The sequence below is a fragment of the Xenorhabdus sp. KK7.4 genome (assembly GCF_963876465.1).
Lineage (GTDB): Bacteria > Pseudomonadota > Gammaproteobacteria > Enterobacterales > Enterobacteriaceae > Xenorhabdus > Xenorhabdus stockiae.
Genome location: NZ_CAWNQF010000064.1, coordinates 1 through 115,343, shown reverse-complemented (window position 1 = coordinate 115,343; position 115,343 = coordinate 1). Strand labels below are relative to the sequence as shown.

Annotated in this window: 101 protein-coding genes, 1 tRNA gene, 1 other RNA gene and 1 pseudogene (1 of these 104 running past the window's edge); 44 read left to right on the top strand and 60 right to left on the bottom strand. The window is 42.5% G+C overall.

Features of this window, described 5'->3' with window-relative positions; translation table 11 throughout:
• The 11 genes from AACS90_RS06990 to AACS90_RS06940 all read right to left on the bottom strand — a co-directional run.
• Positions 1-421: the 5' portion of a barstar family protein gene (locus AACS90_RS06990; RefSeq protein ID WP_099122263.1), read on the bottom strand. The gene continues 296 nt to the left of window position 1, outside the view; only the first 421 of its 717 coding nucleotides appear in the window; its start codon is at positions 419-421; its stop codon lies off the left edge, out of view.
• Between the two features lie 139 nt (positions 422-560).
• Positions 561-890, bottom strand: a complete 330-nt coding sequence (locus AACS90_RS06985) for a hypothetical protein (protein WP_099122262.1) — start codon at positions 888-890, stop codon at positions 561-563.
• Between the two features lie 54 nt (positions 891-944).
• Complete coding sequence (tnpA, locus tag AACS90_RS06980; RefSeq protein ID WP_099122261.1) at positions 945-1,388, bottom strand: IS200/IS605 family transposase; 444 nt, start codon at positions 1,386-1,388, stop codon at positions 945-947.
• 98 nt (positions 1,389-1,486) lie between these two features.
• Entirely contained in the window at positions 1,487-2,194 is a 708-nt protein-coding gene (locus AACS90_RS06975) for a barstar family protein (protein ID WP_099122260.1), read from the bottom strand.
• A gap of 145 nt (positions 2,195-2,339) precedes the next feature.
• Positions 2,340-3,035: a hypothetical protein gene (locus tag AACS90_RS06970; RefSeq protein WP_099122259.1), complete on the bottom strand. Its 696-nt coding sequence runs from the start codon at positions 3,033-3,035 to the stop codon at positions 2,340-2,342.
• Between the two features lie 43 nt (positions 3,036-3,078).
• Positions 3,079-7,338, bottom strand: a complete 4,260-nt coding sequence (locus AACS90_RS06965) for an RHS repeat-associated core domain-containing protein (RefSeq protein ID WP_241538256.1) — start codon at positions 7,336-7,338, stop codon at positions 3,079-3,081.
• A 12-nt stretch (positions 7,339-7,350) separates the two neighbouring features.
• Entirely contained in the window at positions 7,351-7,776 is a 426-nt protein-coding gene (locus AACS90_RS06960; protein ID WP_099122258.1) for a DcrB-related protein, read from the bottom strand.
• Positions 7,777-8,365: 589 nt separating this feature from the next.
• Positions 8,366-9,763: a DNA primase family protein gene (locus AACS90_RS06955; protein WP_241538258.1), complete on the bottom strand. Its 1,398-nt coding sequence runs from the start codon at positions 9,761-9,763 to the stop codon at positions 8,366-8,368.
• Between the two features lie 41 nt (positions 9,764-9,804).
• Complete coding sequence (locus AACS90_RS06950; RefSeq protein WP_099122257.1) at positions 9,805-10,011, bottom strand: helix-turn-helix transcriptional regulator; 207 nt, start codon at positions 10,009-10,011, stop codon at positions 9,805-9,807.
• A gap of 216 nt (positions 10,012-10,227) precedes the next feature.
• Entirely contained in the window at positions 10,228-11,442 is a 1,215-nt protein-coding gene (locus AACS90_RS06945; protein WP_099122256.1) for a tyrosine-type recombinase/integrase, read from the bottom strand.
• A 165-nt stretch (positions 11,443-11,607) separates the two neighbouring features.
• Positions 11,608-11,684, bottom strand: a tRNA-Arg gene (locus tag AACS90_RS06940).
• 193 nt (positions 11,685-11,877) lie between these two features.
• On the opposite strand from AACS90_RS06940, the gene folD reads away from it, so the two are divergent.
• The 3 genes from folD to sra all read left to right on the top strand — a co-directional run bounded on the left by folD (position 11,878) and on the right by sra (position 13,424).
• Positions 11,878-12,753, top strand: coding sequence for a bifunctional methylenetetrahydrofolate dehydrogenase/methenyltetrahydrofolate cyclohydrolase FolD (gene folD, locus AACS90_RS06935; protein ID WP_099111330.1), 876 nt, complete (start codon positions 11,878-11,880; stop codon positions 12,751-12,753).
• Positions 12,753-12,965, top strand: coding sequence for a ribosome-associated protein YbcJ (gene ybcJ, locus AACS90_RS06930; RefSeq protein ID WP_099122255.1), 213 nt, complete (start codon positions 12,753-12,755; stop codon positions 12,963-12,965). Before folD ends, ybcJ begins: the two co-directional genes overlap by 1 nt.
• A 222-nt stretch (positions 12,966-13,187) precedes the next feature.
• Complete coding sequence (gene sra / locus AACS90_RS06925; RefSeq protein ID WP_099111332.1) at positions 13,188-13,424, top strand: stationary-phase-induced ribosome-associated protein; 237 nt, start codon at positions 13,188-13,190, stop codon at positions 13,422-13,424.
• Positions 13,425-13,504: 80 nt separating this feature from the next.
• Here sra and cysS read toward each other — a convergent pair whose 3' ends face one another.
• On the bottom strand, positions 13,505-14,887 hold the full coding sequence (gene cysS, locus AACS90_RS06920) for a cysteine--tRNA ligase (protein ID WP_099122254.1): 1,383 nt from the start codon (positions 14,885-14,887) through the stop codon (positions 13,505-13,507).
• Between the two features lie 281 nt (positions 14,888-15,168).
• On the opposite strand from cysS, the gene ppiB reads away from it, so the two are divergent.
• The 4 genes from ppiB to purK all read left to right on the top strand — a co-directional run bounded on the left by ppiB (position 15,169) and on the right by purK (position 18,179).
• Positions 15,169-15,663, top strand: a complete 495-nt coding sequence (gene ppiB / locus AACS90_RS06915; RefSeq protein WP_099111334.1) for a peptidylprolyl isomerase B — start codon at positions 15,169-15,171, stop codon at positions 15,661-15,663.
• 11 nt (positions 15,664-15,674) lie between these two features.
• A complete protein-coding gene (locus AACS90_RS06910; RefSeq protein ID WP_099122253.1) occupies positions 15,675-16,397 on the top strand; it encodes a UDP-2,3-diacylglucosamine diphosphatase in 723 nt (240 codons plus the stop codon).
• Between the two features lie 163 nt (positions 16,398-16,560).
• Positions 16,561-17,115, top strand: a complete 555-nt coding sequence (gene purE / locus AACS90_RS06905) for a 5-(carboxyamino)imidazole ribonucleotide mutase (RefSeq protein WP_099122252.1) — start codon at positions 16,561-16,563, stop codon at positions 17,113-17,115.
• Positions 17,112-18,179: a 5-(carboxyamino)imidazole ribonucleotide synthase gene (gene purK, locus AACS90_RS06900; protein ID WP_099122251.1), complete on the top strand. Its 1,068-nt coding sequence runs from the start codon at positions 17,112-17,114 to the stop codon at positions 18,177-18,179. Before purE ends, purK begins: the two co-directional genes overlap by 4 nt.
• A gap of 116 nt (positions 18,180-18,295) precedes the next feature.
• On the opposite strand, the gene AACS90_RS06895 is transcribed toward purK, so the two are convergent.
• On the bottom strand, positions 18,296-18,913 hold the full coding sequence (locus AACS90_RS06895; protein WP_099122270.1) for a riboflavin synthase subunit alpha: 618 nt from the start codon (positions 18,911-18,913) through the stop codon (positions 18,296-18,298).
• A gap of 383 nt (positions 18,914-19,296) precedes the next feature.
• Positions 19,297-20,058 (bottom strand): trypsin-like serine protease, encoded by a 762-nt coding sequence (locus AACS90_RS06890; RefSeq protein ID WP_099122250.1) that lies wholly within the window; start codon positions 20,056-20,058, stop codon positions 19,297-19,299.
• A gap of 529 nt (positions 20,059-20,587) precedes the next feature.
• Here AACS90_RS06890 and AACS90_RS06885 point away from each other — a divergent pair.
• The gene (locus AACS90_RS06885; RefSeq protein WP_099122249.1) at positions 20,588-20,932 is read left to right on the top strand and encodes a hypothetical protein; all 345 of its coding nucleotides are present in this window, start codon (positions 20,588-20,590) and stop codon (positions 20,930-20,932) included.
• Between the two features lie 566 nt (positions 20,933-21,498).
• Entirely contained in the window at positions 21,499-22,764 is a 1,266-nt protein-coding gene (locus AACS90_RS06880; RefSeq protein WP_099122248.1) for an MFS transporter, read from the top strand.
• A 103-nt stretch (positions 22,765-22,867) separates the two neighbouring features.
• Here AACS90_RS06880 and ybbP read toward each other — a convergent pair whose 3' ends face one another.
• Both ybbP and ybbA read right to left on the bottom strand, forming a co-directional pair.
• Complete coding sequence (gene ybbP / locus AACS90_RS06875; protein WP_099122247.1) at positions 22,868-25,300, bottom strand: putative ABC transporter permease subunit YbbP; 2,433 nt, start codon at positions 25,298-25,300, stop codon at positions 22,868-22,870.
• Positions 25,297-25,983 (bottom strand): putative ABC transporter ATP-binding protein YbbA, encoded by a 687-nt coding sequence (gene ybbA / locus AACS90_RS06870; RefSeq protein ID WP_099122246.1) that lies wholly within the window; start codon positions 25,981-25,983, stop codon positions 25,297-25,299. The genes ybbP and ybbA overlap by 4 nt, the downstream gene beginning before the upstream one ends.
• Between ybbA and tesA the strand changes: the two genes are divergently transcribed.
• The 6 genes from tesA to AACS90_RS06840 all read left to right on the top strand — a co-directional run bounded on the left by tesA (position 25,954) and on the right by AACS90_RS06840 (position 31,497).
• Entirely contained in the window at positions 25,954-26,586 is a 633-nt protein-coding gene (gene tesA, locus AACS90_RS06865) for a multifunctional acyl-CoA thioesterase I/protease I/lysophospholipase L1 (RefSeq protein ID WP_193757215.1), read from the top strand. The two genes, ybbA and tesA, sit on opposite strands and share 30 nt — an antisense overlap.
• A gap of 66 nt (positions 26,587-26,652) precedes the next feature.
• Complete coding sequence (locus AACS90_RS06860; RefSeq protein ID WP_099122245.1) at positions 26,653-27,426, top strand: SDR family oxidoreductase; 774 nt, start codon at positions 26,653-26,655, stop codon at positions 27,424-27,426.
• A gap of 73 nt (positions 27,427-27,499) precedes the next feature.
• Positions 27,500-28,378, top strand: a complete 879-nt coding sequence (locus tag AACS90_RS06855; protein WP_099122244.1) for a co-chaperone YbbN — start codon at positions 27,500-27,502, stop codon at positions 28,376-28,378.
• A 46-nt stretch (positions 28,379-28,424) separates the two neighbouring features.
• Positions 28,425-29,354 carry an SPFH domain-containing protein gene (locus tag AACS90_RS06850; protein WP_099111347.1) on the top strand — a complete coding sequence of 310 codons (930 nt, stop codon included), beginning with the start codon at positions 28,425-28,427 and terminating at the stop codon, positions 29,352-29,354.
• Positions 29,355-29,356: 2 nt separating this feature from the next.
• Positions 29,357-29,806 (top strand): NfeD family protein, encoded by a 450-nt coding sequence (locus AACS90_RS06845; protein WP_099122243.1) that lies wholly within the window; start codon positions 29,357-29,359, stop codon positions 29,804-29,806.
• A gap of 434 nt (positions 29,807-30,240) precedes the next feature.
• Positions 30,241-31,497, top strand: coding sequence for a patatin-like phospholipase family protein (locus tag AACS90_RS06840; RefSeq protein ID WP_099122242.1), 1,257 nt, complete (start codon positions 30,241-30,243; stop codon positions 31,495-31,497).
• A 45-nt stretch (positions 31,498-31,542) separates the two neighbouring features.
• Here the strand turns inward: AACS90_RS06840 and cueR are convergent, their stop codons facing one another.
• A complete protein-coding gene (cueR, locus tag AACS90_RS06835; protein WP_099122241.1) occupies positions 31,543-31,947 on the bottom strand; it encodes a Cu(I)-responsive transcriptional regulator in 405 nt (134 codons plus the stop codon).
• A gap of 141 nt (positions 31,948-32,088) precedes the next feature.
• Here cueR and copA point away from each other — a divergent pair, with 141 nt between their 5' ends.
• The 5 genes from copA to AACS90_RS06810 all read left to right on the top strand — a co-directional run bounded on the left by copA (position 32,089) and on the right by AACS90_RS06810 (position 37,180).
• Entirely contained in the window at positions 32,089-34,848 is a 2,760-nt protein-coding gene (gene copA / locus AACS90_RS06830) for a copper-exporting P-type ATPase CopA (RefSeq protein WP_099122240.1), read from the top strand.
• 145 nt (positions 34,849-34,993) lie between these two features.
• Positions 34,994-35,803 carry a TraB/GumN family protein gene (locus AACS90_RS06825; RefSeq protein ID WP_099122239.1) on the top strand — a complete coding sequence of 270 codons (810 nt, stop codon included), beginning with the start codon at positions 34,994-34,996 and terminating at the stop codon, positions 35,801-35,803.
• Positions 35,804-35,846: 43 nt separating this feature from the next.
• A complete protein-coding gene (ybaK, locus tag AACS90_RS06820; protein ID WP_099122238.1) occupies positions 35,847-36,323 on the top strand; it encodes a Cys-tRNA(Pro)/Cys-tRNA(Cys) deacylase YbaK in 477 nt (158 codons plus the stop codon).
• Between the two features lie 159 nt (positions 36,324-36,482).
• A complete protein-coding gene (locus AACS90_RS06815; RefSeq protein WP_193757214.1) occupies positions 36,483-36,650 on the top strand; it encodes a hypothetical protein in 168 nt (55 codons plus the stop codon).
• An 11-nt stretch (positions 36,651-36,661) separates the two neighbouring features.
• The gene (locus AACS90_RS06810) at positions 36,662-37,180 is read left to right on the top strand and encodes an acetyltransferase (protein ID WP_206601845.1); all 519 of its coding nucleotides are present in this window, start codon (positions 36,662-36,664) and stop codon (positions 37,178-37,180) included.
• A gap of 118 nt (positions 37,181-37,298) precedes the next feature.
• On the opposite strand, the gene ushA is transcribed toward AACS90_RS06810, so the two are convergent.
• Positions 37,299-38,957, bottom strand: coding sequence for a bifunctional UDP-sugar hydrolase/5'-nucleotidase UshA (ushA, locus tag AACS90_RS06805; RefSeq protein WP_099122237.1), 1,659 nt, complete (start codon positions 38,955-38,957; stop codon positions 37,299-37,301).
• Between the two features lie 352 nt (positions 38,958-39,309).
• Here ushA and AACS90_RS06800 point away from each other — a divergent pair, with 352 nt between their 5' ends.
• Positions 39,310-40,551: an MFS transporter gene (locus AACS90_RS06800; RefSeq protein ID WP_099122236.1), complete on the top strand. Its 1,242-nt coding sequence runs from the start codon at positions 39,310-39,312 to the stop codon at positions 40,549-40,551.
• Positions 40,552-40,772: 221 nt separating this feature from the next.
• Positions 40,773-42,485, top strand: a complete 1,713-nt coding sequence (gene ybaL, locus AACS90_RS06795; RefSeq protein ID WP_099122235.1) for a YbaL family putative K(+) efflux transporter — start codon at positions 40,773-40,775, stop codon at positions 42,483-42,485.
• Between the two features lie 61 nt (positions 42,486-42,546).
• Here ybaL and AACS90_RS06790 read toward each other — a convergent pair whose 3' ends face one another.
• From AACS90_RS06790 to apt, 9 genes are all read right to left on the bottom strand, one after another.
• The gene (locus AACS90_RS06790; protein WP_099111357.1) at positions 42,547-43,857 is read right to left on the bottom strand and encodes an inosine/guanosine kinase; all 1,311 of its coding nucleotides are present in this window, start codon (positions 43,855-43,857) and stop codon (positions 42,547-42,549) included.
• A gap of 171 nt (positions 43,858-44,028) precedes the next feature.
• Positions 44,029-45,141: an LPS O-antigen length regulator Wzz(fepE) gene (wzz(fepE), locus tag AACS90_RS06785; protein WP_099122234.1), complete on the bottom strand. Its 1,113-nt coding sequence runs from the start codon at positions 45,139-45,141 to the stop codon at positions 44,029-44,031.
• A 214-nt stretch (positions 45,142-45,355) separates the two neighbouring features.
• Positions 45,356-46,321, bottom strand: a complete 966-nt coding sequence (gene hemH, locus AACS90_RS06780) for a ferrochelatase (RefSeq protein WP_099122233.1) — start codon at positions 46,319-46,321, stop codon at positions 45,356-45,358.
• Between the two features lie 327 nt (positions 46,322-46,648).
• Positions 46,649-47,293, bottom strand: a complete 645-nt coding sequence (adk, locus tag AACS90_RS06775) for an adenylate kinase (protein ID WP_099111360.1) — start codon at positions 47,291-47,293, stop codon at positions 46,649-46,651.
• 172 nt (positions 47,294-47,465) lie between these two features.
• Entirely contained in the window at positions 47,466-49,355 is a 1,890-nt protein-coding gene (gene htpG / locus AACS90_RS06770; protein ID WP_169926580.1) for a molecular chaperone HtpG, read from the bottom strand.
• Between the two features lie 222 nt (positions 49,356-49,577).
• The gene (gene recR, locus AACS90_RS06765; protein ID WP_099111362.1) at positions 49,578-50,186 is read right to left on the bottom strand and encodes a recombination mediator RecR; all 609 of its coding nucleotides are present in this window, start codon (positions 50,184-50,186) and stop codon (positions 49,578-49,580) included.
• Positions 50,186-50,515, bottom strand: a complete 330-nt coding sequence (locus AACS90_RS06760) for a YbaB/EbfC family nucleoid-associated protein (RefSeq protein ID WP_099111363.1) — start codon at positions 50,513-50,515, stop codon at positions 50,186-50,188. The genes recR and AACS90_RS06760 overlap by 1 nt, the downstream gene beginning before the upstream one ends.
• Before the next feature lie 47 nt (positions 50,516-50,562).
• Positions 50,563-52,563 (bottom strand): DNA polymerase III subunit gamma/tau, encoded by a 2,001-nt coding sequence (gene dnaX, locus AACS90_RS06755; protein ID WP_099122232.1) that lies wholly within the window; start codon positions 52,561-52,563, stop codon positions 50,563-50,565.
• A gap of 118 nt (positions 52,564-52,681) precedes the next feature.
• The gene (apt, locus tag AACS90_RS06750) at positions 52,682-53,233 is read right to left on the bottom strand and encodes an adenine phosphoribosyltransferase (protein WP_099122231.1); all 552 of its coding nucleotides are present in this window, start codon (positions 53,231-53,233) and stop codon (positions 52,682-52,684) included.
• A 205-nt stretch (positions 53,234-53,438) separates the two neighbouring features.
• On the opposite strand from apt, the gene priC reads away from it, so the two are divergent.
• A complete protein-coding gene (gene priC, locus AACS90_RS06745; RefSeq protein ID WP_099122230.1) occupies positions 53,439-53,981 on the top strand; it encodes a primosomal replication protein PriC in 543 nt (180 codons plus the stop codon).
• 21 nt (positions 53,982-54,002) lie between these two features.
• Positions 54,003-54,173, top strand: a complete 171-nt coding sequence (gene rsmS, locus AACS90_RS06740; RefSeq protein WP_099111367.1) for a pleiotropic regulatory protein RsmS — start codon at positions 54,003-54,005, stop codon at positions 54,171-54,173.
• Positions 54,174-54,297: 124 nt separating this feature from the next.
• On the opposite strand, the gene mscK is transcribed toward rsmS, so the two are convergent.
• Both mscK and acrR read right to left on the bottom strand, forming a co-directional pair.
• Positions 54,298-57,759 carry a mechanosensitive channel MscK gene (gene mscK / locus AACS90_RS06735; RefSeq protein WP_099122229.1) on the bottom strand — a complete coding sequence of 1,154 codons (3,462 nt, stop codon included), beginning with the start codon at positions 57,757-57,759 and terminating at the stop codon, positions 54,298-54,300.
• A gap of 143 nt (positions 57,760-57,902) precedes the next feature.
• Positions 57,903-58,553: a multidrug efflux transporter transcriptional repressor AcrR gene (gene acrR / locus AACS90_RS06730; protein ID WP_099122228.1), complete on the bottom strand. Its 651-nt coding sequence runs from the start codon at positions 58,551-58,553 to the stop codon at positions 57,903-57,905.
• Positions 58,554-58,705: 152 nt separating this feature from the next.
• Between acrR and AACS90_RS06725 the strand changes: the two genes are divergently transcribed.
• The 4 genes from AACS90_RS06725 (at position 58,706) to AACS90_RS06710 (ending at position 64,434) form a co-directional block, all read left to right on the top strand.
• Positions 58,706-59,905: an efflux RND transporter periplasmic adaptor subunit gene (locus AACS90_RS06725; protein ID WP_099122227.1), complete on the top strand. Its 1,200-nt coding sequence runs from the start codon at positions 58,706-58,708 to the stop codon at positions 59,903-59,905.
• A 15-nt stretch (positions 59,906-59,920) separates the two neighbouring features.
• Positions 59,921-63,070 (top strand): efflux RND transporter permease subunit, encoded by a 3,150-nt coding sequence (locus AACS90_RS06720; protein ID WP_099122226.1) that lies wholly within the window; start codon positions 59,921-59,923, stop codon positions 63,068-63,070.
• Positions 63,071-63,815: 745 nt separating this feature from the next.
• On the top strand, positions 63,816-64,184 hold the full coding sequence (gene tomB, locus AACS90_RS06715) for an Hha toxicity modulator TomB (RefSeq protein ID WP_099122225.1): 369 nt from the start codon (positions 63,816-63,818) through the stop codon (positions 64,182-64,184).
• Positions 64,185-64,230: 46 nt separating this feature from the next.
• Positions 64,231-64,434 carry an HHA domain-containing protein gene (locus AACS90_RS06710; RefSeq protein WP_010845060.1) on the top strand — a complete coding sequence of 68 codons (204 nt, stop codon included), beginning with the start codon at positions 64,231-64,233 and terminating at the stop codon, positions 64,432-64,434.
• A gap of 126 nt (positions 64,435-64,560) precedes the next feature.
• Here the strand turns inward: AACS90_RS06710 and ffs are convergent.
• The 6 genes from ffs to AACS90_RS06680 form a co-directional block, all read right to left on the bottom strand.
• An RNA gene (gene ffs, locus AACS90_RS06705) (signal recognition particle sRNA small type) lies at positions 64,561-64,657 on the bottom strand.
• Between the two features lie 770 nt (positions 64,658-65,427).
• Positions 65,428-66,708: an ammonium transporter AmtB gene (gene amtB / locus AACS90_RS06700; protein WP_099122224.1), complete on the bottom strand. Its 1,281-nt coding sequence runs from the start codon at positions 66,706-66,708 to the stop codon at positions 65,428-65,430.
• A 14-nt stretch (positions 66,709-66,722) separates the two neighbouring features.
• Positions 66,723-67,061 carry a P-II family nitrogen regulator gene (gene glnK / locus AACS90_RS06695; RefSeq protein WP_099122223.1) on the bottom strand — a complete coding sequence of 113 codons (339 nt, stop codon included), beginning with the start codon at positions 67,059-67,061 and terminating at the stop codon, positions 66,723-66,725.
• Positions 67,062-67,242: 181 nt separating this feature from the next.
• Positions 67,243-69,036 carry a SmdB family multidrug efflux ABC transporter permease/ATP-binding protein gene (locus AACS90_RS06690; protein ID WP_099122222.1) on the bottom strand — a complete coding sequence of 598 codons (1,794 nt, stop codon included), beginning with the start codon at positions 69,034-69,036 and terminating at the stop codon, positions 67,243-67,245.
• Positions 69,020-70,768: a SmdA family multidrug ABC transporter permease/ATP-binding protein gene (locus tag AACS90_RS06685; RefSeq protein WP_099122267.1), complete on the bottom strand. Its 1,749-nt coding sequence runs from the start codon at positions 70,766-70,768 to the stop codon at positions 69,020-69,022. The genes AACS90_RS06690 and AACS90_RS06685 overlap by 17 nt, the downstream gene beginning before the upstream one ends.
• Before the next feature lie 68 nt (positions 70,769-70,836).
• Positions 70,837-71,298 carry an Lrp/AsnC family transcriptional regulator gene (locus tag AACS90_RS06680; protein WP_099122221.1) on the bottom strand — a complete coding sequence of 154 codons (462 nt, stop codon included), beginning with the start codon at positions 71,296-71,298 and terminating at the stop codon, positions 70,837-70,839.
• 121 nt (positions 71,299-71,419) lie between these two features.
• Here AACS90_RS06680 and AACS90_RS06675 point away from each other — a divergent pair, with 121 nt between their 5' ends.
• Entirely contained in the window at positions 71,420-72,472 is a 1,053-nt protein-coding gene (locus tag AACS90_RS06675; protein ID WP_099122220.1) for a PLP-dependent cysteine synthase family protein, read from the top strand.
• 32 nt (positions 72,473-72,504) lie between these two features.
• On the top strand, positions 72,505-73,203 hold the full coding sequence (gene queC / locus AACS90_RS06670; protein ID WP_099122219.1) for a 7-cyano-7-deazaguanine synthase QueC: 699 nt from the start codon (positions 72,505-72,507) through the stop codon (positions 73,201-73,203).
• A gap of 42 nt (positions 73,204-73,245) precedes the next feature.
• Here the strand turns inward: queC and AACS90_RS06665 are convergent, their stop codons facing one another.
• The 9 genes from AACS90_RS06665 to bolA form a co-directional block, all read right to left on the bottom strand.
• Positions 73,246-73,656 carry an acyl-CoA thioesterase gene (locus AACS90_RS06665; protein WP_099122218.1) on the bottom strand — a complete coding sequence of 137 codons (411 nt, stop codon included), beginning with the start codon at positions 73,654-73,656 and terminating at the stop codon, positions 73,246-73,248.
• Between the two features lie 146 nt (positions 73,657-73,802).
• On the bottom strand, positions 73,803-74,180 hold the full coding sequence (locus AACS90_RS06660; RefSeq protein WP_099122217.1) for a ComEA family DNA-binding protein: 378 nt from the start codon (positions 74,178-74,180) through the stop codon (positions 73,803-73,805).
• Positions 74,181-74,327: 147 nt separating this feature from the next.
• Positions 74,328-76,193: a peptidylprolyl isomerase gene (gene ppiD, locus AACS90_RS06655; protein ID WP_099122216.1), complete on the bottom strand. Its 1,866-nt coding sequence runs from the start codon at positions 76,191-76,193 to the stop codon at positions 74,328-74,330.
• A 226-nt stretch (positions 76,194-76,419) separates the two neighbouring features.
• Positions 76,420-76,695 (bottom strand): nucleoid-associated protein HU-beta, encoded by a 276-nt coding sequence (gene hupB / locus AACS90_RS06650; RefSeq protein WP_153043670.1) that lies wholly within the window; start codon positions 76,693-76,695, stop codon positions 76,420-76,422.
• Between the two features lie 240 nt (positions 76,696-76,935).
• Complete coding sequence (gene lon, locus AACS90_RS06645; RefSeq protein WP_099122215.1) at positions 76,936-79,290, bottom strand: endopeptidase La; 2,355 nt, start codon at positions 79,288-79,290, stop codon at positions 76,936-76,938.
• 208 nt (positions 79,291-79,498) lie between these two features.
• Complete coding sequence (clpX, locus tag AACS90_RS06640) at positions 79,499-80,770, bottom strand: ATP-dependent protease ATP-binding subunit ClpX (RefSeq protein ID WP_099111560.1); 1,272 nt, start codon at positions 80,768-80,770, stop codon at positions 79,499-79,501.
• Between the two features lie 144 nt (positions 80,771-80,914).
• Positions 80,915-81,538 (bottom strand): ATP-dependent Clp endopeptidase proteolytic subunit ClpP, encoded by a 624-nt coding sequence (clpP, locus tag AACS90_RS06635; RefSeq protein ID WP_086955403.1) that lies wholly within the window; start codon positions 81,536-81,538, stop codon positions 80,915-80,917.
• 259 nt (positions 81,539-81,797) lie between these two features.
• Positions 81,798-83,102 (bottom strand): trigger factor, encoded by a 1,305-nt coding sequence (gene tig / locus AACS90_RS06630; RefSeq protein ID WP_099122214.1) that lies wholly within the window; start codon positions 83,100-83,102, stop codon positions 81,798-81,800.
• A 491-nt stretch (positions 83,103-83,593) separates the two neighbouring features.
• The gene (bolA, locus tag AACS90_RS06625; RefSeq protein WP_099122213.1) at positions 83,594-83,911 is read right to left on the bottom strand and encodes a transcriptional regulator BolA; all 318 of its coding nucleotides are present in this window, start codon (positions 83,909-83,911) and stop codon (positions 83,594-83,596) included.
• Positions 83,912-84,155: 244 nt separating this feature from the next.
• Between bolA and AACS90_RS06620 the strand changes: the two genes are divergently transcribed.
• The 9 genes from AACS90_RS06620 to AACS90_RS06580 all read left to right on the top strand — a co-directional run bounded on the left by AACS90_RS06620 (position 84,156) and on the right by AACS90_RS06580 (position 93,984).
• Positions 84,156-84,743 (top strand): lipoprotein, encoded by a 588-nt coding sequence (locus AACS90_RS06620; RefSeq protein WP_099122266.1) that lies wholly within the window; start codon positions 84,156-84,158, stop codon positions 84,741-84,743.
• An 80-nt stretch (positions 84,744-84,823) separates the two neighbouring features.
• On the top strand, positions 84,824-86,350 hold the full coding sequence (gene ampG / locus AACS90_RS06615) for a muropeptide MFS transporter AmpG (RefSeq protein WP_099122212.1): 1,527 nt from the start codon (positions 84,824-84,826) through the stop codon (positions 86,348-86,350).
• 236 nt (positions 86,351-86,586) lie between these two features.
• On the top strand, positions 86,587-87,348 hold the full coding sequence (locus tag AACS90_RS06610; RefSeq protein WP_099122211.1) for a nucleoside-specific channel-forming Tsx family protein: 762 nt from the start codon (positions 86,587-86,589) through the stop codon (positions 87,346-87,348).
• A gap of 350 nt (positions 87,349-87,698) precedes the next feature.
• Positions 87,699-88,676 carry a cytochrome o ubiquinol oxidase subunit II gene (cyoA, locus tag AACS90_RS06605; RefSeq protein WP_099111555.1) on the top strand — a complete coding sequence of 326 codons (978 nt, stop codon included), beginning with the start codon at positions 87,699-87,701 and terminating at the stop codon, positions 88,674-88,676.
• Between the two features lie 4 nt (positions 88,677-88,680).
• A complete protein-coding gene (cyoB, locus tag AACS90_RS06600; protein ID WP_099111554.1) occupies positions 88,681-90,663 on the top strand; it encodes a cytochrome o ubiquinol oxidase subunit I in 1,983 nt (660 codons plus the stop codon).
• Positions 90,663-91,274 (top strand): cytochrome o ubiquinol oxidase subunit III, encoded by a 612-nt coding sequence (locus tag AACS90_RS06595; RefSeq protein ID WP_099111553.1) that lies wholly within the window; start codon positions 90,663-90,665, stop codon positions 91,272-91,274. The genes cyoB and AACS90_RS06595 overlap by 1 nt, the downstream gene beginning before the upstream one ends.
• Positions 91,274-91,606, top strand: a complete 333-nt coding sequence (locus AACS90_RS06590) for a cytochrome o ubiquinol oxidase subunit IV (protein ID WP_086955395.1) — start codon at positions 91,274-91,276, stop codon at positions 91,604-91,606. Before AACS90_RS06595 ends, AACS90_RS06590 begins: the two co-directional genes overlap by 1 nt.
• A 12-nt stretch (positions 91,607-91,618) precedes the next feature.
• Positions 91,619-92,503, top strand: coding sequence for a heme o synthase (gene cyoE / locus AACS90_RS06585; protein ID WP_099122210.1), 885 nt, complete (start codon positions 91,619-91,621; stop codon positions 92,501-92,503).
• A 113-nt stretch (positions 92,504-92,616) separates the two neighbouring features.
• Positions 92,617-93,984: an MFS transporter gene (locus AACS90_RS06580; RefSeq protein ID WP_099122209.1), complete on the top strand. Its 1,368-nt coding sequence runs from the start codon at positions 92,617-92,619 to the stop codon at positions 93,982-93,984.
• 118 nt (positions 93,985-94,102) lie between these two features.
• Here AACS90_RS06580 and AACS90_RS06575 read toward each other — a convergent pair whose 3' ends face one another.
• Positions 94,103-94,594, bottom strand: a complete 492-nt coding sequence (locus tag AACS90_RS06575; RefSeq protein ID WP_099111550.1) for a YajQ family cyclic di-GMP-binding protein — start codon at positions 94,592-94,594, stop codon at positions 94,103-94,105.
• Positions 94,595-94,776: 182 nt separating this feature from the next.
• Between AACS90_RS06575 and panE the strand changes: the two genes are divergently transcribed.
• On the top strand, positions 94,777-95,688 hold the full coding sequence (gene panE / locus AACS90_RS06570; RefSeq protein WP_099122208.1) for a 2-dehydropantoate 2-reductase: 912 nt from the start codon (positions 94,777-94,779) through the stop codon (positions 95,686-95,688).
• The gene (gene yajL / locus AACS90_RS06565; protein ID WP_099122207.1) at positions 95,651-96,247 is read left to right on the top strand and encodes a protein deglycase YajL; all 597 of its coding nucleotides are present in this window, start codon (positions 95,651-95,653) and stop codon (positions 96,245-96,247) included. The genes panE and yajL overlap by 38 nt, the downstream gene beginning before the upstream one ends.
• Before the next feature lie 80 nt (positions 96,248-96,327).
• On the opposite strand, the gene thiI is transcribed toward yajL, so the two are convergent.
• Positions 96,328-97,776 (bottom strand): tRNA uracil 4-sulfurtransferase ThiI, encoded by a 1,449-nt coding sequence (gene thiI, locus AACS90_RS06560; RefSeq protein ID WP_099122206.1) that lies wholly within the window; start codon positions 97,774-97,776, stop codon positions 96,328-96,330.
• 248 nt (positions 97,777-98,024) lie between these two features.
• Here thiI and xseB point away from each other — a divergent pair, with 248 nt between their 5' ends.
• The 3 genes from xseB (at position 98,025) to dxs (ending at position 101,368) form a co-directional block, all read left to right on the top strand.
• Positions 98,025-98,282, top strand: a complete 258-nt coding sequence (xseB, locus tag AACS90_RS06555; protein WP_086955388.1) for an exodeoxyribonuclease VII small subunit — start codon at positions 98,025-98,027, stop codon at positions 98,280-98,282.
• 4 nt (positions 98,283-98,286) lie between these two features.
• The gene (gene ispA, locus AACS90_RS06550; RefSeq protein WP_099122265.1) at positions 98,287-99,204 is read left to right on the top strand and encodes a (2E,6E)-farnesyl diphosphate synthase; all 918 of its coding nucleotides are present in this window, start codon (positions 98,287-98,289) and stop codon (positions 99,202-99,204) included.
• A 298-nt stretch (positions 99,205-99,502) separates the two neighbouring features.
• Positions 99,503-101,368 (top strand): 1-deoxy-D-xylulose-5-phosphate synthase, encoded by a 1,866-nt coding sequence (gene dxs / locus AACS90_RS06545; protein ID WP_099122205.1) that lies wholly within the window; start codon positions 99,503-99,505, stop codon positions 101,366-101,368.
• A gap of 71 nt (positions 101,369-101,439) precedes the next feature.
• On the opposite strand, the gene hemB is transcribed toward dxs, so the two are convergent.
• From hemB to AACS90_RS06475, 14 genes and pseudogenes are all read right to left on the bottom strand, one after another.
• Positions 101,440-102,456 (bottom strand): porphobilinogen synthase, encoded by a 1,017-nt coding sequence (gene hemB / locus AACS90_RS06540; protein WP_099122204.1) that lies wholly within the window; start codon positions 102,454-102,456, stop codon positions 101,440-101,442.
• Positions 102,457-102,587: 131 nt separating this feature from the next.
• On the bottom strand, positions 102,588-103,367 hold the full coding sequence (gene tatC / locus AACS90_RS06535; protein WP_099122203.1) for a Sec-independent protein translocase subunit TatC: 780 nt from the start codon (positions 103,365-103,367) through the stop codon (positions 102,588-102,590).
• 3 nt (positions 103,368-103,370) lie between these two features.
• Positions 103,371-103,754, bottom strand: coding sequence for a Sec-independent protein translocase protein TatB (gene tatB, locus AACS90_RS06530; RefSeq protein WP_099122202.1), 384 nt, complete (start codon positions 103,752-103,754; stop codon positions 103,371-103,373).
• 9 nt (positions 103,755-103,763) lie between these two features.
• Positions 103,764-104,024: a twin-arginine translocase TatA/TatE family subunit gene (tatA, locus tag AACS90_RS06525; RefSeq protein ID WP_099122201.1), complete on the bottom strand. Its 261-nt coding sequence runs from the start codon at positions 104,022-104,024 to the stop codon at positions 103,764-103,766.
• Between the two features lie 110 nt (positions 104,025-104,134).
• The gene (gene ubiB / locus AACS90_RS06520) at positions 104,135-105,763 is read right to left on the bottom strand and encodes a ubiquinone biosynthesis regulatory protein kinase UbiB (RefSeq protein WP_099122200.1); all 1,629 of its coding nucleotides are present in this window, start codon (positions 105,761-105,763) and stop codon (positions 104,135-104,137) included.
• Entirely contained in the window at positions 105,750-106,403 is a 654-nt protein-coding gene (ubiJ, locus tag AACS90_RS06515) for a ubiquinone biosynthesis protein UbiJ (protein WP_099122199.1), read from the bottom strand. Before ubiJ ends, ubiB begins: the two co-directional genes overlap by 14 nt.
• Position 106,404: 1 nt before the next feature.
• Entirely contained in the window at positions 106,405-107,160 is a 756-nt protein-coding gene (gene ubiE, locus AACS90_RS06510) for a bifunctional demethylmenaquinone methyltransferase/2-methoxy-6-polyprenyl-1,4-benzoquinol methylase UbiE (RefSeq protein WP_099111104.1), read from the bottom strand.
• A gap of 198 nt (positions 107,161-107,358) precedes the next feature.
• Positions 107,359-108,741 (bottom strand): DNA recombination protein RmuC, encoded by a 1,383-nt coding sequence (rmuC, locus tag AACS90_RS06505; protein ID WP_099122198.1) that lies wholly within the window; start codon positions 108,739-108,741, stop codon positions 107,359-107,361.
• Positions 108,742-108,869: 128 nt separating this feature from the next.
• Positions 108,870-109,406, bottom strand: a complete 537-nt coding sequence (locus AACS90_RS06500) for a DedA family protein (protein WP_255712006.1) — start codon at positions 109,404-109,406, stop codon at positions 108,870-108,872.
• Positions 109,407-109,514: 108 nt separating this feature from the next.
• A complete protein-coding gene (locus AACS90_RS06495) occupies positions 109,515-110,303 on the bottom strand; it encodes a tyrosine-protein phosphatase (RefSeq protein WP_099122197.1) in 789 nt (262 codons plus the stop codon).
• A 171-nt stretch (positions 110,304-110,474) separates the two neighbouring features.
• Entirely contained in the window at positions 110,475-111,230 is a 756-nt protein-coding gene (udp, locus tag AACS90_RS06490; protein ID WP_099122196.1) for a uridine phosphorylase, read from the bottom strand.
• A 248-nt stretch (positions 111,231-111,478) separates the two neighbouring features.
• Entirely contained in the window at positions 111,479-112,858 is a 1,380-nt protein-coding gene (locus tag AACS90_RS06485; protein ID WP_099122195.1) for a GntP family permease, read from the bottom strand.
• A 183-nt stretch (positions 112,859-113,041) separates the two neighbouring features.
• Entirely contained in the window at positions 113,042-114,430 is a 1,389-nt protein-coding gene (locus AACS90_RS06480) for a GntP family permease (protein WP_371635467.1), read from the bottom strand.
• Positions 114,431-114,743: 313 nt separating this feature from the next.
• Positions 114,744-115,181 (bottom strand): annotated as a pseudogene (locus AACS90_RS06475) (DeoR/GlpR family DNA-binding transcription regulator); the annotation flags it as partial.
• Between the last annotated feature and the right edge of the window lie 162 nt (positions 115,182-115,343).

Here is a 115,343-nt window from a genome sequence, read left to right as displayed (position 1 = left end):
TTTTCTTTTGAAGACCATGGCAGTCAAAACTTAGATCTAACCAAATTCTCTTTTTTTCACCAGATAATGAAAACCAGTCAAAATAAGCATCATCATTATTCCATGAAAATAATATCTCAGAATAAATATTAACATAGTTACGGCGAACCCAATAATCTGGTAATGCCATTATAATTATGTTATTTTTTTCAACTAAAAAATTCGCCTGATCAACTATATAAAACGAAGCAAGATATTCATCTCGATTCATTTTCATTACATTTAATTTATTATTTTTTTGTAAAAATGAATAATCATATCCACTATAGAATTTCACTCCTTTCAGGAAACACAAATATTTATCATTTATTTTATTTATATGGATAAGATCAATTTCCCCAAACTCAATATCATTACTCTCTAATATAATTTTAGATAGCATACAATCACCCTTGATAAATAGCGTCTCTATGAATTAACATGAAATTCCTCCATATACCCTCAATCTGAACATGTTTTTTCCAATCACTTGTAATATAACCGCCCTTTTAGGATAAATTTTCATTTAGAACCACCATAAATTAATACCATCTTGATAATGGGGAATTTTCATATATGTTCTCCTCCAATAATTCCTTAGTAATAATTCCATTATCAAGTAAAGGGGAAACTATTTCATTCAATATTTCAAGATCTTCTTGGCATCCAGTATTATCGAAAAGTAGAAATAATGCCCTATCAATAAGTTTAGATTCATCACACTCTTTAGCTTCTATAATTAAATCTACAATCTTAGATTTGATCGCTTTATTTTCTAAATACCAATCACTTTCAGATGAATACTCTTTGTTGTGAAATACTTTTAATTCTTCAGATAAGTCACCAAGTCGTAAATAAAAATTACCGTTCATTTAATAACCTCATATTCTAAAAATGAAGAACCCCGCCGCAAGCAGCGGGGTATCTTAAAACAGTGCAAACTGATAGTCTGAATGTAATTTGTTATATTCTTTACCTTGATTTTTAACATATTTGCCAATCATCTGTTCGTCTCCATGTTTACCAACTGTGCTGGCAAAATATCCATCTGTCAAAAATTCTCCGCCCCATAGTTCCTTTTTCACTTGAGGGCAACGTTTGAATATTTCTCTTGCAGTCAGACTTTTTATCAGCGTTACAATTTTTGTCACACTGTATGTTGGCACCGATTGGATCAAGAAATGCACATGGTCTTTGTCTGTACCTATTTCCAAAAATTTCAGCTGATACCTTTGCTCAATTTCAAGGCAAATATCTTTTAGGACTTCATCTACCTGCAAGTCAAAAACTGCCTTGCGGTACTTAGCGGGTAACACTAAGTGATACAACAAGATGGTGACATTATGACTTTTATGGATGTATTCGCTCATTATGTTAGTTTACGCCGCAAGCGGCGGGGAATTCGACCCGAAGAGATTAAAAACTCAACTACTATCGTAAATTAATTATTAAACCGAATATGATAATATTATTCAAGTATTAATTTACAGTGCTCTTCAATCGTCATTACCATATCATAAGAGAAAGATTGAGTTAACCCATCAGGAATAGTATTGTCTATTGCCTTAAAAGATAACTCGCTATCTTTCCATATAACAGTTATTGATCTATCTGGTCTTCCAATTTCTATTAAACAATCATTAAAAGCATTAAGGTTATTTCCCATATAGCCAAATTTTCCAAAGAAAGCATATCCAAACTCACAATAAAACGAGTAGTAATCATGGATATACTTACCTTCAACTATTATTGTGTCTTTTTCAACTGATTGCCTGAAACCACCAAAAAAATAACTTGCCGATATATATATTTTCTTAGATTCCCTAATCATATCCAACCAAATTCTATCATTTTTATCACTTAGTGATTTTAATAAAGAAAGAGCTCCTACTTCATACATACCTGACATTATTTTCGAGTAAATATACAATGTGTCATTAGATTTAATTAGTTTCAAAATAGAAAAACAAAAATCGAATCCTTTCTCAAATTCGTTACTTTTTAACGTATAAACTTCGCCTTTTCTTAAAAGCACATCAACATTTTGAACTGATACTCCTACTAAAGCAAACAAATAAGCATAACCTAACCTAGAGAAATCATGACATTCTATCAGCTCCTTACAGGAAAAAAGCATAGTTCCATTACTATGGAAAACATAATATAAATCTTTCATTATATTAATACCCTATAATAAACTTCACCTTATAAAATTTATTTTAATTAATTGTTGAAATTTTTTAGTTTGAAAATAAATTTAATTTAAAACCCACCTTACCATTATCTTATAATAGCAAGGTGAGATAGAAAAACGTCTATTTTCAATTCAGCACTAAGTTACAATACTCTTCAAGAGTAGAAACTAAATCATAGGAGGATATTCCGTTGTATCCCTCAGGCATAGTGTTATCAATAGCCTTTAAAGAAATTTCACTGTCTTCCCATATTATATTAACTTTTTCAAGTTTAGCTAAGTAATCATCAAGCGAATAAATACTATTTCCTATGTAGCCAAAATTCCCAAAAAATGAATAACCAAGTTCGCAATAGAATGAATAATAATCTTGGATATATTTCCCTTCAATAACCACTGTATCTTTTTCTATTGAAATTCTTTCACCACTAATAAGGTAACTAGCCGATATATAAATTCTTTTTTTATCCCCTTTCATATCTAACCAAATTCTTTGATCATCATATTTTCTGGCTTTGAGTAAAGAAATAGCACCAAGCTCATACATATCTGGTCTAAGATCTTCTATATATAGGTATAATGTATCATCAGATTTAATCAATTTTCTTACTGAAAATGAAACATTCAACCTTCCATCAAAACTTGAACTTTTTAATGTGACAAGCTGACCATTTGGCAAGAAATCTACATCCTGAGTTGATATTCCAGTCAAGACAAACAAATAAGTATAACCAATACCAGAAAAGTCATAACATTCAATAAAGTCTTTGCAAGAAAAAAGTACATTATCCATATCATCACAAATGTAATATAGATTATTCATAGTATCCGCCTCCTTTGATAAGAAATGGTAACCTTATTATCCATTACTTAATCACCACATCAAATATCCTCTCCCAGTGAGGATAGCCAAACCCAACCATGATTTTCCCATCTCCTAAGTCCTTAGTTATTAACCTTAATCTGTTATTACCACGTATAACATCCCATTCAAGCCCACCTTTCCATTTGTCTACTTTCTGCCCGTTCTCCAGCATCCCGCCAAAAACCTTTTGCTTACCGGACTTATCGAGGCGAGGAAGTCCTTTTCCGTCAATAATATCATTAACGGACTTCTGCATTGCATCAAGTTCATGTGGCTTAGGGGCATCTTTCTTGGGGGGCTTCCTAAGAGTACAAATTCTTGTTGTTCCCCAAGGATCAATCCACAACAGTGGGTTTGGTGCGTATTGGTAAAGATTTGTCCCCCCATTCAACCCTATGGGATCTGGCGAAATAAACCGTCCAATTTCCGGTAAATAATACCGAAAAGTATTAAAGTGTAGCCCCGTCTCTTTGTCAAAATACTGCCCCGCATAACGCAGATTCTGGTCAAAGTTTTTTGGTGAGCGTTCCGTATCGGTAAAATATGCCATTGTGGTGCTGTTGACCGCACCAAACGCATCATACTTCCCTGACCACGCAATTTTTCCGTCTTCGTCCGTGACTTCCAATGGAGCGCCATTGATATCCGTGTGATACCAGAAATAATCCTGCACAGAGCCTTTGGTAACAACACAGGCTAACGGTGTGTAGCTGTCATGGGATTCGTAACAATACGTCTGAGTTTTACCCGTATTGGTGGTACGCTCCTGCAATAATTTCAAGCCATGCCAGACAAAATCCGTTTGTTCCTGCTGAGGTGTGCCTGTCGGCCATGTGATGACTACCTTGCGAATACGCCGACCCAGCGCATCGTAATGATAGTTAGCCTTCATACCGTTGCCTTCGGCGATGATCAGACGATTATCGCCATCATAACGATACGTTTGCTTGTTATTGATGCTTGTTCCACGGGAAATCACATTGCCATGCGCGTCATGCTCATAGCACCACTGGTTCCACTGTGTCAGCCTGTCGCCTTGCGGGGTCAGGTGTTTATTCTCTTCTGCTTCTTTTTCCATCATCGATTGTGGACGTTCAAGCAGATTGTCTGCACGGTCGTACCACAGCATTTCTTCAAAGCTGTCTACGCTGGTGACTTTTTTCAGTCGGCTTTCAGAGTCATACAGATATTCCACCCAGCCACGGTAATGATCTTCCATCAGGCACAAATCATCCTGCCTGTCATAATGCCATGCCCGCCACGGTTTGCCCTGTCCGATGGATGCTGATTTATCCCTGACACTATACTGGCTGATGCGACGTCCTAATGGATCATATTCGCGGAACTGGAATAATTTACCTTGTGTCCGGCTGGTTTCACGATGCAGGTTGTCACGTTCAAACTCCGTAATCATTTGTTGATTATGACGAATAGCGCTGAGATGCCCGGAACCATAGTAGAGCCAGCGCAGGGTATCCCCTTGTGGAAGAGTCAATTCGGTCAGGTTATCCATTTCATCATAATTGAACTGAAGTACCTCGTTGCCGGAGTGTTCCCGAATAATCCGCCCCAACGCATCATATTCAAAGTTGATCGTATTCGGCAGCAACCCTAGCTGTTTTCCTGCGGTGTTCGGGATATGAGCGGCTTCCAACAACCTATCCATTTTATCCCACTGATATTGATAATTACCGGTGTCGGTTTCCCTTTCGATAAGGTTACCTGCCGCATCGTAATACAAGTAAGCTGAGCGCACTGGTTGCTGAAATACTCGATCTCCCATCCGTTTTTCCGCACTCAACAAACCAGCGGCATTGTATTCATATTGGATCAGTGTATCGTCAGGGCGGATCTCTTCAATCAGACGACCTTCTGCATCACGATTAAGCAGATAACGGCTACCATTGGCATTTTCAATCTGTACCAGATGCCCTTCAGGATTGTATTGATAACGAACCTGCCGTTGTAGACGGTCAGTAGCACAGACGATTTGTCCTAGCGTATTGTACTCCCAGTAACGAGGTGAATTTTCATTTCGTTGGTGATGGGTGAGCTGCCCAGCACTGTTCCATTCCATTTGCTCTGTCGAGCCATCTGGATAGGTAACACAAACCAACTGGCCATTTTGGTCATAGCTATAACGGACAGTTTCCATTATGGCATTGGTAAAACGGCTCAGACGGTTCTCATTGTCGTACTGCCATTCACTGCTCTGGCCGGAACAATCGGTATGCCGGATCAGCTGCCCCTGAATGTTCCATATAAAACGGCTTTCCCCACCTTTAGCATCAATGCGCTTATAAGGCCGTTGAGTATTTAGGCTGTAGTGATAACATGAGGTTTGTTTGAGTGGCGAGGTTTCTTTGACTAAACGCCCGAATTCATCGTAATCCAATGCAGTTTCTGTGCCATCCGGCCAGAAAATAAAGGTCAGTCTGTCAGTGTCATTCTGGTATTGCCATTGGGTTTTATTGCCGTTACCATCGGTCATGCTCAGGAGACGCCCAAGTTTATCCCACTCCCCCAGACGGGTATGCCCTTCGGCATTTCTGTAACCCTGTGGCAGACCAAATTCATCCCACAAAATATGATGCTCTGTGCCATTTCGGTCGGCACAATGAACAATCTGATGGTCTTCGTTTAATGTCCAAATCGTACTGGAACCATCCTGCCAGTATGCAGTACGGATCAGGTTCTTATCATCATAATCCAGTCGATAGCCTGCACCTTTACTGTTTTTTTGACTGATAACTCGCCATAACCCCTCTTCGATTTGCTCCCACTCATAATCATTACGCAGACCATATTTATCCACATGCCATGCCATCATGCCATGTTCAGTCCAACCGAATTGACGCTGGAAATGATCACTACGATGATTGACACCAATAAGCCGAGCATTCTCATCATAGTGATAGTGACAGAGGCGAACGCGTTGGTCGTTGTGCAATTTCCGCCAGACTGTAGTTAACCGAGAAACAACCTTGCCATCGATTTCTATGACGCCATAATCACAATGCAGATTTAATCCGCCGTTACCTGTGATATTAACCATTTGCTGTTGGGCGTTGTAATGGAAACGCTGCTCGTTACCAACATTATCGCGAATATGGCTTAACCGGCTGATGCCTTCATTATCAAAGACAGAATAGTGATAAACTCGTTCACCTGCATCACGGATTTCCCATTCACCATCTTCAGTGTGTATCAACCAGCTTTGTGCATCAGGGCAGAAACAACAATGACCTTCCGGCACCTCTGGAAAAGGGACGATATCACCAGACAAATTGCGCCAGAGCATACCTTCTTCAACACGGATTAGCTGACTTTCCCAAAACAGATTCCAGCCTTGACCCAATACACTGTCATGCTGATAGCAACTCAGGTAACTGCGTTGCCAATAGAGTGGTAACTCGGACTCAAAAATAAAATCCAATTCATCTTCATCGTTCAGGAATTTTTGACCAGTAATGACTTCTACCGGCCTGGACATAATACCGACAAGTCCGCCCCCTATCGCCAACCAACTCAGGCGACATGCTATTTTTCCGATTTGTTCAGCTCTGGGAAGCCGACTGAAGAATTTAGCTATTGCTCCTGTTCCACGCGTCATCCGGTGGATCTTACTCACCAACTTTGGCATCACGCCCATCATTTTACGGGCTACGCCACCTAAGCTGGTCAGTGCCGCCAAAAACATCGTTGCATCAGAGAGGTTATATGCCCATTGAGGAATTTCCGGCGTAATAGCAGCTTCAGTCTTCGTCCCACCACCAATTAACACATTTGGAGAGCCTGTCATAACGGCTGCATCACAAGTCGTTTTATCTCCCACCCGCGAGGCTGGCAATCCATTAATGAAGACGGAATCAGAGCCTTGTGCCATCTGGCGGGGACCGATTTCTTTGCTACAAACCACCGTACTTAGTTTTGCGATTGCTGCCGGTTTATTATTGATTAGAACATTTGCGGAACCACTTTCTATGGTTCCGCTGGGGCTTTGTGACGCGGCTCCTTTTGAAACACAATAATCACGAGCTGACTCACCTAAAGCGCTGGCTGCCATTCCTAAAGCAATAGAAGCACCAATCAGCAAGATTCCGACTCCTGCACAGGATGCCGCAACGCCAAATGCCAAAAGAGGACCTGATAAAATGCCTCCTACAGCTGAGATTAATGAACCGATGACTGTACCAATAACTAATCCAGCCATTGCACTGGAATGCCCTATCGTATCGCCAAGCCTTGCCGCTTCTGGCATAATGTTCTCTCCTTAGAACTGAAAACTCTCCAAACAATCATGCAACCACTGCCGTTGTGATTCAGTGAAAGCCTGCTGTGATGACATTGTGAAAATCAGCACCTTTTTCTCATCCAGTAGAAATACGGCCTGATATTGATAGACTTGTTGTCCTTTTTTGGGGCGATAACGAGAAAGCAGTAAACTGCCTTGGAGTAGATTGTCACCTAATACAGCTTCCCCCTCTTCAAGAAACTGCCAGTCACGCAGGCTTTTTTTCAATAATTCCTTCTGACGAATTAAATAACTGGTTAGATCTTCTTCTTCGTTCAATTGATCCCGACCAATATTTAATGCGGGAAGATTTGGGGCGATGATGATATTAACAGTTTGTTCCTGATAACCTTCCGGAATGGTGATACTGCCTTCAGTGAACTGACAGCGTTGGCATAATTCCATATTCCTTTGCCTCATTAATGGTAGATACATACATTTAATATATTAATGAAACAGAATATAACGCCATAGACCATGTATTCCAGAGTGAATAAAAGTATATAAATAAATTTGCAATTAACTTCTTCTCTTAAATAAAATCAGTTAATTACATCATTTAAATTTCACGTAACACAATAGATTAAAATTATACTGACGCGCTGCGCTTGTCTTCTATGAGTTATCTGGCTAATGTATTAACCAGATAACTCATAGAATCTGAAAAACATTATTCCCACCAGAAAAAGCATTTCCTTTAATCCCTACCCTATTAAAGAATTAGGGATAAAACTGTTCACCCTCTTCACCTCTTAATATTTTCATTTAAATTCATGTTGTTAAATGGTGATAACTTGAAATCAAACTCATCACCACTCTTCACCAACCATTCACCTTAAAATCAGGAAAAGGTGAATAGTGATGAAGACTTGTGAACAGTTTAAAAATAACTATTCACCCTATAACGTATTGATATATATTTTTAAATTATAAGGTGAACAGTAGTGAACACTTTTTATATTTCTTTGAAAATTATTATCAATAAAGAAAAAAATTATTCTTCTGGCAGGTTATCCCTTGCCAGTTTTGGCATCCACCCAATAGCCGTGTCGATATTCAGGCTCAGATTACTGCGAATGCCGTATTTGCTTTTCTTGCGCAGGTAATGCTGGTTATACTCCGCCAGTGCGCCCGGCATATCCATACCAAAACGGGTTACGGAAACAGGTTTATTCAGATTGTTACCTTTCATATAGGCAAGGTAAGCATGATAAAGGTACTTACGGGGATTGAACGGCACAATCTCCGCATTACCGATTAACAGACCATCAGTTTCATGAGAAGCCACCAGATAACCGCAGAAATCAACCAGTGGATCGGTGCCACGTTTGATATCCAGCGCTTCTGCGGACTTTTGTTGCTCTGCCAGTAAACGCCTTGCGGCTTGTGGGTCAACAAACCAATGCAGCAGATGCCGAATAATTACAGGTAGTTCTGCCGCGATTTTATCCCGCAGAAGTGGATCACGTTCATTTTCCGGCACAACTTCGGAAAAATTGAAAATCACTCGACGCCGTGATACGCCACCACTGCGATCACTGAAACTCATGGCATTATTGTTTACCGCCAATACCACAGCAGGGATGCGTGTTGAATAGGGCTGTTTATGTTTCGGATCGATAGCGACTTCATCCCCACCCGTAATGGCTTTGATACCGGAGCCATCGCCCACATAGCGAGTTTGATCTGGCAGGATAATCAACGAGTATCCCACAATCAGCGCCCGTTCCCGTGGGTTTTCCAGTGCAGCCATACTCGCAGAAACAGTGTTGCCTTTGCCTGCCAGCATTGAACAGATTTCAGCAAGGATACTTTTTCCACTGCCTCCAGCGCCGGTGATTTCCAGAAACAACTGCCAGTCGTAACGGTTTGCCAGAACCATAAACAGGGCTGCCAGTACCCGCTCAAACTTATTCTCACAGTTGGCTGTTGCCCGATTGAGCCAGCGCCAGAACTGTGGCGCATGGTCTTTCAGGGTTTCCCCCGAAACAGGGGAATTGAACGCAACATCATTCGCCAGTAGCAACCAGTCACTTTTACGATGAGCTCGGAAGTGGCAGGCTTTCAGGTCAAACACGCCGTTACTGAATCCGATTAAATGGCGTTCTGGTGGCTGCATCATAGGAAGCTGTAATTTGAGAGCATCCACGGCAGAGCTGATACCATGCGGTGAGTACGGTAGTTTCTCTTCCATAAAGGCCGCGACCATTTCCCGCTTTAAATCGCGGTCACTGACCGGACGCCAGACAATGCCGTCATAGTGATGCACGGTTTCCGAAGCGCCATCCAATGCTAAATCACTATCATAACGCGCCAGTAACACCTCTCCGCGCTGGCTGGCTCCCATCTGGCATAATGTCAATTTTGAAGACTCGATGCCATTGGTCTGAATAGCTGCTTTTTTCTTGGTTGTATGTCATGTTCTTTTCTATGTTATGCCGCTCGTGATTCCGCGATCCGCTGCGCAATCCAGTTATCAATTTCTGATTCAACAAAGGCGACGGAGCGGGAGCCGAGTTTGACTTGTTTCGGGAATTCTCCGGCACTAATCAGTTTATAGATCCACGCTTTGCTATAACCCGTTCTGCGTTGAACTTCCGGCAAACGAATAAAGTTTTCCTTCGGTGCTGTCATTGTCATATTTTTTCTCCTGTTACCGAGTCCTTGAGCGTTCATCGTGGACGTTGTTTGATGACAGGCGGATTATTTAAAAAGCAAGACTAAATGAACAGCGTTAATTGTTTTTCCAATTTGTTGAATTTATTTTTTCAGGAAATTTTGGCTTTTAATTGGCATTATGTATAAAAAACAAGCTCGTGTGCCACGAGCACGATTGCGCAAAAAATCATCATATATTTACGCCCTTTTGCCAAATTTTCCAATCAGCACATTTTCGCCTCGTTCCAGCATCTCCATATGATCCGCATACCATTGCAGCATTTCCCGGCGACCATCCAGATACTGAGCGTGGTTGTAAGTACCCCGAATGCTGTTCTTGTCAACATGAGCAAGCTGAGTTTCAATCCAAGCTGTGTTATAGCCTTGTTCATGCAGGATGGTACTCATGGTATGGCGGAAACCGTGACCTGTTGCCCTGCCATCATAGCCAATACGCTTAATAACCTGATTGATAGCAGCCTCACTCATCGGTTTACCCGCATCATTACGGCCGGGGAAAACGTATTTCCCTCGCCCTGTAATAGAATGCAGTTTAATAAGAATGGCTTTAACCTGATTTGATAGTGGGACGATGTGAGGGCGGCGCATTTTCATTCGTTCGGCAGGGATTTGCCAGAGATCGTTATCGAAATCGAATTCAGTCCATTCCGATTCTCTCAGCTCAATGGTGCGTACTCCGGTCAGCATCAACATACGTGTTGCTGATTGCGTCACCTGACTGCCACTATAGCCACTCAAAGCGATGAGGAAATCATTCATCTGGTCGGCTAAAAGGTGTGGGAAGTGTTTTTGCTTGGGCGCTTTGAGTGCACTGGCAAGATCGGTAACGGGGTTGAACTCAGCCCGTCCGGTAATAACCGCATAGGTGAAAATTTGCCGACACGCCTGTCTGGTTTTCTTCAATTTATCCAAAACACCGCGTTGCTCCATTTTTCGCAGCACAGCCAGCATTTCAGCAGGTTTAATCTCGGTAACAGCACGTCTGCCAATATACGGGAAGATGTCTTTTTTCAGATATTCCAGAATGTCTTCGGCATAGCCTTTTGACCAATTAGGGCGTTTATATTCGTGCCACTCAATAGCGATGGATTCAAAACTATTGCTGACCGCAAATACTTTGGCGGCCTTTTCTGCTCTCTTTTCTTCTATCGGATCATTACCATCCGATAGCGTCCGCCGCGCATCATTTCTCTTGGTTCGTGCTTCGGCAAGGGAGATTTCAGGATATACCCCTAATGCGAGTAATTTTTCTTTGCCTGCGATCCGGTACTTTAACCGCCAATAGCGAGAGCCATTCGGGTTTACCAATAGATAGAGTCCGCCGCCATCGGCAAGTTTATAGGGTTTTTCTTTCGGCTTTGCAGTGTCCACCTGTCGGGCTGTTAACTTCATACGGGGGTATCTCACTTCATTGAACCTGAACGTACCCCTAAATATACCCCTATAAGATCGTAGATTTCAACATACCTTACTAGACTATAGGAGAACGGAAAAAGGCCAACACTGCGTATTTATTGGGATTTTGTAGACTTCGGAAGACGTTACGATATGAATGGATGGTACGCCCTACAGGATTCGAACCTGTGACCTACGGCTTAGAAGGCCGTTGCTCTATCCAGCTGAGCTAAGGGCGCATTGAGATGTGAAATAAGAAACATCATTAATGCAATGTGTTGATGCTGACGTGGATTATACGGGCATAATGAATTGAGTCAATGGCCTTTTCGTTCAGATGCTCATTTTATGATTATCATTAAAACTGACAGGCCGTTCATGTTCTGACAAAATAGCTCCCATTCCTATAATTGATGATGGAATCTTAAATACATGTCAGCAAAAATTATTGATGGGAAAACGATTGCGCAGACAATCAGAAGCGAAGTTGCAGAAAAAGTCAGGCAGCGTGTTGCTGCCGGGAAACGGGCCCCCGGGCTTGCCGTCGTTTTAGTAGGAGAAAATCCCGCTTCCCAAATTTATGTCGCGAGTAAACGCCGCGCCTGTGAGGAAGTTGGTTTTACTTCACGCTCTTATGACATGCCAGACACCACCAGCGAAGCCGAATTACTCTCTCTGATAGATAACTTGAACAATGATCCCGAAATCGACGGTATTTTAGTTCAACTTCCCCTCCCTGCCGGTATTGATAATGTCAAAGTTCTGGAACGCATTCACCCTGATAAGGATGTGGATGGTTTTCACCCCTACAATATCGGTCGCCTGTGTCAGCGTGCTCCAAGATTACGACCTTGTACGCCACGAGGTATCGTGACGCTGCTTGAGCGTTGTAATATCAATACTTATGGGTTAAATGCGGTTATTATTGGGGCCTCCAATATTGTCGGCCGTCCGATGAGTCTTGAGTTGCTGCTGGCTGGATGTACTACAACAGTCACTCATCGCTTCACTACGGATCTACGCCAGCATGTAGAACAGGCTGATTTATTGATCGTCGCGGTCGGTAAACCAAATTTTATCCCCGGTGAGTGGGTAAAACCCGGTGCAATAGTGATTGATGTGGGCATCAATCGTCTGGAAAATGGTAAAGTCATCGGGGATGTTGATTTTGATAAAGCATCTGAGCACGCAAGCTGGATTTCCCCTGTGCCGGGAGGTGTCGGCCCGATGACCGTTGCGACTCTGATTCAAAATACCTTGCAGGCTTGCGAGGAATATCATGATGTAAACAAAACTGAAGGACAGTGATGGAAATTTTTTATTTAGATGGTCACCCTTATGTAGAACTGTGTGATTTGCTGAAGCTTCAGGGATGGAGTGAAAGCGGTGCGGCAGCAAAAGCTGCTATCGCAGAGGGTTTGGTTGAAGTTGATTCTCAGGTGGAAACTCGCAAACGCTGCAAAATTGTTGCAGGAAAAGTTGTTACTTTCAACGGTGATTCTGTTCGCGTTAAAGAATAATTTAGCTCTTCGCTAATCCCCGTCAAAGAAACGGCACTTTATTATGCGTTACGCATTTAAGGTGCCGTTTTTTTTTTTATTGTATACCGCTCTACGTGATGGATATGTTACACAGATCTGTGACATCAGCGATGCTTATTAAACAATCACGCCTTAAATGTTTTGGTTTTTTTATTAGTTGCTATACTGAGAAGCTCACTTACAACTGAAAAGGAGTTGATTATGTTAAGTAATAGAGCTGCAAGAAGGTTGTTGGGCATGCCGTATAAGTTAAGCAATTCTAAACGTAGAGTGACTATTTCTCTTTTGAATCTCAACGCCGATACTGATAAACATCAAATACCTGAACATCTGAACCATTCGTCTTTTATTTCCAAAAAACGAGACGCTTCTTCAGGAAAAATCAGTTATCACTCTGGAAATGCTTTTTATCCGAATCATCTGAATAAAAATCAATAAAATATTAAGCTGATAGATATCATAGAATAAACCGCCTACAGCGAGGCGGTTTTGGTATTTTTATGGCTGTCTACAATCGATTATTTACGACGCCATGTTGTGCCCTGTGGACCGTCTTCCAGTTCAATACCCATTGCATTAAGCTGGTCACGCGCAGAATCGGCCAAAGCCCAATCTCTGTTTTTACGAGCATCATTACGCTGTTTAATCAGTGCCTCGATTTGGGCAACGTCACCATCGTCATCAACACCACCTTGCAGGAACTGTTCAGGCTCTTGCTCCAGAAGCCCCAGAACTCCCGCCAGCTTACGCAACTCAGCTGCCAGCCCGTTTGCCGCAGCCATATCGTCAGCTTTCAGGCGATTAATTTCACGAGCGATATCAAACAGTACGGAATAAGCTTCTGGGGTATTGAAGTCATCATTCATGGCTTCAACAAAACGGGCCTCAAAGGATTCACCGCCAACAGGCTGAGCGGATTTATCCGTACCACGCAAAGATGTATACAGGCGCTCAAGCGCAGTACGAGCCTGTTTCAGGTTCTCTTCTGTATAATTTAACTGGCTGCGATAGTGACCGGACATCAGGAAATAACGCACTGTCTCAGCATCGTAATATGCCAGCACATCACGGATGGTAAAGAAGTTGTTGAGAGACTTCGACATCTTCTCTTTATCCACCATTACCATACCGGAATGCATCCAGTAATTCACATAAGGGCCATCGTGAGCACAGGTAGATTGTGCAATTTCATTTTCATGATGCGGGAACATTAAATCTGAACCACCACCATGAATATCAAAATGATGTCCCAGCTGTTTAGCGTTCATAGCGGAACATTCAATATGCCAGCCCGGACGCCCTGCTCCCCACGGAGATTCCCAGCTTGGCTCACCCGGCTTGGACATTTTCCACAACACGAAATCCATTGGATTACGTTTAACATCCGCAATTTCAACACGAGCACCGGCCTGTAACTGCTCCAGATCCTGACGGGAAAGCAGGCCGTAATCAGGATTACTATCGATAGAGAACATCACGTCACCATTATCAGCAACGTATGCGTGCCCGCGTTTGATCAGCAGTTCAGTAAGCTCAATAATTTCAGGAATATGCTGCATCGCACGTGGCTCTGAATCCGGACGCATAATATTCAGCGCATCAAAGTCGCTGTGCATCTCATTCACCATACGGGTAGTCAAGGCATCACAGCTTTCATTATTTTCAATCGCGCGCTTGATGATTTTATCATCTATATCAGTAATATTACGGACATAAGTTAAATCGTAACCTAAATAACGCAGGTAACGGGCAATAACGTCAAATGCGATAAATGTTCTGCCGTGACCAATGTGACACAAATCATAAATGGTGATGCCACACACGTACATGCCCACTTTCCCTTCATGGATCGGCTTAAATTCTTCTTTTTGGCGACTGAGAGTATTGAAAATTTTTAGCATCAGTGGGTTTTCCGTAAAAATTGATGTACGTGTAATAAAAAACAAAAGCGGATAAATCCGCTGATTTTGGGCTTCCTTATCAGCTAGATAAATAAACTATAATAGAAAAGCCTGATTAGATATTTCACCCTGATACGCCGCACTTTGCAAGCATTGCGATCAGCTTTATTCTCACGGGATGGCTGAGTACTGACTCAAGATCACAGATATGGTATAAAAGCCGTTGTTCCGCACACTCTAGAATATTAGGGTCAGTCAAAAATATTATTAGGATTTCTATTATGGTGACTTTCCATACCAATTTCGGCGATATCGTGATTAATACTTTCGCTGAAAAAGCGCCTGTAACTGTTGAAAATTTTTTGAATTACTGCCGCGAAGGCTTCTACGATAACACTATTTTTCACCGTGTCATTAATGGCTTCATGATTCAGGGTGGTGGTTTTGAGCCTGGTATGAAGCAGAAAACGACTAAATCTCCTATCCAGAACGAAGCTAATAATGGTCTGCAAAACAGCCGTGGCACTCTGGCAATGGCTCGTACCAATGATCCACACTCTGCAACAGCTCAGTTCTTTATCAATGTTGTTGATAATGATTTCCTGAACTTCCGCTCAGAACGCCCTGACGGCTGGGGTTACTGCGTATTTGCTGAAGTTGTAGAAGGCATGGACGTCGTTGATAAGATTAAAGGTGTTTCAACTGGTCGCAGCGGTATGCATCAGGATGTACCACATGAAGATGTTATCGTTGAACGTGTTACTGTCAGCGAATAATTAATCGTTACATGAGTACACTGTTTATTGCTGATTTGCATCTCAGTGAGCAGGAACCGGCAATTACTGCCGGTTTTCTACGTTTTTTACGTGAAGATGCAATCCATGCGGAAAGCCTGTATATCCTTGGTGATTTTTTTGATTACTGGATTGGTGACGATGATCCCAACCCTTTACATGCGGAAATCGCACAAGCACTTAATTCTCTGAAACAAAAAGGCGTTTCCTGTTATTTCATTCATGGTAACCGTGATTTTTTATTAAGTTCCCGGTTTGCCAAAGAGAGCGGGCTGATTCTTCTGCCACAGGAAAAAGTTCTGGAACTTTACGGTAAGCGCATTCTTATCCTGCACGGTGATACTCTTTGCACCGATGACAAGGGTTATCAGCAATATCGTAAGCGGGTACACACTCCGTGGATCCAACGGCTGTTTTTACTTCTTCCTCTGTTTATCCGGCTGAAAATTGCAGCCAGAATGCGGGCAGGAAGCCAGTACGCCAATAGTCAGAAATCTGAATCGATCATGGATGTCAATCAACAGACTGTCATTGAACATTTTAATAAATATCAAGTGGACTGGATGATCCACGGGCATACGCATCGCCCGGATATCCATGATATCCCCATCGGCGATAAAATCTTACATCGTGGTGTATTGGGTGCCTGGCATCATCAAGGGTCAATGTTCAAAGTGACAGAAACATCTATTGAACTGGTATCTTTTCCTTTTTGAAGATAGTGAGTTTTTTCTGTAAAAATAAAAAAATCAACCAACGCAAACGTTTTCCTTCTGCAATTCGCATGATATTATCCACCACCTTATCCATAATGGATTTCAAGACAACATTATTTTGAACTTTGTTCTGGTGGACATCCAATACAGGAGCATCTGATTTATGACGGCAAGCCCTGATCCCGCACAAACTATCTCCACGGCAGCAACAACCGAAATACAGCATCATGCCAAAATTGCTATTGTCATGGGTTCAAAAAGTGATTGGGCAACCATGCAACACGCAGCTGATATTCTGGCTTCCCTTGATCTTCCTTTTCATGTCGAAATTGTTTCAGCTCACCGAACACCCGATAAACTTTTTCATTTTGCTGAACAAGCGAAAGCAAATGGCTTTGAGGTGATTATTGCTGGAGCGGGTGGTGCTGCACATCTGCCGGGAATGCTTGCGGCCAAGACATTAGTTCCTGTATTTGGTGTTCCGGTACAAAGTGCAGCCCTGAGTGGTGTGGATAGCCTTTATTCTATCGTCCAAATGCCCAAAGGGATCCCTGTGGGTACATTGGCTATCGGTAAAGCAGGCGCAGCAAATGCAGCCTTGCTCGCAGCTCAGGTTCTGGCATTACATGATGAGACTCTGTTTCAGCGACTGGAAAACTGGCGTCAGACTCAAACTCAGGATGTTCTGGAAAATCCGGATCCCCGGGAGGATGCATGAAGCCTGTTTGTGTATTGGGTAATGGTCAATTAGGCAGGATGTTACGTCAGGCGGGCGAACCATTAGGGATAGCCGTCTATCCGATTGGGCTGGATGCTGAACCAGAATCTGTTCCCTATCAAAGCAGCATTATTACAGCTGAAATTGAACGCTGGCCTGAAACGGCTTTAACACGCGAGCTTTCCCATCATAAAGCATTTATTAATCGTGATATTTTCCCGTTACTTGCTGATCGCTTGCCACAGAAACAGCTTTTAAACACGCTTGGGCTGGCTACAGCACCGTGGAAGTTATTATCTGATCCTAGCCAATGGCCGCAAATTTTCAGTGAACTGGGTGATTTCACCATCGTCAAACGTCGGGTTGGTGGTTATGACGGCCGTGGGCAATGGCGTATCCGGCCGGGTAAAGAAACGGATTTACCCACTGAAATTTATGGTGAATGCATTGTAGAACAAGGGATCCCTTTCTCAGGGGAGGTTTCTCTGGTGGGAGCTCGTAATGCCGACGGAGAATCAGTGTTCTATCCGCTGACCCATAATCTTCATCAGGAAGGGATTCTACGTACAAGTGTTGCTTTTGCTAATGCCAATCGTCAGTTACAACAGCAAGCAGAACAAATGTTGTCCGGCATTATGGATCATCTGAATTACATTGGTGTTATGGCGATGGAGTGTTTTATTGTCGGTGATGAATTGCTTATCAATGAACTGGCACCACGGGTACATAACAGTGGCCATTGGACACAAAATGGCGCTTCTATTAGTCAGTTTGAGCTTCACCTACGGGCAATTCTGAATTTACCTATGCCTCAACCGGAAGTTCTGTCCCCTTCTGTGATGGTCAATCTGATTGGCACCGAAATAAACCCAGAATGGCTCAGTTTACCGCTGGTTCATTTACACTGGTATGGCAAGGAAGTTCGCCCGGGGCGTAAAGTGGGTCATCTGAATCTGGTTCACCCGGAACAAGATGCATTAAAAACAACATTACAGAGCCTGATAGCATTATTGCCGGCAGAGTACCAAAATGGTTTGGAATGGGTACAAAGTAAATTAAGCTGATCCATTTTTCATATTCCGCCACAATGGAATAATAAAGATAGCAGGAAGTAGTAAATTACTTATGATCACGACTACTTCCTGTATTTTATTTTTTCTTACCAACGATAATTTTCTTATCAAACATTATTCCTGGATAATGTTCTGGACAGAGTATCCACTATTGTCCTTGTTGTTTGGTCTACTTCATAATTAAGGAAGTCGCCTACTTTAACCTTATTAAGATTCGTTATCCTTAAGGTTTCTGGGATAAGATTTAAAGTAATGGTTTTATTTTCCTCATCAATATGATTGACAGTTAAACTACATCCATGTAACCCGATAAAACCTTTCAGGAAAAAATATTTAATATTATCCTGAGGAATCCGGATAACCAGCCGGTAAGTTTCTCCTATCGCAGTAAACTCAACCACCTCGGCTATACCCTCTATATGCCCATAAAGACTATGACCGCCATTCTCTTTATTCATCTGATGCGAACGTTCTATATTGACCTGATCACCAATAGAAAGAAATTTTAGTGTTGTGGTATCAGCGGTAAAATCAGAAATATCAAAAAAAACTTTGTCTTCATTGAATTGAGTCACTGTCAGACAAGTGCCATCAACCGCTACGCTAGCACCAATGGCAACATCATCAAAAAGACGGTTATTGTTGCTAATTGTTATTGTACTGAAACCATTATTATTATTGAGTGATAATACCTTTTCTTTACCCTGAACAATTCCTGTATACATGACGTTCACTCCAGAAGTTAATTCATTAATTTTTAAAAAAATATACATTAAACACGTATGGTTACACTTACTACGTTGTCACACCATGATTCTTTATATAAATCAAAGAGGAATTTAATATAGCATGATAAGTATAAAAATCCTAAAGTTGGTGCTTTTATAGCACATCCATAGTTATCCAATATAATTAAACTTCAAGAGTAAACTTCCTTATAAAATATCAGGAACTCAATCGATTACAATATACATTCCCACAATAAAATAAGGCGTTAACATTAAAATAAACGCCTTATTATTTTCTAATTCGGTTTGCAAAATAACTCTCTCCACATGAAATAATGTTACTTCACTTTTATTATAAATAAGAAAATCAAAAAATATCATTAACTTCCATGTAATTTTTCTTTTATAGCCTCAATCCGATGCCTATAATAACAAATTGCAGGAAAGTAAGAATACTCATAGGAAAAAGAAAAACGTGAAAATATACCAAGTAAAATACCGTCTTTTGAAAAAATAGGACTTCCTGAATCTCCCTTTCTTCCTGTAATATGTGTTCTCAGTTCATAACCATTTATTGCCTCTATTTTACTGAACTTTTCAATTAGTGTTGTCGTTGTCTGATAAATCGTATGTGGTAATATAATCCCATCATCCCCCATTAGTTGATATGCAATCCCCTCAAAGGGATATACTACTCCTGGGCCTCCTTTTGAGCATGATTCAGGTAGTTTTGCTACCTCAGCGCCTTTTCCAATAGAAGTCATATCAGTATCTACCTTGAAAATAGCTATATCAACTGACGGCATAAACCTGACTAAACTTTTCCCCGAATAGAGGTGTGCACTCCGACCAAACATTTTGCTATATATTTTCCCATAGCTGACTTCCACATCTCTTTTTTTGGCATTTAACCAATTATCATCAAAACAATGAGCAGCAGTAAGAACCAAGTCACTCCCAATAATTACTCCGCCACATTCATATGAACCACGCTGGTGTATATTGTCAAAGGAAAATAAAAGCTTAACATATGATCCAACATATTTAGGATTCGGTGGATCATCAGCTATTGCGAATCCCTTTTCTGTTATGAAAATCCCCATACAAAAAATTGCAATGAATATATTAATCCAAATTTTCATTTTTTACTCCCTCATGAAGTTATAACATTTCAATACCTTATTATAATTAGAGATAGCTACAGAATGAAAATGCAGTCATCATTATTGAATTATAGCCGCTCATTCAATTTTCATGATTAATTAACCAGTAAAAATATTTTTTAGAAATCATATATTCATTATATGGAAACAAATAAAAACTCAAAGAGAACCATAAACTTAATTTTTATTACTTTATTTAAACCGTTATTAGAAAATTAAAAATAATCACATAAACAAACAACTAATTCATTAAAAAGATAAGTTTCTTAAAAAATAAAACCATATTCAGTATTAAAAGGTATTTTTCTCTAGTAACATTGACTTCATGATATAGGTGCTATAATTAAAAGCACATAAAGTGGTTATCATAATATTCTCTGAGCTTTGTGGAAAAACCGCATTCATAATCAGACTGGAAATTTTTTCTATATTATTAAATAATATTTATAAAAAACCGAATTAATTTAAATTGCATAATAATTTAAATACAAAAGATAGAGGTAACATCATGAAATACACAAATCCACTCATGATTATTGTTTTTTTAATAACTTGGTCAATTAGTTCAGCTTATGCTGGATGTCCTGATGGCAAGAATGGAACCTATACTGGATATGTTGGTAAAATTATTTATAACGCTAAAGATGAACACCCCACATTTACCTTAAGTAATTATCCAGATTCTATTATGAGTCTATCAAAAGAAGTAGGAATTAATACACCTAGAGGAAAAAATATTTCTGACCTACTTATATTAGCAAAATTTAATTTTAATAAAATTACCGTAACATGCACAGATCTGAACGTATCCACTCTAACTTTAGAGGATAATAATGATCCAGAAAACAAATAGAACCCAAAATCATGATGACGACGTAGCTAGATTATTCTGCAATAAATCACAGGTTAATATATTAACTATTATGTAATGATGGTAGGAAATACTAATTCTTCCATGAAATAAAAATCAGATTTTAAATAATAAAAATACTATATCTCCTCTTCCATTCATTTCTCCTTATGAAAGTGCTGGTTTTAACACTAGCACTTTTTTTGATTGTAACGTTAATTTAATTGATAACAGCGAAAATTATGTAATTTTCCATAAGATAATGAAAAAGGTTAAGTGTAATTCGTTAATTTTGTCAATTCTCCATCAATTGATACCAGTCTTTACTTCAAAAGTGTTTAACTTTCAACCAAAATTGCTTTATCACTTGGAAAACAACTAGGATATCAAGCCAGTCATCTATAGGCTTTTTTTTCCTCAACCCGGTCAAAAATAAATACAAAATCAAAGATACATCTTATTTTCGTACTAACCAATTGAGCTATGGTGTGTTTATTCGATACAGTTTTTCCTGATAACCACTTAAAATAGTGCTGTTTTTAACGGTTCATATCCTTGATGGGGTCATAATGTCCACTCAATACGACAAATTCGGGCGTACTTATCAGTGGTTTTTGCTGATACTTTTAGGCATGGTCTATTTTCTATCCACAGCAACAACCTTTACGTCATTGGGTGTTGTCCTTCCCAGCATGATTAATGAACTGGGCTGGAGCTGGACTGATGCCGGTTTAGGGTTCACACTGCTTGGCCTGACCTGCGGGCTGTCCAGTTTCCTGCCAACCGTGTTTATTCGCAGGGTCGGTGTTCGGTTCACACTCTTTATTGGGTTACTGATTTTTCTGGCTGGCTTCTACAACCTCTATCATACCCATGCCATTGCATCATATTTCATTGGAACGGCTTTAATTGGTGTCGGTTTTACCTTTCTGGCCACTGTACCCGGCACCTATGTTATTTCACGATTATATGAAAAACAGTCTCTGGCTTTCGGGTTCTATTTTACAATTGGCGGACTGGGCGGCGTGATTGGCCCGTGGATCTATTTTCTGGCAACCCGGGTCTGGGGAACTTGGCGAATGCACTGGATGATCTCAGCCATAGTGCTCACTGTTTTTGTTATCGTGACTATTTTCACCCTTCGGGAAGGGGAAAAGGAAATTGCCCACGCAAAGGCAGTTAGCCAAAAAAATAATAGGGAAAACTCATCCAGTATATATCGCACCCAACAGTTCTGGACAGCCCATCAGGCACTACGGACATGGCAGTTTTATGTTATTGCGGCCACCTACACGGCATTTTTGTGGTGTGGTATTACGGTTAATAGTTTCGCTGTAGCCCATATTATTGAAAATGGTTTCAATGAAGCCATTGCCGCAGGATTACTAAGCTCCATGGCTTTTATCAATGCATTCTCAAGACTGGCCGGAGGTGCTGTCGGGGAATGGCTTGAGCCGAAAAAATTACTGCTTGGTAGCCTGACTATTATTATTCTTGGCTTAATCGCGCTGAGTATTGCCTCTTCATGGCCATTCCTGATTGCATTTACGCTGTTCGTCGGTATGGGATACGGCATGACTTTTCTCGCTTCCAGTGTATTGCTCGCCAATTATTTTGGTCGTAAGCCTTATCTGGAACTATTCTCGATCATGAATCTGATTTCTACATTGGCTTGTTTGGCTCCTTTCTTCGCTGGAGCTATTAAAGATTATTCCGGTAGTTTTACCTGGGCTTTCCTCATCATTGCTTTCCCTGTTTTTGCTGTGTTAACCGTAACAATGGTGATGAAACCACCCAGCCATAAAATAAGAGACGCTTCAGTTAAAACTAAATAGGATTGCCTGCATCGCCCGGAAATTTGTTGTTCTGAAGCATGGGAAGCCAAAGCTTCCCATTATCGGTAATGTGTTAAAAGTGAATAGAACAGAAACGTTTTGTTTATTCCGGTAGGCGCCGGTATTGCGCCTGCCTGCGCAACAGCCGCACTCCCAGCCAACCCCCACAAAGTGAAAGTAACAGACTGCTGATAACCGGCAACAGGATCCACATCAGCCACTGTGGCTGCCACGGAAACTCAAAAACTTTAGTCTGTAACAGCCAAAGGGCAATTTCAGCCCCAAATGCCGCCGCCAGACCAGCCATAAAACCAAGCAAGGCGAATTCACTCCATAATGTACGCCGCAATAGTTTCTTACTGGCTCCCAGTGTGCGATACACCACCAGCTCAAGCTGCCTCTGGCTCATACCGACCTGAATTTGAGCCAATAAGAGTAACCCACCACATATCATTACCAGCACAACCATGATTTCCAGTGCCCGGCTAACCTGCTGCAAGATACCTTGAATCTGCTTAACCATAGAACCAATATCCAGCATGCTGATTGTCGGGAAATGACGATTAATTTCTGTCAGTAATTTCCCGTTTCCGACATAGTGGAAGCTGGTCAGCCATGTCTGAGGCTGCTGCGCCAGTGTTTCTTTATCAAAAATAAAGAAAAAGTTCGGATGCAGGCTTTCCCAGTCTACTTTGCGAATACTGCTGACTGTGACGTCAAAAGTTCTGGTGTCACCGGTGAAAGTCAGTTTATCGCCGATTTTAATCTGCAACCGATCCGCAACTCCCTGCTCAAGGGACACTTCCTTTGATTGCGGCGGCCAGTTACCTTCAACAAGGGTATTGAACGGCGGTAATTCTTTTTTCCATGTTAAGTTAAGTTCACGCCGCACCGTCGTGCTCTTAGGATGTACTTTGTCAGCCCATTCAACCGCAGACTGCCCATTAATTTCTGTCAGACGCGCCAGTACCACCGGATAAAATTCCGTAGGCTTTACGTCATATTGTGCCAACAACTCATCCACTGGTGTGAGTTGTGGTTGAGTCATATTGATCAGGAAATAATTCGGGCTATCCGGCGGTAACTGTTGCTGCCACTGGTTCAGTAAATCTCCTCTCACCATTACCAGCAATGCCAGTAGCATGAAAGAGAGTGAAAACGCGGCCAGCTGAGTCATTGTCTGGAATGGTCGGCATAACAGCCTGCTCACAGCCAGACGCAAGCTCAGCTGACGAAATGTGATACGACGCAGTAACCACAGACCACTCCAGCCTAATCCACCTAATAAAAGTGCTACAACAGGGACCCCCGCCAGTAACGACCATAATAGTGGTTCAGTCCCTGCCAACAGTATTAATCCTCCGGCGATAAGAAGAGTGACTACAGGCAGGTAATAGCGTAGTGGCCAGATACTGGCAGAAACACCACTTCTCAATACTCTGGAGGGCTGGGTTGCCATCAACTGGCGGTAAGGACGGATCCCCACCAGCAGAGCAATACTGAACAGAGCGCCAATCGCCCATACCCACGGCCACATCCCTGCTTCCGGCAACATTTTAGGCAACATCGCAGCCAGTACCCGGATCAGAGCAGCTTCAAAAACCAGCCCCAATACGGAACCAACAACAGTTGCCGCGAGTAATATCACCAGCCACTGCCCGATGATCCATTTGCGTAGTGCCCAACGCCCGGCTCCCAGCGTTTTCAGTATTGCAACCAGATTATGGCGACTGCGGCAATAATGCGTCATAGAAACCGCGACGGCAGCGACAGCCAGCAATAATGTCAGCAAGGCTGATAACAACAGGAATTGCTGGGCTCGTTCGATGGATTTTGCCAGCGCGCCATTATCCTGTTTCAATGTTAGCCAGCGTTGATCCGCTTTTAATTCAGGATCAATTAATTGTTGGAATGGCTGAATCGCATCTGGTGAACCAGCAAACATGTAACGATATGTCAGACGGCTTCCCGGCTGAATAGCACCCGTCGCTTGCGCATCATCGATATTGATTAAGATCCGGGGAGAGAGCTGGAACGGATTGAAACCACTATCCGGCTCCTGCAAAAGTTCTCCACTGATCTTCAGTGTGGTATCACCAACCTCAAGGCTATCTCCCACTTTGATATGTAATAACGCCATCAAACGCGGGGCAACCAGAACTGAACCTTTTTCCGGCTTCAGTCCCGGAGGGCTGGTTTCCAGTTCACCATACAACGGATAATGTTTATCGGCGGCTTTTACATCCGTTAGTTGTGGAACGTCTCCCGCATAAGTCATCGTTGAAAATGATATCTGTCGGCTGAGTGTCAGCCCCTTTTTCTGTGCCAGTTGCAGCCAGGATGGATCAATAGGATATGATGCCCGTAATACCAGATCGCCAGCCAGAAAATCGCGGCTCTGATAATGAACACTCTGATCAATACGATCACCAATACGCCCCAGCGCCAAGACACAAGCCACAGCCAGCGTCAGCGATAACCAGACAATCAACAGAGATGGAGTACGCCACTCACGCCAGAACCAGCGCCAGATCATACTTCCTCCTGTAATTTTCCGTCTGCCAGACGTAAGCGCCGCTGGCAGCGGGCAGCAAGCTGGCTATCGTGAGTAACCAAAATCAGTGTGGTCGCATAATCATGGTTGAGTGAAAACAGGAGATCCGCAATACGTTCACCGGTCTGACGATCAAGATTGCCTGTCGGTTCATCTGCGAACAAAATTTTAGGGCGGGTACTGAACGCTCTGGCTAATGCAACTCGCTGCTGCTCCCCACCTGAAAGCTGGGCTGGCATGTGTTTCAGGCGTTTGCCCAAACCCAGTTGCTCCAGTAATTCGATAGCCTGCTGGCGACTCTGACTTTCAGATTCTCCGCGCAGAAGTGCGGGAAGCTGAACATTCTCCAGTGCATTCAAAGTAGGGATCAACATAAACGACTGGAAAACAAAACCGATATTTTCTGCCCGTAGCTGTGCCCGCTGTTCCTCATTCATACGGCTGATATTCTGCCCCAGCAAATGAACTTCACCTGAGCTACCGTCATCCAAACCAGCAATAATACCCAAAAGGGTCGATTTCCCTGAACCTGATTCACCAATTAATGCAATTGTCTGCGCTGGCTCGACAAGCAGCTCAACACCTTGCAATATATTAATTACCTGTTCCCCTTCACCAACATATTTAATGAGATTATGAACTTCAAGAGCACACTCTACAGCCATGTATTTTTCCTTTTATTGTTAATGCTATGCAGCGCCAGAGCAATGGCAGCTGATACTCTGCTGATATTAGGAGACAGCCTCAGTGCTGGTTATCGCCTGCCGGTTGAGCAGTCGTGGCCTGTTCTTATGGCAAACCAGTGGCATCAATCCGGTAATAAAGTGAATATCATTAATGGTAGTATCAGCGCGAATACCGCAGCACAAGGTTTTGAACGCCTGCCTGAATTACTGAAACAACACAAACCCAAATGGGTTTTAATAGAACTCGGGGCTAACGATGGGCTACGTGGTTTTCCCGTTCGGCAAATAGAACAGGATCTGCAAAAAGTCATTTCATTAGTCAAACAAAACAAAGCTCAGCCGCTCTTAATGCAAATCCGCATTCCGCCCAATTATGGGAAACGTTACACCGAATCTTTTGCCGGAATTTACCCTGCTTTATCAAAAAATAATGATATCCCTTTATTGCCCTTTTTTATGGAGCAAGTTGCTATCAAACCAGAATGGATGCAAGATGACGGGTTGCACCCCAATCAGGCCGCACAACCTTTTATTGCAGATTGGATGTCCAGAAAACTATCGGCATATATTACCCATAAGTAAAAATGTTCACTTATTAATAGTAAATCATTTATGCCAGTAAATTGTTGTAAATTGACAGGTAAAGTTATGCAAAAAGCCATTCTTATTACGGGATGCTCCAGCGGTATCGGATTAGCCGCAGCCAAAACACTTCATCAACGTGGCTATCGTGTTTTGGCTGCTTGCCGTAAACCTGCTGATTTAGCACATATGCGCGAATTAGGTTTAGAACCCATCGAACTGGATTTGGATGATCAGGAAAGTGTTAAGAAAGCTGCTGATCAAGTTATTAAGTTAACAAATGGTCGTTTGTTCGGATTATTCAATAATGGTGGTTTTGGCGTTTATGGCCCGTTGGCGAGTATTTCCCGTGAACAGATGGAAAAACAATTTTCCACCAACTTCTTTGGTACCCATCAACTGACATGTCTGCTTCTACCCGCAATCCGGGCGAATGGTGAAGGGCGGATCATCCAGACCAGCTCTGTACTGGGGTTAATTTCAACGCCGGGCCGTGGTGCCTATTCTGCCAGTAAATATGCGCTTGAAGCCTGGTCTGATGCCCTGAGAATGGAATTAGCAGGAAGTGGAATAAAAGTCAGTCTGATACAGCCGGGGCCGATTAAAACGCGTTTCACAGAAAATGTTGCTCAGACCGAAATTGATAACCCCGTCGAAAATTCGGCAATGGCTCGCCGTTTAACGATGACGCCTGAAGATGTTGTGGAAAAATTAATTCATGCACTGGAAAGCCCTAACCCTAAGTTACGCTATCCTGTGACACTAATATCTCATGCTGTTACTGTTCTGCGTCGCCTGCTGCCAGCAAGATTAATCGATAAAATCGTATCTTCGCATTAGCCATAAGATTGAAAAACCGGCAAGCCAGCCCTATGTATACTTTAATGAATGCCCTTATAACGAGAGAGAACCCATGGAACCAACAATGAATACTAACAGCAACACTGCTCAGATTGTTCGCATTAATGAAGCAAATATCGCTCAGGTTGTTCAACAGTCTCTAACCACACTTGTTGTATTCTATTTCTGGTCCCCTCAGGATCTGCATTGTCATGAATTAGAGTCCACCCTCGATAAACTCGCCCATGAATATGCCGGTCAATTTATTCTGGCTAAAGTTGATTGTGACCAACTGGGCCATATCTCGGCACCATTCGGTGTGCGGACTGTACCAACCGTACTTTTTGTGCGTGAAGCCCGCCCTTTCCACGGCTTTGAAGGGGTACAAACCGACGAAAACATCAGAAAGATGTTTGCCCAAATTCTGCCACTTTCAGGAAAGTCCCCGCTGGAACAGGCAAATGAATTACTTGTTGAAGGAAAAAATCAGGAAGCGCTGTCTTTACTGAAAGAAGCTCATCAGGAAGATCCACAGGATATGGAACTTAGCTTATTTTTGGCTGAAGTTCATATTTCATTCAATCATCTGGAAGAAGCGGAAAAAGTACTGGAAACTATTCCATCAGAAGAGCAAGACCAACGTTATCATGATTTACTGGCTACCATTGAATCACACAAACAAGCAGCGGATTCTCCTGAAATCAGGCAACTTTTGCTGGAAGTGGCATCCCAGCCGGAAAATGCGGAACTTGCGCTTCAATTGGCGTCTAAATTACATGAAGTCGGACGTAATGAAGAAGCGCTTGAATTATTGTTCGGTTTTCTGAAAAAAGATCTCTCTGCTGGCAATGGTGACGTGAAAAAAACACTAATGGATATTATCACCGCGCTCGGTACCGGAGATGCACTGGCATCCAAATATCGTCGTCATGTATACTCTTTACTCTATTAATTAAGCGCATTTATGTATTCCATGATTAACTAATAAAGGAATTGTTATGGATTTACTTTCTCTCGGGGCTGTGCCCATTCTGATTATTATTGCCGTCGTTATCGTCTTTACCTGTGTTAAAACCGTTCCACAAGGATATCAGTGGACCGTAGAACGTTTCGGCCGCTATACACGCACCTTAACGCCGGGGTTGCATATTCTGGTTCCGTTTATTGATCGCGTGGGTCGTAGAATCAATATGATGGAACAGGTACTGGATATTCCATCACAAGAGGTGATTTCCCGCGATAACGCCAATGTCACTATTGATGCCGTCTGCTTTATTCAGGTTGTCGATCCGGTACGTGCTGCCTATGAAGTCAGTAACCTTGAGCTGTCTATTATCAACCTGACTATGACTAACTTCCGTACTGTTCTGGGTTCAATGGAACTGGACGAAATGCTGTCACAGCGCGATTTAATTAACAGCCGCCTGCTGACCATCGTCGATGAAGCGACTAACCCGTGGGGGGTGAAAATTACCCGTATCGAGATCCGTGATGTGCGTCCACCGAAGGAATTGATCTCTGCAATGAATGCCCAGATGAAAGCTGAACGTACCAAACGTGCAGATATTCTGGAAGCTGAAGGGGTTCGTCAGGCCGCTATTCTGAAAGCCGAAGGGGAAAAACAGTCTCAGATCCTGAAAGCAGAAGGTGAACGCCAGTCAGCATTCTTACAGGCAGAAGCCCGTGAACGTGCCGCAGAAGCTGAAGCAAGAGCAACAAAAATGGTTTCTGACGCGATTGCTGACGGCAATATGCAGGCGATTAACTACTTCGTCGCCCAGAAATATACGGATGCTCTTACCAGTATCGGTGCAGCAGATAATAGCAAAGTCATTATGATGCCGCTGGATGCCAGCAATCTGATGGGTGCTATCGGAGGTATTGCTGAGCTGATTAACGAAAGTAAGAAGGATAGACAGGATAACTAACTATGATTGAACAGATAGCCACTCAACCGGTCTGGTTCTGGCTCTGTTTTGGTGGATTACTGTTAATTGCTGAATTGCTGGGTACGGGGGGATATTTGCTGTGGACAGGGATTGCAGCGGTCATTGTCGCCCTGATCACATGGATTTTTCCCTCAATGAGCTGGGAGCTACAAGGCATACTATTTGCCTTATTAACATTACTCTCTGCTATCGCGTGGCGGGCCTGGTTGCGCCGCCACCCGCAAAAGAGTAGTGATGAGAGGCTCAATCAGAAAAATCAGCAATTAATCGGGCAGCACGCCCGCTTAACGACAGATACTGAAAATGGCTATGGACGAATCAAACTGGCTGATGGTAGCTGGCGCATTCACTGTGACCATGAACTCACTGCCAATACAGAAGTTGAAATCATCGCCGTCGACGGGATAACACTAAAGGTTAAGCCGATATAATACGAGATGGCAACAAACCGACACAGAAAATATTAAACCCTTGTTGTCAGTTAATGCAGTTAACCATTCATCAACGACACTCCTAATACAGGCTGGCCATGCCAGCCATATTTAACCTTTAATGAAACCAAACGATGAATCCGGTGGAAAATGTTGAAAACGGCCATTGACTGGAGTTTAGTAATTTCCGTTTACAATATGTTACAGGTAACTGAATTATCATTCATTTATCGTTATATCAAAACTTATCAATACCACATAACCCTAGCAAACAGCACACCTAAGCTCTGACAGGATGTACTTTTCTTCTGAAAAGAACAGCAGAAATGACAGCTCCACTTCGAACGAATAGTCAAGATAAAAATATTTCAATGTAGCGAAAGTTAAAATTAATCGAATACCCAGTTCTGAGAAAAACGAATAGGGATTTAATCATGACTTTTAAAATCATTTGCTGCGATGGCGGCGGAATTCGTGGTTTGCTAACAGCCAGACTTATCGAAGATCTCGATAAGAAATTTCAGATTATTAAAAGAACCAATGGATTTGCCGGAACATCCACAGGAGGCTTATTAGCTCTGGGCATGGCACACGGTGTCCCTATCTCAAAAATAGTTGATTTATACAAAAAGGAGGGGGCTAATATTTTCATAGTCCATAGTTTATTACAGAATAAATACAAGACTGGAATTTGTGATTTTCCGGTCCCCAAACTTACCCAAGAACTCGATAGACAATTTCAAATTCAAATTACTAAAAAAACCAGTAGGATTGCGGGGATATCCACAGAAGGGATATCATCGCAAGGTATGCCACAAGATATCACTCTTTCGAAAATGATTGGCCGCTACAGAAATGATGGCATTCAGCATTTTGGCTCGAATGAGATATCACTACAAAATATAAGCAGAGCTAGAGGGTTTTCCGCTCAAAATGATGAACCTCTTGGAAGACCGGGCCTTACGGGCGCAAGATATTACAGCTGTGGCCTGAAAAAAATTCTACAGGAACTCTTTTCTGATGCACAACTATCCAGTTCAGGATGCTTTATAGCGATTAATGCGGCCCAGCTTTGGAACGAAAACAATCAATCCTGGCTACCGTGTACTTTTTCCAACCTGCCAGAAAATCCCTTTCGTAATATCTCCATGGTTGATGCAGCAATGGCGACATCCGCGGCTCCAACGTACTTCCCGCCATACCGTATTCAGGTGAATAGCACGGATTTTGGCTATTTCGTAGATGGTGGGGTTTTTGCCAATAATCCGTCCATGACAGCACTTACCGAAGCATTATCCCTGAAGGGAATTTCTGGCCCAACTGACATCCGCATGCTATCCGTAGGTACCGGAGATATGTCTAACGGAGTGACTTCGATCAATTTCGACAACTATGCACCGTTAAGCTGGGGAATAAAGAGTTGGTTGTGGCCTCTGCGGTGGGGGAACAAAGATGAGGTACCACCAGCGGCTCTGTTGATGCTCATATTTGAAACGACAGCTAAGATGGCAGAATTTCAGGCTGAAAAAATTCTTGGAAAAAACTATTTACGCGCAAATTTTACGCTCAGTAAACCGTTCGATATAGACAATTGGCAAGATATCGAAACCCTTGAAGCTGAAGTGGATAAATATTTGCAAACACCTGACTGGGAGCGCATATGCAATCAGGTTAAGCGACTCTGGATATAAAATATTTTCACTATACACAGGCCCCTGACAATTAAGTTGATATCATCAACCATGTTTTGCACAAATACCAGATAGTTGTTCAATGATGGGGCATTCAGCGCCATCATCTCCCGGACATTCAGCCGCCAGTGTTAATAACTTTTTCCTGATATTCTGTAATTCTGCAATCGTTTTTTCTATTTCAGCCACTTTTTGCAATGTTGTAGCCTTCACATCCATACTATGACGATTAGGGTTGTGAAATAGCCGTAATAATTCCCGGCACTCTTCCAGAGTAAACCCCACCTCCCTCGCCTGTCGTAAAAGGATTAATTCATCAATATGATTTTGCTGATAAAAACGGTAGCCATTCTCTTCCCGCCCCGGCGCTGTAATCAAATCTTTTTCTTCATAGAACCTGATAGCTTTGCTGGTTAAGCCCGTTTTCTGGGCAATTTCACTGATATTCATTATTCCCCCTTGACCTTCCCCTTGCAGGAAGGTTTAGCCTAAACAGATAACGAGCTATCCCCAATAATAATAGTAAGTATATACCCAATGGATTTCGAGTTGCATCGCGGCGTATATCACTCTGTTTCAGGAGATTTTATTATGTCTACAACAACCATTCTTGCACTTCAGGGCTTAACCTGTATGCACTGTGTCAGCAGGGTCAAAAAAGCGTTGGAGCATCTACCCGGAGTTGAACAGGCTGAGGTCACCCCTGAATACGCTAAAGTTATCAGTAAAGTAACACCTGATGTCTTGATAGCGGCTATCCGTGATGCTGGTTATCAGGCTTCAATCGCAGATCTCCCCGATATTGAGTTACAACTTTCCGGATTAAGCTGTATGAAGTGTGTCGGCAAAACCCAGAAAGCCCTGGAATCAGTGGAAGGTGTTGTTGCTGCTGAAGTCGATAAGCAAACAGCCAGAATTTACGGCAAGGCTGACGAAAATGCCTTAATTAGCGCAGTAAAACAAGCAGGCTATCATGCTGAATCAGTCATGAGTTCGCATCTCCCAAAAAATGAGCCGCTGACAACACCTGAACCAGAATTTTTGCCAGCGGCAACAGATTCCACTTCTATTCCTATCACAAAATCTGATAAAAAAACTGGCTCTGGTGCTTCTCATAACAGCAACGACAGCATTCAGCTTCTGCTGGATGGCATGAGCTGCGCAAGTTGCGTCAGTAAAGTACAAAAAGCCCTGCAATCTGTTGAAGGTGTTAAAAATGCCAGAGTCAATCTGGCGGAAAGAAGTGCTCTGATCACCGGTTCCGCCTCCTCCGAGGCTTTGGTCGATGCGGTTATCAAAGCCGGTTATGGAGCTGAAATTATTCTGGATGAAACTGAACGCCGGGAACGACAGCAACAGATTGCACAAGCCAATATGCGCCGTTTCCGCTGGCAATCAGCCCTCGCTCTGATTGTCGGAGTTCCGGTTATGATCTGGGGCATGATAGGCGACAATATGATGCTCACACCGGAAAATCATACCATCTGGCTGAGCATTGGTCTGGTGACTCTTGCCGTCATGGTATTTGCTGGCGGGCATTTTTATCGCAACGCCTGGCAAAGCCTGAAAAACGGCAGCGCGACAATGGATACATTAGTTGCACTGGGAACAGGGGCTGCATGGCTATATTCCATCAGCGTCAACTTATGGCCGGATATTTTTCCACCTCAGGCGCGCCATATTTATTATGAAGCCAGCGCTATCATTATCGGCTTAATTAATCTTGGTCATGCCTTAGAACAGCGAGCACGTCAGCGTTCTTCACAAGCACTTGAGCGGCTGTTGGATTTAACGCCTCCAACAGCCCGAGTCATCACATCAGAAGGCGAAATATCATTACCACTGGCTGATGTTGAACCCGATATGACATTACGGCTGGTAACGGGTGATAGGGTTCCTGTTGATGGAGAAATTATTCAGGGCACAGTCTGGCTGGATGAAGCGATGCTGACGGGAGAAGCTATTCCGCAGCAAAAAACACTCGGTGATACAGTTCATGCCGGGACAGTCGTTCAGGATGGAACGGTACTGTTCAAAGCTTCAGCCGTAGGCAGCCAAACCACTTTAGCCAGAATTATCAATCTTGTTCGTCAGGCACAAAGCAGTAAACCGGAAATCGGCCAACTGGTGGATAAAATATCCTCAATATTTGTCCCTGTCGTCGTCGTTATTGCATTGGTTGCCGGTGCTATCTGGTATGTTGCCGGCCCGGCTCCGCAAATCATGTACGCACTGGTCATTATCACAACGGTACTGATTATTGCCTGCCCTTGTGCGCTGGGTCTGGCAACACCAATGTCTATTATTTCAGGAGTCGGAAGGGCTGCTGAATTAGGAGTATTAATACGCGATGCTGATGCCCTGCAACAGGCCAGTCAACTCGATACCCTTGTTTTTGACAAAACCGGAACCCTGACAGAAGGCATGCCACAGGTTACGGAAATTCATACTTTCAACGGCTACACGGAAGAACAGGTATTACTGTGGGCAGGTGCGCTGGAAAGCGGTTCAAACCATCCTTTAGCAAAAGCAATTCTCCTGAAAGCTGAAGACAGAAAAATAGAGAGTAAACAATTACCTGACGTCACGCAGTTTCGCACTCTGGCAGGCACAGGAATTAGCGGCAATATCGGTAACACGGCACTGCTGTTAGGTAATCTGAGCCTACTTGAACAGAATCAGGTTGAAACAAGCACATTACAACAGCAAGTAGTACAACAGGCGGAAAAAGGTATTACCCCTGTTCTTCTGGCTGTTGAAGGTAAAATAGCAGCCCTGTTTTCAATACGTGATCCACTGCGTCAGGATACAATCTCAGCCCTGCAACGTCTGCATAAGCAGGGGTATCATTTAGTGATGCTGACGGGAGATCATCCGGCAACGGCTAATGCTATAGCCAAAGAAGCTGGCATTGATCAGGTTATTGCTGGAGTCTTGCCTGATGGTAAGGCAGCAACTATTCAGACCTTACAATCTGAGGGCAGAAAAGTAGCGATGATTGGTGACGGAATTAATGATGCTCCGGCATTAGCACAAGCCGATGTAGGTATTGCGATGGGAAGCGGCAGTGATATTGCTATTGAAACAGCATCAATTACCCTGATGCGCCACAGCCTGCATGGAGTTGCCGATGCTGCTGAATTATCTAAAGGAACATTACGTAATATGAAACAGAACCTGTTCGGGGCATTTATCTATAATACACTGGGGATCCCGATTGCAGCCGGTATCCTCTACCCTTTCACCGGTACATTATTAAATCCGGTGATTGCCAGTGCCGCCATGGCTCTCTCTTCTATTACCGTAGTCAGTAACGCTAACCGATTATTGCGCTTTAAAACGAAAGATTAACTGATCTAAGCTTCGGAAAGCTAAACAAGGAAGTTTAGCTTTCTACTTATCATACATACCCTATGGATTTCGCACTTTTTCACACTTTCCTGTTAACCTTTAATACATTAGCATATCAATTTACGTCCATTAACGGAGTTGTGAAATGGGAAAACTTATGACCTATCTCAGTAATGTATTAGGACTAAATTCCCAACGAAATTACCCCTATCCTGCTTATGATGTAACTCTGCCTGAGAACAAACAATTACATATTGTTGGCAGTATCCATATGGGTACAGAAAATATGTATCCACTTTCTGAAGTATTGCTGGAACAACTGGAACAATGCAATGCTTTAATTGTTGAAGCAGATATTACACAGTCAGGGTCGCCATTTCAGCAAATACCGCCCGAGCAGGCCGGGCTGTCACAACGTTTATCATCTGAACACTTTTCGTTTCTACAGCAATACTGCCATGAGATCCATCAGCCGATAGAATTGCTGGATCGGCTGCCTTCCTGGCAGGTTGCCCTGATCCTTCAGGCTGCTCAGGCTAAATACTTGGGAATGAGTCCTCAATATGGGATTGATTACCAATTACTGAACAGCGCAAAAGCCATTGATAAAGATATCATCGAGCTGGAAGGAACAGATAAGCAGATCAATTTGCTTACCGAGTTACCCAATGGTGGCCTTTCTCTATTAGAAGATACTCTTGCTCACTGGCATACTAACGCCCGAGCTTTACAAACTATGATTGGCTGGTGGATGAATTACAAATCAGACCAGAAAAACCCGGTATTGCCACAAACTTTCTGCGACGCTATTTACCAAACCCTGATGACTGAACGTAACTCCCAATGGAGTGTGCAATTGCGTGCCTTACCTGCGGGAAAATATGTCGTGGCGGTCGGTGCATTACACCTTCATGGTGAAAACAATTTGCTACAGTTGTTGCAGCAACAAGAATAAAAAAACATTTCAAATAATTGAGAGCTTATATAGGACATAACATATGACCCCCGCCATCATTCTGCTGGAAAAACAAAAAATTAATTTTAAGATTCATCCTTACGAACACGATGCCAATGAACATAATTTTGGTGATGAAGTAGTCAGAAAACTGGGTTTAGATGCAACAAAAGTTTTTAAAACCCTTTTGGTTTCATTAAATGGTGATCCTAAAAATCTTGTTGTCGCTGTCACCCCGGTTGCAGGGCAACTGGATTTGAAAAAAGTCGCCAAGGCATTTAAAGCAAAAAAAGCCGATATGGCAGACCCTCAACTGGCACAAAAGATTACGGGCTATCTGGTAGGAGGAATCAGTCCATTAGGCCAGAAGAAACGTCTCCCTACTGTTATTGATAGCCAGGCAGAAGCTTTATCTACTCTGTTTATTTCCGGCGGCAAGCGAGGACTGGATATTGAACTGGCCCCTACTGATTTATGCCAACTACTAAGTGGTTCATTTGCTGATATCGCCAGAATTTGAAAATCAATTGTAATTACTTCTAAATTTTTCGAGCCGGCTCTGTTTTCCCAAAAACAGAGTCTTGTTCAATTTTCTAATATCGATATACTTTCCTTATAGTAAAAATAATATTATTTACTATTTTAAGTAACTTAATATATTTAAATAAAAGGAGATGAAATGGCTACCTCGTCAATTTTCCGGCAAATTGTGATTACTGATCCCAAGGCAATTAAGATGTTAAAAAAGGCCAATAAGAAACCAAGAAGAAACAAATATGACCATATAGATATAGAAGCACAACAAAATGAGGCGATAGAAATATTAAAACGAAAATTCTCGCTTTAAGCAAGGTATTAATGACACTTGGTACTGATAAAACAATGGAATATTTGCATTCATTTTCCTGTCCATCAAACCAAGATGTAGAATCATTTTTACATTCAAGAGCTATTAGATTTGAAAAAGTTGATGCAACAAGAACCTACTTGGTTTTAGATATGACTGGAATAATTTTGGCTTACTTTTCTCTGACCTTTAAAGAACTACCAATACATGACTTTATTCTTTCAAAATCAAAAATAAAGAAACTTGATGGGATCAGTAATCGTGCCACATCACTGAAAGTTTATTTAATTGGACAGATAGCTAAAAATTTCTCCTTACAAGGAAACCCAATAAAATTTAAGGACATCTTAATTCCAATAGAAATTATTATCGAAAAAGCGCAATATCTAATAGGAGGACGAACAATTATCCTAGAATGCAAAAATAAAAATAAAATCATTGAATTATATCAAAGTCACGGATTTAAAATAATACCAAACAAAAAAGAAGGAGAGAAAAACACGCTAATAACCATGATATTAAACAATTAACTATTTTCTTTCAATCATATCTACTTCAGATTATTTATTACCATTCCAAATGGGAAATATAAAAGACCATCTTTAAAATAGATGGTCTTTTTTGTCAAAAATCAGATTTTACTTATCATCATTTGAAAACTATTTCGCCTTTAGGATCATAGTCAGCGACTTTCAGTGGAGAGTGTTTTTCAATATATCCTTTCAATACTTCCGCATCGACAAAACCGGTATTGACGTATCCCGGTAAATTATCAATTCGTGGATAACCGTCACCACCGATAGCGTTGAAATTCAATGTTGCCATACGATAAGTTTTATTCAGATCTAAAGGCTTCCCAGCAATTTTTACGTCGCTGATGCTCTTACCCTCTTTCACAAAACTGACATTATAGAACTGACCATAAGCACCTGAATCCGCTTCCATATTAGCAGCAGCAGTCAGATAAGGCAGAACTTCACTACCTTTGAAGTCAACATAAATTAGCTGATTACCGAATGGATGAACTTTTAATACATCTTTATACGTAATATCCCCTGCTTCAATAGAATCACGGATACCGCCACCACTCATCACAGCAAAATCAGCATTGGCCCGTTCCATCTGAGCTGCCAGCACAAGATGAGCCATATTGGTCTGTATAAAACGAACCTTACTACGGTCACCTTCTAATTTGTAGTCAACTGACCCAATTTTGACACTCAGTTTCTGATTGCCTTTATCCTGATAAGGCGTCAACAATTTCAGCATTTCTGCGTTCTGGGGAATTTGTTGAGTGTAATAAACCCGCTCAGTACTCCCATCCTCTTGTTTGACTCTTTTATTTAAATTGATGGGAATTAACTGATAGTGCATTAACTTAAATTCACCATTACGAAATTGAAAATCTGCCCGCCCAACATATTTGCCCCATTCATGGGCCTGAACAATCCACGTTCCATTTTGACGATCCGGAGAACAAGGCGTTCCCGGTACATAATCCACTTGTTTATAGTTTTTATTTTCCGCAGACATACAGACCGGATCTTGTGAATGCCCCCCCACAATCATATCTAAATAGCCAGCAGGTAAACTGCGTGCCATTTCCACATCTCCGGGAGCATTCGTACCGTGGTGACCGTCGTCATAGTGCCCCATATGCGTTGCAGCAATAATGACATCCGGTTTTTCATTCTTCTTCAGTTCATCAATGACTTTTTTCGCTTCTTTCGCAGGTACACGGAATTCCACATCAGGGAAATTAGCCGGATTACCTATTTTCGCGGTATCGTCAGTGGTTAAGCCAATAACTGCAATTTTCACCCCTTGCTTATCAAATATCACATAGGGCTTAAATAAACGCTTATTGGTACTGGTCTGGTAAATATTCGCTGACAGGAATGGGAAGTTAGCCCATTTCTCCTGTTGATAAAGTACATTCAAAGGCTTATCAAATTCATGATTTCCCAGTGTCATCGCATCATAACCCACCAGATTCATTCCTTTAAAATCCGGCTCAGCATCCTGCATATCCGATTCAGGTACACCCGTATTGATGTCTCCACCCGATAGCAGCAATAGGCTACCACCTTTTTTAGCAACTTCCTGTCGTATGGAATCGACTACCGTTTTCTGAGCAGCCAATCCGTACTCTCCATGATCATTCTGCCAAAAGTGACCATGATGATCATTGGTATGCAAGATAGTAATATCGTACGTTTTATCTTTTTCCCAGGCCGAAGCCACCATCGGTGACAAAGCCAGAGAAACAACAAGGGTACATACTGACGCTTTAAATGAAAATTTCATCGGGTATCTCCATGCTCCTAAATAAATTGACTGCATGACTGTTATTGTTTTTCAATGGCGTTAAAACCTGCCTCATTTCAAAGAAATATTACTTTTTTATGACAAGAAATATGGCTGGCACAGGCATATATTCAACAACAGAACAGACTAGCGGAACAGCACTTAATGCCGTATTTTTTCGATCAAGATTACATAAATAAGCTATTAAATAGAGTGTTGTTCCATTTTTTTGCGATAGGCATCAAATTATACCAAGATGAGCAAAGGTTTTATTGGAAAGTGAATATGCATTAAGGTGTAACAATTAAATAACCGTTCAACACCATACAACACAGGTGACACTGGTGAAGAAATGAACATAAATAAGCAAAATAGTACAATTCCACAATCAGGCTCACAAAAAAGAACACAGAAAACGGTTTTTTCTATTCTTGGCGCAATTAGCCTGTCTCATCTTTTGAACGATATGATCCAATCGCTGATTCTGGCGATTTATCCACTATTACAATCTGAATTTACTCTCAGTTTTATACAGATTGGAATGATAACTCTGACATATCAGGTCACAGCGTCTTTATTACAGCCCCTCATTGGCTTATATACAGATAAACATCCTCAGCCTTATTCGCTACCCATTGGGATGGGTTTTACCCTTTCCGGATTGCTTTTGCTGGCTTATGCCGAAAGTTTTCCTATGATATTGCTGGCAGCAGCACTGGTCGGTACAGGTTCATCGGTTTTTCACCCAGAATCATCCAGAGTTGCCCGAATGGCTTCGGGTGGGCGTCTTGGGTTAGCACAATCTTTATTTCAGGTAGGCGGAAATCTGGGAAGTTCACTTGGCCCACTGTTAGCCGCTATTTTCATCGCGCCTTACGGTAAGGGAAATGTAGGGTGGTTTTCTCTGGCAGCTCTGCTGGCTATCATCATTCTGTTACAAGTCAGTCAATGGTACAAAATGCAGTATCGTACGACTTCACGCCACGCCTCCAATACAAACTTTGAGCCCGTTTTTCCCAGAAAAATCATTGTCCGTTCATTCATCATTTTACTAATACTGATCTTTTCAAAGTATTTCTATCTGACCAGCATCAGCAGCTACTATACTTTTTATCTGATCCAGAAATTTGGTGTCTCTGTTCAAAATGCACAGATTCATCTTTTCGTCTTTTTGTTTGCTGTCGCCGCAGGCACCATGATTGGTGGCCCTATCGGAGATAAAATCGGCCGTAAGTATGTCATCTGGGGTTCGATTCTGGGTGTTGCTCCCTTCACTCTTCTCTTACCTTATGCATCACTATTCTGGACAGGCATACTCACCGTTATTATCGGCCTGATACTGGCATCTGCATTTTCCGCCATTCTCGTCTATGCACAGGAACTACTTCCCGGCAACACGGGGATGATAGCAGGATTATTCTTTGGATTAGCATTCGGTATGGGGGGTGTCGGAGCAGCCGCTCTCGGATATATAGCAGATAAAACCAGTATAGAATTAGTTTATAAAATCTGTGCTTTTTTACCACTTCTTGGTATTTTCACTCTATTCTTACCAAATATAGGAAATAAACATAATAAAATCAGCATTAAATAATAAAAAATATTAATTATTTATCATCATTTCTCTTTGTAAACATGAGTAAATAATAAAAAGATCTACATAAAATACCATTACAATGCTCTTTATGTAGATCACCCTCATTTTCTCAAAAAAGTATATTTTTCAAGCAAGTATTTCAAATTATTTGTAAAATTAATAATTACCCAATCTGATAATACATCCTATTACATTTATCCAACCCAGAAGGAGACTTGATGGAGCATTCGACACCTCTCATCACGACTATTGTTGGCGGTTTTCTCCTCGCCTATCTGCTTGGCATGCTTGCACAGCGTCTGAAAATCTCACCTTTGGTAGGTTATCTTATGGCCGGTGTGCTTGCCGGACCTTTTACACCAGGTTTTGTTGCCGATACTTCTCTGGCGCCTGAACTTTCAGAAATTGGCGTGATCTTACTGATGTTTGGTGTCGGTCTGCATTTTTCACTCAAAGATTTATTAGCCGTAAAATCAATTGCAATCCCAGGAGCAATTGCCCAGATTGCCGTGGCAACGCTATTAGGAGCCGGCCTGTCAAAATTACTGGGCTGGGGTTTATTCAGCGGAATTGTCTTTGGCCTCTGCCTGTCCACCGCCAGTACCGTAGTACTGCTCAGAGCACTGGAAGAACGCCAACTCATTGACAGCCAGCGGGGGAAAATTGCCATTGGCTGGCTGATTGTCGAAGATCTGGCAATGGTGCTGGCTTTGGTATTATTGCCTGCTTCTGCGGGTATTTTAGATAACCATAATACTGATATCGGCCAATTACTTCTGGAACTTGCTATTACTGTCGGCAAAGTTGTCGCATTTATTTTATTGATGATTTTTGTCGGCCGCCGTCTGATCCCCTGGCTGCTGGCAAAAACAGCCAGTACAGGCTCGCGCGAGTTATTTACTCTGGCTGTCCTCACCATCGCCTTAGGGGTCGCCTATGGTGCAGTGGAGCTATTTGATGCCTCATTTGCACTGGGAGCATTTTTTGCCGGGATGGTACTGAATGAATCAGAACTGAGCCATAGAGCCGCTCAGGATACGTTACCTCTCAGAGATGCTTTTGCTGTGCTGTTTTTTGTTTCGGTCGGTATGTTGTTTGATCCAATAATCTTGATCCAGCAACCCATTGCCATTTTAGGAACGCTGGCCATTATTATTATCGGTAAATCTGTCGCAGCACTGTTGCTGGTCAGGCTTTTCGGCCACTCACGACGTACGGCACTGACTATTTCTGTCAGTCTTGCCCAAATTGGTGAGTTTGCCTTTATTCTGGCTGGATTAGGTGTCACTTTAGGCGTGTTGGGTGGCGATGCACGTAACCTGATACTGGCAGGGGCTATTCTTTCCATTATGTTGAATCCGATTTTGTTTAGCCTGTTGGATCGCTATCTGGAAAAAACAGAAACGATAGAAGAACAGATACTGGAAGAAACATTAGAGGAAGAAACTCAAATCCCTGTCAATATTTGCGGCCATGCGATTGTTGTGGGATATGGCAGGGTCGGTCGCCTGCTTTGCCAGCGTCTGCAGGAAAAACATTTTCCACTGGTTGCTATTGAGGATACTCGTGCCCGATTTGAAGAGCTGGGAGAAATGGGGATTAGTGCTGTGATGGGGAATGCGGCCAGAGAAGATATCATGGCATTAGCAAGGCTGGATTGTGCTTGTGCGCTATTCCTGACTATCCCGAATGGTTATGAAGCCGGCAAAATTATCGAGAGTGCAAGAGCAATCAGGCCGGATATCAATATTATCGTTCGTGCTCATTACGATGATGAAGTCACTTACCTTACAGCACGTGGCGCTGATCATATTATTATTGGCGAACATGAAATCGCCAGAGCGATGGCTGATTCACTCCCTGAATCCACACCTGACTGCCCGATAGCACTACCATCGGCATTTTCACCAACTAATTCATCAGCAGCATAATGAATTGATTAATAGGGAGTATCCCAAGAATTTCAAGGGGGATACTCCTAAATAACAGAAATTAACGTTCCCAGTAAGATTCTTCCAGACTATCTTCCCTTTCTGGTAAGCCCCGTGTCAGGCGTGGAGCATGTTGACTTAATACCTGATAGCTCACTCTGTTCGCATACTTGCACACCTGAGCCAGAGAAGAATACGTCAGGCAAGAGCGCATATGTTTACTCGAATTAGGGACATTCATACGATGATAACTATTAGCGGTAATATCATGCAGTAAGGCAGACAGTGCGCCATCTCCGGCACCATTCGTATTCATAATTTTTTCAGGTCCTCCCATATATGGCTCAATATGAGAATAGACCCGCATAGGATTCTGACAATCATCCTGACGCATGGCACGACTAAATTCAAAACGATTGAATTCAGCAATCGCCCCCGGCAATAATGGATGTGATGTCTGACGCTTGGACTCTTCTTCTGTATAGCCGGCCATATACAACCCTGCCGGACCAGCAGTACACAATACGAGGTCAACCCAATTCAGTGCCATATCTGCTGCCAGCAAAGGATCACTAAATCCGGTCAGTTCCAGAGCTTCATCTTCATTCATGGCTACCACAGAAACATTCTCTGCCAGAAAATCGCGCCACCACTGAGGATCGTCCGCGATAACGTATTTTGTACCCAGTGTCAGAACAACTGGCACATTATGTTTCTTCGCATACTCAATGGCTTTCATAGTTGCTTCCGGCATCGGTTCACCTGATTTACAGCGTACCAGATAGGCCGTGATTACCAGTGCTGATGCTTCAGCAATAATATGCTCAGGAATACTTTCCGGTTTAAGCTGATTCATTAGCCCCGGACTGATGGCAAATGTCCTTTCACCATTTTCAGTGATCAGAGTAAAACAGCGACCGATTGGGCCATCGACGCCCTGAAGATGATTCAAATCCATCCGGCTGGAAGTATTACAAAGATAACAATAGGCATAGCTGCCGATTTGGATGTTATTGCACATGGTGCCAAGCAACACAGATTTGTCATCCGCCAGCACAGAATAGTTATGCAGAGTATTACCAATCGTTCCACCCGCAAATTCATGGCTGATGAGGTTATTATCTGCCAGTTCATTATAGAGCGCTTCAGCAACATCATCTTCAATAACTAATGAATGTCCCTGACTCAGGTTATAACGTTGGATAAAGCTTTCATCAACCTTAGCTTCAATATCTACCAATATCTGGTCAATACCAACAATATATGCTCGGTTATTCTCAGTATCCATCATCTCTTTGATGGGCTGAAGCAGAGGGTCTCTCAGACTGACAGGAAAATAGTGTTTAGATTTGCGTTTACCGGGGAATTTCATAATTGATTGTTGCTATGGAGCCAAAACATGCGCCATATTAGCATAATCCCACTATGAAACAAAAAGCACAGTATTCAGTATTGATAAAAAGAAACAGCCAATGTGATAACACACTGGCTGCTAAAGTTCAGTGATTATGAACCGCTGAGAATTAAACTCAGCTTATAAGCTTCAAGCTGCTTGCTTCTGACGACTACGCACCATATGGCGCATCAGAACAAACATTACTGACAGAATAAAACCAATAAAGCCAGCACCAATCAGAATTAACAAACGCTTAGGTGAATCTTTCGCCGTTGGCTCGTATGGCTCCTGCATATATTTGAATGGCTGGAAATCAAGCTTATCAATATTTACCGCTTCCAGATTTTTGATATAAAGAAGACGGTTACGTAAGTCAGGATCTATCGTTGTTGCATCGGTAATGCCTTCTGTGATCTGCAATTTACGTTGCAACGCATCAGCACCCAGAGCGATGGAATAATCCGGGTCATCCTTAACGACTGCACCACCACTAGAGACTGGTTTCTTAATACCCGCTGAATTGGCAATAGAAATTGCATACTTCAGTCGTTCAATATCGGTAGAACGCATATTGGTGATACGGTCTAAATCAATATCATACATTTTTTTCGAGTAAACCAGTTTCTGACTCACCGCATCATTCAGTTCATCTTTTATCTGGTCACGAACAACAGAGGAGATAAATTTGATGTAACCAGACAATAATTTGTATGAATCTTCTGCCGTCCCCGCACTGAAAGACAGTGTTGTTTCATAAAATTGGTCATCTTTATCTTTTTTATTAGGTACAGTTGAAGAGATATTTTTATTTACAATCTGTTCAATCAAACTTCTTTTAGCCTGTGCCGTAATATCTTCTTTACTGGCAAGCAGTGTTCTGAAGTAATCGGTATCTACCAGATATTCTTCACGTAGTACACGGGAGTTATAGTTTTCAACAAAACGCTTAAATAGTGAATACTCTGTAATCTTTGGATCAAGACTAAGAACATTCAGTTCTGTTAAGACATTTTTTAATGGCTGAAACTGTTCCAGTTCAGGTTGTACCACTGCCGCCGTACTGGTCCATTTTTGTGGTAAAAATGACGCAACACCAAAACCAATCACTGCAAAAATGAAGGATACTGCAATAATTAAATATTTTGACTGAAATATTACAGAGAATAGTTCAAACAGATCAATTTCATCATCTTGCTTTGGATGATAATAGTCTGCATGTTCCTCATAAAACTCTGTATGCTTAACTGGTTTATTACTCATTATCTCTATGTCCAATCCAAATAATTTTGCTTCTCGTTATTCCCTGCCAGATTACTGTCCCAGCTTACGTTATATATTGATTTTGAAGCAATACTCTAAAAAAATCACACAATTGGCAGAATACACACCGACTAACTATAAGCAAAAATATCCATATCTGCCAATGTACTTTCGGTATGAAACCCAGCCATAATCCATAACTGCCAGTTATTTGTTAGCTCATGGCATCATTGATTAATTGCATGAATAGTGAAATATGCGCCTCATTATCGTTAAGTGCTGGTATATATTCAAACTTTTTCCCGCCCGCATCTAAAAAAATAGCTTTATTCTGCTGCTTAATTTCTTCCAGCGTCTCCAGACAATCGGCTGCGAACCCCGGACACAGTACCTGAATATGCTCCACATTCTGCTCTGGCAACAGAGCTATTGTTTTATCCGTATAGGGTGCTAACCACGGTAAACGCCCAAAACGCGATTGATATGTCATCATAATTCTATCTGCCGGATAGTCCAACAACTCCGTTAGCAATTTAGTTGTCGCCAGACAGTTCTGTGGATAGATATCACCCATTTCAGCCAGACGCTCAGGGATACCGTGGTAGGAAAGAATCAGGCGGTCAGGTTGACCATGCTTTTCAAAGCTCTGTTCTACAGTTTCCTTTAATGCAGCGATATATGCCGGGTGCTGGGCGTAACTGCGAATAAATTTTAGATGTGGGATAGTACGATATCCCTGTAATATTTTGCTGAGACTATCAAATACTGCTGCTGATGTTGTACTTGAGTACTGAGGATACAACGGAAGTACGATGAGATATTCAACACCCTGCTGTAGTAGTTTATCTACTGCCTGAGATAATGAAGGTGAACCATAAGTCATCCCCAGTTCAACAGGTATATTACCCAGTTTTTCACTTAATCGCTGTTTCTGACGTTTGCTGTAAACCAATAAAGGCGAGCCTTCATCTGTCCAAATTTCCTGATACAGCCTGGCTACACGGAAAGAACGGAAAGGAAGAATAAAGCCATACAACAGAGGCTTCCAAATCAATGGCGGAATATCCACGACTCGCCGATCACTTAAAAACTGTGCCAGATAACGCCTTATTGCAGCAGGTGTCGGCGCGTCTGGTGTACCAAGATTAACTAATAGCACACCATAATTACGATTACTCATTATTCAACACTCCACCCATTAAAGTGACGGATAATTCAGGATAAAACTCGGTGATAGTCACATACACACAATGGATTTCAAGGTGCGTCGCGGCGGCAAGGGAACGCATCCCCGGGAGCATAGATAACTATGTGAGCGGGGTGAGTGAACACAGCCAACAAAGAGGCAACTTGAAAGACGAAGGGTATAATACATTTTATGGGGGGGATCTGATACGGAAAGGTGAAAGTCAGGCGGTATTCACACCGCCTGCTCTGTGCTTCAGGATCAAATTAATCTGAAATCTGTCGCACAACTATTTATTCGGGATACTAATACCCCAGAGTCTTAACCCAGAATGCGGGCTAACTCTTCACTGACTTCAGCAACCTGACGGGTCCCATCAAGTTTGAAGTAGCTTGTATTACCTGCCTGTGCTTCTTGCTGATAGTAAGAAACCAGAGGTGCAGTCTGAGCGTGGTATTCAACCAGACGTTTACGAACCGTATCTTCCTGATCGTCTTTACGGACAGTCAGCTCTTCGCCTGTAATATCGTCACGATTTTCCACTTTTGGTGGATTGAATTTGATATGGTAAACACGACCTGATGGGGCATGTACACGGCGGCCGATAATACGATCAACGATAATTTCATCCGGCACATCGAATTCCAGTACATAATCAACACTGACACCCGCTTCTTTCATAGCATCAGCCTGAGGAATAGTACGTGGGAACCCATCCAACAAGAATCCGTTACGGCAGTCATCTTGTTTGATGCGCTCTTTAACCAAAGCGATAACCAGCTCATCAGTTACCAGTTTGCCATTATCCATCAGTTCTTTTGCTTTTAAACCCAGCTCGCTGCCTGCTTTTACTGCGGCACGCAACATGTCACCTGTCGAAATTTGAGGGATCCCATATTTCTCCATGATAAATTGCGCCTGAGTCCCCTTACCGGCGCCTGGCGCGCCCAGCAGAATAATACGCATCGCGTAAATCCCCTTGCTATTTGCTTTTCGTATTTTTTAAAGAAAACGAACCACCATACCACTGGAATGGTAGCCGCTCAAGAAAACAGGTAAACGTTTTCGCGCTTATCAAAAAACAAACCACGCCCCATTTTCCGTTGAAGCGTGGTTTATTGGCATAATTTAAACGATATTACGCGCTTTCAGCTAATAATAATTGATTCATACGGCGGATAAACTGGTTTGGATCATCCAGCGTTCCACGTTCAGCAAACAGAGCCTGTTCCAGTAACAACTCAATCCAGTCAGCAAACTGGCTGTCATCCTGAATTTCAGCTGCCTTTTTAACCAGATTATGATCCGGGTTCAGTTCAAAGTTATAGCTGACTTCCGGTGCTGACTGTCCTGCCGCTGCAAACAATTTCGCCATTTGAGTCGTCATTCCGTTAGCATCAGTAGTCACTATCGCCGGTGTATCAGTCAGTCGATGGGTCAGCTTGACTTCTTTCACACGCTCGCCAAGCAGTGTCTTCACACGCTCAACGAATGGTTCCAGTTTTTTATCTTCTTCTTCCTGATCTGCTTTGTTTTCATCAGCCAGTTTATCAAGAGATTCATCAGCTTTGCTGACTGACTGGAATGATTTTCCGTCGAATTCTGTCAGATAGCTCATCATCCATTCATCGATACGGTCAGATAACAGCAGAACTTCAATGCCTTTCTTACGGAACAGTTCCAGATGCGGACTATTTTTCGCAGCAGCATAACTATCTGCGGTAATGTAGTAAATCTTCTCCTGACCTTCGGTCATTCGGCTGACGTATTCTTCCAGAGAAACAGTTTGTGAAGCACTGTCATTATGCGTAGTCGCAAAACGCAGCAGCTTAGCAATAGCTTCTTTATTTCCGCCATCCTCAGCAGGGCCTTCTTTCAGAACCAGACCAAACTGCTGCCAGAAAGACTGGTATTGCTCTGCATCATCTTTTGCCAGCTTATCCAGCATTTGTAATACGCGCTTAGTCAGTGCGCTGCGCAGGTTACGAGTGATTGAACTGTCCTGTAGAATTTCACGGGAAACGTTCAGTGGCAGGTCATTAGAATCAATCAGCCCGCGAATAAAACGCAGATAATTTGGCATGAACTGCTCAGCTTCATCCATGATGAAGACACGCTGTACATACAGTTTCAGCCCGTGTTTATGTTCACGGTTCCACAAATCCCATGGTGCCTGAGAAGGGATATACAGCAGACTGGTATATTCCTGCTTTCCTTCAACACGGTTATGGCTCCAGCTCAGAGGATCAGCGAAATCGTGGGAGATGTGTTTATAAAATTCTTTATATTCATCATCGCTGATTTCAGCTTTACCGCGGGTCCACAGTGCCTGTGCCTTGTTGATTTTTTCCCATGCTACAGTAACTGAATCATCTTCTTCATTTTTAGTCTGGGTTTCAATTTCAACAGGTAAGGCGATATGGTCAGAATATTTGCCGATGACAGAACGCAAACGCCAGTCATTCAAAAATTCATCTTCCCCTTCACGTAAATGCAGGGTAATTTCTGTTCCACGTTCTGCTTTTTCAATATCAGCAACAGTGTAATCACCTTCACCAGTTGATTCCCAAAATACGCCCTGTTCCGTCGCCGCACCTGCTGCACGGGTACGTACAGTCACTTTATCAGCAACAATAAAGGAAGAATAAAAACCAACACCGAACTGACCAATCAATTGGCTGTCTTTAGCCTGATCAGAGCCGATAGATTCAAGAAATGCCTTAGTACCAGATTTTGCAATCGTTCCTAGGTTATCGATCACTTCATCACGGGTCATACCAATACCATTATCACTAATGGTAATTGTTTTATTCTCTTTATCGAAAGCCAGACGAACACGCAGTTCACCATCATTTTCGTACAGCTCTGGCGCTGATAATGCACGGAAACGTAATTTATCCGCCGCATCTGATGCGTTTGAAATCAGCTCACGGAGGAAAATTTCTTTATTGGAATAGAGAGAATGGATCATCAACTGTAACAGTTGTTTGACTTCTGATTGAAATCCACGGGTTTCCTGATCTTTCATGCTCATTTATTACCTCAATCTAAATCCAGTTCAGATATGTAAAATCGGACGATGGTAATCAGATGGGGATAAAACTTAAGAGTTTCAAGTTCAGGGAATAAGAAGAATGTGAAATTAATTATTTAGGCATTTAAAAACAATTAGTTATGCAGCTAATTATGGATGGCGGCGGGTTTCACAACACCATCCATTAGGATTTCCCATTAAAAAATGGGGGTATGATCACAAATCAGTAATTCTATGGCGACCGGCAAGGGAATGGGACAGTGTTGTTCCGTCTACCATTTCAAGCTCCCCTCCAACAGGAACACCATGTGCAATACGACTGGCAGTCACACCATATTGCGAACACATTTCAGCAATATAGTTCGCAGTTGCCTCTCCTTCGACAGTCGGGTTAGTTGCCAGAATAATTTCCGACAGCGTTTCAGAAGATAAACGTTCTTCCAAACGATCCAAGCCGATATCCATAGGACCGATGCCATCCAGTGGTGATAAATGCCCCATAAGGACAAAATAGCGCCCCGCAAACTGACCAGTCTGTTCAATAGCGTGGATATCCGCCGGGCTTTCAACCACGCAGATCTGACCGTTTTGCTGACGGCGGGGATTGGTACAAATCGTGCACTGTTCCTGTTCTGTAAACGTTCGACAGTCCTGACAATGTCCAATCTCAGACATAGCACGTGTCAATGCCTGAGCAAGCCGCATACCGCCACTGCGATCCCGTTGTAAAAGATGAAACGCCATCCGTTGTGCTGACTTGGGACCGACTCCCGGCAAGCAACGCAATGATTCCATCAGGGATTCAAGAAGAGGGCTGGTTTGCATCAGAAAGGCATCTTAAAGCCGGGTGGTAACTGCATTCCGCTGGAAACACTAGCCATTTTTTCTTTTTGAGTTTCTTCAATACGACGGGCTGCATCATTGAATGCCGCAGCAATCAAATCTTCCAGCATATCTTTATCATCTTCCATCAGGCTTGGATCGATTTCGACACGACGGCAGTTATGTGCGCCATTAATAGTGACTTTCACCAGACCTGCACCAGATTCACCAGTCACTTCCAGATTTGCAATTTCTTCCTGCATTTTCTGCATTTTATCTTGCATCTGCTGGGCCTGTTTCATCAAATTGCCCAAACCACCTTTACCAAACATAATTCTCTCTCTTTGCTGTAGACACAGTATCAATACATACTGCGGGGTTAAACAGGCCGGATACTTTCTTCATCCACTTCAGCATCAAACAACTGTTGAAGTGTTTGGATTGTTTTATCCGAAATAATGGATTGGCGCGCTTGTGCCAATTTTTCTTCATAGATGGCTTGTCGCCACTCCAGCGGTGTTTTTACTGCTGGATTATCATCTTCAATAATACTGAGTTCAATAGGTTTTCCATGCAATTCAGTCAACGCTTCCGATAAAGATCTTTGTGCCGATGCCGAATTTAGGTGACGTTGCTTTGAACGCAGATGAAGACAGAACTGATTTTCATTAATCTGCTCTTTAAATGCATTCAGGGCTACCTGCTGAACCAGTTTAGGAATATTCAGATTATCAATTTCAGCCGCCCATTGATCCCGTTGTCTGGATTCAATAGCCAGCTTTTTCACCAATTCAGGTGTTTTTTCATATTCAAGTGCTGATTTGATAGCTTTTGGTGTTGTAACAACCCGCTTTTCTTCAATATTTTTAGCACGCCACCGATAAGCTTCTTGCTTTACCGGTTTAACTTCACGAGCCTTGGGAACAAAAGACTGAGGCCGTTGTTCGGCCACCGCAACCAATCGCTCCAGTGCCGAACTCGCCGGCTTCGCCTTAACAGACTCTGCCGGCTCAGCCTTTTTTGGAGGAGCACTTCCTTTTGAGGAAGTGCCTTCCTGCCGCGAAAGCAAATTTTTTGCCTGTAGTAATTTTGCAGTCGGGCTGTCAGCAACTGGCTCTAACCCCTCCCTTGGGGCCATTCTCTGTTTTTGTGTAGAGGGCTGTTTATCTGTCATACCAGATTCAGGGCTGACAGAACCAAAATTATCAGACACTGGCTGAGGAGGCATAAATTCTGTACCCGGTGCGACCGGTATATCTGCATTATTGGATGCGGGTATTTCTTCAATTATCGTTTTTGGATGAAATGCCAGAGCACGTAATAATGCCATTTCAACCCCCATCCTACGCTCTGGAGCATAAGGGAGATCTTTACGGCCGGTTAACAACGCCTGATAATAAAGTTGTAAATCGCTGGGTGGCATTGATCTCGCCAACAACCGCAAGCGCCCTTCTGTTGAAGAAGGCTCAATCTCTGGTTGCTGAGGCAGCAACTGAATCATCGCAACACGATGCAGCAACGATAACATTTCGACCAGTAGGTTTTCCCAGTCCATACCACGGGCTGCGACCTGTTCCACTAAAGTCAGAAGTTTCTGTCCATCCGCACGAACCAGAGCTTCAACCATTTCTAAAGGCTGTTCATCATCGAGCGTTCCCAACATCTGGCTGACAATATCTGCTGTCAGTTTTCCGCCACCAAGGGCAATCGCCTGATCAGCCAGACTCAGAGCATCACGCATACTGCCGTCCGCTGCGCGGGCCAATAGCTGACGTGCCCGGGCTTCACTCTCTATTTGTTCCGCATTAAGCACATGTTCCAGCTGGCCTGAAATCTGGCTGACATCAAGTGCTTTCAGATGGAATTGTAGACAGCGCGAAAGAATGGTTACGGGTAATTTCTGTGGATCTGTCGTCGCCAGCAAAAATTTCACATGTTCCGGCGGCTCTTCTAATGTCTTGAGTAACGCATTAAAACTATGGCGGGACAACATGTGAACTTCGTCAATGAGGTAAACTTTGAAACGCCCTCTGGCTGGGGCATACTGCACGTTATCCAGCAGTTCACGGGTATCTTCTACTTTTGTTCGTGACGCGGCATCGATTTCAATCAGATCGACAAACCGCCCCTGCTCAATTTCGAGACAGTTAACACACTGCCCACAAGGCGTTTTTGTGATACCTGTTTCACAATTCAGGCCCTTTGCCAACAGGCGGGCAATAGTAGTCTTCCCAACACCACGAGTGCCGGAAAAAAGATAAGCATGATGGAGGCGCTGGTGTTCAAGACCATTAGCCAATGCAGTCAACACATGTTGCTGACCAATCACATCAGAAAATATTTGTGGGCGCCACTTACGGGCAAGTACCTGATAGCTCATGAATACCGGGGAAATTGAACACGACTGCCTATCATGCTAGCACAGCCTCACCATAGTCGGCGAGGCTGATGTATCAATTATGCAAAAATCAGAGCAATCAATACAAAGACGAGAGCGATCAGTGGCCTGGAAATTCAACAAGGGTGTAGCTATCAATACCCTGATTTTTCAGGCGTTCTGTGCCTCCCAAATCAGGAAGACCAATAATAAAGGCCGCTTCTGAAACCTCACCACCAAGACGGCGGATTAAGCTCACAGTTGCTTCAATCGTGCCACCGGTTGCAAGCAGGTCGTCAACAACGAGGACTTTATCTCCGGCTTTGATGCTGTCTTTATGAATTTCTAATGTATCAGTACCGTATTCCAGATCATAAGTTTCACTTAACGTCTCTCTGGGTAGTTTGCCTTTTTTACGGACAGGAACAAAACCTACCCCCAGACGCAGTGCCACTGGTGCCCCGAACAAGAAACCACGAGCTTCAGTACCGACAATTTTGGTAATACCCTTGTTCTGAAAATGGTCTACCAATAAATCGATCGTCGCCTGATATGCAACAGGATTATCCAATAACGTGGTAATATCACGGAAAAGTATGCCCGCTTTCGGATAATCAGGTATTGTTTCGATACTATCTTTAATAAATTGCAGTTTTTGTGCGTTAGCGGTCATAATCAATGCCAGCCAGTTAAAAAAATGAAAACGCTAAAATCTATGCAAACTACCGGGAAAAAGCAACAACAAAGCAAGTTGTCGCTTAATTTTTGTTGATATTTATCAAGCTTATCCTCAGCTGATCCCTGCGTATCGTTAAACACAACGCGGGTCAGATGAAATAGCATTCAACCAAAAGATTATCGACTATAACGGGATACTGATGGGTATACAAAATTTATTAGATGTGCTTGAAAAACAAATCAGTATGCTAGCGGCCGAATTATCTTCCCTGCCTGATATACCATTTTCAATTGCCCGTTTTGATCAGGCGTTATTCCACAGCCATACGAATAAACTCAGTGGCTATATGCTGGAAATTAATCAGAATATGGATCAGCTGAAAAGCTGCGTCCGGGATAATCGCACTGTACAGGTTAAATTTCTCTCTGAACGTTTAGTGATGCAAATAGAAGCTTTGAAACGGGAATTATCCACGCAGGTTCTCCGCAAGCAGGAAGATAAATTCGGGCGTCAGTCACAAGAGCAGGATCTTTATCATCGTCTGGCCGAACATCAGGATTATGAACGCCGATTAATGGCAATGATTGATGACCGAGAATTACAACTGGCTCAGAAAGCTGAGTCCATCGATAAATATAAACTGCAAAAAGAGATCGCTGCTCTGGCAGGCAGACTGGCTCGTTGTCGTCAGGCGTTAATGCGCATAGAAAGAACGATAGAAAAGCAGGAACATTCTGATTAATGATTAGAGGAATCCCCCATTATGTCACTCGAAAATGCGCCACCAGAGGTCAAGCTTGCGGTTGATCTCATTTACCTGCTCGAATGTAATGATATTTCCCCTGAAACGGCTTTGGCGGCATTAGATATTGTCAGACAAGATCTACAGGGAAAATTAAAACAATTACCTCAACAATCTGAGGAACATTCCTAATTGTACAGCCCGGAATGTTCCCCTTTTATACCCGTCGTCTTTCAAACTGCCTCTTTGTTGGCAGCATTCGCTCACCCCAGCCACCGCGATGCAATTTGAAATCCATTGGGTATATTATGATTATTTAAGGTAAAAACGGCTTATCATCAGGCGTCGGAGGTTCATCAATATGGCGCTGAGCACCACTTATCGACCTTTTAACCTCTTGCAAGCTATTGCCCTGACCGTTATGCAAATAGACTTCCAGTTGATTGAAGGCAATATTAATATCATTTTCCCGACATAATTTATCTATACTGCGGTTTACCTCATCAACTGTACGGCTTCGATCTCCCAGTTCCCTTACGTAAAGCCTCAATTCATGATCCAGCGTGCTGGCACCAAAACTCATAAAATAAACCTGTGGTTCCGGTTCATTCATTACACGATGATTACTTTTCGCCGCCTGCAACATGACTTCTTTCACCTTATCGAGATCGGAACCATAGGCGACACCAACTTTAATGATAATACGCGTGATAGTGTCAGAAAGGGTCCAGTTGATCAGGCGTTCTGTCACAAAAGCCCGGTTAGGAATGATGACCTCTTTGCGGTCAAAGTCAGTGATTGTTGTAGCCCGAATACGGATTTTACTGACTGAACCGGAATAAGTCCCTATTGTTACGGTATCCCCGATACGGACAGGGCGCTCAAATAAAATAATTAAGCCCGAAACAAAGTTGGCAAAGATTTCCTGTAACCCAAATCCCAAACCAACCGAAAGTGCCGCTGCCAGCCATTGTAATTTATTCCACGAAACCCCCAGTGTGCCCAGCGCACTAATTCCGCCAACGCCGATGATTAAATAAGTCAGCGTTGTCTTAATGGCATAAGAAGAACCCTGTTGTAGCTGTAAGCGGGACAACACTAATACTTCCAGTAACCCCGGCAGATTTCGCATCATAACCCATGAAATAACCAGCATTGCGACTGAGAGTGCCAAATCTTTCAGGGTAACGTGTTGCAGAATATTTCCCTGATCGGTTGTCGTGCTGTATTGCCACAGGTTTATTCCATCAAGGTAAGAGAAAACCGTTACCAGATCAGACCAAATCCAGTAAAACGCCATAAAAAAGATCAAAAACAGCACCATAGTCGTTAGACGTAATGATTGCTGATTAATCAGCTCCAAGGCCATTGGCGGTTCTTCGATAACTTCACCTTCCGCACCTTCTTTTGCCTGTGCCTGACGGCGAGACATGGCCCGGCGATATGCAATACGGCGGGCAGCAAGGCCTAATCCACGCAAACAGGATTGATAACAAATATGCCAGAGAAGCAGCAAATAAGCGCTGTAAAGCCAGCGTTCAGACAAGCGTAACGTAGTGTAGAAATAACCTGACACCATCAGCACTATCAGAATCAGTGGTGAAAAAGTCAACATTGTCACCACGATCGTGCGGATCATATGCGAACTTTTTTCACGCCATACCTGACGACAGAACGGAAAAACAAAAATAAAAACGAAGAGCAGGCAAATCAACACAGTACATTGACCGATAACATCATCAGCCAAGCGAAGCGGATGTTTAACTCCCAGAGTTACCCAGAACAAAATAGGCAGCAAAGCGACTGATAATCTGACCAAATTTTTGCGGAATAAGGAACAGACTTCTCTATCGAGTGAAAAATGCTGTTCTCCTATCCCGCCTCTTTCCAGAATTTGGTAACTGGAGCCATAGACAACCCAGAATAAAGCCAAATGACTGGAGAAATCCCATATCATTCCTCCCAGTTCATCCTCTGACTTCGAATACCAATAACCTATAGCCAGAATAATAGACGCCAGTGGCAACGTTTTTATCAGCGTCAGAACCAAAGCCAGTGGAGTATGTAGCTGACTATCCCTGCGTAGCTGCCCTATTTCAGCTGAAATTTTCTTCAAATGTGCATTAATACTTTTTGTCTGCCAACGCAGAAACAGGCCTACCAGTAATAGAGGAATGACAAAATGGACAGAGTTCTGCAACCCGGAAATAATCCCTCTGATAGTAAAATGCACACTAAAGTGAGTCAGCTCTTCATGTACTAAAATAGGCAATGATTTCAGCCAGACCCAGTTCATCGGCTTATTGCTGTTAACCCAGAAAATCTGTTGGGCGAGCGTCTGTTCCAGCGATTGTGTCACATTCAACAATTCCTGTTGATCCATCTGTAAATTAATCGCTTGTGTGATCTGCTGTCCTAACTGGTTATTCAATTGATTCAGTAACTCTCGACGAATTTCCAGCAATTGCCCTATCGCATTACGGATTTCTCCAACAGCTTCCTGAGATTCATTTTTTATATCATTGGCATGCTGATTCAGCAGTTGATTAATATAATCGTCCACTAAATAAAGTTGATCGCGCTGTTGTGCGATTTCAAACTGCTCCAGCCGTAAATCAGCAATCTTCGTAGGTAAATCCTTTGTCAGGACAGTTTGGGGAACCTTTAGCTGTTCCTGAAACAAAATGCGCGATAGCAATAAACTACCGCGTAACACCTTAACCTGTTCTTTTAAATCACGTTCAGACTGGATAGCTCTGTCTAAAAAATTCTTCACCTGAATTTTTTTCTTCACCAGCTGATTATTATCCCGTGTCGCCGCGACCAGACGCTCACTGAATTCACGGTTCACCATAATTTCTTCTCTGACCAGCGGATTAGACTGAATATGGGGACTGGTATCGTCTGAATTCTGGGCTTCTTTGGCAGTTTCCTCCGAATCAATTAAGTGCTTTCCATTGACCATATCCTGAATAAACTGGACATGCCGCTCTAATTGTTCAATCTGAAAGGAGGTATAATCGCGCTGTAACTGTAGAAGGGTTTGCAGCTGTGTATTTGCGCGCAAAGCTGATTTTTGATATTCCTTTTGCTGCGTCAGGAAAGCTTGCTCTACCTGTAATAATTCAATCTCAGTATGGCGAACGTCCGATTGCTCCGTAACAGCATTATTAAGTAAATTACGGAGTTGCTGTAATCTTTGGACATTATTAAACAGCAGATTTTGTGTCCGTTCAGGCTGCGTTTGCAACCCAATCAACTGACTATTGTAGTTAGCGAGGTTGTCCTGCGCCTTTTGTAAACTGTTAAGTGTAACACTCTGTTTAGATTCAAGTTGTTTCAGCGATAAAGTCGCCAGATTGTGCTTATATTCATCCTCATTTTGTTGAGAATTATTTTTCAGGCTCGCTAACTCAGCTGTGAGTAGTTGTGACTTCTGAGGTAATTGCTGTAAATTTTTTTCCAGCTGCTCAGAATCCTGCTGAATCTTCTCGATCTTATCAAAGAAAGAAAGTGCTTTTTCCAAATCAGCGATCGAGGCTCTCTCTTCAAGAGTATGCTCATTACGGTCCGTTAACACCTTAAGCTGATTCTGGATATCATCACGTGTTGGTACATCATTGCTGAATGCAGCCGAGGCCGGGTGAAGAAAAAACAGCAGAAAAAAAAGCAGGCTGATTAGACCCAGCTGGCGAAAATATAATATATCGGGCCTTTTGTTGCATGACAGACCCGCTTTGTTGAGTAAGACACTCAAACCGCGGTTAAATAGAACCATGAATTAATCTACTCATCGTTTACAGATAATGGAATGATAGCACTGAAGTACCGGCAATTCTGCTCGTTAAGAAAGAGCCATCACCATAATGTATAGATGCATAGCCTTTACTGCTTAATTATCTTTTTATTGGTTTCACTTACTCAGTACGATGCATTTTCAATGCGACGCAAGTGACGACTATATTTTAGGGTGTCAATAAAGCCATCCACCAGAGACTCAGATTGTGCCTGAATATTAAAACTCTCTGGTGCAAATAACCAATTTTCAAGCAACCCTGTCATTAATGCCCTTAACATGATGGCTGAACGCCTTATATCAAGATTATAAGGTAGCTCTCCTGACTGAATACACATAACCAACATGTCTTCTATTTTTTGATAATCAGAAATACAGACTTCTCTAATCTGTTCAGCTAATGAAGACATTTCTCCAACAAACTCACATTTATGGAAAAATATTTCCATTAATAAACGATTTTGAGAATCAGTCGTCATGACTTTTAGTAGAAAAATTAATATATATCGCAATACGAGGAGTGGATTATTAGGATATTTTGCCTGATACTCTTTCTCTAACGCGTCTATTTTGTTTGCTGGCATTTTGCACACAGCAAAAAGCAAATCAGTTTTATTTTTAAAGTGCCAGTAAATTGCACCTCGCGTTACACCCGCTGCAACCGCGATTTCAGACAATGATGTTGCAGACACACCACGCTCAGAAAAAACCTTTATCGCGGCTTCGATAATGTGTTGGCGGGTTTCGTTAGCTTGCTGTTTAGTTTTTCGTGCCATTTTCATGCCATAAACTTTGTTTTTGACTCAAGGCTGATTTACATACATTCATGTATGTTTGTACTATAGCACCGCTCATTAATGAAGTAATAATTTCACTCGTTAACGCTCATAAAGCTCGAGAGTTTACATTGAAAAATTGAGGTTTACTTATGCTAAAAAACAGAGGGGTTTTGCCTCTGGCCACATTACTGGTACTTTCAGGCAGCTTCATTCTCTCAGGATGTAACGATAATCAAAATACTCAGCAAAGGGCTGCTGGCGAGCAGGCTCCTGAAGTCGGTATCGTGACGCTCAAAGCTGAACCTCTGACAGTCATCACTGAATTGCCGGGTAGAACTTCAGCTTTCCGAGTTGCCGAAGTCCGTCCCCAAGTCAGTGGCATCATTCTGAAACGTAACTATAAAGAAGGTAGTGATATCACCGCCGGAGAATCACTCTATCAAATTGATCCAGCAAGCTATCAGGCTGATTACAATAAAGCCAAAGCAAACTTGGCCAGAGCGACAGCAAATGAAAACGTCGGCCATTTAACTGTTGAACGCTATAAGCCACTGCTGGGGACACAATATGTCAGTAAGCAGGAATTTGATAAAGCTAACTCTGATTACGCTCAGGCTGTCGCAGATGTTCAGTCTGCTAAAGCAGCGCTGGAAAGTGCCCGTATCAATTTAGCCTATACCAAAGTCACTGCGCCTATCTCCGGACGTATAGGTAAATCGGCAGTTTCTGAAGGTGCTTTGGTTTCTGCCGGTCAGACAACGGCACTGACGAGTGTTCAGCAATTGGATCCGATTTATGTTGATATCACCCAATCCAGTGATGATTATCTGCGACTTAAAAATGAAATCGCAAAAGGTACGATTCAGCGAGAAAACGGCAAGCCCAAAATTCATTTAGTCACAGATACAGGAATGGAATACAGCCAGACGGGCCACCTTGAGTTTTCTGATATTACCGTTGAGGAAACAACAGGCACCATCACAATGCGCGCAGTTTTCCCAAATCCGAATGAAGAACTACTTCCGGGTATGTTTGTCCGTACCAAGCTGGAGGAAGGTGTTCGCCATAATGCGATTCTGGTCCCACAACAAGCCATTTCCAGAACGCCTCGTGGGCAGGCAACAGCACTGATTGTTGATAAAGATAACAAGGTAGAATTGCGTTATCTCAAAGCCCCTCAGGCAATTGGTAATAAGTGGCTCGTCACTGAAGGGTTGAAGGCCGGGGATAAAGTGATTGTCACAGGTCTGTTTAAAGCTGCGCCGGGAGCTACTGTTCAGCCAACAGAAGTGGATCTGGATGCCAAACCTGAAACAAATAAAACTGAATCAGCCAAAAAATCTCAATAAAGGAGTTGGGGATTCATGCCTAAGTTTTTTATAGAACGACCAATCTTTGCATGGGTAATTGCGATTATCACCATGCTCGCTGGTCTGTTGGCGATAATGAAATTACCTGTGGAGCAATATCCTGCCATTGCTCCTCCATCGATTGTTATTTCGGCCACTTACCCTGGAGCTGACGCAATAACGTTACAAAATACGGTCACTCAGGTTATCGAGCAAAATATGAATGGTATCGATAACCTTGTGTATATGTCTTCCAACAGCGACTCAGCAGGCCGTACTAGTATCACTCTTACTTTTGAAGCAGAAACCAATGCTGATACAGCTCAGGTTCAGGTACAAAATAAACTACAGCAGGCGCTCCCTCTGTTACCTCAGGAGGTCCAACAACAAGGTGTTAGCGTTGAGAAAACAACCAGCTCATTTTTAATGGTTGCGGGTTTCATTTCTGAGAATAATACCATGTCTCAGGAGGACATTTCCGATTACGTTGGAGCCAATGTCAAAGATTCCCTGAGCCGCGTGGCTGGAGTGGGTGAAGCCATGCTTCTTGGTACTCAGTATGCCATGCGTATCTGGCTCGATCCCGATAAACTGGTCAACTATAAAATGACTGCGCTGGATGTCATGAAGAGCATTAAGGAGCAGAATAATCAGGTTGCCGCCGGACAATTAGGGGCAACGCCTTCTGTTCCCGGTCAGCGTCTGAATGTTTCTATTATTGCCCAGACTCGCCTGAGCTCTCCTGAGCAGTTTAGTCGGATCCTGCTGCGTGTTACTCCTGATGGTTCCAAAATCACTCTAGCCGATGTTGCCACTGTTGAACTCGGTGCCCAGCACTATAGTTTTCTTGCCCGATTTAATGGTAAACCGGCATCAGGTATAGGTATCAAATTAGCAACAGGTGCCAACGCGCTGGATACTTCTAAAGCCGTCAAGAAAGCACTGTCAGAGATGCAGCCTTACTTTCCGCATGGCTTAAATGTTGTGTACCCATATGACACCACCCCTTTCGTTAAGATTTCTATTTTCGAAGTGGTGAAAACACTGATAGAAGCTATCCTGTTGGTATTTGTTGTCATGTACCTGTTCCTGCAAAACTTCCGGGCTACACTGATCCCAACCATTGCTGTTCCGGTCGTATTGCTGGGTACATTTGCTGTTCTGGCTGCATTTGGTTATTCCATCAATACATTAACCATGTTCGCTATGGTATTGGCCATCGGTCTGCTTGTTGATGACGCAATCGTCGTAGTAGAAAACGTCGAACGTGTCATGCAGGAAGAAGGGCTTTCACCAAAAGAAGCAACAAAAAGATCAATGGGACAGATCCAAAGTGCTCTGGTCGGTATCGCGCTGGTTCTTTCCGCAGTATTTGTTCCGATGGCATTCTTTGGTGGCGCAACAGGGGCAATCTATCGCCAGTTCTCCATCACCATCGTCTCGGCAATGATCTTGTCTGTATTTGTTGCCCTGATCCTGACGCCAGCACTTTGTGCAACGATGCTTAAGCCGATTGCCAAAGGCAGCCACGGTATTCAGACAGGTTTCTTTGGCTGGTTTAACCGTTTATTCGAAAAAAGCACTCATCATTATACTGACAGTGTCGGGCGTATGCTGCGCGGTACAAGGCGTTATCTGTTGATTTATGTCGTGCTCATCGCAGGAACGGCTTTGTTATTCATTCGTATCCCGGCATCTTTCCTTCCAGAAGAAGATCAGGGTGTATTGCTGGCAATGGTTCAGTTACCTCCCGGCTCGACTCAGGAGCAAACACAGAAGGTACTGAATGAAATTAATGATTACTTCCATACCAATGAAAAAGACGTTGTTCAGTCTGTATTTACCTTAAACGGCTTTGGTTTCGCCGGTCAGGGGCAAAATATGGGGCTGGCGTTTGTCAGCTTAAAAGACTGGGATGAACGTAAGAAAGATAAAGATAAGGTTCCGGCAATTGTAAACCGAGCTAATATTCGTTTTTCACAAATAAAAGAAGGAATGGTATTCGCATTTAACATTCCGTCTATCGTGGAATTAGGCTCTGCCAGTGGTTTTGACTTCCAGTTAATTGATAAAGGAAACCTTGGGCATGAAGCACTGACAAATGCCCGTAATCAGTTACTGGGCATGGCGGCTCAAAATTCAGATATACTGACCGGTGTGCGTCCTAATGGTCAGAATGATACGCCTCAATATCGCTTCTACATTGATCAGGAAAAAGCAGAAGCACAGGGTGTCTCCATCAATGACATTAATATCACGCTCAGTACAATGTTTGGCGGTACTTATGTGAATGATTTTATTGATCGTGGCCGTATTAAGCAGGTCTACGTTCAGGCTGATGCCCGTTTCCGTATGCTGCCAAAAGATATTGCCAAATTATATGTCCGGAACCTCTACGGTGAAATGGTGCCATTTTCTACATTCATGGATACTACCAAAGAACCTTGGATCTACGGTCCTCCGCGCCTTGAACGCTATAACGGATTACCATCCATGGAAATTGTTGGTGAAGCCGTACTTGGAAAAAGTACTGGTGAAGCAATGGCTTTGATGGAAAAACTTGCGTCACAATTGCCGGCTGGTATTGGCTATGACTGGACGGGAATGTCTTATCAGGAACGACTTTCAGGTAATCAGGCTCCGGCTTTATATGCCCTGTCTCTGCTTGTAGTATTCCTCTGTCTGGCAGCCCTGTATGAAAGCTGGTCCATACCATTCTCTGTAATGTTAGTGGTTCCATTAGGTGTTATTGGTGCATTACTGGCAACCTTTATGCGTGGTATGGATAATGACGTCTACTTTAAAGTTGGTTTGCTGACAACAATCGGCCTGTCTGCAAAAAATGCCATCCTTATTGTTGAATTCGCCAAGGACTTGATGGAAAAAGACGGCAAAGGACTTATTGAATCAACGATGGAAGCAGTCAGAATGCGCTTACGCCCTATTCTGATGACATCTCTGGCGTTCATGTTAGGTGTCATGCCTCTGGTACTGAGCAACGGTGCAGGTTCCGGTGCTCAAAATGCCGTAGGAACTGGCGTACTGGGTGGAATGATTGCAGCGACATCTCTGGCAATTTACTTCGTCCCTGTATTCTTCGTTGTGATTAAACGCCGTTTTAGCAAGAAAAATGAGGATACTGAACACATTTCATCTCCTCATTAAATTCAATAAATAACTTTAAAGGCCACTCCGGTGGCCTTTAATATTGGACAAATGGCATTAGATGAAAAATTTTTTCACTGATATTTCAACAAAAGACAAACACTCTTACAGTAAGCAAAATAAATATTTATAAAAAATACCTTACATTTAAAAGTGATACCTTTACGTTTTTTATAATAAAGGGAAGATAAGTCGGGAACTTAGCATCTTTTTCTTCTGATTAGCCATTTAATGATAAAAAATGTTCCCCCACACTGATGACATATGCAATAATGGCATCACATTCATTTTTAACGCTGCAATACAATTCATATATAGGCCAAACCCAAGTTGCAAGCATAAAGCCAACTTATAAACACTATGATCGATAACTACGTGTAAGATGCTTATGTAAGTGAGTAATGCTAACAGCGCAGCCAGCAAAAAAGTAGCAATTTGAAAGAGGGTAGGTATATAATGATTTGCGTACCTATTGCTATAACATTCACTATATTAGTATAATTCAATATATTCAATGACACATGCGTTTACACCCACCTTTTAGCTGATAGCTAGCCTTTGGCCGAAGCCTGAAGTAAATTGGCAATCGTTTAAATGAACTGGTGGTGAACAGAAAAACAGAGTTTTATTATTAATAAATAATAATCATGTTTTGATAGGCTCAATTTTAAAAGAACGACTATAATAATTGATATGTATAAGCCTTAGTTCAAATAAGCCGTGCGTTGTTTACGGGAGGGTGTTTATGGATGAATATTCACCAAGAAGACATGATATTGCTGAATTAAAGTACTTATGTGAAAATTTAATTCACGAAGCATTTTCAGTGTTGAATCGCACTGATAATCATTGGATCAATGATCTGACTTCCGAAAAAAACTTAAGACTAAACGAATTGATTGAGCACATTACGGCGTTTGTCTGGGGTTTTAAAATTAAATATACTGATAACTACAATCTCAGTACCTTAATTGATAAATATCTGGATGAAACATATAATTTGTTTGGTAGTGATAAGATAAGCTTTGTTGAACTAACAAACTGGCAAAGAACAAACGAACACTTAACGAGTATTCTACTACATGATTTGAACGCTTCTTTAAGCAAAATCTGATAAATATATTCTTAACCATTTTTATACCAAATAAGATAAGGCGACCATGACTAAAACTGACTATCTGATGCGTTTGAGAAAATGCACTTCTATTGAAACGCTGGAACGTGTAATTGAAAAAAACAAATATGAGCTTTCGGACGATGAACTGGAATTGTTCTATTCCGCAGCTGACCACCGTCTGGCTGAACTGACCATGAATAAACTCTATGACAAAATCCCATCGTCTGTCTGGAAATTTGTTCGATAATACGTTGTCGTGATCAGATAGGAAGTAGTGAAGGCCGGTAACTATTATCGGCTCCCCATATATTGGTTATTTCTTGATTAAACTGAATATGGGATGAGAATAGCGGACCGAAAAAATGGGTGAGGGCTCTATCAGCGACATCCCAGCACACACATCCCCTGCTATGGCTGCTTCTTTCCAGATCTGACCAAGTTAACAAGTTAGCATTGCGGGAGAACCAATAGAGCCCTCATTGACGTTTGCTTTTAACTTCAAAGCGGCGCTCATTATCTTGCATACTATTAAAAATAGCAAGCCACTCTAGTCTAAATGTCTATTTATTAGACATAACACAGCCCCAGTGACAACTCATTTATTTTACTGAATCGCATTACCACAGTGCTAATTGCAGACTCTACACAAGAGCCAGAACGGTTATGTATCTTTTCTATACACAATGAATTTTGAAGTTCACCAATGGTGACCAAAGAGTCCCCCTACAACATAAATAACCGAACCGTATGTTGATACCAGAGTAAATGTCACCAACAAAAGAGGCAACCAGGAAAGGTGGAGAGTATAATTCATGAAAATTATAATCATGCTCTTAATTAAAATAACAAATAAAATAGTTTAATAAGATTACTCACTAGCGGCTTTCTATTTAAATAGATTTAATCACCACCATATTAAAAAAATGATATTTAAAGAATTACACTTAAAAAATTATTGCTCAAGCACAGTAAAACAATCATTAAACTAAATAACCAACCAATAAAAATGACTAATACGACTATAAGTGTAACAATCAATAAATAAATTCGGTAACATAAAATATCAATTTAAAATTATGTATATCAATGGATTTCATCAGTATTTCGGTAGCAAGGGAAAGAAGAGCTAACCGGAACCAACCAGAGGCTGGCCTCCGGTGAGAGGCTTAATCCTCTAATTAGTCTCTGGAAACATCGTAGACAGCTGTATGTTAAAAAACGGTAGTGGGAAAGAAACACATCAATTGTAGGCACTTTCTCCATGTGCAGTAATATCTAACCCTTCTCTTTCTGATTCAATACTGATGCGTAACCCGATTGCCTTATCAGCAATCTTGAATGAGAGATAAGCGGCTACAGCTGACCAGATAACACACACCAAGATGCTAACCGCCTGTACACCAACCTGCTTTAGCATCGTCATACCTTCCGAAAACCCGGTCCCGCCCAAAGTAGACGCAGTAAAAATACTCGTCAATAAACAACCAATAATGCCGCATACGCCATGAACACCAAAAACATCACAGACATCATCGACACGCAACCAGCGTTTTAATACAACCACACCCCATAAACCAGTGATACCAGCGATTATACCAATCACCAGAGCCCCCCCAATGCCAACAGTCGCAGCTGCGGGGGTTATGGCAACAAGCCCGGCAATACAGCCAGAGCATGCACCTAAAAGAGAGGGTTTATTGCGGAATACCCATTCTGAAAAAACCCATGACAACACGGCTCCTGCCGTTGCTGCCATTGTATTCACAAGTGCCAATGCTGCAATAGCATTTACCGCTCCAGCCGAGCCGACATTGAATCCAAACCAGCCAATATAAAGGATCGCCGTGCCAATAAAAGTCATAGGCAGGTTATGCGGTTTAAAGGATTCCTTGCCAAACCCAGAGCGTTTCCCTAGTAAGTAAGCACCAACTAAACCTGCAACAGCGGCGTTAATATGCACAACTGTTCCACCAGCAAAATCCAGAGCTCCATCCTGAGCCAGCCAGCCACCACCCCACACCATATGAACCATAGGAATATAAGAAGCAGTAAACCACAATACTATGAAAATCAGTAACGCAGAAAAACGGACTCTTTCACACAAGGCTCCAACAATTAAAGCCACAGTTATACAGCCAAATGCGCCCTGAAAAACGACATAAATTAATTGATAGAAACTACCACTTAAATCAGTGATGGATATATCTTTCAGCATAACTTGCTTAAACCCACCGAAAAAAGGGTTCCCGGCTTCAAAAGAAAGACTATAACCATAAATAATCCAAAGAACCCACACGAGTGAAAAACTGACAATCACTTGTGACATCAATGACAAAACATTCTTACGGCGCAACAATCCACCATAGAATAAAGCAATACCGGGTATAGTCATAAAAATCACAAGGATTGTATTTATCAACATAAATACAGTATCAGCTTTATCTACCGAATTTCCCGCCGCAAAAGCACAAGAAGGAACTCCAGCCACAATGCTGGCCATAATTAATTGCAGTTTTCTCATTTCTCTTCCCCCATTCACAATGCCGCATCATTAACTTCACCTGTCCTAATCCTGACGGCATGCTGTAATTCAAAAACAAAGATCTTGCCATCACCCATTTTTCCCGTAAAAGCAGCCTGCTTTATCACATGAATAATTTCTTCTACTCGTTCATCATGAGTGGCAATATCAAGTTTTACTTTTGGTAAAAAGTTGACACTGTACTCAGCTCCCCGATAAAGCTCTGAATGGCCTTTTTGACGACCAAAACCCTTTACTTCAGTGATAGTCATGCCCTGTATGCCTATCTCTGAAAGGGCTTCCCTTACCTCTTCTAATTTAAAAGGCTTAATGATGGTAGTGATCAACTTCATATCTCCCCCGTTTTTTATCTGTACTTACCAAATAGTATTTACAAGAATGAACTACAGGAGATAGTTGCAAAGGGAATGCCAAAAATTAAAAGTTATTTTTAGTCAAAGAGTTATAAATGAATTGTACTGAAAGAAGATGTAAGAACGGGAGTAACTTGTTCAGCCACTCCCGATATGCACACTAAATGTGCAGAGGTTCGTTTAATGTTTCGCCTACTTGTTGCAGCTGATACATTTGGTAATAACGGCCACGCCTTTCCAGTAGCTGTTGATGCTGCCCCTGCTCTACAATTGCACCACGATGCAGCACAAATATGGAATCAGCCTCAACAATCGTTGAAAGACGATGAGCTATAACTACCAAGGTTGTCTGTTTGCGGATCATCCGTAATGCCTGTTGAACGGATTGTTCTGTTCCTGAATCAATATTTGCTGTCGCTTCATCCAGAATCAGAATTTGTGGTGTTTGCACCAGGACACGGGCCATTGCCAAAAGTTGCTTTTGCCCAGCAGAAAGCGTATTCCCCTGCTCTCCCAGTCTTGAATAAATACCTTCCGGTAATTTTCGTACAAACCCAGCCAGTTGCACAACCTCCAGTACCTGCCAGACTTTTTCCTCACAAATATCTCGTCCTAACGTGATATTATCGAAAAATGAGGTAGCCAGAATAACAGGATCCTGCTGAACCATTGCCACACCATTGCGCAAGGTGGTATGGGAAAGAGAAAATACCGACCGCCCATCAAGATAAATTTCACCGCTTTGCCATGGGTAATACCCCATCAACAAATTAGCCAGTGTACTTTTACCACTGCCAGTATGCCCAACTAAAGCAATAAAACCCCGTGATGGTACATGCAGATTGATATTATCTAACACAACTTTGTCATTACGATAAGCAAAGCTTAAATTTTCAACATCAATTCTGCCGCTCGTTAGAATCTGTTTATCAACACCATACTGCTGCTGAGGGCTATCCATTAATTCAAAAACGCGCTCACCTGAAACCACCGCCTGCTGTAATAGCGACTGCTGCGCTGTCAGTTCAATCAGTGGCTCATTCAAGCGTCCAAGGTAACTGATAAATGCATACAATACCCCTACCCCAATAAAGTCTGTTCCCTGAAAACCAAACAACAGTAATAAACCACACAATACTGCAGCAGAAAACAGGCTCAACAAAGGCCTTAACAGAACGCCATCCAAACGCAACGCTTGCATTCGCGCCTGATAGTGAGCCCGGTTAGTAGCAAACAGTTTCTCACCAAAGCGCGCCTGCTGACGAAACTGCTGGATGACAGTCATACCATTAATGGCTTCATTAAAAACATTATTAATGTCAGCAAGGTACCCTCTTACCCGCCGAATAATAGGCGTACTGAAACGCTGATAAAGTATCATGACCAGAAAAACAGCAGGGAAGATAGTCAGCGCAACACTCGCCATACGCCAGTCTAAAAAGAACATTGCCATTAGCATTGCGGCAATCAGTGCAACACTACGAAAAACCGTAGGAATGACATTCACAAACAGATCTTTGATAACTTCCGTATCATTTGTCACACGGGAAATTAATTGCCCGACAGGTTGGCTATCAAAAGTACTTAGCGGCTGACGCAGAGCTGAATCCATAACATCTGTTCGAATTTGCTGCACTACTCCTACAGATGCCTGATTAAACAGTAGAGATTGGAAATAATGTAATGCAGCAGCCACCACCTGCAATATCAAAAATACAGCCGCAAGGCCACAGGCAATACCAAGCGGGATGTGGCCGGTTGAAACCATATTATCGATAAAATAACTGATGAGCATTGGACCACTGACTTCTGCCAGAGCAGCTACCCATAACATAATTACAGCCAGAACAATGGGCTTGCGATGATGTTTACTGTAAGACAGCAGGCGCTTTAAAGACGGCCAGAGTTTTCGTGTATTAGGCTTTTCCATACCAGTGTTACTCATATTCACCATCCAATGCAGCTTCAAGTTGTTGGTATTGGTACATTTCTGAATACCAACCAGATTGTGCAATGAGCTGTTTATGCTGCCCCTGTTGAGAAATCATGCCATTTTGCATAACCAGAACATTATCAGCTTCTACTAAAGCGGATAATCGGTGCGCACTGATAATAACAGTACGCTGTTGCCGCCATTGACTGAGGTTTTTCATGATCTGATGCTCAGTCTGGCCATCTACAGCAGAAAGGGCATCATCCAAAATCAAAATTTCTGCATCTAATAGAAGTGCTCTTGCGATAGAGATGCGTTGCTTTTGACCGCCAGAAAGCATCACACCCCGCTCTCCAACTTCTGTTTGATAACCTTGTGGTAACCGCAGAATATCATCATGAACATTTGCTAAACGGGCAACTTCCTCAATTTGTTCTTGAGTAGCATCTGGACGCCCTAAGGCAATATTCCCTGAAACCGTATCTGAAAACAAAAAAGGTGTCTGGTTCACAACAGCCAGCCGTGAGCGCCATTCATCCATCCTCAATGTAGAAACATTTTGGGACTGGAATAGAATTTCACCATCAGTAATATCAAACTGACGTTGCAATACAGCGAGTAATGTACTTTTTCCTGACCCAGTCGGCCCACAAATGCCTAATAACTGCCCCGGCAATAACTGAAAATAGATATTCTGCAAAACAGGTTCACTATAACCGGGATAAATAAAGGTGTTGATATTAGCAGTTAATGTGCCACGCACCGCAGATAAGGCGTGTGAACCGTCTTCAATCACCAAAGGCTCCTGTAACAGACTGAGAATACGCGTATATGCCGCACTACCACGCTCAACAATGTTGAACATCCATGCCAGCGCTAACATAGGCCAAATCATCAACCCTAAGTACATGACAAAGCTTGTCAGCTCTCCCAGTGTCAGAGAACCATTTACTACCATCCAGCTTCCTCCACCGACTGCCAGTAGGTTAGAAAAACCGATGGCAATAAAGATAGTGGGATCAAAACGAGCATCGACTCGTGCAACACGCATATTTTTGCGGCCAGCTTCGGTGGCTACTTCTTCAAACTGACTGGATTGTAGGTCTTCCAATCCAAAAGCTTTGATCATTCGAATACTGGTTAAACTTTCCTGAGCATGGTTATTCAGTGCAGAAAAAGCACCTTGGGCTAATTTAAAACGATGGTGAAGCTGTTGACCGTACCGTTTAATTACTAATGCCATAATAGGCATAGGTAGCAATGATAATAGAGTCAATTGCCAGCTTATCTCTACGCTCATCACAATAAGTACAGCGCATCCCATGACTAAGGCATCAACGAAAGTAAGTACTCCCTCACCTGCTGCAAAAACAACTCTATCAACGTCATTTGTTGACCGGGCAATTAAATCCCCCGTTCTGTGACGTAAATAAAATTCAGGATCCTGACGGCTCAATCTCTGGTAAAAATCACTACGCAGCTTAACAGCCAAACGATAGGAGGCTCCAAATAACCATACCCGCCAAACGTATCGCAGCCCATATATAGCTACGGCTATAACGAGCATGATGCCTATCCACATCAATAACTGATTGGATGACATTGTTTTGGTACTGACGCCATCAACAATAATTCCAACCAGACGTGGGGGAATTAATTGTAATATCGCAACCATCACCAGAAAAATAATGGCTCCTAAATAGCGGCGCCATTCACTAAGAAAATACCAACGTAATTGAGAAAATAATCTCACAAAACTATTCCCGAGGTAAAAAATGAAAGGATCAGCGCCCACTTCACCAAAGAGATTTTAGTCATTGTCTAATCTGGTATAGGTAACGCCGTTGTATATTTTATTTTTTCCATTGCAAAGTTTGAGGTTACATCTATCAAGCCAGGTATCCCATTAACCATGCGTTTGTAGAACCGATCATAACTTTTCATATCAACAACTTCTACATGCATTAAATAATCATATTCTCCAGCCATACGATAGAACGTTAAAACCTCCGGCATCTCTTTGACAAAAGTAACAAACTGCTCATACCACTCACTACTGTGTTGCTGAGTTTTTATCATGACAATCACAGTCAGGCCTAATCCAAGCTTCTCTCCATTAAGCAACGCAACTTTTCCAACGATATATCCTTCATCTTCAAGCCGTTTAAGACGTTTCCAGCAAGGTGTAGAAGTCAAATTAACGGCTTCTGCCAACGTATTCAAGGACAGACTACAGTCCTGTTGGAGCAGCTTTAATAGCTTGCGGTCTGTTTTATCTAACATACCTATATCCTGTAGAAAATTTTCCTAAAAATAAAGAACAGCTTCAAAAAGATAACAACCTATTTCTCCAAATGTAAGAGTATTCTATACATTGAAAATATATTTTACCCAGGGTCAATTTATGTCATCTTTATGGGCTGCTAATGCCATAAAATCTATTCAAGCTGATTATCAACGTAGTGCTGATACCCATCTAATTAAACTCAATCTACCCATGTTTCCAGAGATTGATCTGTATCTTAAAGATGAAAGTACTCATCCTACCGGTAGCCTTAAACACCGACTGGCTCGCTCACTTTTCCTTTATGCACTCAGTAATGGCTGGATAGATGAAGGAACACCCATTATTGAAGCCTCATCCGGCAGCACCGCTGTTTCTGAAGCTTACTTTGCCCGTTTACTTGGCCTGCCTTTTATTGCAGTAATGCCTACCTGTACAGCTAAACGCAAAATTCAGGAAATAGAATTTTACGGTGGAAAATGTCACTTTGTAGAACATTCAGCCCTGATTTATGAAGAGTCAGAACGTCTGGCAAAAGAATTGAATGGCCATTATATGGATCAATTCACTTATGCTGAACGCGCAACTGACTGGCGAGGTAACAATAACATTGCCGAAAGCATTTTCCGCCAGATGGAATTAGAGCCCTTTCCTGAACCGACTTATATTGTGATGGGAGCAGGAACTGGCGGAACCTCCGCAACACTGGGCCGTTATATGCGCTATCAGGGACACGCTACCAAGCTTATTGTTGTTGATCCTGAAAACTCCGTTTTCTATGATTGCTACCAACAGAATTGCCGACAAATCCGTAGCAGTACCAGCAGTAGAATCGAAGGTATTGGGCGCCCTCGTGCTGAACCTTCTTTTATACCCGATGTAATCAATGGCATGATGCAAGTTCCTGATTGTGCGTCTATCGCCACTATCCACTGGCTGGAAAAACTCATTGGCAGAAAAACAGGTGCCTCGACAGGAACCAATGTCTGGGGAGCTTTACAGTTAGCCAAGCAAATGCATGATAACAACCAGCAAGGTTCCATCGTAACTTTGTTATGTGATAGCGGCGAACGCTACCTTGATACCTATTACAATCCTGACTGGGTAAAAAATAATATCGGTGACCTCACGCAATATCTCACACAACTACCCAAATTAAATAGTTATGAGTAACATACCTTCTTCAATTTAAAAAGGTAGGTATCATGAAACGAGCCGTTGTTGTATTCAGTGGTGGGCAAGATTCCACCACTTGCTTAATTCAGGCACTCCGCCAATATGATGAAGTCCATTGTGTCACTTTTGACTATGGTCAACGCCACCGTGCTGAGATTGATGTTGCCAGCCGCATCAGTAAAGAGCTTGGTGCAGCCGCCCATAAGGTACTTGATGTTACTTTATTGAATGAGCTTGCAGTCAGCAGCCTGACAAGAGATAACATTCCTGTACCCGATTTTAGTGAAAGCGAAAAAAATGGCCTACCAAATACGTTTGTTCCTGGCCGCAATATACTGTTCTTAACTCTGGCTGCAATTTATGCATATCAGGTTGAAGCTGAAGCCGTTATTACTGGTGTTTGTGAAACTGATTTTTCCGGTTACCCTGACTGCCGTGATGAGTTTGTCAAATCCCTAAACAATGCAGTCTGTCTCGGCATCGCTCGCAACATACGCTTTGAGACTCCCCTAATGTGGCTCAACAAAGCAGAAACCTGGGCGTTAGCGGATTATTACCAAAAACTGGACTTTGTTCGTTCCCAGACTCTCACTTGCTATAACGGTATGCAGGGAGATGGCTGTGGTGAGTGCGCAGCCTGCCATCTTCGTGCTAACGGATTAAATGTTTATTTAAATAATGCCGAGTCGACAATGGCAGAAATGAAATCCAAAACGCAACTGAACTAATACAAATAATTCAGTCTATCAGTGGGAGATACCAGATATCTCTCACTTTACTGTTTCATTTTTAAACTCATTTAATCTTTCGCGTAATTCACCTTCAAGCACTAACGTTTGTTGTGTCTTTAAATCAACGCAAACAAATGTACTCAAAGCATCAGCGATAACCCTATTATCTCCTTTACGTATAATTTTCTGAAAAAAAGTACCACTTTTGTTACGTAATTCCTGCATGGATGAATGCACTTCCAATTCATCTCCTAGCACGGCTGGATGACGATAGTTAATATTAATATTGGCTACAATAAAAGCAACTTTATTATTATTTAACCACTGCAACGTGTCACTGTCAGAAAACAAATCCCAACGAGCAGCCTCCATAAACTCTAAGTAACGCCCATTATTTACATGTTGGAAAACATCAATATGATAACCTCTGACTTTGATAATTGTACTCATGACTCTTTTCCTTAAACTCATCTGACCAGAAAGTGATTAACAATAGCAAAACATTTTAATTACAATAATGTTTAATCAATGATTCTTGATCAGTATCACAGCCCCCTTGATAAGATCATTTGTGTATTTACCAAGAAGGCTTTTAATCAGTGGATTAATTTATCTCGATTTTTTTCTATAAATGCTGGACCAATACCTTGCACTTCCTGTAGCTGCTCAATGGCTGTAAATGAGCCATATTTTTCACGATACTCAATAATTGCCTGTGCTTTTTTGGCACCAACGCCATTAAGTTCTTTCGCTAATTGTTCAGCACTCGCTGTATTGATATTGACTTTTCCTGAAAGCGTTTTTTCTTCCTTGTTATTTAATTCACTTTTTTCAGCCGTTATCTTATGAGGGTCAGTTGGTTGAACCTGTGCTGTTTTATTAACAAGCTCTCCTGCTGCAACAGCATAAGACAATGGCATACTGATACCCAAAATAAGAAAAAATGAATTAAATAGTCCCTTTAGATACTTCATAAAAATTCCTCCATGTTTTGTTGACGGATAAAAGAGTGCCATAACAAAATTTCAACACAACAGGGAAGATCCAGATATGCGAAAGGCCACGAAAGTGGCCTTTTTCAATTACTATTTTGCAAGAGAAATTGCGAATAGCATCGCAATTTAATCAATTTGCCCTAATTTAATCTCAGCATTATCACGCAAATTATTGATCAGGGATTCAAACATAGTATTGCTAATCTGATACTGCTCCATCATCATTGCCTGTTTAATCTGCTCTTCCGAAATAGAGCCTGGAATGACTTTATCTAATTGAATCAGGACAGTATTACCAACTCCATCATACGCTAACCCATATACAGGTTTACCGTCTTTAGGGTGAGGCAGCGTAAATAATACATCAGTAACCGGACTGGTTTTACGTGCCATTATCGTTGGTTCACCAAACTGAATTCCTGCCGTTTTCAGTGCTTGATCGCCCTTGCCTGCTTTTAATGCTGTAAGCAGGTTTTCACTATCAACCTGTAACTGTTTTTCAGCTTTCTGACGTTTAACCAACTCAGTCACCTCAGTTTTGGCTTCTTCAAATGGCAAAATAGATTCAGGTTTAACCTCATCAACGCGAATGATAAAGGCCCTGTCACCATCAACAGATATCACGTCAGAATTGGTTCCTGAAGGGCTTTTATCATCAACCAAATTACCAAAGAAAATCGCCTGAACGACCTGACTGAAATTGATATCTGCCGGAACGTGGTCTCTATCAAACCAGTCAGTAGTGACTGCTTTATAACCTGCCGCCTGCTCTGCCGCTGCTAAAGACTCATTATCATTGGCTGCAGCTTCACTCACTTTTCTCTGTAATGCATAAAATGCATCAATCGCTTTTTCCTGCTTAACCGTTTTCTCTATGGCTGAACGCTCATCAGCAAGTGGCTTCACTACCTGAGGCTTAATATCATCCAGACGGAAAACTGCATAACCATTAGACAATTTTATAACAGCAGAAAGTTGCCCTTTTTCTGTTAAATGAGCTGATTTGATTTCGTCAGGTGAGGAGCTATCTTCCATCCAACCAAGATCCCCTCCTTGTTTAGCAGAATATTTATCTGTTGATTTTTCTTCTGCTAATTTGCTGAAATCAGCTCCTTTTTTCAATTCATCCAGAGCCGATTTTGCATCAGCTTCAGATGCCAGCTGGATAAGACTGTATTTCTTTCTTTCTGGCTGCGTATATTTTGACAGGTTGTTTTTATAGTACTTTTCAATATCAGCGTCAGTCACGGTAACATTTTTCAGTTCATCCGCAGCATCCATCTTGATGTAACTGATTTTGACTTTCTCAGGAACAGTGAAATGCTTACTGTTCATATTGTAGTAATTTTTCAGCTCTTGATCTGTCACAGACTGCTGTGCTTCAATTGATTTCAGTTCAAGAGTTGCCAGACGAGCCGTTCTTTCCTGTAGTGATAACTCAGCAAGCTGCTTAATTTCTGCTGGTAAAGCAATTTCGGTACTCATTAATATTGTACGCAGCTGGCGGGAAATCAGATCCTGCCGAATCTGCTCCGCATAATTATCCGGATTCAGGCCGGCGTTTGTGAGCACCTGTAAATATTTTTCGTTATCAAATTTACCGTCAGTCTGGAAATAACTCTGCTTACGGATTTCTTCCTTTACCTGTTCGTCGCTAGCTGATAATCCCAGCTTATTTGCATATTGTTCAAGCAAAACGGTATTGATAATACTGTCCAGTGACTGGCGTTTCAAAGCTCTCACTTCCTGCTCATTACTTAGCAGGGCAGAGAATTGATCTCCCAGCCTTTCTTGTAGTGACATTTTATCTTGTTGAAATACCTGCTCTAACTGAGCACGACTAATGGTTTGACCATTCACTTTGGCAGCATAATTACCGCCTTCACTTGACAGGTAGCCTGTTAAACCCGTCACCAAAAAGGTCAGGATAATTAGAGCCAACACGATTTTAAGCACTGGGCCATTTGCCGCTGTGCGTAGGTTGTCCATCATAAAGACGTAAAACTCCGCTTTAGTGAAAAAGAAACTGCCATATTACGCTAATTCGAACGCTAAGAGAAAAAAAGCGCATCAATCAAGTGACGCGCTTATATTTTAACCTATCGATTCCAGCCAGTCAGTTTAATCTGCACGGTACTTACAAATGACAGCTTTGTTTGACGACATCTTGAACCCATAGGGTATAACTTTAATGGTAAATAAGGTGGCTATGTAACAATTACCCGTTAACAGCATCTTTTAAGCCTTTTCCGGCACGGAAAGCAGGTACATTTGCTGCTGCGATTTTGATTTCTTTGCCTGTCTGAGGGTTACGTCCTATGCGAGCGGCCCGCTCACGTACAGTAAATGTACCAAACCCTACTAAAACGACATCATCACCGCCTTTCAATGCTCCAGAAACTGAAGAAATGAATGCATCTACTACACGCCCGGCTGCTGCTTTAGAGATATTCACATCAGCAGCAATTTTGTCGATCAGTTGTGACTTATTCACGCTTATCATCCCCATTTAGTTTTACTATCGTAACAAACGCCTATTTATAACGGCTAACACGACAGTCTTGCCGTTATATCAATCAATTCCAGTATTAGCAAGAAATCATAGAACAGCAAAATATTTAATCAGATCTTTAGATTAAGATAACTTAATGAGACAAAAAAAGGCTGGCAAGCCTGAATTAGCTTACCAGCCTTATTTTCATACATAGTCTTGATTCAGCTCACTATTTTTGTACTACTTTAGTGATACCACCTCTGCACCAAATGCAGGCTCCTGCAAAGCAATAGTCAAAACATCTTCTATACGCTTAACAGGGTGGATTTCCAAATCCTGAATCACGTTCTGAGGAATTTCTTCCAGATCGCGTTTATTCTCATCAGGGATGATGACCGTTTTAATTCCGCCACGATGAGCTGCCAGCAATTTTTCTTTCAAACCACCAATAGGCAGAACGAGCCCACGCAGCGTAATTTCACCAGTCATCGCCACATTGGCATTAACCGGATTACCAGTCAGGCAGGAAACCAGCGCTGTACACATTGCGATACCTGCACTCGGGCCATCTTTAGGTGTTGCGCCCTCAGGCACATGAACGTGAATATCGCGCTTTTCGTGGAAATCAGAACTGATGCCCAGCTTATCCGCGCGAGCCCGGACTACTGTCAACGCAGCCTGAATGGATTCCTGCATGACTTCTCCCAATGAACCGGTGTAAGTCAATTTGCCTTTACCCGGAACACTGGCTGTTTCGACGGTCAGTAGATCGCCACCAACTTCAGTCCATGCAAGCCCGGTTACCTGGCCAACACGGTTTTCGGTGTCAGCACGACCATAATCCACTTTCTGAACACCCAGATAATTTTTCAGGTTTTCAGCATTGATCTCGATATGCTTAAGCGCTTTATCCATCAACAATGCCTTAACCGCCTTACGGCACAGTTTGGAAATTTCACGTTCCAGACTACGCACACCGGCTTCACGGGTGTAATAACGGATAATGCCGAGAATCGCACCATCATCGATGGTCAGTTCGTCTTTTTTCAATGCATTGCGTTCAATCTGTTTAGGTAACAGATGGCGCTTGGCAATATTCAGTTTTTCGTCTTCGGTGTAACCTGACAAGCGGATCACTTCCATACGATCCAGCAAAGGTGCCGGAATATTCATGGAATTGGATGTCGCCACAAACATCACATCAGACAGATCATAATCCACTTCAAGATAATGATCGTTAAATGTCACGTTCTGTTCAGGATCAAGAACCTCCAGCAAAGCCGATGCTGGATCACCGCGCATGTCAGACGACATTTTGTCAATTTCATCTAACAGGAACAGTGGGTTTTTAACCCCGATTTTAGACATTTTCTGTATTAACTTACCCGGCATTGATCCGATGTAAGTACGACGATGTCCACGTATTTCTGCTTCATCACGTACTCCACCCAGTGCCATGCGGACGTATTTACGGCCAGTTGCACGAGCAATGGAACGCCCCAGTGAGGTTTTACCCACACCCGGAGGCCCAACCAGACAAAGTATTGGTCCCTTGATTTTACTGACTCGACTTTGTACTGCCAGATATTCAAGGATACGCTCTTTGACTCGTTCCAGACCGTAGTGATCGGTATCCAGTATTTCCTGAGCTTTTACCAAATCTTTTTTCACTTTGCTGCGTGCGTTCCATGGAACCTGCACCATCCAGTCAATGTAGCTGCGCACAACCGTCGCTTCCGCTGACATTGGGGACATCATTTTTAATTTTTGCAGCTCAGCTTCTGCTTTTTCCCGTGCCTCTTTAGGCATCTTGGCATTTTCGATCTTACGTTTCAGCGTCTCATATTCGTCAGGCGCATCATCCATCTCACCTAATTCTTTCTGAATCGCCTTCATTTGCTCATTCAGGTAGTATTCGCGCTGGCTTTTTTCCATCTGTTTTTTAACGCGATTACGAATTCGTTTTTCTACCTGTAGCAGATCGATTTCTGATTCCATCATTGCAATCAGATATTCAATGCGCTCAACAACATCAGACATTTCTAAAACAGCCTGTTTGTCATTGATTTTTAATGGCATATGAGCAGCAATGGTATCAGCCAGTTTTGCGGCATCCTCAATACTGTGTAGTGATGTCAGCACTTCCGGCGGGATTTTTTTATTCAGTTTGATATAGCCTTCAAACTGATTAATCGCAGTTCTTACCAGAACTTCCTGCTCGCGCTCATCAACGATCGGGGAGTCCTGATATTCAACCTGCGCATAAAAGTATTCACCGTTATCTGTCAGTGTCGTAATACGGGCACGCTGCAAGCCTTCAACCAGAACCTTCACTGTGCCATCTGGTAATTTCAGCATCTGTAGAACAGAAGCCACTGTACCTACGGAGAATAGATCATTGACTCCCGGTTCATCAGTGGATGCTTCTTTCTGCGCTACCAACATGACCTGTTTGTCATGATCCATTGCTGCTTCCAGACAATGAATCGACTTCTCTCGCCCAACAAACAGAGGGATCACCATATGTGGGTAAACCACTACATCGCGCAAAGGCAATACAGGGATTTCTATGCGTTCGGAACGCTCAGGATTCATAGAGCTCTCTCTTCGTTTAGCTTTCGCCAGTTTTTAGGAATCTCGTGAAACACGGTTTTCACGAGTTTCACTTCAAAGAATATAAAATATATGGGGACAGGAATCCGACATTCAATAGCCTGAGTCTGCAAAAAGCAAAATGAGGGAGAATCCCTCATTTTATTTTTTCAATGCGAATTGATGGCCGGTACTTCTTACCCTATTTTCATCACTCACCAGAAACTTGAGCATCCGGTTTGCTATATATCAATAATGGTGCGGATTTATCTTCAACAACCGTCTCATCAACGACAACTTTTTCTACATGTTCCATTGATGGGAGATCGTACATTGTGTCCAATAAAACACCTTCCACAATTGAGCGAAGACCACGAGCACCCGTTTTACGCACCATTGCTTTTTTAGCAATCGCTGTCAGAGCTTCTTTTCTGAATTCCAGCTCAACGCCTTCCAGATTAAATAAAGCCTGATACTGTTTTGTCAACGCGTTTTTTGGCTCTTGCAGAATCTGGATTAAAGCTTCTTCATTAAGTTCACCCAGCGTTGCCACAACCGGCAGACGGCCAATGAACTCAGGAATCAAGCCGAATTTGATTAAATCTTCCGGTTCAACCTGAGCAAGCAAGTCACCTTCAGTTGCTTTCTCTGATTCACCTTTAACTGTAGCACTAAAACCTATTCCGGAGCTGACATTCAAACGCTGGCTAACAACCTTGCTCAACCCGGCAAATGCGCCGCCACAGATGAACAGAATTTTAGATGTATCAACCTGAAGGAACTCCTGCTGTGGATGCTTACGACCACCCTGAGGAGGAACAGCTGCTACTGTGCCTTCAATCAATTTCAACAGTGCCTGCTGAACGCCTTCACCTGACACATCACGTGTTATTGAAGGATTATCAGATTTGCGGGAGATTTTATCTATTTCATCAATATAAACGATACCACGCTGCGCTTTCTGTACATCGTAGTCACATTTTTGCAAAAGCTTTTGAATAATGTTTTCTACGTCTTCCCCAACATAACCTGCTTCAGTCAGGGTCGTAGCATCAGCCATGGTAAATGGTACATCTAAATAACGGGCAAGTGTTTCTGCCAGCAAAGTTTTACCGCTACCGGTTGGCCCGATTAGCAGAATGTTACTTTTGCCTAATTCCACACCGTTATTAGTATCCCCATTACGCAGGCGCTTATAATGGTTATAAACGGCTACCGCTAGTACTTTTTTCGCCATTTCCTGACCGATGACATAATCATCCAGATGTTGGCGAATTTCATGAGGGGTAGGCAATGTACTACGCTCACGATGTGGTACTAGCTCTTTAATTTCTTCGCGAATGATATCATTACATAAATCGACACATTCATCGCAGATATACACTGACGGGCCAGCTATTAATTTCCGGACTTCATGTTGGCTTTTCCCGCAGAAAGAGCAATACAGCAGCTTTCCTGAACCGTCTTTGCGCTTATCTGTCATCAGTCAACCTCACTTTATGAGCTGTTATCCCAGTCTATCTGGCATAACAGAAAAAACGCTGTCATTACTCTGCATAATCAGGTGATTGTACAAAAATTCACCTTTAAATTATAGTGTTGGAGTAATAAATTAATTATCAATAAATTAGTTGCGCTGGGTGAATATGCTATCAACCAATCCGTATTCTACGGCTTCCCCGGCTGATAAGAAACGATCACGTTCTGTATCTTCGACTATCTTCTCAAGCGATTGCCCCGTATGTTTTGCCATCAACTCATTCATACGTGCTTTAACTTTGAGTATTTCCTGCGCATGGATTTCAATATCTGTTGCCTGCCCCTGAAACCCACCTAATGGCTGATGGATCATCACTCTGGAATTTGGCAAACAGAAACGTTTCCCTTTAGCACCAGCAGTTAACAGGAACGCACCCATTGAGCAGGCTTGCCCCATACAAATAGTACTCACATCTGGCTTAATAAATTGCATGGTGTCATAAATAGACATACCAGCTGTGATAACCCCACCCGGCGAGTTGATATATAAGTGAATGTCTTTTTCTGGGTTTTCTGCTTCCAGGAAGAGCATCTGAGCGACAATTAAGTTCGCCATATGGTCTTCTACCTGGCCAGTCAGAAAAATAATTCGATCTTTTAATAAGCGGGAATAAATATCAAATGCACGTTCCCCACGTGCTGTCTGTTCAACCACCATCGGCACCAAAGACATGTTAGGTGCATATTGATCTTGCTTGCCACTGTATGACATTTCCGTCTCCTAATAGAACTCACGCTGGTGCCATTCATAACTGATTCTACTTGAGATAAGCGATGATGACCATGATCCAAAGTTAACTAACAGAGGGCTTCCCTCTATAAAAAGTAGTAAGCCATTACATAATAGTAAGAAAGGATATGAGGTTAAATCTGTTTTTTTCAAGGACAATAAAAAAAACCCGCAAGCTACGCCTGCGGGTTTGCATTACTGAGAGAAGAATTCATCATCTCAGGTAATCAATAAATGAAACTTATGCCATTTGATTCTGATTCATCAGATCATTAAAGCCAGTTTCTTTTTCAGAAACTTTTGCTTTACTCAGAACCAATTCAACAGCTTGCTCTTCCAGAGCAACGTTGCGGATGTTGTTCATCATTTCTTTGTTTTTGCTGTAGTATTCAACGACTTCTTTTGGATCTTCATATGCAGAAGCCATTTCTTCGATCAGCGCATTAACACGCTCATCATCAACTTTCAGCTCATTGCTGCTGATAACTTCACCTAACAGCAGACCAACAACTACACGGCGTTTTGCCTGCTCTTCGAACAGCTCACGAGGCAGTTCCAGAGCCTGCGCTTCATTACCACCGAAACGCTGTGCCGCCTGACGACGCAGTACATCAACTTCGCCATCAATAGCTGCAGCAGGAACGTCGATTTCGTTAGCCTTAACCAGACCATCCAGAACCTGAGTTTTAATGCGGTTACGTACTGCATTTTTCAGTTCACGTTCCATGTTTTTACGAACTTCTGCGCGCAGACCGTCAACTGTCGCTTCGGTAATACCAAAACGCTTGATAAACTCTTCAGTCAATTCTGGCAGTTCACGCTGTTCAACTTTCTTCAGGTTAATTGCGAATTTAGCCGCTTTACCTTTCAGGTTTTCAGCATGATAATCTTCAGGGAAAGTCACATCGATAGTGAATTCGTCGCCCGCTTTGTGGCCAACAACACCTTCTTCGAAACCTGGGATCATGCGGCCTTGGCCCATTGCCAGAACGAAGTCTGTTGCTTTACCGCCTTCGAACTCTTCCCCGTCCACAGAACCATTGAAATCGACAGTTACGCGATCTTCTGCAGCTGCTGCTTCATCGGTTTCTTTCCAGTCAGCCTGTTGTTTACGCAGAGTGTCCAGCATAGTGTCAACGTCTGCATCTTTCACTTCAACAACTGGTTTTTCAACTTCGATTTCTTCCAGGCCTTTCAGTTCGATTTCTGGGTATACTTCGAATTCAACTGCGTAAACGAAGTCTTCGCCATCTTTGAACTGTTCTGGTTTGTAGCTTGGTGCACCAGCCGGATTAATTTTATTCTCAATGATCGCATTGATGAAATTACGCTGCATCAGATCACCCAGTACATCCTGCAGGACAGAGGCGCCATAACGCTGCTGAACGATTTTCATAGGTACTTTACCTTTACGGAAACCGTCAATACGTACTTTTTTCGCTACATTAACCAGCTCACTGCTAACTGCTTTTTCAATGTCGGCAGCAGGAACGGTGATTGACACACGACGCCCTAGGCCTTGAGTTGTTTCAACAGAAACTTGCATCTTGTTACCTCAAAAAAATCATAGTGCTCGGTCAACTTCAGAATGGTACAACGCCTGATACGGGCAAATTGCAGCACTCTTCAAGAACCGGGGTGGTCGCATTTAAAAAACCGAGAATCCCTGTGATCAGAAGCGCCCCGAAACTATTGTAAAAATTTAGACGCAGCATTATAGCGATGCAGACAGTATGAGTCGAGAATTGCTGGCAAAAGCGTGCAATATTCGTTGACTTATGTGATAAGCATTGCTCAATAACCACATCATGTCATTGGTTATTCGATATGAATATCCCTATAAACTTCAAGATAGAGCGCGATGGCAAGAGAATTTCCTTGATTACATAATGCATGATGTAACCGGGTGGGCATACATAACCAGCAACGCTATAACTTAAAATGACGGGTATAAACAAAAATACAGCCCGAAGGCTGTAGTTTAACGTGAAAACCAAATTAATTAAAAAGTAAGTACAAGCTCTCTACTCTGTAAAATCATGAAGTCGTCGCCGTTCCTCCCCGGCATGCTGGCGAGTTCAGAACAGTATCTTCCAATTCCATCCACTCTTTTTCTGTATATGTGTGAAGTGCCAGGGCATGTACTCCTCCAGCCATTTCATTAACCAGGGTGCTGTATACTGAGCGATGACGGTTAAGCATCCTCTGATCAATAAATGCATTACTGATTACAATGATTTTAAAATGGCTTTCAGAACCTGCTGGTACATTATGACGATAACTTTCATCAATAACTTCCAGATGAGAAGGCTTAAATGCCGCCCGTAACTTTGTTTCTATTTCCTGACGAACCATCTCATTCTCCTTAGTCACCAAAGGTTATTAATCAACCATATATTGATTTTAGTTTATTTCCCGCGATTTATAGGATTCAAACATCTAATTATCTTAAACCAAATACATTTTGTTTATTTCCCTATATCTTTCAATTAGTAAGCATTAGGGATATGCCACTACCTATCGCAGTGTTATGATTGCAACGGTTTGTACTACCTGTATTACTATACCGGGTATCCGTATCCAGAATGAGACCATTTACATGCTAAAGAAAATACTTATTCCACTTACCGCACTGCTCTTTTTAGCCAATCTGACTGGCTGTGCAACTCCCAGCAATACACTCGCTATTCAGCCTAAAATCGCCCTGCCATCAGCAGACCCGACGATGAAAGCTATCACAATCAGTATTAGTGGGGTCGACCAGCGGCAATCTCAAGCCCTGGCTCAAGTAAACCGGGATGCAAAATTAGTCACGCTGCTACCTTCACGCGATTTACGCTTTTTACTGCAAGAAGCACTGGAAAAGCAAATGGTCGCTCGTGGTTATATGATTGGCTCTCCGGCTAATGCCAACTTGCAAGTTGTTGTCAATCAGCTTTATGCCAATGTTAAAGAAGGCAGTTTACGTCACGATATTTCAGCAAAAGCAGAAATTTCAGTGATTGTTTATGCTCAAGATGGCAGTAAACAAATCAAGAACTATCGCACCAGCTATAATGTTCAGGCTCCATTAAGTGCAACTAACGCAAAAATTGCTGATGCTGTTAATACTGTATTATCGGATGTTATCGCAGATATGGCCCAAGATTCGTCAATCAGCACCTTCATCAAACAAAACGTTCGCTAACAGAATATGAATATGCTTTCTGCCTGATTCTATTGAAGTGACTTTCGGTAGACTATAGGCAGAAAGTATTGGAGGGGCTTATGGCAAATCATGCTCTTAACTTATCAGCAATACGTAACTATCGCATTCTTCTTTTACTGGGTTTCGCATCAGGCCTTCCTCTTGCTCTTACAGCAGGAACATTACAGGCATGGATGACAGTGGAAGATGTTGATATTAAAACTATCGGCTTTTTCACTTTAGTTGGTCAGGCCTACGTCTTTAAATTTCTCTGGGCACCTGCCATGGATCGCTATTCTCCTTCATTTCTGGGACGGCGACGTGGGTGGATGCTTGTTACCCAGCTTTTTCTTATTATCAGCATAGCAGGGATGGGATTTCTGAATCCCTCACAACATTTATGGTGGTTAGCCGCATTAGCAGTTGCTGTCGCCTTCTTTTCTGCTTCTCAGGATATTATTTTCGATGCCTATAAAACCGACCTGCTTCAACAGGAAGAGCGCGGTGCCGGAGCTGCGATTTCTGTATTGGGCTACAGGTTGGCAATGCTGGTTTCCGGCGGTTTAGCCCTATGGGTAACAACTTATATTGGCTGGAATAGTATGTACTGGCTTATGGCCGGTCTGATGCTGATTGGTGTTTATGCTACTCTTACGGCTAAAGAACCCCAAATAGATACAGCACCACCAAAAACGTTACATCAAGCCGTCGTAGAACCTTTATTTGATTTTTTTAGTCGAAATAATGCCTGGCTTATTCTTCTACTAATTGTTATGTATAAATTGGCTGATGCTTTCGCCCTCTCCCTCAGCACCCCTTTTCTTATCCGAGGAGTTGGTTTTAATCCAGCCGAAGTTGGTATGATCAATAAAACCCTTGGGCTGGCCGCTACCATTATAGGAGCACTATATGGTGGTTATTTAATGCAAAAGTGGAGTCTGTTCCGTGCATTGATGATCTTCGGGATCCTGCAAACCATTTCGAATTTCGGTTATTGGATACTTGCCGTCACCCCCAAAGATATTTATGTCATGGGGGGCGCTATATTTCTGGAAAATATCTGTGGTGGTATGGGCACAGCAGCATTTGTTGCCCTACTCATGACACTTTGCAATAAGTCTTTTTCAGCGACACAATTTGCTCTTCTTTCAGCTTTATCTGCGGTAGGACGAGTGTATGTTGGCCCGGTTGCAGGCTGGTTTGCTGAAGCTCATGGCTGGCCAATGTTTTATCTGTTTTCCATTGTGATTGGATTTCCGGGCCTGGCTCTACTGCTGGTTTGTCGTAGTACACTAGCTTATACCCAAAAAACGGATAGTTTTATTCCCCGGACACTATTCAGCCGCTATTATCGGCTGGCCTTCCTGACGATGACTCTGGCTGCACTTATTTTTGTTGCCTGGCTGATTATAAATAGCCTGTTGTTTGTAATAACACATATTGTCACTTTGGTGCTTTTCATCTCTCCACAATATATCGATATTTTTAATAACATAAGTGACTTTATATACCCTATGTTGTCCTGGAGCGTTGTCATTGGTGTCATAGGATTACTGCTAGGTGGTATTCTGGACTACATCGCATTGAAAAAAAGCAAATTTGCTTAAAATTCTCACCACTACAACAAAAGGCTGACAAAGTTCAGTCTTTTGTTGCTCTTATTTAGTGATTATTATCACAATAATAGTAAAAAATTAAAATTATGTGACCCAAGAAACATCTTTTCTAGAGGGGGAACATTTATATTTGTACTAATAAATATTATTATTCTCACGTTCACATTTATTTTGTTTCGAACTATCCAAAATATCTTTATTTATCTAAAGCCATATAAAGGGAATTTATGAAAAGACATATTTTGACACTCACAGCAGTTGCTGCCGCCTTGGTTTCTGCTTCAGCCAGCGCGGATTACCAGTGGGGGTTTGCCAATGTCAGCATGAACTACCTTGACTGGAGCAAACACACAACACACAAAACCGGGCAGTCTTCTCACAAAGATGATTTCGCTTATATGGAACTAGAAGGTGGAGCAGGCTTCAGCTGGGGAGAGCTATATGGTTTCTTTGATTTAGAGAATCCATTTAACAGCAAGACTGCACAACCCGGTGATAACCTACGATACGCCTTCAAAACAACAGGCCGTTATTATCTGGGAGAAACAGGTTTTAATCTTTACGGACATGTTTACGGAAGCTACTCTCTTCCCGGAAATGGCGGAAACTTCCATGAAGTCAATACACTCTATGGATTAGGTTATAATACAACCTTCGCAGGTCTGTGGTTCAAACCGTTCGTCGCTTTAAATTATACCGACAACAAATTCTACTCAGGAAACAACGGTTATGTTGTAGGCTGGGTTGCCGGATACGATTTCAACCTGTGGGAACAAAAATTCAGCGTCACAAACTGGAATGAAATTGAATTAAACCGCAATAAGCGTTACGGCAACGGTGGCCCTGACGGAGTCAACGGCGCAGTAGGGTTATGGTGGAATCCACTCCCTTCTTTTACTGCCGGAATTCAATACCGTTATGCTGACAATAAATTAGGGGAAGATTTCCTTCAGGATGGTATTGTTTACAGTGTAAAATATAACTTCTAATAATTAGTTTAACTGGTGAACAGTTCAAAACTGTTCACCAAGATTAAAAGTCATGATTTATTTACTGAAACATTGTCTGTTTAAAAACGTTACCTGTAATTTTCATTAAGAAAACTTTATTTAAAAATAGATGGTTATATAAAAAATATTGCCTATTTTGATTTATTGGATACAATAACCACCCGAAGTTAACTTTTTGTTAAATCTCATATTGCATGTGATCCCTCTAGCATAAAAAGCCTACAAGCCATCCTGCTTCTATTACAATTGTTTACACTCCGGTAACCTTACCGTAGAATGCCCGCACTGATGAAACGACAATAAAGCTTTTGTTATCTGGGGTCGCTCTAATGAGACTTATGAAATACAAAAAAACTATTGGGTTATCGTCACTACTCGCAGCCACTTTAATGCTAAGTGGTTGTGATATGGTATTGATGAATCCCAAAGGGGCGATCGGCGTTGAGCAAAAAACGCTGATACTGACAGCGTTTGGCCTGATGCTGATCGTTGTTATCCCGGCTATCGTAATGGCAATCGTCTTTGCTTTACGTTACCGGGAAGCCAACAAATCTGCAACCTATCGTCCAAACTGGGCACACTCAAATAAAATTGAGCTTGTTGTCTGGACCGTGCCTATCCTGATTATCATCGTATTGGCCACGATTACATGGAAAACGACTCATGAGCTCGATCCATATAAGCCACTGGACAGTGATGTGAAGCCGGTAACGATTGAAGTTATTTCCCTCGACTGGAAATGGCTGTTTATCTATCCGGAGCAGGGTATTGCAACCGTAAATGAAATTGTATTCCCTAAAGATGTGCCAATTAACTTCAAAATCACCTCTGACTCTGTGATGAACTCTTTCTTCATTCCACAGTTAGGCGGTCAGATTTATGCAATGGCAGGTATGCAGACAAAACTGCACTTGATTGCTAACTCAGCAGGCAAATACGATGGCTTCTCAGCCAGTTACAGTGGACATGGCTTCTCTGGCATGAAATTCACCGCAACTGCAACTGAAGATCGTGCTGGTTTTGAAGAGTGGGTACAAAAAGTTAAAGCGTCACCTAAAACTCTGGACACAGTGCAGGCATTCAATGCATTGGCAAAACCTAGCCAGAACAACCCAGTTGAATACTTCTCAAGCGTGAAACCAAAACTGTTCCAGGAAACTATCGCCAAGTTTATGGGTGATATGGGTCATGGTGGTATGTTTGGTATGTCTCACGGCAAAACAGGCCATGACAAAGCAGAACATGGTGAAGCTGCGGGTCATAATATGAATATGAGTCAACCGGCTCATGCAGGTGTTGAGGAATAAAGACATGTGGGGAAAATTAACACTTGATGCGATCCCATTACATGAACCCATTATTGTGGTTACTTTATTGGGGATCCTTCTCGGGGGACTGGCAGTAGTTGGTTCCATAACTTATTTCGGCAAATGGAAATGGCTCTGGAGCGAATGGTTGACAAGTGTCGACCATAAAAAAATCGGTGTCATGTATATCGTTGTTGCCATGGTAATGATGCTGCGTGGTTTTGCTGACGCCATCATGATGCGTGGACAGCAAGCCCTGGCTTCCGCTGGTGAAGCAGGTTTCCTGCCCCCGCACCATTATGATCAAATCTTTACCGCGCACGGCGTAATCATGATTTTCTTCATGGCGATGCCTTTCGTTGTTGGTCTGATGAATATCGTGGTTCCTCTACAAATCGGGGCACGTGACGTCGCATTCCCATTCCTGAACTCCCTGAGCTTCTGGTTGTTTGTTGTGGGTGTCGTTCTGATCAACCTCTCTCTGGGGGTCGGCGAATTCGCACAAACTGGCTGGCTGGCCTACCCACCTCTATCCGGTCTGGAATACAACCCGGGAGTTGGTGTTGATTACTGGATATGGAGTCTTCAGCTCTCCGGTGTAGGTACGTTGCTGACAGGTGTTAACTTCTTCGTGACCATCCTGCGTATGCGTGCGCCAGGTATGTCCATGATGAAACTGCCTGTTTTCACTTGGGCTTCACTGTGTACCAACGTACTGATTATTGCAGCATTCCCTATTCTGACAGTGACAATCGCACTGTTAACCCTGGATCGTTATCTGGGCACCCATTTCTTTACCAACGATATGGGCGGCAACATGATGATGTACATCAACCTGATCTGGGCATGGGGTCATCCTGAAGTTTATATTCTGGTTCTGCCTGTCTTTGGTATCTTCTCTGAAGTTACGGCAACCTTCTCGAAAAAACGTCTGTTTGGTTATACCTCTCTGGTATGGGCGACAATTGTTATTACCATTCTGTCGTTCATCGTATGGTTGCACCACTTCTTTACCATGGGTTCCGGCGCGAACGTTAACGCCTTCTTCGGTATTGCCACGATGATTATCTCTATCCCGACCGGGGTTAAGATCTTCAACTGGCTGTTCACTATGTACCGTGGTCGCATCGAATTCAAAACCCCGATGCTGTGGACTGTTGGCTTCCTGGTCACCTTCTCAATTGGTGGTATGACCGGTGTTCTGTTAGCTGTTCCGGGTGCAAACTTCGTACTGCATAACAGTCTGTTCCTGATTGCGCACTTCCATAACGTTATCATCGGTGGTGTTGTATTCGGTTGTTTCGCGGGTACTACTTACTGGTTCCCGAAAGCATTCGGTTTCACCCTGAATGAAAAATGGGGCGTGCGTGCATTCTGGTTCTGGATCACTGGCTTCTTCGTTGCCTTTATGCCTCTGTATGCGCTGGGCTTCATGGGTATGACCCGTCGTCTGAGCCAGGATATCAACCCAGAATTCCATCCTTTGCTGGTTGTTGCAGCAGGTGGTGTTGTCCTGATTGCTCTTGGTATTCTGTGTCAGGTTATCCAGTTCTACGTCAGTATCCGTGATCGTGAACAGAACCGTGATCTGACTGGTGACCCATGGGGTGCCCGTACTCTGGAATGGTCAACTTCATCTCCACCTCCGTTCTATAACTTTGCGGAAGTTCCACACATCCAGACTCGTGATGCGTGGTGGGATATGAAAGAAAAAGGTACTGAATATAAGCGCCCTGCTAAATATGAAGAAATTCATATGCCTAAAAACACAGGTGCTGGCGTGATTATCAGTGCATTCTGTCTGGTGCTGGGCTTTGCGTTTATCTGGCATATCTGGTGGATGGCTATTGCAAGTTTCGCAGGTATTGTCATCAGCTGCATCGTGAAAAGCTTTGACGAAGATGTTGATTACTACGTTCCTGTAGCTGAAGTCGAAAAAATTGAAGATCAGCGTTACGAAGAACTGAGAAAGGCAGGTGCGAAATAATGTCGACTCAAACCCTTAATAACACAGCCGCCCATGACGCTCATGGGCACCACGATACAGGAGCCAACAAAGTATTTGGTTTCTGGATCTACCTGATGAGTGACTTGGTTCTGTTTGCAAGCCTGTTTGCAACTTATGTTGTACTTGCTAACGGCACAGCGGGCGGCCCGTCAGGTAAAGAAATTTTTGAACTGCCATTTGTGCTGGTAGAAACCTTCCTGCTGTTGTTCAGTAGTATCACTTACGGTTTCGCCATGCTGGGCATGAACAAAGGTAAAGCTGGTCAGGTAAACCTGTGGCTGTTCGTTACCTTCCTGTTGGGTCTGGGCTTCGTTTCAATGGAAGTTTACGAATTCCATAAACTTATCTCAGAAGGTTTTGGTCCTGACCGCAGTGCATTCCTGTCATCCTTCTTCGCACTGGTTGCGACTCACGGTCTGCACGTTACCTTTGGTCTGATCTGGATTATTGTTCTGATGGTTCAGGTTGCACGCCGTGGTCTGACTGACGTGAACCAGACTCGCCTGAACTGCCTGAGCCTGTTCTGGCACTTCCTTGACGTTGTCTGGATCTGTGTATTTACTGTCGTTTATCTGATGGGAGCTATGTGATGAGTCATCCAAATACTTCTCATACCGGCGCCAGCCACGGTAGCTTCAAAACTTATATGATTGGCTTTATCCTGTCAGTCATATTGACCGTGATCCCATTCTGGATGGTAATGGATGGTACTGCTTCACACAGTACAATCCTCGTCACCGTGGTTGTCATGGCTGTTATTCAGATTTTTGTACATTTCATCTGCTTCCTGCATATGAATACATCATCTGAAGAACGCTGGAACCTTGTTGCTTTAATATTCACATTGTTGGTTATTGCCATCGTTGTCGTTGGCTCACTGTGGATTATGTACAACCTGAATATCAATATGATGGTTGATTAAGAGTTGATTTGAATGATTAAGCAATACCTACAAGTGACCAAACCAGGAATTATTTTCGGAAATCTAATTTCTGTGATTGGTGGTTTTCTACTCGCTTCCAAGGGCGTAATAGATTACCCCTTGTTCTTTGCAACAATGGTCGGAGTATCGTTGGTAGTAGCGTCAGGTTGTGTATTTAACAACTATATTGACCGCGATATTGACAGGATCATGGAAAGAACAAAAGAAAGGGTCCTTGTTAAAGGGCTTATCAATCCGAAAATCAGCCTGATTTACGCCTCAGTGTTAGGTATTGCTGGCATGGTGCTGCTCTATGTAGCAGCCAATGCCTTAGCAATGCAGTTAGCTCTCATCGGGTTTGTCATTTATGTAGGGGTTTATAGCCTCTACATGAAAAGGAAGTCTATTTATGGCACGCTGGTAGGTAGCTTGTCAGGTGCAGCACCTCCTGTTATTGGTTATTGTGCCGTAACAGGGCAGTTTGACATGGGAGCATTGATTCTATTGCTGATTTTCAGCTTATGGCAAATGCCCCACTCTTACGCCATTGCTATTTTTCGGTTCAAAGATTACCAGGCCGCCAATATTCCAGTTTTGCCTGTTATTAAGGGTATCTCTGTGGCAAAAAACCACATTACCCTCTATATTCTGGCATTTATGGTTGCTACGCTGATGCTGACAATCAGTGGCTATGCAGGTTATAAATACCTCATCGTTGCTGCAGTAGTAAGTATCTGGTGGCTGGGGATGGCTTTATCAGGTTATAAAACCACAAATGATCGAGCTTGGGCTCGTAAGTTATTTATATTCTCTATTGTCGCCATCATGTCTTTGAGTATTATGATGTCTGTGGATTCTGCGGCATCTCCAGAAATAGCGCTAACTTACATCCGGTAGTATTCAAATGGCAGGGAAAACCTGCCATTTTTCTTTCCTTTTCTCTTGCAAACATTGCTTTACTCCTGTCTAGCTAAAATGTCATATCGAATTTTTGAAGGTATGAGGTACCCATGAACGATAATAAAATGACTCCCCTTGAACTCAGAGCAACATGGGGTTTAGGTTCCGTTTTTTCTCTACGCATGTTAGGCATGTTCATGGTGTTACCAGTCCTGACAACTTACGGTTTAGAGTTACGGGGCGCCTCCGAAGCTTTAATCGGCATTGCAATTGGCATCTACGGTTTAACACAGGCTATATTTCAAATCCCATTCGGGCTACTTTCAGATAAAATTGGCAGAAAACCTTTAATTATCATTGGACTGCTTATTTTTGTCTTAGGCAGTATTATTGCCGCCTTTAGTGACTCCATCTGGGGTGTTATTGTCGGAAGAGCTTTGCAGGGTACAGGAGCAATTTCTGCGGCGATTATGGCATTACTATCGGATCTGACCCGTGAGCAAAATCGCACAAAAGCTATGGCATTTATTGGGATCAGTTTTGGTATCACATTTGCCTTTGCCATTGTCGTCGGTCCTATTGTTACTCACCAGATTGGATTAAATGGTTTATTTGGTACGATAGCAATCCTTGCCAGTTGCGGTATCTTAATAACATTATTCGCAGTACCATCGACACATAAGCACTTATTAAATCGGGAATCCGGTATTGTTCGTGGCAGCTTCCGACGTGTACTTTCTGATCCCCAGCTACTAAAACTCAATTTTGGTATACTTAGCCTGCATACATTATTGATGTCGAGTTTTGTTGCCCTACCCCTTATTATGGAAAAAGTCGGTTTTCCTCCCCAGCAACACTGGAAAGTTTATTTAATTACTACTCTTATTTCCTTCGTTGCTGTTTTACCATTCATTATTTATGCAGAAACAAAACGCCGAATGAAACAGGTTTTCCTGCTTTGCATCGGCATATTGTTTATCGCTGAGTTTATATTATGGTCTTTAGGCTCACATCTTTGGGGAATATTTGCCGGTATTCAGATTTTCTTCCTTGCGTTTAATATCATGGAAGCCATTTTACCTTCATTAATCAGTAAAGAAGCGCCGGCAGGGTATAAAGGTACAGCGATGGGAATTTATTCCACCAGCCAGTTTATCGGCGTGGCGTTGGGCGGAAGTCTTGGCGGTATGCTATACGAAATACAAGGTGCATCCTTAGTCTTTATGGCTGGGATTATTCTTACTCTATTCTGGTTTATTCTCAGTCTTACCATGCGTCAGCCACCTTATGTCAGTAGCATCAGGCTAGTTTTGCCTGCTCAATTAAGTGATCCTGAAGCTCTGGAAAAGGAAATACGATCTCAGGTGGGTGTGAAAGATATCGTGATTGTGCCAGAGGAACTCAGCGCATATATAAAGGTAGATACTAAGCAGACTAACCGTGAACAATTAGAACAGATTGTAATTGCCCATTCATAATAAAGTTCAGGGTAGCCGATATCTGTACAGAATTAAGGGAAGCGACAGTAATAAATAATTACGGGCTTCCCTTAAATATTTGGCTCAATCCAAAAAGAACAATCCGCTTATATTACGGTTAATCTCTGAAGTTAGTAAACTGAAAAGGCTGACCCAACTCTGCACCGCGAACTAATGTAATCACACTTTGCAGATCATCACGGGCTTTACCAGTAACTCGTACTTGTTCACCCTGAATTTGGGCCTGAACTTTCAGCTTACTGTCTTTAATCAGCTTAACGATTTTCTTCGCTAGCGGAGTATCAATACCCTGTAGCATGGTTGCTTCCACACTGTAGGTTTTACCACTATGAACCATATTTTCAGGAACATTCAGCACCGAGCCATCAATTCCTCGTTTGGCAAATTTTTCACGCAGAATATCGATAAGTTGGTTAACCTGAAAGTCAGATTCGCTCGCGATCTTAACGGATTCGTTCTTCTCGTTTAATTCAAAACTCGCATTGACATTGCGGAAATCCCAGCGATTGGTTAATTCTCTCTGCGCATTTTCTACTGCATTGCGCACTTCCTGCATATCAACTTCTGAAACAATATCAAATGATGGCATTACCAGTCACCTCCTGCTAATCAATAATCCGGCATGATAACCGCTTTCCATTATTGGCAAAAGATCTATACTTCTCAGGCTAAGTGATCTTTCTGATTTCCGCGACCTTAGGTAATTTGAGATTTATGCAAGACTTGCATAATTTTAACGTTTCCGCTGAAAGTATCTCTCAAGGAAGAACAATGAAAATAACTGTTCTGGGTTGTGGTGCCATAGGAAAATTATGGCTTGCCGCCTTGTCTGAACAACAGCATCATGTTCAGGCATGGCTAAAAGTCCCACAACCTTCGTTAGCTGTTCGTATTAATACATTACAAAATAGAACATTTGAACAGCAAGTCCTTGCCAATAATGAAAAGCATCTTGCTGAAAGCGAGCTACTGCTTGTTTGTCTGAAAGCCTGGCAGGTTCCCGATGCTATTAATAATCTCTCCCCCAAACTTTCCCCCGATTGCCCGATACTGCTACTACATAACGGAATGGGAACGCAGGAAGAACTTTTACCTCTGCCTAACCCTATTTTATCCGGAGTAACAACTCATGGAGCCTATCAGGAGAATGGAATTGTTTATCATAAATCACCGGGAATAACCCAAATTGGTTCTACAATACCTGATGCGAATAAATTCAGTGTATTAGCAAATATTCTGAACGATGCTCTGCCAGAGGTAATCTGGAGCAACGATATTTATGCTATCAGCTGGCTAAAACTTGCTGCGAACTGCATTATCAATCCACTCACCGTACTTTACGATTGCAAAAATGGCGGGTTACTAAATCATATTGCTAAAGTCCATGCTTTATGTGATGAGGTTCATCAAGTGATGAAACATGATGGTATTCAGATCTCCAGGCAGACACTGATAGATTACATTATGGACATCATCACGCGGACATCAGAAAACTCATCATCTATGCGGCAGGATATCCGTTCACAGCGACGTACGGAAATAGACTACATTACTGGTTTTCTACTAACTCGGGCCCGTGTACATGGGCTGATACTGACAGAAAACGCACAAATTTATCGTTATATCAAACGACAGGAGGAGGAATATGAACGCCTCAGCTCTCATTTGTCTCGCTCACGGTAGTGAAGAAACCGAAGCTGTCACAACTATTGATTTACTGGTCAGAGCCGGTATTAGCGTCACCGTCGCCAGTACAGCAACAGATGGTGCACTGATATTAACCTGCTCACGTGGTGTTAAGGTTGTTGCAGATGTCCCTCTGGTAGAAGTTGTTGACGAAGATTTTGATGCCATTATCCTGCCGGGCGGCATAAAAGGAGCGGAATGTTTTCGTGATAGCCTGCTAGTCGTGGAAAAAATTCGCACGGCACAAAGTCAGGGAAAAATCATCGCTGCAATTTGTGCATCACCAGCTATTGTCCTGGAACATCACCAACTTTTTCCAGTTGGTAATATGACGGGATACCCCAGCATGAAAGATAAAATCGCGCCAGAAAAATGGATAGATCGGCGGGTCTATTTTGATGAAAGGGTCAATCTACTCACCAGTCAGGGGCCTGCGACTGCTTTTGACTTCGCTTTAAAACTGATTGAGCTTTTGAAAGGGAAAGATACTGCCGCAGAAGTTGCTGCTCAGTTAGTTTTGCCACCGGGTATCAACAATTACCAAAATCTACAGTAATTGTTCTATTAATAAATTATTCTGTTAATAATAAGCTGCTGGAAACAATATATAATGCCAGCAGCTTATCTGTTTTCAGATTAAGGGCGATAAACCTTCACATTCTGGAAACCCTGTTCACGCAGGTAAAGCGCCTGTAAACGGCTCATTACTCCACGCTCACAATACAGCAGGTAGTTTTTCTCTTTTGGCAAATCGCCAAACTGGGTACTCAGCTTATAGAAAGGCAGTGAATGGATATCGATGCCGTCCATTTTCAGAGGACGGTCATCCTGTTCATCCGGTGAGCGGATATCCAGTAAGACATCATCAGAAGAAAATTCAGTCACCATTTCTACTTCTACAACCTGCTCACCAGCCTGCTCAGCTATCTGACGGATATCAAGATTCTGAGCTTCACTTACCACATGATCCAGAATATCGAAATTAAACTTATCTTCTTCTGCTTCAATTTTGGCTTTGACTGCTTTCACTGTCGGGCTTTTAGAGATCACGCCACAGAACTCAGGCATAGTACGGGCAAAATCTTCTGTGCCTATCTCGCGAGCCAGCTTAATGATGTGCTCTTTATCATGGGAAATCAGAGGGCGAAGGATCAGGGTATCTGAAGCATTATCAATCAGTCTCAGGTTAGTCAGCGTCTGACTGGAGACCTGCCCCAGCGCTTCTCCTGTCACAATTGCCTGAACACCATAGCGCTCCGCAATTTTGGAGGCGGCTCTGACCATCATTCTCTTAAGCACAACCCCCATTTGACCGTCATCCACTTTTTCCAGGATTTCTGCGACAACCGGTTCAAAATCGACCGCAACAAAACGGACTTTGTGGGAACTGCCAAATCGGTTCCACAGATAGTGAGCGACCTGTTTCACACCAATTTCATGGGCAGAGCCACCAAGATTAAAGAAGCAGTAGTGGACACGGCAGCCACGGCGCATCAGCATATAGCTGGAAACACCGGAATCAAAGCCGCCTGAAATCAGTGAAAGAACGTCTTCCTGTGTTCCGATTGGAAATCCGCCAATCCCCGGGTGGCGAGCTTTAACCAGAACCAGTGTATCCTGATTAATTTCCAGATTAACTGTCACATCTGGATGGGTCAGCTTCACTTTGGCAGATTCAATATGCTGATTCAGGCCGCCACCAATATATCGTTCAGCTTCATTGGAAGTAAAACTGTGTTTACCCCGGCGTTTTACACGGACACAAAACGTTTTTCCGTGCAATAAATGCCCATATGTTTCGTAGGTTTGTTCAAAGATATGATGCAAGTCACGAAACTCTCTCTCTTCTACTTGCAGGATATGGTGAATACCCGGAATACGTGTAAGTGCATCACAAATTTCTGCGCCGAGGTTATCATTTTTAGTTCGAACTTCTATATTATCCCAATGGCGAACAACAGCAGTTCCCTCTCCGAATGTTTTCAGTACATTACGGATATTGCTGGCAAGGATTTTAATAAAACGTAAGCGGACACTCTGGCTCTTGATCGTAATTTCTGGGAATAATTTAATGATAAACTTCATAGTAAGATATAGTAGTCATTCAGTATTGAACTATCACAAGCAGGATCAATGATGGTTCTTAAATAGTCAGTTGGATAGGGCGCAGAGTATAACACTATCTCACTATATCTCCTGTAAAAAAACAGTTTGTCTGTAAAAAAACAGTAGTAACGAATGATTTATTTCTTTCAGTGTAGTAGGGTACTCTGCAATTCTGTAACGGATTTATTTCACTGTAACTCGTTAAATAATCATACTATTAAATCATTATGTCTAAGGCAAACCGAACATCAGCAACCGAGCAGGCACCGACTTTTGAAACATCCCTGAAAGAGCTGGAAGAAATCGTCATTCGGCTGGAATCAGGGGAGCTTCCTTTAGAGGATGCATTAAATGAATTTGAACGCGGAATTCAACTTGCAAGACAAGGGCAAAAAACCCTCCAACAAGCGGAACAACGAGTACAAATTCTATTAAGTAATGATGCACAATCACCGCTTGATGAATTTTCGCCTGATGCTGAGTAACTTTATGTCTGAACAATGTAAGGCTCCTTTTGAAGAGCAATTAAGCAATTGCCAGCAACATATCAATGAGAAGTTGATGGCAACATTTTCTTCGCTCCCCTTTTTAGGCAGCCCATTAGCAACTGCTATGCAGCACGGTGCTGTATTGGGTGGAAAACGGCTGCGGCCATTTCTGGTTTACTCAGTAGGTGAAATGCTTGGACTGCCCAAAGAGAGCCTTGATGCGCCAGCCCTCGCGATAGAGTGCATTCACGCCTACTCTCTGATCCACGACGATTTACCCGCAATGGACAACGATGATTTACGCCGAGGTCAGCCTACCTGCCATATAAAATTTGGTGAAAATCATGCCATTCTGGCCGGAGATGCTTTGCAGTCGTTAGCATTTGAGATCCTGGCAAAACACGACATGCCAAATATCGCACTATCTGATCGCCTTGAGATGGTTGCTGAATTAGCAATATCCAGTGGTATTGCTGGTATGTGCGGCGGGCAGTCACTGGATTTGCAAGCTGAAGGAAAACAAATTGATCTGGCTGCTCTGGAAAAAATTCACCAACACAAGACGGGTGCGCTAATTCGTTGTGCAGTCAGGCTTGGCGCATATGGCGCTGGTGCACGTGGCCGGGAAGTATTACCTTTACTCGATCAGTATGCCCAAGCTATCGGCCTCGCGTTTCAGGTTCATGATGATATTCTGGATGTCATTGGCAATACAGAAATTATCGGAAAACGTCAGGGGAACGATCAACAGCTTGGTAAAAGTACCTATCCCGCCTTACTGGGATTAGAGCAGGCTCAGAAAAAAGCCAAAGATCTGCATGAAGATGCTATTACCGCTCTCACAGAACTGGAAAAACAATTCTATAATACTGTGACTCTAAAACAGCTGGCGGGCTTCATCATTGAGAGAAACAGCTAAAAACTCAGGCCATGACAACCGCTAATTGATGAGCTATCAGTTAAATAAATTCAAAATAAAATATGGCCTTCTTGGGAGAACCCCCGCAATTACATGCTAATAATATCAGGGTTCTTAATCTTCAATTTATATATCCAAGGGATTTCGAGTGCCATCACGGCGGCAAGAGAATGAGACACGGGAGCATAGATAACCGTATGTTTATAAAAACGGTGACCGGGGCGAATGAGCTTAGCCAACAAAGAGGCAACTTGAAAGACAAAGGATATAACGTGCATAGCATTTTAACAGGCATAGCATGAGCATTGATATAGCGAAATATCCAACATTGGCATTGGCGGAAACCCCTGAAGAGCTTCGCCTGCTACCTAAAGACACGTTGCCAAAGTTATGCGATGAACTGCGCCAATTTTTGCTAAACAGTGTCAGTCGCTCCAGCGGCCACTTCGCTTCCGGCCTTGGAACTATCGAATTAACCGTCGCACTCCATTATGTATATAAGACACCCTTCGACAATTTAGTCTGGGATGTCGGTCATCAGGCTTATCCACATAAAATTCTGACCGGACGCCGTGACCGTATCAACACTATCCGCCAGAAAAATGGCCTCCATCCTTTCCCGTGGAGGAATGAGAGTGAATATGACACGCTTTGTGTCGGGCACTCATCAACCTCAATCAGCGCTGGTTTAGGTATGGCGATTGCGGCAAAACATGAAGATAAAGGCCGCAAAACAGTTTGTGTGATTGGTGATGGCGCCATTACCGCAGGTATGGCTTTTGAGGCCATGAACCATGCAGGAGATATCGATCCCGATATGCTCGTCATTCTTAATGACAATGAAATGTCGATATCTGAGAACGTTGGCGCACTGAACAACCATCTGGCACAGCTTCTTTCCGGTAAGTTGTATACGACTCTGCGCGAAAGCGGCAAAAAAGTCTTTTCCGGTCTGCCTCCTATCAAAGAACTGCTGAAAAAAACTGAAGAACACCTCAAAGGTATGGTTGTTCCCGGAACGCTGTTCGAAGAGCTTGGGTTTAACTATATCGGCCCTGTTGATGGTCATGACGTACTGGCACTCACTCAGACACTGAAAAACATGCGTGATCTGAAAGGGCCACAATTTCTGCATATCATGACCAAAAAAGGCCGTGGATATGCTCCTGCGGAAAAAGATCCTATCAGTTGGCACGCGGTTCCTAAATTTGATCCTTCAACAGGTTCTCTGCCAAAAAGCTCAGATACCCGCCCGACATTCTCGAAAATTTTTGGCGAGTGGTTATGCGAAGAAGCTGCCACTGACAAAAAACTTATGGCGATCACGCCCGCTATGAGAGAAGGCTCAGGTATGGTGCGTTTCTCCCGTGAATATCCAGAGCAATACTTTGATGTTGCCATTGCTGAACAACACGCTGTGACATTTGCAGCAGGTCTGGCAATTGGGGGATATAAGCCTGTTGTTGCGATTTACTCGACTTTCCTGCAACGTGCTTATGATCAGCTCATCCATGATGTGGCCATCCAGAACTTACCTGTTCTGTTTGCTATCGATCGGGGTGGCATTGTTGGTGCTGATGGGCAGACCCATCAGGGTGCCTTTGATCTTTCATTCCTGCGCTGTATTCCCAATATGGTTATTATGGCACCAAGTGATGAAAATGAATGTCGACAAATGTTGCATACCGGCTACCAGTATCAAGACGGTCCAGCTGCTGTTCGCTATCCTCGCGGTGCGGGCACAGGCGCAGAGCTTCAGCCACTGGAAATATTACCCATTGGCAAAGGGATTATCCGCCGTCAGGGAGAGAAAATTGCCATTCTGAACTTTGGTACATTACTGCCAAACGCACTACAGGCTGCTGAATCCCTGAATGCAACCGTTGTTGATATGCGTTTTGTCAAACCACTTGATAAAGAACTGGTTCTGGAGATGGCTTCCCGACATGATTTGCTGGTAACGCTGGAAGAAAATGCCATCATGGGTGGTGCAGGCAGTGGAGTTAATGAACTGTTGATGCAAACAGGGAACTCAGTTTCAGTGTTAAACCTCGGGTTACCTGATTACTTTATACCTCAGGGCACACAGGCAGAACTTCATTCCGATTTAGGGTTAGATTCCGCTGGCATTTTAAACGCTATCGAAAAACACCTTAAGCAATAAATTGTCATAACGGATGAATATTTTCTATTATTCATCCGTTTTACTTCTTAGCTATTTTTGTTTAAAAAATATTAGCTCTTTTGCTCATGCAACCATTGCGCCGCACGTTTGGCAAAGTAAGTCAGGATCCCATCAGCCCCTGCCCGTTTAAAACAGAGTAACGATTCCATAATTGCAGGTTGTTCTTTCAGCCAACCGTTCTGAATAGCAGCCATATGCATCGCATATTCACCGGATACCTGATAAGCAAATGTCGGTACACCGAAAGTATCTTTTACTCTGCGGATCACATCCAGATAAGGCATCCCGGGTTTTACCATCACGCTATCAGCCCCTTCCTGTAGATCCTGTGCAATTTCCTGCAATGCTTCATCACTGTTTGCCGGATCCATCTGATAGGTCATCTTGTTGCCACCTTTCAGATTAGCGCTGGAGCCTATCGCATCACGGAACGGTCCGTAATAGCAGGAAGCATATTTGGCAGAATAAGCCATAATCTGCGTGTTTACATGCCCGTCATTCTCAAGTTGTTCGCGAATCGCCCCAATACGCCCATCCATCATATCGCTTGGTGCAACGATTTCAGCCCCTGCTTCAGCATGAGATAACGCCTGTTTGACCAAAATTTCTTTGGTAATATCGTTGATAACATAACCATCCTGATCAATAACCCCATCCTGCCCATGTGTTGTAAAAGGATCCAGCGCCACATCGGTCAGTAACCCCAATTCAGGAACCGCATCTTTCAGTGCACGGATAGAGCGTTGAATCAAACCATCCGGATTATAAGCTTCTTTCGCGTCCAGTGATTTTTTATCGGATTCAATAACCGGAAACAGAGACAAAACAGGGATACCCAATCGGGCAATCTCTTCGGCTTCTTTCAGCAGAAGATCGGTTGTCAAACGATATACTCCCGGCATGGAAGGCACTTCCTGACGCTGATTAGTACCTTCCATCACGAACACCGGATAGATTAAGTCATTAACAGTGAGTTGATTTTCAGCGACTAAACGGCGGGAAAAATCATGGCGGCGTACACGGCGCATACGACGGCCAGGAAACGTACCTGGAAATGCATAGCTCATTACTGCTCTCCTAATATAAAACCCAGCAGGATTACACTGGGCTAATTTTGCCATTACGAACTATTGTTTTTAATACTACTAAGCTTAACCCCTTAAGTTTGTAGCAATAATCACGACTATCTGATGGCTGATTATTTTTTCGGGTTACCGTCTGTCTCACGTTCAGAGCCATTTTCAGTTTCATGTAATTTGCGCTTTCCCACATAAAACTGTGACAAAAATACCCCCAGCTCAAACAACAAATACATGGGAACAGCCAACAAAGTTTGCGAGAAAACGTCAGGTGGTGTGAGTAACATTCCTACCACAAATGCTCCCACCAAAATATAAGGACGTTTTCTTTTTAATGACTCAGGAGTCACTACCCCACTCCAGCACAGCAGGATAATCGCTATCGGCACTTCAAATGAAACACCAAATGCCATGAAAAGCGCCATAACGAAACTCAGATAATTACTGATATCCGTCGCAATCATGACTCCAGTGGGAACAGTTTTGGTAAAAAAACCAAACACGAGGGGAAATACCACAAAGTAGGCAAAAATCATCCCCAAGTAGAATAAGACACTACTGGAAAACAGTAATGGCACAATCAAACGCCGTTCATGCTTATACAGTGCCGGCGCAATAAATGCCCATACCTGATATAAGATCATCGGAGCCGAAACAAAAACGGATACCATAATGGTCAATTTGATTGGTGTAAAAAAAGGCGATGCGACATCTGTCGCAATCATATTTGCTCCCACAGGGAGTTGCTCCATTAAGGGTGCAGCAATGAGCCGATAAATATCGTTAGAAAAATAAACCAGCGCCAGAAAAACAACCAGCACAGTAATCAGGCTATTCAGAATCCGCTTACGGAGTTCAATCAGGTGACTGATAAGAGGTTGAGTATCGTCCATCGACATGTTTTAGCGTTCACTATTGGATTTTTTATCAGATACAGGAGGATGAAAGTGTGTTTCATCTTCTTCCAGCTCTTTAGCTTCTTCGGGAGTCAGCTGATAAGACTCTTTCAGCGATTCAGCAGCTTCCCTCAGTTTATCCATTGATGCCTGTAATTCTGGAGAGAGAGATTGTAAATCTGCCTTTTCTTCCATTTTTTTCAGGCTGTCCTGAAGCTCCTGTAATTTTAATTCTTTTGTAAGTTCATTCTGGACATTTGTCGCCAGTGAGCGTAATACCCGAATCCAGCCAGCCACTGTTCTGACTGCAATAGGTAAACGCTCAGGCCCCAGAACAATCAGACCAAGCACCAGCACTAATAGCAGTTCACTAAAACCAATGTCAAACACGGTTTATACCTACTCTTTTTCTTTGTTTTTACTCTCTGATTTTTCAGATTGCTCAGTCGTAGGCTTATCAGTGAGGTTTTTAGTTTCAAAATCAGCATCATGGCTATTTTTTTCTGCCTGATCTGATTTTTCATCATCACTCATCGCTTTTTTGAAGCCTTTTATCGACTCACCCAAATCTGAACCCAAAGTTCGTAGTTTATTAGTGCCGAACACCAAGACAACAATGGCAGCAATAATAAGCAATTGCCAAATACCTATACCACCCATACTGATCTACCTCATGTTCGTGGGAAACATTAATTCTTTTATTATAATCTACGAATCTTATGTTCGAAAATACCGTAACCAAGCCAGAACGTAATCATGTCAAGAAGCCGCTATTTCAGTTTAAACCAGCCCAGTAGCCACGATATTGTTCCTGCTCCAATTAACCCTGATGCTAGATGGACTAAATTAGAAACAAAAAACAAACCGCCACAGATAAACAGTGTTGCACCAATCCCGAGTAAGTAAAGGGGTTTCTGCTGATTATGTCGTTGTTGTTTTAACTGCAGTGATATCTGATCAATGCTGGTTTGCAAACGTTTATGTTGTTGCAGTGTGCCATAAACCAATTCAGGAAGTTCCGGCAGTTTTTCCGCCCAATAGGGCGCTTTCTCTTTAAACGCTCGCATGATAGCCGGAATACCAACCTGATCATGCAGCCAATCTTCCAGAAATGGTTTTGCTGTTTTCCATAAATCAAGCTGTGGATACAATTGCCGTCCCAATCCTTCAACATACAATAGTGTTTTCTGCAATAAAACGAGCTGTGGTTGTACTGCCATATTAAAACGACGGGCCGTATTGAAAAGATTCAACAACACATGACCAAATGAAATATCTGCCAGTGGTTTTTCAAAAATAGGCTCACATACCGTTCTGATGGCAAACTCAAAATCTTCTACATTAGTGTCTGCCGGAACCCAGCCTGAATCCACATGCAACTCAGCAACTTTACGGTAATCACGATTAAAGAAAGCAATAAAGTTTTCAGCCAGATAGCGCTTATCGTCTTTATTCAGGGAGCCAACAATACCGTAATCAATGCCGATATAAGTAGGATCTTCCGGGCGTTCATAGCTCACAAAAATATTGCCCGGGTGCATATCGGCATGAAAAAAGCTGTCGCGGAATACCTGGGTAAAAAAGATTTGAACACCGCGTTCAGCAAGTAATTTCATATTGGTATTCTGTGCTTCTAATGCAGCAACATCGGATACAGGAATACCATAGATACGCTCCATCACCAGTACGTTTTCCCGACAATAGTCAGGATAAACCTCCGGTACGTAAAGCATCGGACTCTTTTCAAAATTACGCCGCAGTTGAATAGCATTTGCAGCTTCCCGCAACAGGTTCAACTCATCAAGCAAGGTTTTTTCATATTCGCGAACCACTTCAAGCGGACGCAGACGACGGCCATCGGGTAATAAAGGAACCAGATTCGCTAAACGATACATTAAACGGACATCCGCCTTTATCACGGGCAAAATATCGGGGCGGATCACTTTAATGACAATATTTTTTCCGTTCTCTTTCAAACGCGCAGTATGTACCTGAGCAATTGAGGCAGAAGCCAGAGGTTGCTGTTCAAAATCTTCAAACCACGTTTCCAGAGCACCGCCGAATGCGGTTTCGATGGATTTACGCGCAATGGCACCATCAAAGGAAACGACGCGATCCTGCAAGAGAGAAAGTTGATCAGCAATTGCAGGAGAAAAGAGATCACGGCGGGTAGACAGCATCTGGCCAAGCTTAATCCATACTGGCCCAAGCTCCTGTAATGCCAGGCGTAAACGTTCTCCTAATGGTTTATCCTTGTGTCGGTTAGGCAACCAGAACAGGAAATAGCGCCCAAAACGCAATGGCCATGTCAGACGGATCTTTGGGATTAGTTCATCCAATCCATAAGTCAGGAAAACTTTAATGATAAAATAGAGGCGCTTTATTTCACTGGGCGTCATATTTTTTCTCCATCGCTGCCAGACGTTTTTCCATGTCAGACAGTTCATTGGCTACAGCACTAACTTCTTCGCTGAAATAAGCCAATTCCAAAGCGCCAGGTGCCATTTTCCACTCTTCAGTCAGTGATTCACTCAGGTAGTTTTTCTGCCTTGAGACAGTATTACAGGCAAACCGGATACTATTTTTCACTACCCGATTGAACCCTTCTGCCACAATATCGCCAACATAAGGTGAAAGGTAATGAGCCGGATCCCATTCCAGCATATCCAGCAGAGCCGACCACTGCTGAATAACCTGCATATCTCCCTCAATAATAATTTCACCGCTGTTGATCAAAGATGAGAGGCATTGGCGATCACGTAATTTAAGCAGGGCTGGTAATGTGGTTTTCATTGAACAATCAGCAGACTCTGACCACTGACTCAAAACATCGACCTGTTTTTCACTGAAAACCAGTATCAGCGGTATTTCAATTTCTTTCAGTTCGATGGAAAGCACTTTGCCCGCTAATCTCATACGGGCTGATTTCAATACCGTTTCTCGATACAGCAGGTGATTCAGCGTTGTTTCCAGAAAGGCAGTTAAAACCGGAAACAGCACCGTAGAATTCACGCTATGGCTTAATGAGGGAGTTTCCATGTCAGAATTTAAACCCTTTATGCAGTGCAACGATTCCACCGGTCATATTGGAATAGGAAACCAGATCAAAACCGGCAGTTTCCATCATACCTTTTAATGTTTCCTGATCAGGATGCATACGAATAGATTCAGTCAGATAACGGTAGCTGTCTGCATCCTTAACAACCGCCTGACCAATTCGTGGCAGAATATGAAACGAATAGGTGTCATAAATCTTACTCAGAGGTGCCAGTATGGGTTTGGAGAATTCCAGTACCAGTAAACGCCCACCCGGTTTGAGAACCCGGAACATTGAGCGCAGGGCTTTATCTTTATCTGTGACATTACGCAGGCCAAATGAAATAGTAATGCAGTCAAAATAGTTATCCGGGAATGGCAATTCTTCCGCATTCGCCTGAACATAGCTGACATTACCGACAATACCGTTATCACGCAATTTTTCCCGGCCAACTTTCAGCATGGAATCATTAATATCTGCCAGTACAACTTCGCCTTTCTCTCCAACAAGACGGGAGAATTTCGCTGTCAGATCCCCTGTTCCACCAGCCAGATCGAGAACTTTATGACCACGACGGACGCCACTTGCATCAATAGTGAAACGCTTCCAAATACGATGAATGCCAAATGACATCAAATCATTCATCAAATCATATTTTGCTGCAACGGAGTGGAATACTTCCGCCACCATATCTTTTTTTTCGTCTTTAGCTACGGTACGGAAACCAAAATGTGTGGTTTCTTTAGATTGATCTGGCATTTTCTTTGTCCGCTTTTCATTCAAAAAATTATAGCAAGTTTACCAGCCTTTCCGATAAAACCCTATCCGGAAAAATCTACTGGGTATGTTCATGGATTGGTCACGATTGGAAGAATTTATACATATCGTCTTTCAAGTTGCCTCTTTGTTGGTTACGCTCACTCACCCCAGTCACCGTTTTTATAAACATAAGGTTATCTATGCTCCCGGGGATGAGTTCCCTTGCCGCCGCGACGCATCTTGAAATCCATTGTGTATATCAATAATCTGTGAATCAATAGGGCGTTTGATATCCACTCCTAAATCGCGAAAACCTTCTGCCTGGCTAATGAGATTCCCCTTTCCTTCCGCCAGTTTTTTCATCGCAAGATGATAACTTGCCTGTGCTTTACTGAGGCTTTGCCCTAACCCCTGCATGTCATCCACGAATAAGCGCATTTTGTCATACATTCTGGCCGCCCTGTCCGCAATCAAACGTGCATTCTGGCTTTGATATTCATAGCGCCAGAGATTATTGATCGTGCGCACAGCCACTAATAGTGTTGACGGGCTGACCAGCATAATATTATGTTTCAGCGCTTCATCGAGTATTTCTGGAGCCTGATTGAGCGCAACCAGATAAGCAGCTTCAACCGGGATAAACATCAGGACATAATCCAACGACCGTAACCCCGGTAACTGCTGGTAATTTTTACGCCCTAGCCCCCGAATATGCCCTCTTATAGAGTTAATATGTTCCTGTAATGCCTGAACCTGCTCTATTTCATCATCACTATTGAAATAGCGCTCATAGGCAACCAGTGACATTTTGGCATCGATAATGACATCTTTTCTTTGCGGTAGATGCACAATAATGTCAGGTTGAAAGCGTTCGCTGTTGTCAGTTTTAATATTGACCTGTGTATGAAACTCATGCCCCTCACGTAAACCTGATGCTTCGAGAACCCGTGTCAGTATCATCTCACCCCAGTTACCCTGTATTTTATTATCTCCTTTCAGGGCCTTGGTCAGATTGATCGCTTCTTTTGCCATTTGAGCATTAAGCTGCTGAAGGTTACGGATTTCATGAGCTAACGTATGGCGTTCACGAGCCTCCTGCCCAAAGCTATCCTGCACCTGACGACGAAACCCTTCCAGCTGTTCACGAAAAGGCATTAACAGATCATTGAGACTTTGGCGGCTATATTCATCTGTACGGCGGCGGTTTTGTTCAAAAATACGATTGGCGAGATTTTCAAATTGGGCATTCAGGCGCTGTTCACTATTGATCAAAAGGCGCTGTTTTTCTTCAGCTGCCAGCTTGCTCTCTTCAAGACGGGTACTCAATTCACGTAATTCAGCTTCCTGTATGCCGTTGATTTCACGCTGAGCAAGCAGCTCCTGATTTAATTGTTCACACTCTGTACGCCAGTAATGAGACTGTTCCAGCCTTTCATTGCTGACAGCAAGCTGGCCGTGTAATTCACGCAACTCCCTTTCTTTGTACTGAATACGCTGGTGAACAGAAAACCAAACAAAGATCCCCCCGCACAATAACCCACTTAAACCACCAATTAACACATATAACCAATGGATATCCATCTATACACCCCACTCACATTACGCCAGCGTCTGTGCTCAATGACTGACCTTAATGTAAGTTAAATAGAGGCTGTATAGATGTCCAGATTGTTTACAGGATTTATTTCAGTTTGCAAAGCGGCTCGCAATTACCCCATCCACTCTGCAAGCCAGCGTATACCGAAAGCACCCGGCGCTAAAATACCGAATGCCCAAATCAGTGCAGAAGCAAAGTTAGCCAGTTGAAAATGACGTTGTGGCATCGCGCAAATCCCTGCGACCAAAGGAACTGCGGCTCTTAAAGGGCCAAAAAAACGACCAATAAAAATCCCCCATATTCCCCAACGTTCAAAAAATTGATGCCCGCGTACTAAGGTTTGTGGATGACGTGAAAGAGGCCACATCTGGCCGACATTTTCTTTGTAATGATAGCCAAACAGATAAGAAACCCAGTCACCAAAGAATGCGCCTACTGCTGCTGCAATCCATATTGGCCAGAAATTTAACCCGCTTTCACCAATCAACGCTCCTAACCCTAGCAGAATGATCGTGGCTGGCAATAACAAAGATATAAATGCTAAGGATTCCCCAAAAGCGAGCAGAAAAATAATGGGGATTGCCCATGCTTCATGATTTTTTACAAAATTAGTAATTACTTCAACGACTTCATGCAAGCTCACATTCATCTTTCCTGTGTTAATCTTTACTGAGCTTCAGGTTAGCAGCAAATCAATAAACTGGTGCTAACCTTGCTTTTCTTTACGCTAACAAAATGTATTTACTCGAGAAAACGTTTATTCAAGAAAATAGTTCTGCAATTTTTCCCGAGCAGCCATATCAAGCCCAACGTCTTTCTCCAACCAGATATCTACACTGCCATAGTGCTGATTGATACTGTTCAGAGCCGTCATTAAAAATTCTTCCCTGACCGAAAATACATAAGACATTTTTTCAACCAAACTATCACTCATACTTTTTGCATATTTATTCAATAAATATTCCCGAAATGATGTCAGAGTAATATTAGTTACCAGATAGTCTTCCATTACGGTATCCAGATCCGCTCCCAGAGCAAACAATACCAAAGCAGAACCGATTCCTGTTCTATCTTTACCAACAGCACAATGTTGTACAATTCCACCTTTTTCCGGCTGTAATAATAAACTGGCTAATGTCTTATAAGCCGGGTTATTAATTGGTAGCAATTGATATAACCGCAACATAAAATCTTTAGCGTCAAACTGTTCCAGCGCCTCATGACTTAGCTTGTCGAAATTAGCATCAACCTCTTTGGAAAGCGGGTTAGCCGGAGCATGATGATAGCTCGCACCACTCCATACCTGATCTGGCCTATCTATAATTTCACTGCTATCACGATAGTCGATGATCTGGAAAAGGTTCTGTTCAGCCAAGAAAATCTGATCGTTATCAGTCAGCATATCCAGAGAGCCTGAACGAAATAACAGACCTGATTTGATCTTAGAACCGTTACTTAGTGTTCTGTTACCTAAATCGCGGAAGTTAATACCGCCATTTAAGGGGAGTAATGAAGGATGAGATATAACTGTTGTGGTTGTGGTCATAATCACTCTTTTTTATTGAAATTAATGCACGATTGAGACAGTTTGTGGCTGAGACAAATCATCTTTAATACAAAATGTTATGACATTATCAGATTTCAGAATGAAAGGAAGTAAAGAAAACGGAAAATTCAGGTGATCGGGCCAGAGAATTCCGGCCCATAATTTCAACAATTACAACAAACGGCGAGCCGCATCAACAACAATACTTAAGGCATTGCTTTCTGTTTTTTTCAACAATTCAACATCGGGAATTTCCTGCTGGGTACGGTTAACGATCACACCAGCCACCATTCCGGCACGCAATCCCTGGCTTGCACACATTGTTAATAGAGTTGCTGATTCCATTTCAAAGTTCATGACGCCCATTTCCTGCCACTCTTTCATTGAACCCTGAAAACGACGAACAACGCGGCCAGAATAGGTATCGTAACGTTCCTGTCCCGGATAGAAAGTATCGGAAGAAGCTGTCACACCAACATGCGTTGTAGTACCTGATGCTTTCGCGGCAGCGTACAGTGCATTAGTACACTCAAAATCAGCCACTGCCGGAAACTCCATTGGAGCAAAATGCAGGCTGGCGCCATCTAAACGAACAGCCGCAGTGGTTACCAGCACATCACCGACGTTAATATTTTCCTGAATTGCACCAGTTGTACCAATACGCAGGAATGTACGCACACCTAGTTGAGCCAACTCTTCTACCGCAATTGACGTTGATGGGCCACCAATACCCGTCGAACAGACAACAACGGATTTACCGTCAATTTCAGCACGCCATGTTGTAAATTCACGATGGGAAGCCAGATGAACCGGGTTATCCATCAATCTTGCAATCTTCTCAACACGATCAGGATCGCCTGGAACAATAGCCAGGGTTGCACCCTGTAAGTCATTTTTGGTGATACCTAAGTGAAATACATCAGACATATTGGCCCCTCAACGGAAATAATTCAAAATCCAAATAAAATGGAGATACCTAAATCTAGTAAATACTCTGACACTTTTTAATGATTAAAGTCACATTTAATTGAATTAAAAAAGAAACACATACATTAAATTGTGATTGTTATCACAATTTAATGTATATAGGTAACACCGTGAGTATAAAGCTGAAATAGAAACAATATTCGAAGAGTAGTCACAAAAAGCGCCCTTTTTGAGCGCCATTGGAACACTTACATGATGAAATTAAGGAGTAATATTCCACACAACCCGATTCCCCACGCAATAGTAGTCGGAATGGACCAAATGATTATCTGTTTTTTCACATCCTTTACCCCCATCATCCTATTTACGACCCAGAAAAAACAGTCATTAAAATAGCTGAAAAACAGTGTTCCCACCATTGCAGCCTGAGCGGCAACCAGCATATTAATATCTGGTATCTGTTTGATAACCGGTGCAGAAATAGAGGCTGCAGTGATCATAGCGACAGTACCTGAACCCTGAATAATACGTATTAACGTGGCGATGATAAAAGGGATCAGAACAGGCGTGATCGGCAGACTGGCAACATATTGTGCCACTATTGTCCCGGTTGAACCCTCATTTAACACAGCGCCTAGGGCTCCTCCGGCTCCCGATACTAATAAAATGATCCCTACCGTCTGCAAACCGGTTTCTAAGTGTTCTATTACCTCATGTTTACTGACATTTGGCATAAGTTTATAAATCGCCAGTAATACACTTATCGCCAGAGCAATAATCGGTGACCCAAGGAAATTAAAAACCTGAAAGTAAAGATCATCATCCTTTCCGGAAAATAGCTCTGTCTTTAACAACAGTCCATTGATAACGCTGGTAAAAATAAGGACGATAGGTACAACGATAGGTAAAAGGGAAATGAAGAGGCCCGGTAAAGGCTTACTGGCTTTTTCTTCCATATATTGCTGATGAATTTCTTGCAGATTTCCTTCTGCCTCCACAAGCAGGTATTCAGGGTATTTAGTCTCCAGCCATTTAGCATAACAGGTGATGCCAATAACACACGGGATTGCCAGTATCATCCCCACCAGCATAACCTTACCGACACTTACCCCAAATATTCCGGCCACACCAAGCGGCCCCGGCGTTGGCGGAACAATATGGTGAGTCACCACTAATCCACCGGCCAGTGCTACACCCAACGTTAATACATTCCGTTTACCTTTCTTCGCTAACGCCTTTACCAGCGGATAAAGGATGATAAAAGCCGAATTAACAAATATAGGAATACTAACAATATAGCCGGTAATTGCGAGTGCCCACTCTTCGCGCCTTTTACCCAGCCATTTAATCAGGCTATAGGCGATTTGCTCCGTTGCACCAGAGGCTTCCAATATCCGCCCCATCATGCTTCCCAGCCCAATCACGATACCAATGTTACCTAATGTCGTACCAAACCCTTTAGCAATAACATCAACAACATGACTCATACTCAAGCCACCCGATATTCCTGCAATAACTGCAGCAATTAACATAGCAACAAGCACATGAATACGAGTACGTAAAACCAGAAAAATCAGCGAAAATACCGCCACTCCCAATCCAATAACTGGAATGTAAAAATCAACCATAAAACCCCGTTTTAATCTGTATTATTGGCGAGAAAGGTGCATGGTATGCTGGACAAAGCCCTTGTTACAAGTTGTGTCAAAATGGGCTTATTAGAAATTGATGTCTTGGTATAGGTTAACAAAGGGATATTTAGATAGTTTGAGAAAAAGAAGGGCGCTTCTTTTGAGCGCCATCACGATAACCTACATGATAAGATTAAGAAGTAATATACCACACAGCCCGATCCCCCATGCAATGGTGGTAGGAATTGACCAGACAATCATCTGTTGTTTTGCATCTTTAATACCCATCATCCGGTTAACCATCCAGAACAGGCTGTCATTGAAGTAACCGAAGAATAATGACCCCATTGTCGCAGCTAAGGCAGCAACTAACATATTAATATCAGGAAGTTGGCTAATTATAGGTGCTGAAATAGAGGCTGCTGTAATCATTGCTACCGTGCCAGATCCCTGAACCAAACGCATTAGTGTTGAAATAATGAATGGGATCAGAATTGGAGTGATAGGTAAGTTAGCAATATAAGATGCCAACACTACCCCCGTTCTACTTTCATGTAATACAGCCCCCAGAGATCCACCGACCCCAGTCACAAGAAGAATCATACCGGCCATTTTTAAACCATTTTCCAAATGCTCGGTTACTTCATCTTTGCTAACTTTAGGTATCAGAGTATAACTTGCTAATAGTACACTAATTGCCAGAGCAATGATTGGCTCTCCTAGAAAATCAAAAACCTGAAGATATAAATATAATTCTCGATCAGAAACTGAACCACCACCAAAAATTAATGAATTAATAGCTTTAATGAAAATTAATAAAAGCGGAAAAATAATAGGGAAAATTGAATTAGATAAACTTGGTAATGATTTGTTTATTTTATTTTCTATATAACTTTTGTGAATTTCTCTCAAATCTTGTAGATTTCTTTCTTCATCTAATAAATTAGATTCAGGATATTTAGTTGCCAACCATTTAGCATAAAAAGTAATCCCAATAACACATGGAAGAGATAATGCCATACCTATCAGCATCATTGCACCTATATCCACACCGAAAATACCAGCAACACCAAGAGGTCCCGGTGTAGGAGGAACAACATGATGAGTTACCACTAATCCTCCAGCCAACGCGACTCCCATCGTCAATATGTTCCTCTTTCCTTTCTTTGCCAAAGCATTTGCTAAAGGATAGAGAATGACAAAAGCTGAGTTGACAAATATAGGTATACTGACAATATAACCTGTGATTGCCAGTGCCCACTCTTCACGTTTTTTCCCCAACACATTTATCAAACTATAGGCAATTTTTTCCATCGCCCCAGAAACCTCTAATATCTTACCTATCATTATGCCCAACCCAATTACAATACCTGTACTACCTAAAGTTGAACCGAATCCTTTACCAATCACAGCAACAATGCTGGTTATAGTTAACCCACCTGTAATTCCTGCAATTATTGCGGAAATTAACATCGCAATTAATACATGAATGCGGGTGCGTAAGACTAAAAAAACCAAAGTGAAGACAGATACTCCCAATCCAATTACTGGAACATAAGTTGACACAATAAAACCTCATCCTGAAACATACGCGAAGGAAAAAATTATTATTAAACAATCTGTCAATATAAATTTCAATCATCAAAAAAAACACATATTAAATCATCCCTAACATACTAATTATTTTATCTAAAATAGTAATTAACCATTATCAACCTGTAACTAACTGGATAACCATAAATATATATCAGAATAAATTTAACCCAACATTATAAATAAAACATCAAGGTGTAAAAATTAACGTTATGTGAACTAATCAATATAACGTACAATTATATATTCAAATTAAAACAATACTCTAATAATTTATTTTTTATATTGTCTATACATTGACAATGTGTAACTCTACATTTAATTCATGTAATTGCTGCTGTATCAGCAATGGTAACTTTTCATCACATATAATGTCATTCAAACTAGAAAGTGAGCAAACACGAAACATACCATACTTACCATATTTGCTACTATCTGAGATCAATATGTTTCTACGTGAAATTTCCAATAACGTCTGTTTTACAAAAACTTTTTCCTCGTGAGGAGTAGAAACACCATGTTCAAGATCCCATGAGCTAGTACTAATAAATGCAATATCTATATTCAAATTACGCAATACCATCGCAGCACTATTACCAACACAAGAATAATTACGTTTATCGACTAATCCTCCAGTATGAAAGAGATTTAACTGCGGCTTATCCATCAAAGACTGTGTAATAGAAAAATCATTCGTGACAATAGTCAAATTGAAACGCTTTGCTAAATAGCTTTTCAAAATGGTAGGCGAATCAAAGAAACTCAGTCCTATTTTTGCGAACTTTTTAACCGCAAAACCAAAAAAACACAAAAAGGAAGGACTGAGTTATGGCCATCGTACCACCAATTCCGCGCAATGAGCGGCGTCAAATGAGAAAAATTGTCCAAA

Coding starts and splice junctions, on each gene's coding strand:
- queC (WP_099122219.1), top strand. CDS start 72,505: ATGAAACGAGCCGTTGTTGTATTCAGTGGTGGGCAAGATTCCACCACT.
- AACS90_RS06985 (WP_099122262.1), bottom strand. CDS start 890: ATGAACGGTAATTTTTATTTACGACTTGGTGACTTATCTGAAGAATTA.
- AACS90_RS06500 (WP_255712006.1), bottom strand. CDS start 109,406: ATGAATGTGAGCTTGCATGAAGTCGTTGAAGTAATTACTAATTTTGTA.
- AACS90_RS06610 (WP_099122211.1), top strand. CDS start 86,587: ATGAAAAGACATATTTTGACACTCACAGCAGTTGCTGCCGCCTTGGTT.
- AACS90_RS06575 (WP_099111550.1), bottom strand. CDS start 94,594: ATGCCATCATTTGATATTGTTTCAGAAGTTGATATGCAGGAAGTGCGC.
- AACS90_RS06950 (WP_099122257.1), bottom strand. CDS start 10,011: ATGACAATGACAGCACCGAAGGAAAACTTTATTCGTTTGCCGGAAGTT.
- clpX (WP_099111560.1), bottom strand. CDS start 80,770: ATGACAGATAAGCGCAAAGACGGTTCAGGAAAGCTGCTGTATTGCTCT.
- AACS90_RS06880 (WP_099122248.1), top strand. CDS start 21,499: ATGTCCACTCAATACGACAAATTCGGGCGTACTTATCAGTGGTTTTTG.
- cysS (WP_099122254.1), bottom strand. CDS start 14,887: ATGCTAAAAATTTTCAATACTCTCAGTCGCCAAAAAGAAGAATTTAAG.
- AACS90_RS06595 (WP_099111553.1), top strand. CDS start 90,663: ATGTCGACTCAAACCCTTAATAACACAGCCGCCCATGACGCTCATGGG.
- xseB (WP_086955388.1), top strand. CDS start 98,025: ATGTCTAAGGCAAACCGAACATCAGCAACCGAGCAGGCACCGACTTTT.
- purE (WP_099122252.1), top strand. CDS start 16,561: ATGACGGCAAGCCCTGATCCCGCACAAACTATCTCCACGGCAGCAACA.
- tatA (WP_099122201.1), bottom strand. CDS start 104,024: ATGGGTGGTATAGGTATTTGGCAATTGCTTATTATTGCTGCCATTGTT.
- AACS90_RS06485 (WP_099122195.1), bottom strand. CDS start 112,858: ATGGTTGATTTTTACATTCCAGTTATTGGATTGGGAGTGGCGGTATTT.
- AACS90_RS06890 (WP_099122250.1), bottom strand. CDS start 20,058: ATGAAAATTTGGATTAATATATTCATTGCAATTTTTTGTATGGGGATT.
- cyoB (WP_099111554.1), top strand. CDS start 88,681: ATGTGGGGAAAATTAACACTTGATGCGATCCCATTACATGAACCCATT.
- ubiJ (WP_099122199.1), bottom strand. CDS start 106,403: ATGGAAACTCCCTCATTAAGCCATAGCGTGAATTCTACGGTGCTGTTT.
- glnK (WP_099122223.1), bottom strand. CDS start 67,061: ATGAAGTTGATCACTACCATCATTAAGCCTTTTAAATTAGAAGAGGTA.
- AACS90_RS06580 (WP_099122209.1), top strand. CDS start 92,617: ATGAACGATAATAAAATGACTCCCCTTGAACTCAGAGCAACATGGGGT.
- folD (WP_099111330.1), top strand. CDS start 11,878: ATGTCAGCAAAAATTATTGATGGGAAAACGATTGCGCAGACAATCAGA.
- AACS90_RS06855 (WP_099122244.1), top strand. CDS start 27,500: ATGGAACCAACAATGAATACTAACAGCAACACTGCTCAGATTGTTCGC.
- ybcJ (WP_099122255.1), top strand. CDS start 12,753: ATGGAAATTTTTTATTTAGATGGTCACCCTTATGTAGAACTGTGTGAT.
- ushA (WP_099122237.1), bottom strand. CDS start 38,957: ATGAAATTTTCATTTAAAGCGTCAGTATGTACCCTTGTTGTTTCTCTG.
- ybaK (WP_099122238.1), top strand. CDS start 35,847: ATGACCCCCGCCATCATTCTGCTGGAAAAACAAAAAATTAATTTTAAG.
- hemH (WP_099122233.1), bottom strand. CDS start 46,321: ATGAGTAATCGTAATTATGGTGTGCTATTAGTTAATCTTGGTACACCA.
- AACS90_RS06660 (WP_099122217.1), bottom strand. CDS start 74,180: ATGAAGTATCTAAAGGGACTATTTAATTCATTTTTTCTTATTTTGGGT.
- AACS90_RS06845 (WP_099122243.1), top strand. CDS start 29,357: ATGATTGAACAGATAGCCACTCAACCGGTCTGGTTCTGGCTCTGTTTT.
- AACS90_RS06665 (WP_099122218.1), bottom strand. CDS start 73,656: ATGAGTACAATTATCAAAGTCAGAGGTTATCATATTGATGTTTTCCAA.
- AACS90_RS06800 (WP_099122236.1), top strand. CDS start 39,310: ATGAACATAAATAAGCAAAATAGTACAATTCCACAATCAGGCTCACAA.
- hemB (WP_099122204.1), bottom strand. CDS start 102,456: ATGAGCTATGCATTTCCAGGTACGTTTCCTGGCCGTCGTATGCGCCGT.
- AACS90_RS06680 (WP_099122221.1), bottom strand. CDS start 71,298: ATGTTAGATAAAACAGACCGCAAGCTATTAAAGCTGCTCCAACAGGAC.
- bolA (WP_099122213.1), bottom strand. CDS start 83,911: ATGGTTCGTCAGGAAATAGAAACAAAGTTACGGGCGGCATTTAAGCCT.
- AACS90_RS06790 (WP_099111357.1), bottom strand. CDS start 43,857: ATGAAATTCCCCGGTAAACGCAAATCTAAACACTATTTTCCTGTCAGT.
- AACS90_RS06590 (WP_086955395.1), top strand. CDS start 91,274: ATGAGTCATCCAAATACTTCTCATACCGGCGCCAGCCACGGTAGCTTC.
- cyoE (WP_099122210.1), top strand. CDS start 91,619: ATGATTAAGCAATACCTACAAGTGACCAAACCAGGAATTATTTTCGGA.
- AACS90_RS06620 (WP_099122266.1), top strand. CDS start 84,156: ATGCTAAAGAAAATACTTATTCCACTTACCGCACTGCTCTTTTTAGCC.
- AACS90_RS06860 (WP_099122245.1), top strand. CDS start 26,653: ATGCAAAAAGCCATTCTTATTACGGGATGCTCCAGCGGTATCGGATTA.
- udp (WP_099122196.1), bottom strand. CDS start 111,230: ATGTCTGATGTATTTCACTTAGGTATCACCAAAAATGACTTACAGGGT.
- rmuC (WP_099122198.1), bottom strand. CDS start 108,741: ATGGATATCCATTGGTTATATGTGTTAATTGGTGGTTTAAGTGGGTTA.
- AACS90_RS06895 (WP_099122270.1), bottom strand. CDS start 18,913: ATGTATACAGGAATTGTTCAGGGTAAAGAAAAGGTATTATCACTCAAT.
- copA (WP_099122240.1), top strand. CDS start 32,089: ATGTCTACAACAACCATTCTTGCACTTCAGGGCTTAACCTGTATGCAC.
- tesA (WP_193757215.1), top strand. CDS start 25,954: ATGAACTTCAAGAGCACACTCTACAGCCATGTATTTTTCCTTTTATTG.
- purK (WP_099122251.1), top strand. CDS start 17,112: ATGAAGCCTGTTTGTGTATTGGGTAATGGTCAATTAGGCAGGATGTTA.
- tnpA (WP_099122261.1), bottom strand. CDS start 1,388: ATGAGCGAATACATCCATAAAAGTCATAATGTCACCATCTTGTTGTAT.
- thiI (WP_099122206.1), bottom strand. CDS start 97,776: ATGAAGTTTATCATTAAATTATTCCCAGAAATTACGATCAAGAGCCAG.
- AACS90_RS06840 (WP_099122242.1), top strand. CDS start 30,241: ATGACTTTTAAAATCATTTGCTGCGATGGCGGCGGAATTCGTGGTTTG.
- AACS90_RS06675 (WP_099122220.1), top strand. CDS start 71,420: ATGTCATCTTTATGGGCTGCTAATGCCATAAAATCTATTCAAGCTGAT.
- lon (WP_099122215.1), bottom strand. CDS start 79,290: ATGAATCCTGAGCGTTCCGAACGCATAGAAATCCCTGTATTGCCTTTG.
- rsmS (WP_099111367.1), top strand. CDS start 54,003: ATGTCACTCGAAAATGCGCCACCAGAGGTCAAGCTTGCGGTTGATCTC.
- mscK (WP_099122229.1), bottom strand. CDS start 57,759: ATGGTTCTATTTAACCGCGGTTTGAGTGTCTTACTCAACAAAGCGGGT.
- tig (WP_099122214.1), bottom strand. CDS start 83,102: ATGCAAGTTTCTGTTGAAACAACTCAAGGCCTAGGGCGTCGTGTGTCA.
- cyoA (WP_099111555.1), top strand. CDS start 87,699: ATGAGACTTATGAAATACAAAAAAACTATTGGGTTATCGTCACTACTC.
- adk (WP_099111360.1), bottom strand. CDS start 47,293: ATGCGTATTATTCTGCTGGGCGCGCCAGGCGCCGGTAAGGGGACTCAG.
- AACS90_RS06825 (WP_099122239.1), top strand. CDS start 34,994: ATGGGAAAACTTATGACCTATCTCAGTAATGTATTAGGACTAAATTCC.
- dxs (WP_099122205.1), top strand. CDS start 99,503: ATGAGCATTGATATAGCGAAATATCCAACATTGGCATTGGCGGAAACC.
- priC (WP_099122230.1), top strand. CDS start 53,439: ATGGGTATACAAAATTTATTAGATGTGCTTGAAAAACAAATCAGTATG.
- AACS90_RS06690 (WP_099122222.1), bottom strand. CDS start 69,036: ATGGTGAATATGAGTAACACTGGTATGGAAAAGCCTAATACACGAAAA.
- AACS90_RS06760 (WP_099111363.1), bottom strand. CDS start 50,515: ATGTTTGGTAAAGGTGGTTTGGGCAATTTGATGAAACAGGCCCAGCAG.
- AACS90_RS06965 (WP_241538256.1), bottom strand. CDS start 7,338: ATGCCAGAAGCGGCAAGGCTTGGCGATACGATAGGGCATTCCAGTGCA.
- AACS90_RS06810 (WP_206601845.1), top strand. CDS start 36,662: ATGACACTTGGTACTGATAAAACAATGGAATATTTGCATTCATTTTCC.
- yajL (WP_099122207.1), top strand. CDS start 95,651: ATGAACGCCTCAGCTCTCATTTGTCTCGCTCACGGTAGTGAAGAAACC.
- AACS90_RS06720 (WP_099122226.1), top strand. CDS start 59,921: ATGCCTAAGTTTTTTATAGAACGACCAATCTTTGCATGGGTAATTGCG.
- AACS90_RS06850 (WP_099111347.1), top strand. CDS start 28,425: ATGGATTTACTTTCTCTCGGGGCTGTGCCCATTCTGATTATTATTGCC.
- sra (WP_099111332.1), top strand. CDS start 13,188: ATGTTAAGTAATAGAGCTGCAAGAAGGTTGTTGGGCATGCCGTATAAG.
- htpG (WP_169926580.1), bottom strand. CDS start 49,355: ATGAAAGATCAGGAAACCCGTGGATTTCAATCAGAAGTCAAACAACTG.
- ybbP (WP_099122247.1), bottom strand. CDS start 25,300: ATGATCTGGCGCTGGTTCTGGCGTGAGTGGCGTACTCCATCTCTGTTG.
- ybbA (WP_099122246.1), bottom strand. CDS start 25,983: ATGGCTGTAGAGTGTGCTCTTGAAGTTCATAATCTCATTAAATATGTT.
- ppiB (WP_099111334.1), top strand. CDS start 15,169: ATGGTGACTTTCCATACCAATTTCGGCGATATCGTGATTAATACTTTC.
- ubiB (WP_099122200.1), bottom strand. CDS start 105,763: ATGACGCCCAGTGAAATAAAGCGCCTCTATTTTATCATTAAAGTTTTC.
- AACS90_RS06960 (WP_099122258.1), bottom strand. CDS start 7,776: ATGGAATTATGCCAACGCTGTCAGTTCACTGAAGGCAGTATCACCATT.
- AACS90_RS06725 (WP_099122227.1), top strand. CDS start 58,706: ATGCTAAAAAACAGAGGGGTTTTGCCTCTGGCCACATTACTGGTACTT.
- AACS90_RS06885 (WP_099122249.1), top strand. CDS start 20,588: ATGAAATACACAAATCCACTCATGATTATTGTTTTTTTAATAACTTGG.
- AACS90_RS06495 (WP_099122197.1), bottom strand. CDS start 110,303: ATGACCACAACCACAACAGTTATATCTCATCCTTCATTACTCCCCTTA.
- AACS90_RS06710 (WP_010845060.1), top strand. CDS start 64,231: ATGACTAAAACTGACTATCTGATGCGTTTGAGAAAATGCACTTCTATT.
- panE (WP_099122208.1), top strand. CDS start 94,777: ATGAAAATAACTGTTCTGGGTTGTGGTGCCATAGGAAAATTATGGCTT.
- AACS90_RS06910 (WP_099122253.1), top strand. CDS start 15,675: ATGAGTACACTGTTTATTGCTGATTTGCATCTCAGTGAGCAGGAACCG.
- recR (WP_099111362.1), bottom strand. CDS start 50,186: ATGCAAACCAGCCCTCTTCTTGAATCCCTGATGGAATCATTGCGTTGC.
- AACS90_RS06975 (WP_099122260.1), bottom strand. CDS start 2,194: ATGAAAGATTTATATTATGTTTTCCATAGTAATGGAACTATGCTTTTT.
- dnaX (WP_099122232.1), bottom strand. CDS start 52,563: ATGAGCTATCAGGTACTTGCCCGTAAGTGGCGCCCACAAATATTTTCT.
- acrR (WP_099122228.1), bottom strand. CDS start 58,553: ATGGCACGAAAAACTAAACAGCAAGCTAACGAAACCCGCCAACACATT.
- ispA (WP_099122265.1), top strand. CDS start 98,287: ATGTCTGAACAATGTAAGGCTCCTTTTGAAGAGCAATTAAGCAATTGC.
- amtB (WP_099122224.1), bottom strand. CDS start 66,708: ATGAGAAAACTGCAATTAATTATGGCCAGCATTGTGGCTGGAGTTCCT.
- ppiD (WP_099122216.1), bottom strand. CDS start 76,193: ATGATGGACAACCTACGCACAGCGGCAAATGGCCCAGTGCTTAAAATC.
- AACS90_RS06945 (WP_099122256.1), bottom strand. CDS start 11,442: ATGAAGTTAACAGCCCGACAGGTGGACACTGCAAAGCCGAAAGAAAAA.
- ampG (WP_099122212.1), top strand. CDS start 84,824: ATGGCAAATCATGCTCTTAACTTATCAGCAATACGTAACTATCGCATT.
- AACS90_RS06815 (WP_193757214.1), top strand. CDS start 36,483: ATGGCTACCTCGTCAATTTTCCGGCAAATTGTGATTACTGATCCCAAG.
- AACS90_RS06970 (WP_099122259.1), bottom strand. CDS start 3,035: ATGAATAATCTATATTACATTTGTGATGATATGGATAATGTACTTTTT.
- clpP (WP_086955403.1), bottom strand. CDS start 81,538: ATGTCATACAGTGGCAAGCAAGATCAATATGCACCTAACATGTCTTTG.
- cueR (WP_099122241.1), bottom strand. CDS start 31,947: ATGAATATCAGTGAAATTGCCCAGAAAACGGGCTTAACCAGCAAAGCT.
- ubiE (WP_099111104.1), bottom strand. CDS start 107,160: ATGCCAGATCAATCTAAAGAAACCACACATTTTGGTTTCCGTACCGTA.
- apt (WP_099122231.1), bottom strand. CDS start 53,233: ATGACCGCTAACGCACAAAAACTGCAATTTATTAAAGATAGTATCGAA.
- tatC (WP_099122203.1), bottom strand. CDS start 103,367: ATGTCGATGGACGATACTCAACCTCTTATCAGTCACCTGATTGAACTC.
- tomB (WP_099122225.1), top strand. CDS start 63,816: ATGGATGAATATTCACCAAGAAGACATGATATTGCTGAATTAAAGTAC.
- ybaL (WP_099122235.1), top strand. CDS start 40,773: ATGGAGCATTCGACACCTCTCATCACGACTATTGTTGGCGGTTTTCTC.